The following is an 82,093-nucleotide window of genomic DNA, read 5'->3' as shown; positions in this document are numbered from 1 at the left end:
TGCGTCGACACCGCCCCGGTGCGCCCGGGAGACCGGAAATTCCCGTACGTCGGCAAGCCGGTGCACGAGCTGACCCTGGCGCAGCTCAAGACCGTCGACTGCGGCACGAGGACGCTGCCCGAACTGCCCGCGCAGGTGCCCGCACCGGGTGCCCGGATCCCGACCCTGGACGAGGTCTTCGCCCTGGTGAAGGCGAGTGGTCGCACCGACATCGGAATGAACATCGAAACGAAGATCAGCCCGGTGGTGAACGACACCGAGCCGTACCGCAGCTTCACCCGCAAGCTCGTCGACGCCATCCAGCGCGCCGGCTTCACCAACCGGGCCACCATCCAGTCGTTCGACTGGCGCACCATCACGTACGCGCGGCAGCTCGACCGGCGGATCGGTACGGTCGCGCTGGTCTGGCAGTACGGCCCGGCCGAGTGCACGTCCCTCGCCGACGAGTGCTCGTTGCAGGCGGTGTACGGGAACCCGTCGGTGAAGAGCCCGTGGACCGGTGGACTGGACTGGTGGAAGCACCAGGACCTGGGCAAGCTGACCCGGGCCGCCGGTGCGGGCACGGTCTCGGCCAACTGGCAGGTGCACGACCCCAAGCAGGGCACTGTCGCCTCGGCGGACTGGTACCTGCGGGAGAACCCGGCGTACTTCCACGGACCGGACGTCCGGAGCCTTCAGACGCGGGACGACCTGAAGGTGATCCCGTACACCGTCGATGACGCCGCGGTCATGCAGCGGGTGATCGACCTCGGTGTCGACGGCATCATCACCGACGACCCCGACCTGTTGGTGAGCGTCGCGATCCGCAACGGCCTGCGCTGACACGCAGGCCCACCTGATCGCCGGCCGGATTTTTCCGGCCGGCGATCGGTGTTACCTGCTCCCGGGCCTCGGGTAGTCGGGGGTTGTCCCCGCCACGAAAGCGAACCGTGCCGTGGCCGAAACGCGGTAGCGGGGCGAGGGAATGCAGGTACGACTCATCGCATCCTGAGGAGGACCAGATGAGCACGCAGGCTGCTTCCACCCGGCCGATGAACCGGCCGATGAACGACCCGCAGAACCCCGCCTCGATGCGGGACATGCCCACCCAGCAGATGCCAGCCATGCGCGACGGACGTCGCAACGACATGCAGGCACCTGGTACGGAGACCAAGCAGGCGTTCAAGACCACCGAGTTCTGGATCTACCTGATCGCGGTGGCCGCCGTACTGGGCGCGTCGCAGGTCGTCGGAAAGAACTCCGCCGGGGTGGACATCTTCCGGGCCGACAACGCCTGGTTCCTGATCACCCTGCTGACGCTCGGCTACCTCGGTAGCCGGGGCCTGGCCAAGGCCGGCAGCAACTGGCGCAGCAGCGAGGAGCGCAAGGCCCGCCACTAAGCGGGTAGCGCGACCACAGCGCACGATGGCCTCCGGGAGAATCTCCCGGAGGCCATCGTCGTGTCTGGACGACTACTCGTCGCCGCCGAAGTCGCCGCCGAAGTCACCCTCGAACGCGTCCTCGATCATCTCGCCGGCGACCATGCCGCCCGCGACGCCGAGGGCCGCACCGGCCACCATGCCGCCCATCCCGTGCCCCCGGCTGTGGCCGTGGCTCGGGCCGTACTGGGAGCGGAGGCTGCCGTAGCGGGAGGTGGTCTCGCGCAGCCAGCCGTCGACGACCTGCGCCCAGTCCACCCGGTCGGCGTCGGTGTGCGACACCTGGTAGCGGCCGAAGGCGTCGTGCCCGGCGCTGAGGAACCCGCCGCGCTTGTCGCACTCCAGGATGACCTCCACGCCGCGCTGACTGGTCACGAAGGTCAACTCGGCCTCCCTGATCGTGCTCGCGTACTGCGGGGAGGCGAAGAACTCGATCTCCTGGTAGAACGGCAACGTCTGCTGGACACCACGGATGTGGCCCCGCTCCAGGTCGGCGTGCTTGAACCGGAAGCCGAGCCGCTGGAACGCCTCCAGGATCCGCTCGTGCACCGGCAACGGGTGCACGGCCACCTGGTCCAGGTCGCTCTTGTCGACGGCGCGGGCGATCGCCAGCTCGGTGCGCAGGCCCATCGTCATCCCGCGCAGGCGCTGGCCGTACACGTCGGTGATCGGGGTCTCCCACGGCACCGGCAGCTGGAACGGGATGGAGAGCTGCTGCTTCGGGGCGAGCTTGAGCGCTCCGCTGACCGCCATCCGGTGGAACTCCATCGTGCCCGCGTACTCGGTGTCGTGTCCTTCGACCTCGACCCGGGTGACCAGCCCGATGACCACCTGCTCGATGGCTGCCTCGGCGTCGCCGCCGACGAGGTTGACCTGCCCGTCGAGGGTCAGGCCGGGCCGGGTGTTGGGGTTGGTCAGCACGGTGTCCACACTGGGACCGCCGACACCGAACGCGCTCAACATCTTCTTGAAGACCATCGAAACTCCTGTGCGACGCCGACCGCTCCAGGCTGGAGTCGGACGTTGACTCGAACGGCACCCTATCCAGCACCCCTGTGAGGTGGCTGTGAAGCGTGCCAGCTCGATCAGCGCGTCACGCCGGCGATCACCAGTTTGACTGCACGAGCCGGGTCGTACCCGGCTCTGTTCAGCAACGCGTCCACGAAACAGCGGCCGGAGCCGTCGCCGATGTCGAGGAACAGGCCGAGATCGCACCGCTCGCCGAGGAGTGCGACCCGCAGATCGGGGCGGAGCAGGTGCAGCGTGGTCATGACCTGCCAGGCCGCCTCGTCGCGCTGGGCACGGCGCAGCGGGTCACACTCCAGCAGCGCCTCGGCGACACCCTCGGCGGTCGGGTCGAACCCGTCCAGCAGCGGCAGCAGCGACGGGTCCGCCAGGTAGGCGGCGGCCTGGAAGGTGTGTCTGTGGACGGCGTCCTGCGCGAGGAGTTCGCGTACCAGTGGAAGTGCCCGCGCGTCCCGCCGCCGCGCCAGCCCCCGGGCGCCCTCCTCCCGTACCCCCGGTTCGACGTCGCGGGTGCGGTCCCACAGCGCCCGCCGGACGTCATCGCCGTCGGCGGTGGTCGACCAGCCGAGGCCGAAGGTTGCCCACTCGCGCACGTCGGGGTCTGAGTCGGTGCACAGGGTTGTCAGCGCTGCCACTCCGACCTCCACCGGAGGATCGTCGAGCACCGCTGGCACTGCGACCGCGACATGGAACCGCACGTCGGCGTCGGGGCTGCCCGCCAGGGTGACCAGGGTCGGCAGCGCTCGGGCATCGAAGGTGTCGCCGAGGGCGCGCGCGATCGACCAGTGCACCTCGGGGTCGGGCTCGTTCGCCGCCAGCACGATCAGTGCGGTTGCCACGACCTCGCGTACGTCCATGTGTTGGCTGCTCGCGACGCCGAGCAGGTCGCACGCCGCCGCGCGCACCACAGGATCCGGATCGGCGAGTTTCCCGACGGCCAGCTCGACGGCCACCTCACCCGAGCTGGCGGCGTGGCCAAGCAGGTCAGACCCGTCGTCGGTGCCGACCGAACCGATCACCAGACGTAACCGCTCCACCGCCTGGTCGAACAACTCCGCCACCTCATGCGACTCCACGGCCGAATGCTGCCAGGCACGTCAACCGGCGGTGCGAGCTGATCGACTCGGGTTCCTGAAAACCGGGGCATCACCCCGAGCCGGACACCCCGACTTTCGTGAACCCGAGTCGATCAGGCCCGGACGACCCTGCCTGCGCGCGGCCTAGTCGGGTTCCACGATCACCAGCTCACCGACCTGCTCGCCGATCGCGGCACGCGCCTCCGCCGGCAGGCCGCGGTCGGTGATCAGCACGTCGGCGGCCTCCAGCGGGGCGATGGTGGCGATACCGATGATCTCCCACTTGGTGTGGTCGGCGAGCACCACGAGCCGACGCGCCGCGCCGATCAGGCAGCGGTTGACACCGGCCTCCAGCAGGTTCGGCGTGGTGAGCCCGGTGCGAGGGCTGAGCCCGTGCACACCGAGGAAGAGCAGGTCGACGTTGAGCGCGCTGATCGCCGCCTCGGCCACCGGCCCGGTCAACGCGTCCGACGGGGTGCGGATGCCACCGGTCAACACGACGGTCTGGTCCGCGCGCGGGTTCTGGTAGAGCGCGTCGGCCACCGGGATGGAGTTGGTCACCACGGTCAGCCCGCGTACGTCGGAGAGCAGGGTGGCCAGCGCGGCGGTGGTGGTGCCGGCGGAGAGCGCGATGGCCATCCCCGGCTCCACCATTCTTGCCGCGCGCTCGGCGATGGCCCGCTTCTCCGCCTGCTGGCGGATCGACTTCGCCGCGAAGCCTGGCTCCTCGGCCGAACCTGGCCCGGCGAGCGTCGCCCCGCCGTGCACCTTGTCCACCAGACCGCGCTCGGCCAGCACCTCCAGGTCGCGCCGGATCGTCATGTCGGAGACACCGAACCGGCTGACCAGGTGGCTGACGCGCACGCCGCCCCGTTGGCGGATCAGATCGAGGATGGCGGTCTGCCGCTGCTGGGCGAGCATCTGGGGAACCTCCTTCGTGCCGTGGCTGTCGCCGGGGTCAGGCCGGGTCGTCGGCCCGATCCTCCCGGACGACCGCCACCTCACCGGCCGGCAGGGTCAGCTCACCGGCGCAGTGCGCCCCGGTCAGCAACTCCGTGCCGCGCACCGGGAGCCGCACCTCGGCATCGGTGTGGTTGATGACGAACAGCCAGCTCCGGTCGCCGTCGCGTCGACGGACAACCTCCACACCGGACGGTGCCGACGCGGCCGGGCGGACACCGGCCTCGTCGACGAGTCGGGCGACCAACCGGTCGGTGGCCGGCTCGTCCAGCCGGGTGCCGACGTACCAGGCGGCGCCGTCGCCGACCCGGTGGCGGGTCAGCGCCGGCACACCCGGCAAGGGCCCATCGGTGTACGACGCCAGCACCTCGGCGCCCTCGGGGTGCAGCCACTCGGTCCACACGTCCGCGGTGCTCCCGTCGTCGAGCCGGACCTGTTCGCCCTCCCGCAGCGGGAAGAACTCCTCGGTCCGTACGCCGAGCAGCTCACGGAACGCGCCCGGGTAACCGCCCAGCCGGATGTGGTCGTTCGCGTCGACGATGCCGCTGAAGTAGGTGACGGCGGCGGTGCCACCGCCCTCGACGTAGCGGTGCAGCGCCTCGACGTCGGCGTCCCGCACCAGGTAGAGGGTCGGTGCCAGGACCAGTCGGTAGCCGCTGAGGTCCGCCGACGGGTGGACGATGTCGGCGGTCACGCCGGCCCGCCACAGCGCCCCGTGGAGGGCGCTCAGCCGGTCGGCGTAGGTGACGTCGGCGCTGGGGTGTGAATCCAACTCGACCGCCCACCACGCGTCCCAGTCGAACAGGACCGCCACCTCGGCGTCCACCCGACTGCCGCGCACCTCGGCCAGCGCCTTCAGGTCCGCGCCGAGCTGGCAGACCTCGCGGAACACCTTGGTGTCCGGCCCGGCGTGCGGCACCAGCGCGGAGTGGAACTTCTCGGCGCCGGCCCGGGAGGCGCGCCACTGGAAGAACAGCACGCCGTCCGCGCCCCGGGCGACGTGCGCCAGGCTGTTGCGGCGCAGCTGTCCGGGAAGTTTGGCCACGTTGCGCGGCTGCCAGTTGACCGCGCTGGTGGAGTGCTCCATGAGCAGCCACGGATCACCGCCGGCGACGCCCCGGGTGTGGTCGGCGGCGAGCGCCAGCCCGAGATGTCCCTGCGGGTCGGCGGCGGTCAGGTAGTGGTCGTTGGAGACGAGGTCCACGTCGTCGGCCCAGGAGTGGTAGTCCATGTGCTTGACGCCCATGCCGATCATGAAGTTGGTGGTGACCGGCTGCTGAACCAACGTCCGCAGCACCTCCCGTTCGGCGCGCAGCTGGGCGCGCTGCTCGTCGGAGGAGAAGCGCAGGAAGTCGAGTTGCTGCGTGGGGTTGGCGAAGGTCGGCGCGGTACGCGGCGGGTTGATCTCGGCCCAGTCGCCGTAGCGCTGGCTCCAGAACGCGGTGCCCCAGGCGTCGTTGAGCTGGTCCAGGTCGCCGTAGCGCGCCCGCAGCCAGCCGCGGAACGCTTCGGCGCTGACGTCGCAGTAGCAGTGCACGTTGTGGCAGCCCAACTCGTTGGAGATGTGCCACATCACCACGGCCGGGTGCTCGGCGTACCGGCCGGCGACCGCTCGCACCAGCTCCAGCGACCGTTCCCGGAACACCGGCGAGCTGGGGCAGTACGCCTGTCGTCCGCCGGGCCAGAGGATCGCGCCGTCGGCGCGGCGGGGCAACGTCTCCGGGTGCGCGCGGGCCAGCCACGGCGGTGGGCTGGCGGTGGCGGTGGCGAGGTCGACCTGGATGCCGCCGTCGTGCAGCAGGTCCAGCACCCGGTCCAACCATCCGAACTCGAACCGGCCCGGTGTGGGCTCCAGCAGGGCCCAGGAGAAGATGCCGACCGAGACCAGGTTGACCCCGGCCCGGCGCATCAGCTCGATGTCCTCGGACCAGGTCTGCTGGGGCCACTGCTCGGGGTTGTAGTCGCCGCCGAAATAGATGCCGTCACCCTGCCATCGCCGCATGAGAGCTGAGGGTGCACCGGCCCGGACACGCAAGTCAACAGGTTCCAACATGGATTTTTTTCCAACGTTTACCTCGTAACAGCCATGTCACAACTGGGTTAGCGGAGGCGGAACGCCCTCTTGACAGCGCCCGTCGGAGCGGTACTTTGAGCCCCCAATGGCCGTTCGTGTTCGTCAATGTGGGTTCTCGGTGAATCCCGATCGCTGACCACGGCGGCCGCTCTGCCTTCACCACCCTGATGACCCTTGGGCGTAGCACCTCTTCACCCGCAGGAGGCACAGATGTCCCGTCCCCAATCCCAAGCCGAGTACCTGGCTCGGCTCGTACCACCCTCGGTCGCCGGCCTCAACCGACGCTCGCTGCTGGCCGGCGCTGCCGGCACCGGCGCGCTGCTCGGCACCGGCCTGCTCGCCGGTTGCGGCGACGACTCCGGTTCCGGGTCGGACTCGAAGGACGTGTCAGTCGGCTCGAACCAGTCCGACCCGAAGCCCAAGGACGTCACCGCCAAGGTCATGGACGGGTTCAAGACCGCGTCCGGCATCACGCCGGCGATCAACACGGTCGACCACAACACGTACCAGGAGAACATCAACAACTACCTGCAGGGCAAGCCGGACGACGTCTACATGTGGTTCGCCGGCTACCGGATGCGCTTCTTCGCCGCCAAGGGCCTGGCCAGCGACATCAGTGACGTGTGGGGCAAACTCTCCGGCTTCTCCGACGCCTTCAAGAAAGCGTCCACCGGGGACGACGACAAGCAGTACTTCGTACCCTCGTCGTACTACCCGTGGGCGATGTTCTACCGCAAGTCGGTGTGGCAGCAGTACGGCTACCAGGTGCCCACGACCCTGGACCAGCTCACCGCGCTCAGCGCGCAGATGAAGAGGGACGGCCTCACCCCGATCGCGTTCGCCGACAAGGACGGCTGGCCGGCGATGGGCACCTTCGACATCCTCAACCTGCGGATCAACGGCTACCAGTTCCACATCGACCTGATGGCCGGCAAGGAGGCCTGGACCTCCGACAAGGTCAAGAAGGTCTTCGACACCTGGGCTGGTCTGCTCCCCCTGCACCAGCCGGACAGCCTCGGCCGCACCTGGCAGGAGGCGGCGCAGTCGCTTCAGCAGAAGAAGAGCGGCATGTACCTGCTCGGCCTCTTCGTCGGCCAGCAGTTCAGCAACGAGGAGCAGAGCGACCTCGACTTCTTCACCTTCCCGGAGATCGACCCGGCGATCGGGGCCAAGGCGCTGGACGCGCCGATCGACGGCTACATGATGGCCCGCAAGCCCAAGAACGAGGCCAACGCCAGAAAACTGCTGGAGTACGTGGGCGGCAAGGACGCCGCGAACATCACGGTGAAGAACGACCCGGCCACCCTCGTCGCCAACAGCAGCGCCGACGTCAGCGGCTACACCGCGTTGCAGAAGAAGGCCGCCGAGCTGGTCGGCTCGGCCACCGAGATCGCCCAGTTCCTCGACCGTGACACCCGGCCGGACTTCGCCTCGACGGTGATCATCCCGGCGATCCAGCAGTTCATCAAGAACCCCAAGGACATCAGCGGGCTCACCTCGTCCATCGAGAACCAGAAAAAGTCGATCTTCACTGACTGACGGCGGAAAGGGGAGGACATCGTGTCCGACCTGCCCCTGATCCAAGCGGATCGCGCCGTGCCGCCGCCGGCCGCGACCACCTCCACGGGTGGTCGTGGCCGTCGTCGGCGGCTACGGCTCCTGTCCCGCACCGACCGCGTGGTCATCACGCTGATGGTGCTCGTCCCGCTGCTGCTCGTCACCGGGTTCGTCTGGCTGCCGGCGGCGGCCACCGTGCTGCTCTCCGGCACCAACTGGGACGGCATCGGCCCCCTCAACGAAATCGAGTTCATCGGCGCCCGCAACTACAGCGACGTGGTGAACAACTATCCGCCGTTCGTGCCGGCGGTCCAGCACAACCTGCTGTGGTTGGCGGTCCTGTTCGTGATCGCCACTCCGTTCGGCATGTTCCTGGCCGTCCTGCTCGACAAGGAGCTGAAAGGCAGCCGCTTCTACCAGACCGCGCTCTACCTGCCGGTGGTGCTCTCGCTGGCGCTCATCGGCTTCGTGTGGCAGCTGCTGTACTCCCGCGACCAGGGCCTGATCAACGCGGTGTTCGGCAGCAACGTCGACTGGTACGGCGACTCCAGCGTCAACATCTGGGCGGTCATGGTCGCCTCCGGCTGGCGGCACGTCGGGTACATCATGCTGCTCTACCTGGCCGGGCTGAAGGGCGTCGACCCGTCGTTGCGGGAGGCCGCGGCGGTCGACGGCGCCTCGGAGAGCCGCACCTTCTTCCGGGTCGTCTTCCCGGTGCTGCGGCCGATCAACATCATCGTGCTGGTGGTGACGGTGATCGAGTCGCTGCGCGCGTTCGATTTGGTCTGGGTGGTCAACAAGGGCCGCAACGGGTTGGAGCTGATCTCGGCGCTGGTCACCCAGAACGTGGTGGGTGAGGCGAGCCGGATCGGGTTCGGCTCGGCGCTGGCGACGATCATGCTGATCGTCTCGCTGGTCTTCATCACCATCTACCTGGCGACCGTGATGAGGGAGAACCGGGAATGAGCACCGCGACCGTCACCCGGCCCACCGAGGGCGAGCCCGAGGCGCCGGCGCGCCGCCGCAAGCTGACCCCGCTGCGGCTGTTGCTGCACGGCTTCCTCATCGTCGTCGCACTGGCCTGGCTCTTCCCGATCGCCTGGGCGGTGCTGACCTCTCTGCGCTCGTACGACTACACCGCCGCCAACGGCTACGTCTCGTTCGGCGGCTGGACCTTCGACAACTACGTCACCGCCTGGCAGACGGCGGAGTTCGGCCAGCACTTCCTCAACTCGGTCTACATCACCGTGCCGGCCGTGCTGCTGACCCTCTTCCTCGCCTCCTGCGTGGCGTTCGTGATCGCCCGGTTCAGTTGGAAGCTCAACATCGTGCTGCTCGGGGTGTTCACCGCGGCCAACCTGCTGCCCCAGCAGGCGCTGCTCATCCCACTGTTCCGGGTGTTCACCGAGGTGCCACTGCCGGAGTTCATGAGCGACTCGGAGCTGCTGTACGACAGCTACTGGGGCCTGATCCTGATCAACGTCGCCTTCCAGTGTGGATTCTGCGTCTTCGTGCTCAGCAACTACATGAAGGCGCTACCGCGCGACCTGTACGAGGCGGCGATGGTCGACGGGGCGAGCATCTGGCGGCAGTACTGGCAGGTCACCATGCCGCTGTGCCGGCCGGCCCTGGCCGCGCTGGCGACCCTTGAGGTGACCTGGATCTACAACGAGTTCTTCTGGGCCACCGTCCTGATGCGCACCGGCGACAAGTTCCCGGTGACCAGCTCACTGAACAACCTGCGCGGCGAGTTCTTCACCGACAACAACCTGGTCTCGGCGGGCAGCGTGCTCGTCGCGATCCCCACCCTGGTGATCTTCTTTATGCTCCAGCGGCACTTCGTCCGGGGCCTGACCTTGGGAGCCTCAAAGGGATGACGATCCTGCACCTGCGCCGCGCGCGGACCAGTTTGGTGCTCGACGCGCGCGGCCCGGGGCTGCCCCGGGTCGTGCACTGGGGCGGCGACGTCGGCGACCTCGACGACGACGGCCTGCGCGAGCTCGTGGACGCGACAGTGCCGCCGGTGGTGCCGAGCAGCTTCGACGAGCCGCCCGTGCTGTCGCTGCTGCCGGAAGCGAGTGCGGGCTGGAGTGGCCGGCCGGGGCTGGCCGGGCACCGCGACGGACGGGACTGGTCCACCTCCTTCCGCCTCGACAGGTTGGACGTGCGCGACGACGGGCCCGGCGCGGCGCTGCTGACCGTGCGGGCGTCGGACCCGGCCGCAGGGCTGACCCTGACCAGCGAGATCATGCTCGACCCGCACGGCCTGCTGACCGTTCGGCACCGGCTGCGCAACGACGGCGACACGGCCTACGAGCTACGGGAGCTGACCCCGGTGCTGCCGGTGCCGGCGGTCGCCACCGAGCTGCTCGACCTGACCGGCCGGTGGTGCCGGGAGCGGTCCCCGCAGCGGCACCGGTGGCAGCAGGGCGCCTGGGTGCGCGAGGGTCGACACGGTCGCACCGGTCACGACGCCACACTGCTGCTGGTGGCGGGCACCGCCGGGTTCGGCTTCGGCCACGGCGAGGTGTGGGGGGTGCACACCGCGTGGAGCGGCGACCACGTCACCTTCGCCGAGCGCCGGCCCACCGGCGAGTCGACCCTCGGTGGCGGCGAGCTGCTCACCCCCGGTGAGATCCGGCTCGGCCCCGGCGAGTCGTACGAGTCTCCGTTGCTCTACGCGGTCTGGTCCGACACCGGGCTGGACGGGCTCAGCGACGTGCTGCACACGCACCTGCGGGCCCGGCCCGGGCACCCGCGCTCCCCCCGCCCGGTGACCCTCAACGTCTGGGAGGCGGTCTACTTCGACCACGACCTGGACCGTCTGCGGGCCCTCGCCGACCGGGCCGCGCAGATTGGCGTGGAGCGGTTCGTGCTCGACGACGGTTGGTTCCGCGGTCGGCGCGACGACACCGCCGGCCTCGGCGACTGGTACGTCGACGAGGGCGTCTGGCCCGACGGCCTGCAACCGCTGATCGACCACGTGACCGGTCGGGGCCTTCAGTTCGGTCTCTGGGTGGAACCGGAGATGGTCAACCCCGACTCCGACCTGTTCCGCGCGCACTCCGACTGGCTGCTGGCCGTACCGGGGCGACTGCCGCCGTCCTGGCGCAACCAGCAGGTGCTCGACCTGGGCCGCCCGGAGGCGTACGACCACGTGCGGGACCGGCTCCACGCGCTGCTCACCGAACACCCCGGCATCAGCTATCTCAAGTGGGACCAGAACCGGGACCTCACCGAGGCCGGGCACCACGGCCACCCGGGGGTGCACGGGCAGACCCTTGCGGTCTACCGGCTCTTCGACGAGTTGCGCAGCCTCCACCCGGATCTGGAGATCGAGAGCTGTTCGTCCGGCGGGGCCCGGGTGGACCTGGCCATCCTGGCGCGCACCGACCGGGTCTGGGCCAGCGACTGCAACGACGCCCTGGAACGGCTCAGCATCCAGCGCTGGACCGGCCTGCTGCTGCCGCCGGAGCTGATCGGCACGCACATCGGCCCGCAACGCTCGCACACCACCAACCGCGTGCACGACCTCGGATTCCGGGCGGCCACCGCACTCTTCGGCCACCACGGCATCGAGTGGGACATCGCCTCGATCAGCACCGACGAGCAGACCGAACTGGCTGCCTGGGTGGCACTGCACAAGCGGCTGCGCCCGCTGCTGCACGCCGGCCGGGTAGTCCGGGTCGACCACCCCGACCCGGCCGTCTGGGCGCACGGCGTCATCGACCACGACGGCACCCGAGCGGTGTACGCGGTGGCGCGGCTGGCCACCTCCGCGACGCCGTACCCCGGCCCCGTCCGGCTGCCGGGCCTGGACCCGGACCGCCGTTACCGGGTGCGGCCGGCATCCGACGTGCCGGCGCCGGCGACCATCGACCGGTCCGCACCGGGCCGGCTCGCGGGCGGCGTCGTCCTGAGCGGGGCGGCACTGGCCCGGATGGGTGTCCAACTGCCCGCGCTGCACCCGGAGCAGAGCCTGGTGCTGGAGGTCGACGCCGTCGACTGAAAAGATTCTGGAGATTCTTCGGGCGGGGTGTCGAGAACGGCTCTGGCTGCTTCTACCTCAGGGTGAGAGCACCGAGGATGGTGCGTAGCTGTGAGGAGCAAACCATGAAGTACATGCTGCTGATGCAGTTCAGCGCCGCCGGGACCGACTTCCCGAGCATCGACACCTGGACCCCGGCGGAGGTCCAGGCGCACATCGCGTTCATGGGCGAGGTCAACGAGAAGCTCACCGCCGCCGGGGAGTGGGTCGACGGGCAGGGCCTCGGCGGCCCGCAGCAGGCCCAGATCGTCCGCGCCGGGGAGGGCGGCACGCCGGTGGTCACCGAGGGGCCGTTCGCCGAGACGAAGGAGTTCCTCGCCGGCTTCTGGATCGTGGACTGCGACAGCCCGCAGCGGGCGGTGGAGCTGGCCGCGCACATCTCCACCGCGCCCGGCCCCGGCGGACGGCCGCTGAACATGCCGATCGAGGTGCACCCGGTGATGTCCGCCCCACCGCAGGAGCTGTGAACGCTGGCCACCGATCCCCACGTCGAGGACCTGCTGCGCGAGCTGGCGCCGCAGGTCCTCGGCGTGCTCGCCCGTCGTTTCGGTGACTTCGCCACCGCCGAGGACGCGGTGCAGGAGGCACTGCTGGCCGCTGCAACCCAGTGGCCGGTCGATGGGCTGCCGGCGAATCCACGGGGGTGGCTGATCCAGGTCGGTTACCGCCGGATGATCGAGCTGATCCGGGGCGAACAGGCCCGGCGCCGACGGGAGGACCTGGTAGCCCGTCGGGACCCGGACGACCAGCGGTACGCACCCGCCGCCGACGACGAGTTGACCGCCGAGCGGGACGACACCCTGGTCCTGCTCTTCCTCTGCTGCCACCCGGCGCTCGCCCCGACGTCGGCCGTGGCGCTGACCCTGCGCGCCGTCGGCGGACTGAGCACCGCCGAGATCGCCCGCGCGTTCCTGGTGCCCGAGGCGACCATGGCCCAGCGGATCAGCCGTGCCAAGCAGCGCATCCGCGCGTCCGGGCTGTCGTTCCGGATGCCCGAGCCGGAGGAGCGGTCCGACCGACTGGCGGCCGTACGGCAGGTGCTCTACCTGGTCTTCACCGAGGGGCACACCAGCACCACCGGCCCGGACCTGCGCCGGATCGACCTCGCGGCCGAGGCGATCCGGCTGACCCGCGCACTGCACGCGTTGCTGCCCGACGACAGCGAGTCGGCCGGTCTACTGGCGTTGATGCTGCTCACCGAGGCGCGCGGCCCGGCACGGACCGGGCCGTCCGGCGAGCTGATCTCACTGGCCGACCAGGATCGCGGCCGTTGGGACGCGACGGCGATCGCCGAGGGCGTCGCCCTCGTCACCCGGGCGTTGCCGCGTGGGCCGGTCGGCCCGTACCAGGTACAGGCCGCCATCGCCGCCCTGCACGACGAGGCAACGAGCACCGAGCAGACCGACTGGCCGCAGATCCTGGCGCTCTACGAGGTGCTGGAACGGCTCGTCGGCAGCCCGGTGGTGGCACTCAACCGGGCCGTGGCAACGGCCATGGTGCACGGGCCGGCAGCGGGTCTCGCCGCCCTCGACGCCCTGGCCGACGACCCCCGGTTGGCCGGGCACCACCGGCTGCCCGCCGCCCGCGCCCACCTGCACGAGATGGCCGGTGACCGCGAGCAGGCGATCGTCGACTACCGGGCCGCCGCCGCGCGGACGAGCAGCCTGCCCGAGCAGCGCTATCTCACCATGCGAGCGGCCCGGCTCGCCGCCGAGTCCGTCGATCTCCCGTAACGACAGGGATCAACTCGTCCCGCGCGGCGTGATCCAGGCAGCTTCACCCGCCACAGTGGGCAATCTTGGACAGTTTCCGTTAGCGCGGAACTATTCAGTCCCATGACATCTGTCAGTGTTGAAGTCCCGATACATGTGTCACTTGGTAGGGATCTTGGGCGTGCTGGTAGATGGTGCCTGGCATGGCTTCTCGGCGGCGTGTCATGAACCTGCTCGATGCCCAGTTGGCTGCTGGGGTGCGGGTCAACGCGGCTGAGTTCGCGCGCGAGCATGGTGTGTCGGTCCGTACCGTGTACCGGCATCAGGCGCGGATCCGGGACGTGGGCGAATGGCAGGAGCGGTCCCGGCGGCCGCGTAGCAGTCCGCGGGTGACGCCACCGGAGCTGGATGCGTGGATCTGCAAGCTGCGCGTCGAACTCGGCCTGGACAACGGGGCCGACTTCATCCACGACGCCCTGATCGAGCTGCACAACGCCACTGCTCCGGCGTGGCTGGTGCCCTCGAGGTCGACGATCAACCGGGTCCTGGGCCGGCATGACCTGCTCGAACGCAACCCGGCGAAACGGCCGCGCAGCTCGTTTCGACGCTTCGTCTACGCCCGGCCCCGGGACTGCTACCAGATCGACGCCACGAACGTCCGGCTCGCCGACGGCAGCCTCGCCGCGGTCTTCGACGTCCTGGACGACTGCACCCGAACCCTCGTCGGCTGTCACACGACGACCGCGGAGACCGCCGAAGGCGCCGTCACCGCGGTCAGGCAGGCGTTCACCGAGTACGGGGCCCCGGCGATCGTGTTATCCGACAACGGCACCGCGTTCACCAGCCGACTAACCCGGCCCGGATCGATCTCCACGTTCGTCCAGTACCTCCTGCAACACAATGTCCGGCCGATCAACTCCAGCCCCTACCACCCGCAGACCTGCGGCAAGGTCGAACGCCACCACCAAACCCTCAAGAAATGGCTGAGTACCCAGCCCACCCCCACCACCTGCCCCGAACTGCAGAACCTGCTAGACGCCTACCGCCGCTACTACAACACCGAACGACGCCACAGCGCCCTACCGCGACGCGCCACCCCCGCCCAGGCCTGGACAGACGCGCCCAGCCTCGGCGGGCCGACCAGCCTGCCCAGGCAAACCGACGCCACCCTGCACCGCTGCCTCGTAGGCAGCACCGGCGCCATCACCGTCGCCGGGCACCGCACCAGCGTCGGCACCACCCACGCCGGCGCCACCGTCACCGCCATCCGCGACCAAAACCGAATCACCATCTACAACCGCGACGGACAACCCCTCGGCCACTTCCACCTCAACCCCGACCGGACCTACATCAGCCTCACCCGAGCAGCCTGATCAACAACTCATGACACATCTATCGGGACTTCCCCTTGACACATGTCTCGGGACACGACAGTTAGCGCGGAACGGAAAGTGTCCAAGATCTACCCTGCCAGCCCTGCCCCCAGCCCTGTCGCGGACCCCAGCGCGAGGAAACGGCCCAGGGCGGCGGCGTGACCGACGACGGCGCAGCCCGCAGCGGTGGGCGGCGGGGATGCCACACGGACGCCACGCGACGGTTGGCTTGACATCAACCTGAGGTGGGGCGGGTCAGCGGGGCAAGGACAGCGCCGGCACTAGCCTGGGCGACGACGACGGGTTCATCTACCACGAAGGACCAAGGGGACGCATGGCGTACGTGCTGCTGGGGATTGCCATTCTCGCCGAGGTGGTGGCGACCAGCCTGATCAAGAGCACCGCCGGGTTCAGTCGGCTCTGGCCGACGGTGGCGTGTCTCGGTGGCTACGCGCTGGCGTTCCTCCTGCTGGCCCAGGCCGTCAAGGAGATCCCGGTGGGCGTCGCGTACGCCCTCTGGTCGGGTCTGGGCACCGCGGCCATCGTGGCGATCGGGGCGGTGTTCCTGGGTGAGTCGGTGGGGCTCGCCAAGCTCACCGGCATCGCGCTGATCATCGCCGGGGTGGTCATCGTGAACCTGACCGGGGAGCACTGACCAGGACGGTTCCCGGTGGCCGGGTCCGACACGGACCCAGCCACCGGTGCGACGGTCAGCTCGCCGTGCAGCTCACCGCCGGCAGGCTGTTGGTGCCGGTCCAGCCGCCGATGAATCCGAAGGTGGTGCTGGCACCGGCGGCCAGTCGGCCGTTGTAGTCCACGTTGCGGGCGGTCACGGTGGCCCCGCTGCTGGTCACTGTCGCGCTCCAGGTCTGGCTGACGCTCTGGCCGTTGGCGAACGTCCACCGGGTGGTCCAGCCCGTGATCGCGGCGCTGCCGGCGGTCACCCGCACCTCACCCTGGAAGCCGCCCTGCCACTGGCCGGTCACCGTGTAGGTCGCCGTGCAGCCACCCGCAGGTGGAGGCGTGGTCGGGGGCGGCGTGGTCGGGGGCGGCGTGGTCGGGGGCGGCGTCGTGGGCGGCGGGGTGGTCGGCGGCAAACTGCTGAAGACGCTGGCCTCCCGGGCCGTTTGCCGGATGCCGTTGGCGCCGTTGAAGAGCCGCTGACCCCAGGTGGTCAGGTTGGCCGGGTTGAACGAGGTGGCCAGGTCGAGATATTCCACGCCGCCGCCGTTGCCACTCCACGACCAACCGAGCCAGCCGATCCCGTTCGCCTGGCTGTAGGCGAGGATGGTGTCCTCGTCCGGGTCACCGTCGGAGTGGTTGAAGCCGAACTCACCGACCACGATGGGCAGCCCCGCGGAACGGAAGCGGCCCAGATAGTCGCTGATCTCCGCGGCGGTGTCGAAGACCCCGTACATGTGGATGGAGAAGACGGTGTTGCGGGCCGGGTCCGCGGCGAAGACCGACGCGGCGTTGTCGCGCATGGTGAACGACCAGTCCTGTCCCCAGTTCGGCGCGTCCACCATGATCGTGTGGGTCAGCCCGCCGGCACGCAGGCGCTTGATCGCGTTGGCGTTGTCGGTGGCCCAGGAAGCGTAGTTCTGATTGCCGTACGGCTCGTTGCCGATGTTGACGATCACGAATCGTTCCTGGCCGGCGAGGACGTCGGCGAGACTGAGCCAGTAGTCGACGGCGCGGTCGAGAGTGATGGCACCGCTCTGTTCGCCGTACCCGGTGGTGTCGTGCACCTCCAGCACGCAGATCAGCCGGTTGCCCTTGCACGTCGAGATGACGTTGGCGACGTCGGCGTTGGTGTTGCGCGTCCACCGGTCGCCGCTGGAGAGCACCACCCGCACAGTGTTCGCGCCGAGCGCCTTGACGTCGGCGAACGAGCTGGTCTGCTGCGGATACCAGGTGTGGGCGTGGTTGACGCCGCGCATGACGAATTCGGTGCCGTTGGCGTCGTACAACCTGCCGTTCGCGACGGAGAAACCAGCCGCGGCGTGCGCCGGCTGGCCGAATGCCAGCACGGCGACGAGCAGCGCGAGCAGGGCCGCCGCGACGGCGGAGAGTCGAGTCTTCATGGCCTTCCTCAGGGAGGACCCCCGGTGCCCGACAGGGGTGGGACGTGACAGGGGAAGGCGGCTGCAGCCCGGCAGCCGCGCCCGGATCCCGGCGCGCAGGCATCAGCGTAGGACGATGGGTTGGCCACCGCAACCGGTTCAGTTGGCAGGCTCCGAGCCCAGACAGCCGCAACGGCCCACGCGAACGCGGGCCGTCACGGGGCGATCATCCCCACCACAGGATGTGCGCCACAGCCGGCTCTTAACCGGTTAAGAGCGACGGTAGGCAGGTCGCCGCGATCCGTCAAGCAGCACCGGCGTCGAACCGGACGGGAGGGTTGACGGCCGCCGACCTGGGTATCCCGGGAATGATCCGTCGGTGAAAGGGGATACAGGATGGTCAGCGTCGGTTACACCCTGATGGGCGAGCAGGCCGGTCCCAAGCAACTGGTGGACCACGCGGTACGCGCCGAGGCCGCCGGATTCGACCAGCTCGTGATGTCCGACCACTACTACCCCTGGCTGGATTCGCAGGGCCACTCGCCGTACGCCTGGTCGGTGCTCGGCGCGGTCGCCCACGCCACCTCCCGCGCGGAGCTGATGTCCTTCGTGACCTGCCCGATCCGCCGCTACCACCCGGCCGTCGTGGCGCAGAAGGCCAGCACGATCGGCGCGCTCTCCGACGGCCGGTTCACCCTCGGCCTCGGTGCGGGCGAGAACCTGAACGAGCACGTGGTCGGCGGGTGGCCGCACGTGCAGCAACGCCACGAGATGTTCGAGGAGGCGTTGCAGATCATCCGGCCGTTGCTCAACGGGGAGACGCTGACCTTCTCCGGCAACCACTTCGACGTGCCCGACGCCTACATCTGGGACCGGCCGGAGCGGCCGGTGCCGATGGCCGTCGCCGCGTCCGGTCGACAGTCCGCGACGCTGGCCGCCGAGTACGGCAACGGCATCATCTCCACCGAACCCGACCGGCACATCATCGAGATGTACGACGACGCCGGCGGCGCCGGTCAGCCCCGCTACGGACAGGTGGCCATCTGCTACGGCCCCGACGAGGCGGAGTGTCGCAAGATCGTGCACGACCAGTTCCGCTGGTTCGGGATGGGTTGGAAGGTCAACGCCGACCTGCCCGGGCCGGACTCCTTCGCCGCCGCCACCCAGTTCGTCCGGGAGGAGGACGTCGCCGAGGGCGTCCCCTGCGGCCCGGACGTGGACGCGCACGTGGAGGCGTTCCGCAAGTTCGTCGACGCCGGCTTCACCCACGTGGCGATCATCCAGGTCGGTGGGGAGACCCAGCCCATGTTCCTCGACTGGGCGCAGGAGCAGTTGCTGCCCCGGTTGCGCGAGCTGTGAACCCGACCGGTGAGTCGGAGGAGTCGACCCGTCTGACGCCCGCAGGCCGGTTCGGCCCGGCCGAGCTGCGGCTCGCCATGGCCGCTCCCCGGTCGGCCTCCGGGCTGACCAGCGAGTGGCGGCTCGTCGACGGACTGCGCACCCACACCCGGCGCGGGGCCGACCCGGGCACCGGGGCGCCTCCCGTGGTGCTGCTGCACGGCCTGGCGGTCTCGCACCGGTACCTCACCGCGCTGGCCGTCGCGCTCTCCCCCACCCACCCGGTGTACGTGCCGGACCTGCCCGGCTTCGGGCTGAGCGAGCACCCCCAGGGCGCGTACGACGTGGCCGCTCACGCCGAGCACGTGGCCGCCTGGCTGGCCGCGTACCGGTTGCCGCCGGTCTGCCTGCTCGGTCACTCGTTCGGCGCGGAGGTGGCCGCCGCGCTCGCCGCGAACCACCCGGACGCGGTACGCGCTCTGGTGTTGGCCGGACCGACCAGTGACCCGTCCGCACGGTCCCGCACGGCCCTGTTCGGCCGGTGGCTGGTGGACTGCCTGCGCGAAGCGCCGTTGCAGGCGCCGATCCTGGTCCGGGACGTCTGGAACGCCCGGCCCTGGCGGGTCTTCGCGACGCTGTCGCACTCGGTGCACAACGCGATCGAGGCGGACCTCGTCCGCGTCACCGCGCCCACTCTCGTCGTGACCGGTGCGCGCGACCCGGTCGTACCGGCGCCGTGGCGGGACGAGGCCGCCCGGCTGGTGCCGGACGCCGACCTGGTGGTCGTCCCCGGCGCCGCGCACAACGTGGTCACGACGGCCCCGACGCAGGTGGCGGACGCGTGCCGCCGCCTGCTCACCCCTCATCCCGCACTCCTGGACAGGTGACGCTCATGCGCTTCGGCAACGTGGAGATCCGCCCGCTCGGTGGTGGCCTCGGCTGCCTCCTGATGATCCTCTTCTCGATCCTCGCCTCGGTGGTGCTCACCGTCCTGCTCAACCTGGTGCTCTGAGGCGTCCGCGCCTCGGCGCTGCCACTGTCAGCGGCGTCGCTCGGCGCGTGACGGTCAGCGGCGCAGGCCCAGGGCGCTGAGCACCTCCCGGTAGGCCAACCGGGCCGGGTCGAGCACCGCGCGGCGGATCCAGCGGGCCACCGGTACGACGGTGGCCCGCCAGGCCACCCCGAGCCCGTGCGCCACCGGCACGACAGTCACCGACCAGACCCACCGGACACCCCGCAGCAGCGGGAGCACAGTGTGCCGCCACACCCAGCGCAGCCCACGCCCGAGCGGGCTCAGCAGCAGGCGGTGGAGCAGCCGCAGCACCCGTCCGGCCGCCCGCCACGCGCCCACCACCGCGGCGACGACCAGCCGGCCGAACCCCACGGCGACCCACCAGATCCCCCGGACCAACCCGACGATCGCGGCGCGCACCGCCCCGGCCAGCACGCCGACGCCCCGCCACAGCAACCGTCCGACGGGGGTGAGCGCCACGCCCAGCCAGCGCAGCGGCGGCAGGACCAGTCGTTCGACGAGCCAGACCAGCGGCGCCCAGACTAGCGTGGCGACAACCCAGGCGATGCCGTACGCCAGCCACACCAGCGGTTGCCAGATCAGGGTGCGGGCTGCCCATGCGAGACCTCGCCCCAGCCAGACCAGCGGGAGCCAGACGAGGGTCAGGGCCACCCAGCGCAACGGAAGCCAGAGAAGGTTGCGGGCGCACCAGACCAGCGGGACCCAGAGGAGTCGGTGCAGCGCCCAGGACAGCGGGGACAGCAGCCACCGGTGCAGGAACCGGCCGACGGGGCTGAGCAGGCTCCGGTACATCAGCCGGCCGGCAGCCGCGATCAGCTCCCAGAGCAGGCGTACCGGCAGCACCACGACCAGCGCCACACCCCGCGCGACGGCCGCGACGAGCGGGAGCGCGACGGCGGCCGGCTCTGCCGTGTCCACAACCGACGGTGTCGGACGCACCACCGTTGGTGCGCCACGGTTTTCGCTCGGCGGCCCGGGCAGCGGCGAGTGGGCGATGGGACGGTCGGTCACGGTGGGCACGGTAACCGGTCCGTGCCAGGCCTCAGGTGTCGGTTGCGGCCGGGCCGAGGTCGAGCGTGGTCAGCAGCGGATAGTGGTCCGAGGCGGTGTCCGCCGTCGCGCCCCGGATCACCCGGCACTCCCCCGCCCGCTGCGCCACCGCCCGGGTGCCGAGCAGGTAGTCCAGCCGCATACCGGCGAACTCGGCCCCGCCGAACCGGGTCGGAACGGTGTGGCCGTCAGCCTCCGGTGCCCCGACGTTGCACGACGGCCACAGGTCGACCAGGTCGGCGGCGAGCAGCCGGGCAATCGCGCGGGTGTCCACGGCGCCACCGCGCCGGCGCAGGTGCCGCCGCCGGTAGAGGGCGGGCATGCCGGCCAGTTGAGCGGTGTGGTCGACAGTCGGGTCGAGCGAGTTGAGGTCACCGGCGATCAGCGCCAACTGCCCGGGGGTACGCCGCAGCGCGGCGACCAGCCAGTCGACCTCCATCCGCCGCCGTCCCCCCGAATACGGGTAGAGGTGCGTGCCGAACACGGTGAACGGGCCGGCGGAGGTGGCCACCACGACCCGGGCCGCGCCGTGGTGGAACGGCCGCCGCAGCGTCCCCGCGTCGACGACCCGGTACGGAGGCCGGACCAGCACCGCCACCGGCTGCCCGAAGCAGGACCGGGCCAGGTGGGGTGTCATCCCCACCCGGCCCGCCACTGTGGCCATCAGCCCGTCACGGTCGAAGCCGCGCAGCTCCTGGAGGGCCAGCACATCAGGTGCCTGCTCGTTGACGACCTGGACCACCTGATCCAGCCGGCCGGGGCCGCCACGATCCTGACCGCCGGTGCGGATGTTCCACGTCATCACCCGCAGCACGGCGGCGCTCAGTCGGCTCGGCCGGCCCGCGCCAGCTCGTCGTCGAGGGTGTCCACGTCCTCCGACTCGATGGCCGGCTGGTTGCCTTCCTTGAGGTCGGCGTTGGGGCGGACGACGAGGTAGAGCAGCCCGATCCAGAGCGCGGAGAGCAGGATCGCGCCCATGAAGTCGGTGGGGTGGTGCATGCCCCGGTACATCCGGGAGGTGGCCACCCCGACCGGCATGATCACGGCCACCGCCACGAAGATCCAACGCCACCAACGGTCGGTACGCGGGAACACGATGAGGGTGATCGCCAGCCAGACGCAGATCGTGGCCGCGATGTGCCCGGACGGGAACGACGAGGTGGGCATCTGCCCGTCGAGGTTCTCCACGGCCGGGCGGGGCCGGTCGACAGCCCGCGCCGACGCGAGGAACAGGGTCAGCTCGCCCACCATCGCCAGCGCCACGAACAGCACCGGCCGCCAGCGTCGCCACACCGCCAGCACCAGCGGGCAGAACACCAGCGAGATCAGCAGGATCGCGTGGGTGTCACCGAACTTGCTCCACCACCAGCTCACATCGGTCAGCACGTCGGTGTGCCGCTCGGCGAACCAGCGCGGCACGTCGGTGTCGAGGGTGTCGAAGAAGGTGCCCTTGGCGTGGTAGCTGACGTACGTGCCGAAGCCGTACAACGCCCCGAACACGAGCACCCAGCCGACCAGCAGCTCGGCCACCGCCGAGCGGGGGTGGGCCAGCACGCGCTCCTCGTCGGGGGCGGCGGCGATGTCGTGCCCCGCCTCCGGCTCCAGGCCCTCGCTCAACGGCGGCACCGGTCGCCCGCGCTCGCGCCGCCACAGCTGGAAGGCGTACGCGGTGACGCCCAGCCAGGCGGCGCCGAGCAGCCAGCCGGCCAGCACGTCGGAGATGAAGTGCACGCCCAGCGCGATCCGGGTCAGACCGATCAGTGCCACCAGCACGCCGACCCCGACGATCACCGGCTTGCGCCAGCGCGGCGCCATCGCCGGAAGGAACACCAGCAGCAGAGCCCCGTACGCGACGAACGAGCCGAGCGCGTGCCCGCTGGGAAAGCTGTTGCCCGGGGCGCTGGCGATCGGCACGTCCACGACCGGGCGGAGCCGGCCGACCAGCGTCTTCAGCGACGGGTCGAGGATCAGACCACCGACCCCGGTGATGATCAGATAGACGGCGAGTCGGGGCTGGCGCCGGATCAGCAGCCCGACCACGGCGATGGTGACCAACCAGATGAGGATCGGTCGGCCGCCCAGGTCGGTCACCGCCTGCAGGACGGTGACGAGTGCGTGGTGCGGGGCGACGAGCCCGTTGAACCATTCGGCGACGGCGTGGTCGGCGTCCTGCAGAGGACTCCACCGCACCCGGACGAGCATCAACAGCAGCCCGAAGGCCACCCCGGCGCCGGTGACGGCCACCAGGCCGGCGATGCTCCGTTCGGCGAAATGACCGATCGGACGCCGTGCCACCTCTTTGACCGCGGTCACCCCGCACCTCCCTTGTTGTCTGGCGAGGCGCTTTACCCGATCTGCGTCACCCGTACACGCCGGGCAGCTAGAGCGCGGTCATGTCCCCGGTGTCGACCAGCTCGGCCCGGTCCGCCTCGGGCTCCCACAGGTCCGGTTGGGCGGGCTCCCGCACACCGATGCGCAGCGCCTCCAACTGGGCGGCGAAGGCCAGCCCTCCGAAGAGGGCCATCCCGGTCAGGTTGGCCCAGAGCAGCAACGCCATCATGCCGGTCAACGCGCCGTAGGTCTGCCCGAAATCGTCACTGAACCGCACGTACGCGGCGAGCAGCAGGCTGGCCAGCCACCACAGGGCCGTGGCGATGCCGGCGCCGAAGAACAGCCAGGAGAGGCCGGGCTGGTTGCGGCGTGGCGCCTGCCGGAACAGCACGGCAACGGCGAGGACGGTCAGCCCGAGGCTCAGCGGGAAGCGGACCACGTTCCAGATGCCGGTGGCGACCTCACCCCACTCGTAGTGCTCACGTACCGAGTCGCCAATCGCGCCGCCGCCGACCAGGATCAGGAAGCCGGCGAGCGCGGGCAGACCGGCGGTGACGGCCAGCACGGCGGCGCGGAGGTATTTCCGCAGCGCCGGGCGGTCCCGTTCGACCCCGTAGATGCGGTTGGCGCCCCGCTCGATCTGGGCCATCGTGGTGGTCAGCGCGAACAGGCCGGTGAGCAGACCGAGGGTGAGTGCCAGCTCCCCGGCGTCCTCCACCCTTTCGCCCTCGCCGAGCAGCTCGCCGACCATCTGCGCGCTCTGGCCGGGGGTGACCGCCAGGACGGTGTCGGCGACCACCTGGCCGCCCTCCTGGACACCCAGCTCGCTGATCAGGCCGGTGAGGGCGATCAGGAAGGGCACCACGGCGAGGCACAGCTGCAGCGCGAAGGCCCGGGAGTGGCTGAACCCGTCGCCGTAGCGGAAGCGGATGAAGGCGTCGCGCAGCAGGTGCCAGCCGCCCTCGCGACGCAGTGTGTGCCAGGCGTCGTCGGCGGACAGCTCCTCGTCTGCCATCAGCCGGGTCTCCGGCACGATCCGAGTGCTACTCACGGCGCGCTTCCTCGATCAGCTGCTCGCCCCGCTCCCCTGCGCCCTGCGCGTCGACGGCCAGGTCGGGGGCGTCCTCGGGCTGGGGGACGCAGAGCCAGAGCGCCTGAGGGCGAACCTCGGCGTGCAGTTGCCGGCCGGGCGTGATGAGGTCGCCGTCCAGCTCCCGGGGCTGGGCACGGTTGCTGGTGACCACGACACGCCGACCCCGGTAGACCTCCATCCGCGGCACCTGGCCGCTGCGGCGGATCACCGCCCAGCCGAGCGCGAGCCAGTGCCGCAGGCTGCGCGGGGTGAGCACTGCGACGTCCAACCAGCCGTCGTCCGGCTCCGCCTCGGTGAGCAGGCGAACACCGCCCTGGAGTCGGCCCACGTTGGCGATCAGGACCGAGCGGGCCCGGCGGCGCAGCGGCGGACGGTCGTCGATGCGGATCTGCACCCGCATCGGCCGGTCCCGCAGGTGCCGGGCGGCACCCACCACGTACGCGGGCCAGCCGATGCGGGCCTTGGTGGTCTCGTTGGTGGCCTCGAGCATCTGGGCGTCGAAGCCCATGCCGGCCATCACCGTGAAGTATTTGTCCTCGACCGCGCCAACGTCGAGCAGCCGTCGGCCCCGCTCGACGGCGACCTGCAACCCGGCGGCCAGGTCGGTGGAGAGGCCAAGGTTGGCGGCGAGCAGGTTGCCGGTGCCCTGCGGCAGCACGGCGAGGGCCACGTCGGTGCCGACCAGACCGCTGACGCAGGACATCACGGTGCCGTCGCCACCGCAGGCGAAGACCAGGTCGACACCGTCCTTGACGGCCTGCTCGGTCTGACCGCGGCCCGGGTCGTCGACTGTCGTCTCGAACCACTGCGGCGCGGGCCAGCCAGCCGCCGCCAGGGCGTCGTCGACGGTGCGGCGCAACTCGTCGAGATCGTCGACCTTCACGGGGTTGACCACCACGGCGGAGCGCAGCCCGCCGTCGCCGCCCGAGGGCCGCCTGTCCTGTCCAGGATCCACGGCGTCAGTGTGCAGCACCCGGACGGCTTCAGCGACCCGGCGACCGGCCCGCGTCGGAAGTGCCACAGACAGGTTTCAACGCGACCGCCCCCATCAGGCGGCCGCCCGTAGCGCGGCCTCCACCCGGCGGCGCAGATCGTCGAGGTCAACTCCGGCTTCGGTGAGCACCAGAGCGCCCAGCCCGTGGCCCTCCCGGAGCACCCCGAGCAGGATGTGCTCGGTGCCGATGTGGCGGTGGCGCAGCCGCAGGGCTTCCCGCAGCGACAACTCCAGCACCTTCTTGGACCGGGGTGAGAATGGGCCGCCGAGGAACCGCTTGCGCCCCCAGCGACGGCGCGGCGCCGGCACGGCCTCGCGCAGCGCGTCCGGGCCGAAGGACTGCTCGATGCGGGCCACGATTGCGGCCAGGTCGATGCCGATCTCCCGCAGGGCCGCCGCGTCCGCGTCGCCGAGGCCCGCGCCACCGGTGGCGGTGTGCCGGCGGACGCGCTCGCGCAGGTCGTCGGCGCGCACGCCCGCGTCGGCGAGCACCCGGCTGGCCAGGCCCGCGTCGTCGGCGAGCAGGGCGAGCAGCAGGTGCTCGGTGCCGACCGGGCGCTGGCCCTCGGCCCGTGCCTCCTCCAGCGCCCGGCGCACCACGTCGCGCGCCCGGTCGGTGAACCGTTCGAACATCACGCCTCCCAGGATGGGTTGACCGCCGGTCGCCCGGCGTGCTTCTTGTGCACCGCCTGCCGGCTGACCTCGAGCGCGTCGGCGATCTCCTGCCAGGACCAGCCCTGTCGACGGGCGTTGTCCACCTGGACCACCTCGAGCCGCTCGAGCAGCCGGCGCAGCGCGCGGACGGCGCGCAGCCCGACCCGGGGGTCGGTGCTGCCGGCTGCCGCCGCGAGTTCTGTCGCCTGACTCATGCCGTCAACATACGTTGACAGCGCCACCATTGTCAACTCTGGTTGACGGACGACGGTGACGTAACGAGAACCGCCCCGCCGCCGAACCCATCCGACTAGCCTCGGTCAGGACAGGCTGGTCGTGCCGGGCGCGACGCCCGGGAGGTGATATCGGATGGCCGCACCCGCCGACGCACCGGTGCTGGTCGGCCTCGGGTCGGACCTCGACCTTCCGGTCGTCGCGCAGGCCGCGCAGGAGGCCGCCGGACACGGCCGGCCACTGCACCTGCTGCACACCTTCGACTGGCAGGCGGCCTTCGCGGCGGACACCGTCGCCGCGCCCCGCGATCGGGCCGAGCAACTGATCACACAGGCGGCACAACTCGCCCACCAGACCGAGCCGGGGCTGACCGTGGGCGCTGAGATCGTCGAGAGCGCCCTGCTGCCCACCCTCATCCGCCGGTCCGAGACAGCATTCCTGCTCGCGGTCGGCGACAGCGGCATGGCCGGCAGCGGCCAGTGCATCCCGGCCGAGACATCTGCCGTGCAGTTGGCCGCGCGGGCCGGCTGCCCGCTGATGGTCGTCCGCCGCGAACCGCCCCCGCAGGGGCCGGTGCTGGTCGGTGTGGACGGCTCACCCAGCTCACATCTCGCCCTGCAGTGGGCCGTGGAGTGCGCGGCCCGCAGGGACGCCCGGCTGCTGGCCCTGCGGGTGGTGGAGTACGACGAGGACACCGACGCGGTCGCCGAGCAGCTCAGCGAGGCGCTCGCCCGGCACACCGATCTCCACGGCGGGGTGCCCACCGAGTGCCGCGTCGTCCGGGGTGATCCCGCCGAGGTGCTGATCGACATGTCCCGCTCGGCACAGGTGGCGCTCGTCGCCGCCCGCGGCGACGAACCGGGGCGCGCCATGCTGGGTGCGGTCGCCCAGTCCCTGCTCTACCACTCCCCGGCCCCGGTGGTCGTCGTCCGTGGTCTAGCCGAGAAGCCGCTCACCGGGCACACTGCCCGCCCGGCCCGGGACCAACGGCCCTGACCACCGGCGACCGCAGCGACGAGACTGGACGCCGGACGCCCACCCGACCCGCGAGAGGCTTACGCAGCATGGACTCCGCTGTTGACCTGCACAGCCCTCTGACCGAAGACGAACTGCGTCGGCTGGACGCCTACTGGCGCGCCGCGAACTACCTCACCGTCGGGCAGATCTACCTGCTGGACAACCCGCTGCTGCGGGAGCCGTTGACAGTCGACGACATCAAGCCGAGGCTGCTCGGCCACTGGGGCACCAGCCCCGGCCTCAACCTGATCTACGCCCACCTCAACCGGGTGATCGTCGCCCGCGACCTCAACGCCATGCTGGTCACCGGCCCCGGCCACGGCGGCCCGGCCATCGTGGCCAACACCTGGCTGGAGGGCACCTGGTCCGAGCGCTACCACGACGTGGCGCGCGACGAGGCCGGGATGTCCAAGCTGTTCCGCCAGTTCTCCTTCCCGGGCGGCATCCCCAGCCATGTCGCGGCGGACGTGCCGGGTTCGATCCACGAGGGGGGCGAGCTCGGGTACGCGCTGAGCCACGCCTACGGCGCCGCGTTCGACCACCCGGACCTCGTGGTGGCCTGCGTGATCGGCGACGGTGAGGCGGAGACCGGGCCACTGGCCGGCAGTTGGCTCTCCAACGTTTTCCTCAACCCGGCCCGGGATGGGGCGGTGCTGCCCATCCTGCACCTCAACGGCTACAAGATCGCCAACCCGACCGTCCTGTCCCGGATCCCCGAGGCCGACCTGCTCGACCTCATGCGCGGCTCTGGCTACCAGCCGTACGTGGTGGCTGGCGACGACCCGGCGCAGGTGCATGGCACGCTCGCCGCGACGATGGACCGGGCACTGGACGAGATCGCCGAGATCCAGCGGCGGGCCCGCTCCGGTGGCGTCGTCGAACGCCCCCGCTGGCCGATGATCATCCTGCGGACGCCGAAGGGCTGGACCGGTCCCGCCGAGGTCGACGGCATCCAGGTGGAGGGCACCTACCGCGCCCACCAGGTGCCGCTGTCGGGCGTACGCGACAACCCGGCGCACCTGGCCGAGCTGGAGCAGTGGCTGCGCAGCTACCGGCCGGAGGAGCTGTTCGACGCCACCGGCGCGCCGGTCGACGAGTTGCGGACGCTGCCGCCGCGCGGTGACCGGCGGATGAGCGCCAACCCGGTCACCAACGGCGGCCTGGTGCTGCGTGACCTGGCCCTGCCCGACTTCCGCGACTACGGCGTGGAGGTCCCCGAGCCGGGCACCCCGATGGCCGGCGCGACCGGCGTGCTGGGTCCGTGGATCCGCGACGTGATCAGCGCCAACCCGCAGACGTTTCGACTGTTCGGCCCGGACGAGGTCGCCTCCAACCGGCTGGGTGCCGCCTTCGAGGTGACCGACCGGGCGTGGGTGGCCGCGACAGTGCCCGGCGACGACCACCTCTCGCCCGACGGCCGGGTCATGGAGGTGCTCTCCGAGCACCTGTGCCAGGGCTGGTTGGAGGGTTATCTCCTGACCGGCCGGCACGGCGTGTTCACCAGCTACGAGGCGTTCATCCATATCGTCGACTCGATGCTCAACCAGCACGCCAAGTGGCTGAAGGTGACCCGGGCCATCCCCTGGCGGCAGCCGCTCGCCTCGCTGAACTACCTGCTGTCCAGCCATGTCTGGCGGCAGGACCACAACGGCTTCTCGCACCAGGACCCGGGCTTCATCGACCACGTGGTCAACAAGAAGGCCGAGGTGGTGCGGGTCTACCTGCCGCCGGACGCCAACACCCTGCTCGCCACGATGGACCACTGCCTACGCAGCCGGCACTACATCAACGTGGTGGTGGCCGGCAAGCAGCCGTCGCCGAACTGGCTGACGATGACCGAGGCGATCCAGCACACCCGCCGCGGCCTGGGCATCTGGGACTGGGCCAGCAACGACGACGGCAGCGAGCCGGACGTGGTGCTCGCCTGCTGCGGGGACGTGCCCACCCTGGAGACGCTGGCCGCCGCCGAACTGCTGCGCCAGCACCTGCCGGAGCTGAAGGTGCGACTGGTCAACGTCGTCGACCTGATGCGACTCCAGCCGGACACCGAACACCCGCACGGCCTGCCGGACAAGGAATTCGACACCATCTTCACCCCGGACCGGCCGATCATCTTCGCGTACCACGGTTACCCGTGGCTGATCCACCGACTCACCTACCGGCGTACCAACCACGACAACCTGCACGTGCGCGGCTACAAGGAGGAGGGCACCACCACCACACCGTTCGACATGGTGATGCTCAACGACCTGGACCGCTTCCACCTGGTCATCGACGTCATCGACCGGGTGCCCGGGCTGGGAGCCCGGGCCGCGCACCTGCGCCAACGGATGGTCGACGCCCGACAGGCGGCCCGCGACTACACCCGCCAGTACGGCGAGGACGACCCACAGGTCGCCGAGTGGCGCTGGGTCCGCGAAACCGACCCGACCAACCCCTGAAGGAGAACGACGTGCGCGACGCGGAGATCCTGGTCGGCTACGACGGCTCGACCGACGCCTCGGTGGCTCTCGACTGGGCGCTGGAGGAGGCGCGGCACAGCGGCCAACCGGTGCGGCTGGCGTACGTCTTCGAGTGGTTGACCGTGGCCAGTTGGGTCGGCCCCGGCGTGGCGCCCGGGGTCTGGCCGGACGACACCGCCCGCCGGCAGGTCGAGGAGCTGGTCCGCAAGGCGGCGGCCGACGCCGCCGCCGCGAACCCCGGCCTGCGGATCACCGGCGAGGTGTACGACGGGCCGCCCGCCCTGGTGTTGCAGGAACGCTCAGCTGAGGCGGGCATGCTGGTGCTCGGCAGCCGAGGCCACGGTGGCTTCGGTGGTCTGCTGGCCGGGTCGACGGCGATATCGGTCGCCGCGCACGCCCACTGCCCGGTCGTCGTGGTCCGGGACGGGGTCGGCAGCGCTCCGGTCGACGCGTCGACCGGCCGGGTGGCCGTCGGTGTGGACGGCTCGGGACCGTCGCTGGTGGCGCTCGGGTTCGCTGCCGAACGGGCGGCGCAGCGCCAGGTGCCGCTGCGCGTCCTGCATGCCTGGACACCGGGCCCCGGCGGGGCGGCCGGTGTGCCCGACGAGCAGGCCGCTGTGGAGCAGGCGCTGGAGCCGTGGCGGCGGACGTTCCCCGATCTGGCCGTGACTGTCGACCTGGTCCCGAGCAGCCCGGCGGCGATGCTGATCGAGGCGAGCCGCGACGCGCGGCTGGTGGTGGTCGGCAGCCGGGGCCGGGGCGGGCTGGCCGGGATGCTGCTCGGCTCGGTCAGCCAACAGCTCATCCAGCACGCCAACTGCCCGGTGGCGGTGGTCCGGGAACGCTGACCTCCGCCGACCTTGAGCGCGGTGTCGAGGGTTTCGGACCGACCTCGGCGGGCGGACCGGCCCGCCGAGGTCGGGACCTGTGGCCCTGCGGTGACACCACCGCTATGCACATGATGGTGCGGCAACCCCCGCACCACAGCCGTGTCGTGAGGCACGATGAGCAGAGACGGAAAGGTCGTGACCATGAGTCAGGAGAACCAGCTGACCACCGCGCTGGCGGAGGCCGCCGCCACCGCCGGCCACGCCCCCTCGGTGCACAACACCCAGCCGTGGCGTTGGCGGGTGCTGCCCGACGCGCTGGAGCTGCGCTCGGTCGCCGACCGGCAGCTCGCCGCCTCCGACCCGGAGGGCCGGCTGCTCGCGATCAGCTGTGGCACCGCCCTGCACCACGCACGGCTCGCGCTGGCGGCCGAGGGGTGGCGCGCCGTGGTGGAGCGGCTGCCCGACCCGGGCGACAGCGAGCTGCTGGCCCGACTGACCGACCTGAGCCAGACAAAGGCAGACCCGGACGCCATGCACATGGTGCAGTGCATGCAGGTCCGGCACACCGACCGGCGGCCGGTCAGCGACGAGCCGGTGCCGTCCACGGCGATCGAGCAGATCGTCCGGGCGGTCAACGCGGAGGGCTGCCGGTTGCAGATCCTCGACCGCGACCAGGTGCTGGAGCTGGCCGCGACGGCCAGTCACGCCGACACGATCGAGGCCGAGGACCCGGAGCTGCGCGCAGAGCTGCGTTACTGGACCAGCCGCGCCGGCGAGGGCACCGGCCTGCCGGCGGAGGTGCTGCCCGAGCAGCCGCCGCAGACCACAGTGCCGGGTCGCGACTTCGGCCGCCCCGGCAGCCTGCCCGTGAGTCCCGGCCACGACCGCATGGCGGTGTACGCGATCCTGCACGGCGACGAGGACGAGCGGGACAGCTGGTTGCGTGCCGGCGAGGCGCTGTCCGCCGGTTGGCTGACCGCCACTCGGCTCGGCGTGTCGGTGGTGCCGCTCAGCGCCGCGGTGGAGGTGCCGGGCACCCGGCAGACCCTGCGGCAGATGCTCTCCGTGATCGGCTACCCGTACATCGTGCTGCGGTTGGGCATCGCGGACCCGGCACAGTCGGGCCCACCGCACACCCCGCGACTGACCGCGGCGCAGGTGGTCGACACCTCCGCGGTGCGCGGCGGGCAGGGCTGACGGGACGGTCAGGCGGCGAGCACCGCGGCCTCCCGGGCCGGGTCCAGCCCGATCGAGCTGTGCAGCGGTCGCCCGGCGCGGGAGGGCACGGTGCCGACCTCGCGTAGCCACCGCCAGGTGTCGTCGACAGTCTCGGTCACCGACCGGCAGGTCAACCCGGCGGCGAGAGCGCGGGTCACGTCCCGCTCCAGCAGCCCTCGGTAGGGGTGACCGGTCGGCAGCCAGATCGGCAGATCGTTCCACGCCTGCACACCGGCGGCGAGGATCGTCGTCGGATCGGTCCAGCGCAACCGGGCGTCGGCACCGGTGGCAGCCACACACGCGTCGAGCAGCTCACCCATCGTGGTCTGCCCGGGACGACCGGTCGCGTTGAACGTGCCGCCCAACCGCCGGGCGCCCGCGTCCAGCATCCACGCCGCCAGATCGCGAACGTCGACGTACTGCACCGGCAGGTCGACCGGCCCGGGCGCGAGCACGTCGCCGCCGCGCTCGACGCGACGCAACCACCAGGGCAACCGGCCGATGTCCTCCCCCGGGCCCAGGATCAACCCGGCCCGGGCGACCAGCGCGCGGTCGCCGAAGACCTCCCGCACGGCACGCTCGGCACCGGACTTGAGCTGCGGGTAGTCGCCGTCGACGGCGCCCGGGTCGGCGTCCACCACCGGGGAGTCCTCGCTCAACCCGGGCGCGGCCGGGTCGGTGTAGACCGACCCGCTGGACACGTACACGAAGTGGCCGACCGCGTCGACCAGGACGCGGGCGGCGTCGCGGGCCGCGCGCGGCGCGCCGTCCCAGGTGTCCACCACCAGGTCCCACTCGCCGCCGGCCAACGCCGCCAGACCGTCCGGCGCGGTGCGGTCACCCCGCAACCGGTGTACGCCCGGGGGCACCGAGCCGTGCAGACCTCTGTTGAACACGGTCACCGACCAACCCCGCCGCACAGCCTCGGTGACCGTCGCCCCGCCCACGAAACCCGTACCACCCAGCACCAGCAGTCTCATGCGCTCCACAGTGCCGGCGCAGCCCGGCGGGCGGCACCCCGTTTCACCGGTAGCGGATCTGCCCGTGGCAGAACCCGCCGGGGTCCGGTGGTCGGGAGATTCCGATCCCGCGGCACCCTCGTCCAGAATGCAGGAAAGCCGCCCAGGGCATGGTCAACGGAGCCGCCGATTGCGAAACTGCTTCAATCTGCGTGAGCACAACCCGGACGGAGCAGGGAATGTCCAGCACACCGCTGTCCCTGCCGCAGCCATCCGCACGGGCACCCGAGTTCGGCCGGGACGCGCTCATCGTCTGCGAGAACCTGGTGCGGATCTACCAGACCGGTTCGATCGAGGTGCAGGCACTGCAAGGACTGGACCTGGCCGTGGAGAGCGGTGAGCTGGTCGCCGTCGTCGGCGCCTCCGGGTCGGGCAAGTCGACGCTGCTCTCCATCCTGGCCGGCATCGACGCCCCCACCGCCGGGCGGGTCCGGGTCGATGAGTGGAATCTGCTGGCGATGTCCCGCGCGGACCGGGTGGACTACCGGCGGCACACCGTCGGGTTCGTACGGCAGCAGACGGCGAGCAACCTGATCCCCTACCTGACCGCACGGGAGATGGTGGACCTGCCGATGACGGCGGCCCGCACCGCGGTCAAGGAGCGCCGGGAGCGCGCGGCCGAGCTGCTGGACAGCCTCGCTGTCGCCGACTGCGCCGATCGGCGCCCCGGGCAGCTCTCCGGAGGGCAGCAGATGCGCGTCGCGATCGCTGTGGCGCTGGCCAACCAACCACGGGTCCTGCTCGCCGACGAGCCGACCGGCGAGCTGGACGCCGCCACGTCCGCCGAGGTCTTCGGCGTCCTGCGGGACGTCAACCGACGCTACGGCGTCACCGTTGTCGTGGTGACCCACGATCCGGAGGTCAGCAGCCAGGTCGAACGGACCGTCGCGATCCGGGATGGACGTACCAGCAGCGAGGTGCTGCGCCGCACCACCACCGACGCCGAGGGCGACACGCATGTGATCGCCGAGGAGTACGCCGTGATGGACCGGGCCGGGCGGGTCCAGGTGCCCCGTGAGTTCCGCCAGGCGCTGGCGCTGACCCGACGGGTCCGGCTGGCCCTGGAACCCGACCACATCACGATCCGCCCCGACTCGGGAAGCGGCGAATGAGCAGCGAGCCGTTGCTCAGTGTGCGTGGCGTACACCGGCGATTCCGCACCGGGCCGACCGTCGTACACGCCCTGCGCGGCGTGTCGTTCGACGTGGCCGCCGGTTCGATGGTGGCGCTCGTCGGCCGGTCCGGCTCGGGCAAGACCACCCTGCTCAACGTCATCGGCGGCCTGGACCGCCCGGACGCCGGCACCGTGCACGTCGACGGCACCGACGTCACCGCGCTCGACGAGGACGGCCTGTCCCGGCTGCGGCGCGAGAAGGTGTCGTACGTCTTCCAGAGCTTCGGGTTGATCCCGGTGCTGTCGGCCGCGGAGAACGTCGCCGCCCCGCTGCGGATGGCCCGCGTCGCCCCGACCGAGCGCGAGCGGCGGGTCGAGCTGCTGCTGGAACTGGTCGGCCTGGCCGACCACGCCCAGCAGCGGCCGGCCGAGCTGTCCGGTGGCCAGCAGCAGCGGGTGGCGATCGCCCGCGCGCTGGCCGCCTCGCCCCGGCTCCTGCTCGCCGACGAGCCCACCGGGCAACTGGACGCCGAGACGGGCCTGTCGGTGATGGCCCTGCTGCGCGGGATATCCGAATCCGAAGGCGTCACCGTACTGGTGTCGACGCACGACGCGGTGATGATGGCCCTGGCCGACCGGGTGATCCGCATCCACGACGGGCACCTCGACGAACAGGCGACCGGGCAGCCGTACGAGTCCGTGCCGGACGCCGGATGACCCGACGATGCTGAGGCTGGTCAGCCGGCGCGCCCGCGCGCAGTGGCCGTTGCTGGCAGCCCTCCTCGGGGTCGTCACGATCGGCGCGACACTCCTGGGCACCTGCACCCTGCTGGTCACCCGCACCGCCGAGCGGGCGCTGGAGGTCGCCATGGCCCGCGCCGCCCCCGCCGCCGTCGACGTGACCGTCTACACCGGCACCGTCGAGGGCAGGGACACGCGGTCCGTCGCCGCCGACACCCGCACCGTGGTGGCCTCCGCGCTCGCACCGTTCCCGGTGACGACGACCGCGCGGGCGTCGACGGTGCTGCGAGCGCTGCCGCCCACGCTCGCAAAGGGCACCACCGTCGGAGCCCAGGCGTACCTGTCCGGGCTGGACGATCTGCCGGCCCGGGCCGAACTGGTCACCGGGCGCTGGCCACAGCACCCTGGCGACGCGGTGCTGCTGGAGTCCACCGCCCACCTGCTCGGCATCACCCCCGGTCACCGGGTGCGCCTGGGCGCCGAGCTGGCCCACCCGCCCGTCCCGGCCATCGACGTGACAGTCGTCGGTGTCGTACGCCCGCTGGCGGGGCGCGGCTGGGAACGCGACCCGCTGGCCGCGGCCGGCTCCGCCACCGGCTACCGGGACGGCCGCTTCCTGCAGCCGGTCAACGCCTACGGCCCGTTCCTCGTCGACCTCGCCGACCTGGTCACCACCGGCGCCACAGTCGACCGGATGGAGGTCACCGCCCATCCGGACCTGTCCCACGCCAACCGCCACGACCTGGAGACCGCGGCCGGGGCCGTCGGCGGCGCCGACCGCCGGTTGGCCGGCACCCTCGGCGACCGTGTCACGCTCGCCCGTGTCGCCTCCGACCTGCCGCTGACCCTGCGGGCCGCCGACGACCAACGGCACGTCACCGCCGCCGTCGTGCTCGCCGTCGCCGCCCTCGGCGGTGTCCTGGCCGCGACAGCACTCGTCCTCGCCGGCCGGCTGACAGCGGGCATACGCGCCGATGAGACCGCCCTGCGGTCCGCCCTGGGCACCAGCCGTCGCCAACTCGCCGCCACCGCGACACTCGAGGCCGGGCTCGTCGCCGCCGTCGCCGCAGCGCTCGCGACACCGGCCTCGTCGGCCCTGCACGCCGGCCTGACCCACCTGCCGCCGCTGGACGGCGCCGGCCTGACCGTCCGGCCGGCCATCGCCGGTGCCCAGGTCCTCGCGGTCGCCGGCGGCGCGCTGGTGCTCGCCGCCGTCCTCACCGTCCTGGCGATCCGGCCCGTCCCGGCAGCCGGCGATCGGCGCACCCGCCGCGAACTGCTGGCCCGATCCGGCGCCGACCTGATGCTCGCGGTGTTCGCCGCCGCCGGATGGTGGCAGCTGTACGCGCAGCCCACCGCAGCCAGCCCACGCGCCGATGCCGTCCGGGTGCTCGCGCCCGCGCTGCTGCTCACCGCAGGCGCCGCCCTGGCTCTCCGGGTGGTGATGCCCGCCCTGCGCGGCGCCGAACGGTTGGCGTACCGCGCCCGTGGGCTGGCGCTTCCGCTGGCGGCTTCCGAGGCCGCCCGCCGGCCACAGGCGGTCGCCGCCGGGCTGCTCGTCGGACTGGCCTGCGCGGCCGGGACCTTCGGTCTCGCCTTCGACAGCACGTGGCACCAGTCGCAGCGCGACCAGGCCGCGCTCTCCGTCGGCACCGACCTGGCACTCACCCTCAGCACGGTGCCGGTCGCCGGAGAGGGCACGGTCGTCAGCGCGGTCACCGCGGGGGTGGTCAGTCCGGCCCTCGACCGTGGTACCTCCGTCGGTCAGTGGCTCGGCACCGCCGGCGATGCGCCGCGCCTGATCGCCATCGACACCACCCGCGCCGACACGCTGCTGCGCGGGCGGCTGGACAGTGACCGCGGATGGGCGGGCGTCGGCGCCACGCTGGCGCCGCGCACCCGGGTCACCGGCCTCGCCATCGGGAAAGGCACCCCGCTCGTCCTGAGCGGGACCGCCGACGACGACGCACCGCTCACCGTGACGCCCCGGCTGCTGCTGCAGGACGCCAGCGGCCTGCGCACGTCCTGCACGGGTCCCGCCGTACCGCTCGACGGCCAGGAGCATCGGCTGCCCGCCTGCGCGACGGCTGACGGGCAACGCCTCGTCGCTGTCGCCCTGCCGGTCACCGCGGACGCGGTTGGCGGACCCGTCGCCGTAGCCGTCACGCTCACCGTGCCGCCCGCCGGGTCGACGGAGAGATCCACAGACGGATCGGACTGGACCGCCACGTCCGCACCGCCGGTCCCGAGCAAGTTGAGAGACCCGACCGTCATGGTGTCCGCCACGCCGACGGGATCCGCGCTTCGGATGGCCGCGACCGTCGACCTCGACGGTGCCGAGGACGCCGCCCGAACCCTCGTCGCCACCGCCTTCCCGGACCCCGGCCCGGTGCCCGTCGCCGTCTCCGCCCGCTTTGCCAGCGAGGTCGGTGCCGAGAACGGCAGCCAGCTCAGCGTCACGGTCGGCATCACGCCCGTCCCGGTCGTCGTCACCGAGGTCGTGCCGACCGTACCGTCCGCCCCCGGCGCCGTAGCCGTCCTGGCCGACCTGGACACGCTGTCCCGCGCACGCGCCGTCACCGGCGACCTGACGTTCCCGGTCGACGCCTGGTGGGTCGGCCACCCGGCCGGTGCCGGCGCCGCCGAGCGGGCCACCGCCCTGCACCTGGGCACCGTCGCGACCCGCGAGGCGGAGACCGCCCGCCTCACCGGCGGCCCGCTGCGCGCCGGGCTGCCGGCCGCGCTCCGGCTCATCGTCCCGGCTGCGGCCCTGCTGCTGCTCGCCGGCGTCGTCCTGCACGTCACCTGTGATCTACAGGTCCGCGCCGTCGAGGTGGCGCGGCTGCGCGGCCTGGGGATGTCCCGGCGCGGCATCCGGGCCGTGCTGCTCGGCCAGCACGCCGGCGTTCTGCTGCCCCTGCTCGCGGCGGGCGCCGTCGTCGGCGCGCTCGCCACCCGCGTCGTCGCTCCCCTGCTCGTGCGCTCCGACACCGGCGCCGCGCCCGTCCCGGCCACCCAGCCACACTGGCCGTGGCCAGCCGAGGCCGCACTGCTCGCCGTACTGCTGGCCGGATGCGTGCTGGCGGTCGCCGTCGTGGTAACCGTCCAGGTCCGCCGGGCCGACGCCGCGCACCTGCGGGTGTCACCGTGAACCGGTGGCTGACCCGCCGGTGGCCGGCGCTGCACTGGCCCAGCATCCGCGGCCGTGGCCGCACCGACGCGGGGCCACTGCTGCTCACCGCCGTCGTCATCGCGGCCGTCACGCTGCTCGCCGGAGCCGTGCCGGCGCTGCTGCGCGCCGCCGCCGACGAGGCCGTCCAGGACACGGTCCGCCGCGCCGGCCACGACTCGAACGTCCTCGTGCACGCCAACTGGGAACGCGACGACGGGCCGACCGGCGGACGGGTCCGGATGCCCCGCCTCGCGGAGGAGCTCGACGACTTCCGCGCCCAGGCGACCTACGCGCTCGGCCCCGACCTGGACGCCGCGCTGCTCCCACCCGTCGCCGCTGTCAACGGCCCGGTCCTCAACATCACCGGCGGCAGCGTGCCGCGTACCTTCCAGTTCACCTACCTGGCCGGTGACCTCGGCGGCCCGGACGTGACCTGGATCGCCGGCAGCCCACCCGGCCCCACCGTCTCCGACGAGTACGTCGAGACCCCCTACGACGGACCGCCCTGGCCGGTGCAGGTCGGCCTCTCCGAGGAGGACGCCACCGCACTCGATCTCGGCCCCGGCGACCGAATCCCGGTCAGGGACGGCCAGGGTCGCGACAAGGACATCCGGGTCAGCGGGATCTACCGACCCGCGGACAGCGCCGACCCCGCCTGGCTCCTGGCTCCTGCACTCCTGCGCCCCGTGGCCGGCGCCGACGGCGTGGGCATCACCCGGTTCGCCGGCCTGCTGTCGCGCGAGTCGTTGCCGGACGCCCGGCTCGCCATCGACGAGGACCAACTCCGCCGTACCGTCCACTTCGCACCCGCTCCCGACGCGCTCAGCTGGGACGCCACCGTGGCGCTCGCCAGCCAGGTGGTCAAGCTCAAGGCAGCCTCCGGCTCATCAAGCGACCGCGGCCAGACCCTGAAGTGGGAGTCGCAGCTCGACACCGCCCTACGCGACGCCCGTACACGGAACAGCGCTGCTTTCGCACAGGCCGCCGTCCTGCTCACCGGAGTGCTGAGCGCCACCGCACTGGTCCTGTTGCTCGCCGCCGACCTGCTGGTCCGCCGCCGTACCCCGGTGCTGAGCGCCGCCCGGCAGCGTGGGGCGGCGCTACCCGACCTCGGTGCGGAACTGATCATCGAGTCCACAGTGGTGTCCCTGTCGGCCGCCGCCGTCGGGCTCGCGTTCGCCCGCGCGGCCGCTCCGGGCGTCTCCTGGACCTGGGCCGTCCCCGTGGTCCTGGCCGGCGCCGTCGCGGGGCCGGCATTCGGCACCCTCGCCGCCGCCCGCGCCAGCCGCGACCGGCGCCAACCCGCCAACCCGGCCGCCCGACGCTGGATCCGGGCCACCGGCCAACTGCGCCGCGCCGCAGTGGAGGCCGCGGTCCTGATCGCCACGGTCGCCGCCTTCGTCACGCTGCACCAGCGTGGGCTCCTGCCCGTCGCCTCCGACGGCGACACCGCTGAGCTGACCGGCGACCTGATCCTGCCGATCAGCGCCCTCACTCTGGGCGCGCTCGTCGGCGCGCTCGTCCTGCTCCGGCTGCTGCCCCTCGGGGCACGGTTCGCGCTCCGAGGGGCCCTGCGTTCGCGCCGCCCGCTGGCCGTGTTCGGTGCCGCCCAGGCGGCCACAACGGCCGGGCGCGCGCTGCCGTTGCTGGTTCTGGTCAGCACCGCGGCGCTCGCGTCGTTCGCGCTCATCCTCGGCACGACCGTCACCCGGGGTCTGGACGACGGCGCGTGGAGCACCGTCGGCGCCGACGCCCGCCTCGACGTCGGCACCGACGCCGAGGCAGCCACGCCCGCACTCGCCGAGCGCATCGCCGCCGCACCCGGGGTAGGGCAGGTCGTCGTCGCGCAGGTGACCGACTCGGCACGCGTCTTCACCGAATCGACACTGCTCACCCCACGTCTGGTCATCGTGGACGCCGCCGCGTTCCAGCGTCTGCTGGCCACCACTCCGCTGCCCGACGCGCCGGCGCTGGCACGCCTCACGACACCCGGCCCTGGCCCCGGGGACGTCCCAGCGCTGGTCCGATCGAGCGACGGCAACCTGCGGACCGGCACGCAGCTGCAGCTACCCCGCGACGGTGCCCCGGCGATTCGTCTCGCCGCGGTCGGTACCGCTCCCTCCGTCGGCGGTGCCGACGACATCGTCATAGTGGACGCCGAGGCCCTCGCCGACGCCGGGCTGCCCGCCGTTCCGAACACCGTCTGGGTGACCGGCCCCGGCGCGTCGCGGGCCATGTCGAACACCGGCGTAGCCGCCGACGTCGTGCTGCGCACGGACGTCCTGCGGGCGCAGCGAGTGGCTCCGCTGACCGCTGGGCTGCTACGGCTGGCGTGGACGGCCGCCGCGGTGCTGCTGGCGCTGGGGTTGCTCGGCCTCACGCTCGCCGCCGCCGCTGGCGCGTCGGAGCGGTGGCAGACCCTGACCCGTCTGCGGACCCTCGGCCTGCGGCCGCGCGACGCCCGCTGGGTCGCCGCCGGAGAGCTGCTGCCGCCGGTCGTGGTCGTTGCGGTGTGCGGCCCGCCACTCGGGGCCCTGCTCGCACGCCTGACTCTCGGCCCGCTCGACCTGCGGCTGCTCACCGGCCAAGCCACCGAACCGGCGGCGGTGCTGCCGTGGTGGCTGCTGGGCCTGGTGAGCGTGGCGCTGCTGGCGACGGCCGCCGCGGTCATACCTGTCGAGTCGGCGCTGCGGCGACGGGACCGGCTGAGCGAGGTTCTCCGCGCCGGCGAGTAACCGGTTACTGGCAGAACCGGGCGGAGCCCGGCTGCCAGGGTGGTGGGCGATACTGGGTTTGAACCAGTGACCTCTTCCGTGTCAAGGAAGCGCGCTCCCACTGCGCCAATCGCCCGTGGTGGCCCCGTGGGGCACATCGCGAGCGGACGACGGGATTCGAACCCGCGACCCTCACCTTGGCAAGGTGATGCGCTACCAGCTGCGCTACGTCCGCACGTCCCCGACAACCGCCGGCGACAGGTGAACTCTACCTGACGCCAAGATCGCTTGGCGCGGCACCCTGGGCGGTTGCGGTTGCACTGGTCGGCAGCGGGGTATTGAGGAATCTCGACAGCACACCACACCCCCTTAAGGAGGCTGTCGTGGGTATCGGCACCAGCATCTTCCTCATCGCGCTCGGCGCGATTCTCACCTTCGCGCTGGATGCGAGCGTCGGCGGCATCGACCTGGACGTGGTCGGCTGGATCCTGATGGGAGCCGGCGTGCTCGGCCTGATCATGACCACGCTGATCTTCAGTCGCCGCCGCCAGGTCGTCACCACCACCGAGCAGCCGGTGGAATACCGCCAGGTCGAGGAGCGGCGGGACATCGCGCCTCCGCTGTGAGGGCTCAACGTCACGGGCCGGCCGCCTCGATCGAGGTGGTCGGCCCGTGCGCGCGACACCCCACTCAGTCCAGGCAGGTGAGCGCGACCTCGGCGTAGCGCGTCAGCGCCGCCCGGTCCGGGTTGATGGCACCCATCACCCGCAGACCCTGGAGGCTGGTCACCAGGAAGCCGGCCAGATCGGTGGCGCTGCGAGCGGACGTGATCTGGCCCCGCAGCTGGGCGTCGGCCAGCAGGTCGTAGAGCGCCGACTCCAGGGACTGCGTCGTCGACCGGAGCCGGTCGGCGACCCGCTGGTCCTGGTGTGCGCGCTCCATCGACGCGCCGACGATGAGACAGGAGAGGTGCTGGCCGTCGCCGGTGATGTCGTCCACCGTGCCGACGAACATCTCACGGATGACCGCTCGCGCGTCGTTGCCGGAGCGCAGCAGATCGACCATCGGGGTGGCGTAGCGCTGCCGGTACAGGTCGAGCACCGCCAGGTAGAGGCCGTCCTTGCTGCCGAACGCGGCGTAGATCGAGCCGCTGCCCAGGCCGGTGGCCTCGGCGAGGTCGCGCATCGAGGTGCCCTCGTAGCCCTTGGTCCGGAACACCTCCATCGCCGCGTTGACCGCGGCGTCGAGGTCGAACTCACGGGTGCGTGCCATGCCTGAACGCTACCCGCTATCTGGAACGTTCGACAAAGTACCGCCGGTCACAGGGTGTCGACGGCCTGGTCGCCTCGGCGCCGAAACCACCGACCTGACCTTGTTCGTGCCGGCCTGTGCCCAGATGTCCGGAATCCCGGCGGAGGGCGTGGCCGCGACGGTCGAACGGGAGATTCTGAGCCAGCCTGATCCGCGCGACTTCGCGTAGAACGCGGTGTGCGGGCGAAGCGGAGAGCGTGTAGTCAGCGAACCCGAGTGGGTCACGGGGTGCGGAAACCATTGACTACGGGGTTCAGACAGCGTTGTCTTTCACTGGCCCTGGGGAGGTACAACAGTGATCGACGATGTGTCCCTCGTATTCTGCGTGACCGCCGACGTGTCGGTGCGCGAGCGGATGGTGCGGCGCCTGAACGGCCTCGGCACCCTGGTGATCTGCACCGACCTCGCGGAGTTGCAGGCGATGATCGGCCCGCCCGCCAGCAGCCGGCCGGCGCGGCTCTCCACCTCCGCAGCCGTTCCCACTCCCGCCGCAGCCGCTCCCGCCGGCACCGCCGGCCGGACCAGTCTCGGTGACCTCACGATCGACCCGCTCGGCCATCTGGTGACGTGGCGTGGACAACCGCTGGCCCTGACCCGACTCGAGCGTCGCCTGCTCACCCAGCTCGCCACCGCACCGCTCGGAGTCTGGACGTACGAGAGGCTCTTCGAGTCGGTCTGGGGCTGCGCGTACCTGGGCGACACGTCGATCCTGCACTCGGCCGTCAAGCGGTTACGCCGCAAACTGCGCGCCGCCGACGACGCCCTGCGCGTGCACACCGTTCGCGGGATCGGTTACCGGCTCAGCGTCGGATGAGCCCAGGGATAAGCAGAACGGCTCGTCACCGGGCTTTCGGTGACGAGCCGTTCTGTGTGGTGGGCGATACTGGGTTTGAACCAGTGACCTCTTCCGTGTCAAGGAAGCGCGCTCCCACTGCGCCAATCGCCCGTGCTTGTTGCCGAGGTGGGGACGGGATTTGAACCCGCGTAGACGGCTTTGCAGGCCGTTGCCTCGCCTCTCGGCCACCCCACCGAGGTTGCCCCCGTCATGCGTGGCGGCAGCTCCGAGCGGACGACGGGATTCGAACCCGCGACCCTCACCTTGGCAAGGTGATGCGCTACCAGCTGCGCTACGTCCGCACGCCCCCGGACGTTCCCGGGTGACGGATGAGAACTTTAGCCGAGCCGGTGAACGACTGCCAACTCGGGGTCGCCTCGGCGCGTCCCACCCTCGGCGCGGGTGGGATCAGCGCCATCCCGCAGGGCTTCCTAGGGGGCTGGTCTGATGCCGTCATTCGTTGCGGACGTTCACCCTCCGAAACCATTAGGCAATCATCGTCATCATCGTGTCGCAGGTCGCGAGAAGGGTGTACGCGCGCATCAGCTCGTGCCGGCGGACCTCGACGGACACTCCTTGGAAAACGACCGAAGAGGGCCTGAGAAAGTGTCCGGCTTCCGACTGTCGCAGCGCGGATCAGGGTGCGGTGGTAACTGTTCGTGTTCACTCGGATGGGCTACGGTAACGGTCGTGACGAGACGTGCGGCCGAGATCCGCCTGGATGCCCTGCTGCGCACCGCCTGTGACGTGATCGTGGAGCGCGGGCTGGCCAATACCCGAACGGCGGATGTGGCGCAGGCCGCCGGCGTGAGTCAGGCACTGGTTTTCTACCACTTCGCCACCAAGGAGCGGTTGCTCTCACAGGCGTTCGCGTACGCGGTCGAGCAGGATCTCGCCCGACTGGACGTGGTGACCCGGTCCTCGGCCCCACCGCTGACCAAGCTCCGCCGGATCCTCAAGCTCTACACCCCGGCCGGCCGTGGTGCCTCCTGGTCGATGTGGATCGACGGCTGGTCCGAGTCACTGCGTACGCCGGAGTTGGAGAAGGTCTCCCGCCGACTCGACCTGCGCTGGCGTCAGGACCTGGCGGCGGTGATCTCGGCGGGCGTGGCCGACGGCACCTTCCAGTGCGCCGACCCGGACGGGGCCGCCTGGCGGATCAGCGCGGTCATGGACGGCCTCGCCGTCCAACTCGCCGTGCACGACCGGGTGATCTCCCGCCGGCAGTTCGGCGAGTGGGTCCGGCTGGTCACCGCCCGGGAGCTCGGCCTGGACCCCACCGACCTGGACTGAGCCGGGCGGCCAGCGCAATCACCCACACCAGGCCGGGGAAAACGGCTCGGCCCGCCCCGTGGACCGGAACAATCGGCAGCATGGATCTGCTGGAGGCGTACCGCCGGAGCCTGGCCGAGTTCGTCGACCGGGTGGACCAGGTCGAGCCCGGCCAGTGGTCCGACCCGACACCCTGCTCGGACTGGGACGTGCGCACGCTGGTCAACCACGTGGTGAACGAGGACCGGTGGAGCGTTCCGCTGCTGGCCGGCCGGACCATCGAGGAGGTCGGCGACCGACTCGACGGTGACCAGCTCGGCGCCGACCCGATCACGGCGGCGCGGGAGGCGGCCGCGCAGGCCGAGATCGCCGCCACCCATCCCGGCACGATCGACCGCACCGTGCACCTCTCCGGTGGCGACACCCCCGCCGCGGAATACCTCCAGCAACTCCTCGCCGAGCACCTCATCCACGGCTGGGACGTGGCGGTGGCGATCGGCGTACAGCCTCGGCTCGACCCGGACGCCGTGCGCGTGGCCGCACGGTGGTTCGCCAACGAGATCGACGACTACCGGCGCAACAACCTGGTCCGGACCGGGGTGCGGGTGCCCGACGACGCCGACGAGCAGGACCACCTCCTGGCCGCCTTCGGCCGCGACCCCGACTGGGCGCCGAGCGACTGACCCTCCCGCGGCGTCACGCTCCGGCGGTGGACGCCCCCGTGTGCCGTCGCCGCCGTTGGGGCGAGCACCCGCCCATCCTTCACCCGCCGCCGCAGCGGCGGCACCAGCTCGACGGCCGCCACCGTAGGTGGTGGCCGCCGTCGTGCGCGACGTGGAATGCCCGTGGCCGGTCGTCGCCGATCAGCATGTCGATCACCGGAACCCGGGCGAAGACTTCGAACTCCTGGCCCGTGGGCGCCCCCAGCCCTTGCCGCCATCACGATCGACTGATATCCACAGATGCACATGCGTTATCGCGCACTGACGGTCGGCGATTCGCCGGCCATCCCGCTCCCACGAGGAGGTCCCGTGCCACAACCGGAGTGGTTACCCCCGATGAGCCGGCGTCGACGCCGGCTCATCGCCGTCCTGGCAACGACGGCGACGGTCGCCGCGCTGCTCCCCACCGGCGTGAGCACCGCGGCCCCCACCGGCAACGCGGCGTCCGCCGCGCGCAGTTCCGGACCGTTCGCCGAGGGCCACGAGCCCGCAGACGTCGACAACCGCACCGGTACGGCGGCACCCGACGCCCGCCAGCGCGGCCTGGCCCGCGCCGCCGACCCCGACGTCCGGTGGAACCGACTCGGCACCCCGCAGGCGCTCGGCCCCGGTCGTACCCCTCTCGCCACCGGGCTGCCCGCCGACCCGGAGGCCGCCGCACGCGCCTACCTGACCGCCAACCGCGACCTGTTCGGGCTGGACGCCGCCTCGGTGGCCGCCATGGAACGCGTGCTGGTCCGGCCGATCGGCAGCGGTGCCGTGGTCACCCTCCGGCAACGGTTCGGCGACCTGCCCGCCGGGCCGGACGGCCTCGTCACCCTCGCGGTCGCCAAGGGCACGGTGCTCTCGGTCAGCTCCTCGCTGGCCCGCAACGCCGGAACACCGGCACCCGCGACCCGCACCGCCGAGCAGGCGTACGCCGCCGCGCTCGCCGACGCCAAGCTGACCCCCGGCGCGGTGGCCAGCCACACCATCCGGTCGGTGGCCGTACCCACCCCGCTGGACGGGCCACGGGCCGCCTACGAGGTGACCATGATCGGCGCGGACACCGAGCACCCGGCCGCGTTCACCACCTACGTGGACGGCAGCACCGGGCAGGTGCTGGTCCGCGAGGACCTCGTCGACTTCGACTCCGACAACCCGAGCTGGGCGGTCTTCCCGGCCACCCCGCCCCGCGACCTCGGCCCCGGGCAGGACCCCCGGGTGCGCTGGTGCGGCGACCCGGCACCCGGCTGCCAGGCCGCCTGGCGCGACCCGGCCACCGGCCAGCCGTGGGACGTCGACGCGGCCACCGGCACGCCGACCTTCACCTCGCGCGGCAACTCGGCCAACACGGTGCTCTCCTGGGGTGCCGGCACCCCCGTCGTCCCGGCGCCCACCAGCCCGGACCGTCGCTACGAATACCCCTTCACCGACCAGTGGCACCAGTCGAAGTGCAACCCGGAGGTGTTCACCTCCGCCCAACGCAACGACGCCGACGCGTCGATCGCCAACCTGTTCGCCATGCACAACCGGATGCACGACTGGTCGTACCAGTTGGGCTTCACCGAGTCGGCGTGGAACCTCCAGGCGGTCAACCTCACCCCGGCCGGGCTGGGCGGTGACGCCGAGCAGGGCCGTGCCCAGCAGGGCGCGCTGACCGGCAACCGGAACAACGCCAACCAGGGCACCCCGCGCGACGGGCTACCGCCGACCACCAACATGTACCTGTGGCAGCCCCAGGCGGGCGGGCCGTACCCGCCGTGTGTGGACGGCGACTACGACATGACGGTGATCGGCCACGAATACACCCACGCGATCACCAACCGGATGATCGCCGGCCCGGACAGCGGGATCAGCGGCCACCAGGGCGGGGCGATGGGTGAGTCGTGGGGCGACCTGCTCGCCGCCGAGTACCTCTTCCAGCACGGGCTGCGCGCGCCCGGCGAGACGCCCTTCATCACCGGCGGCTACGTCACCGGCAACCTGGTCAGCGGCATCCGCAACTACGACCTCAGCCGCAGCCCGCTCAACTACTCCGACATCGGCTACAACACCGGCGGCCCGGCCGTGCACGCCGACGGGGAGATCTGGGGCGCCACCAACTTCCGGGTCCGCTCCGCGCTGGTCAAGCGGTACGGCCTCGGCACCCCGCAGCGGCAGCTCGACTGCGCACAGGGGAAGGTCGCCGCCGACCAGTGCCCGGGCAATCGGCGCTGGTCGCAACTGGTGTTCGACTCGTTCCTGCTCCAGGCCGCCAGCCAGGTCAGCATGCTCGACATGCGGGACAACATGCTCACCGCCGACCTGCTCCGCTTCGGTGGTGCCAACCAGGACCTGATCTGGGCCGAGTTCGCCCGCTCCGGGATGGGCCGGGACGCCGCAACCAACGGCGCCACCGACACCGACCCGACGCCGAGCTTCGCCTCGCCGCGTGGTGGCAACGCCACGCTGACCCTCCGTCCACGCGGGGACAGCGCCGACGCGCCGATCCGGGTGTACGTCGGGACGTACGAGGCGCGGGCGACGCCGATCGCCGACACCGACCCGGCGACGCCGATCCCGGACACCGTGGAGATGGTGGCCGGCACGTACGACCTGCTGGCCGTCGCGCCCGGCTTCGGGCACCAGCGGCTCAGCGTGGTCGCCCGGGCCGGTCAGGACGGGTACGTGGACCTGCGGATGAGCCGTAACCTCGCGTCCACCGCGTCCGGGGCGACGATCACCGGCGACGGGGTCAACCTGGACCGGGTCGCCGACGACACCGAGGCGACGAACTGGGCCTCCCTGGACGGGGTGGCCGGCCGGCAGCTCACCGTGGCGCTGCCCGGGGGCGCCCCGCAGACGGTCAAGCGGGTGAACGTCAGCGCGATGCTGCGCCCGGCGATCGCCGGCGACGCCGACACCGGCAGTCAGAACGCGCTCAGCGCGCTGCGCTCGTTCGCGGTGTCCGCCTGCAACGCGACGACCACCGACTGCGCCGACCCGGCGCGGTGGCAGCGCATCTACACGAGCGCGGGCGACGCGTTCCCCGGCGGGGCGTACCGGGCGTACAGCCGGGACATCAACCTCCGGACGTTCGCGGTGCCCAGCACCGTCGCCACCCACCTGCGACTGGAGGTGCTGGCGAGTCAGTGCACCGGTGGCCCGCACTACGCGGGCGAGCAGGACGACGACCCGGCCACCACGACGGACTGCGCGACGGCCAGTCCGGCCCGGTCGCAGGTCAGGATCGCCGAGTTCCAGGCGTTCTCCAACTGAGAAACCGTGGGGGTCGGCGGCAGGTCCGCCGGCCCCCACGGCCCCCAGGTCAGCGGCGGGCCGGTCGCCAACGGTCGGCGGTGGTGGGCCGCTCCCAGCGCCGGTCAACCGGTGGGTCGTCGGGCTCCGTGGCATCTGCGCCCGCAGCCCGGGTCAGGTGCCGTAGCCGCATCAGCAACCCCATTCCGAGGAAGAGCAGCAGCCCGCCGAGCAGGAACGCGGCCTGCACCACCCCGAACCCGCCGGTCTGCGAGACCGGGCGTCCGGGCGCCGGTGGCGCGGCGTCGACCGGGTAGTCCCCCACCGGCTCCTGGGCGGACGTGCTCTCCTCCTCGGCCGGCGCGCTCGGTGTCTCGCTGCGCTCCGACGGGGTGGCGGTCGGCTTCGGCGTGCTGGTCGGGGTGCCAGGCGCACCCACCACCGAGCGGGTGGCCGTCTGTCGGGCCAGCAGTCGCGCGTTGGCGTCGTACGCCTCGGCGGCGAGAGTGACCCGCCCCTGGGTGACGTCCTCGGCGAAGGCCACCCGGTAGCGGGCGGTGACCGTGCGCCCCGGGCAGAGCGTGCCCGGGTCGAGCTGCCGGTCGGTCAACCGGGCCACGTCACCGTCGGTCTGAATCTGCAGCGGGAAGTCACCGGTCTCCTCCACCCGGTCCATCTTCACCTGGTCGAGCCGGAGGCCCTGCACGCTCAGCACCATCGACCAGCGCACCTTCACGCAGCCCCCGCGCCGGTCCGTCCGGGAGACGACGGCGGACACCGTGCGCACCTGCTCGCCGGCGGTGAACCGGGCCGGCAGCCCACTCAGTTCGGTGCTGAACGCCGCCTGCGCCGGAGCGGCCAATGCCAGCTCCACCCCGCTCAGACAGGCCAGCACCACCCCTACCCGCACCGCATTCCGCCACACCGTCACCACCGCCGCCCTCCGTTCGGTCGTCTCCACTGAGCAACGCTAGGAGCGGCCCGTCGGCCGGACCAGACGGGTGTGTTCGCACCGGCCGGCAAGGACGGGGTGGGTTTTCACCGACGGTGGTGAACCGGTCACCGCTCCCCCGCGACACGCCGGACACCGGGCCGCTGGGACAATCGGCGACGTGTCCGAGCTCTCCAGCACGTTCGTCCGGCTGCACGCCCGGCTGGCCCCGGTCCCGTTCGTCCCCGAGGTGCGCCTGCACCAGGCGGACGAACCGATCGGGCTGTGGGAGCTGACCGAGGGCGAGTTCTCCACCGATCGGCCGCCGCCGTTCTGGGCGTTCGCCTGGGCCGGCGGGCAGGCGCTCGCCCGCTACGTGACCGACCACCCGGAGTTGGTCGCCGGCCGCCGGGTGCTCGACCTCGCCTCCGGCTCCGGTCTGGTGGCCATCGCCGCCGCCCGCGCCGGCGCGGCGTCGGTGCGAGCCGTCGAGGTGGACGAGCTGGCGGTGGCGGCGGTCGCCCTCAACGCGGAAGCCAACGGGGTACGCGTCGACGCCGAGTTCGGCGACATCCTCGACGGCGACGCCGGCGACGCCGAGGTGGTGCTCGCCGGTGACGTCTTCTACAGCGACGCGATGGCCCGCCGGGTGCTGCGGTTCCTGCTGCGCGCCACCCGGGCCGGCGCACCGGCGCTGGTCGGCGACCCCGGCCGGGCGTTCCTGCCCCGGGACCGCTTCGACGAGCTGGCGGCGTACGACGTGCCGGTGCCGGAGGCTCTGGAGAGCGTCCGGGTGAAGCGCACCACCGTCTGGAGGTTGCGCGCCGGGCTGCCGGGAGCCCCCGGCTAGCGTGTCCGGGTGCTGTTCCGCAGCTGGGCGCAGGTGACCGACCCCGCATGGCCGGACGTGGCCCGGGTGCCGGACCACGTCGGCGGCACGCACCTGGTCGTCACCCGGCACGCGCTGGTCCGTCAGGTCCTCGCCGACCCGGTCACCTATCGGCCGGACAACGCGCTGGACGCGGTGACGCCGATGCCGGTGACCGCGCTGCGGGTGCTGGCCGCGCACCGGTTCCGGCTGCCGCCGACTCTCGCCAACAACTCGGGCGCGAGCCACCCGCAGATCCGGGCGATCGTCGCGGACGCGCTGCACCCCGCCCGGGTCGCCGCGCAGCGGCAGTGGCTGACGGCGCTGGTCCGGGACCGGGTCGCTGGGCTCGGCGCGGCCCTCGACGCCGGCGAGCCGGTCGACCTGTACGCGGAACTCGCCGCCGACCTGCCGCTGCTGGTGCTGGCCCGGCTGGTGGAGCTGCCGGACGCTCCGGTCGGCGCGGTCAAGGAGTTCGCCCGTGCCGCGTTGGAGTTGTTCTGGGCCCCGCTGGACGGCGACCGGCAGGTGACCCTCGCCGCCGAGGTGGGGCGGTTCCACCGCGTACTGCGCGACTTCGCGACCACCGGCGGCGGGTTGGCCGCTGAGCTGCGCGCGGCCGGGCACCCGCCGGACGTGGTGGTGGGCGCGCTCTTCTTCCTGCTGGTCGCCGGGCAGGAGACCACCTCGCAGTTCCTCACCCTGCTGCTGCACCGGCTGGCCGGTGAGCCCGCGGTCCGGGCCGGCCTGCGCACGGGCGAGGTCGCGGTGGCCGACGTGGTGGAGGAGGGGCTGCGGCTGGAGCCTCCGATCGTCACCTGGCGGCGGGTGGCGGCGACGGACAGCACGCTGGGCGGCACGGCGGTGCCGGCCGGCAGCAGTCTCGTGCTGTGGCTGGGTCGCGCCGGTCGGGACCCTGCTGTCGTGCAGTCCCCCGACGAGTTCCGCCCGGGTCAGCGCGGGTCCCGCCGGCACCTGGCGTTCGGGGCGGGCGCGCACCGCTGCGTCGGTGACGTGCTGGCCCGCATGGAGGCGGCCGTGGTGGTGGCCGAGGCAGCGCCGCTGCTGGACGGGGTGCGGGTGGTACGTCCGCCCTGGTGCCCGGACAATCTCACCTTCCGGATGCCCGACGCCTTCGTCGTCCGGCGCTCGTCCGGGGCACCGGCCTGAGGAGATCCTGATCTCTGTTCGGTAGGTTTCCGGGCGTGTCAGCGACCCCTGCGCGTCGGATCCTCGCCGTCGTAACACTTCTGGCCCTGCTGGTGCTGAGTGCCTGCACAGCCGGACCGGCGTTGCACGTCCGACGGATCGCCACGGACCAGCCGGCCCTGTCCGCCTCGCCTGCCGCGCCGTCGACCTCGCCGTCCCCGACGACGAAGCCCGTGCCCGGGAGCCTGGACTGGTACGTGTCCCAAGTGCCGACCTTCCCCGAGGCGCCACCGCCGCAACCGGTGCCGCTGCCCGAGACCGGCGCGGCCCAGTTCTGGCACCGCCTGCCGACCGATCAGAGGGTCGCCTTCATCACCATCGACGACGGTGGGCTGGCCCGTCCGCCCGAGGTGGCCGACTTCATCTGGCGGGCGCACATCCCGGTCACGATGTTCCTGAACTCACCGGCCGCCGAGGAGCACGACGTCTACTTCCGGCAGATCATGGTGGCGGGCGGGGTCGTCGAGAACCACACCATCACGCACACCTCGCTGGCCGGCCGGTCGTACGACCGGCAGAGGCACGAGATCTGCGGTGCCGCGGACAAGCTGGAGGCGCTGTTCGGCAAGCGACCGACGCTGTTCCGGCCACCGTTCGGCGAGCACGACGCCACCACGTTGAGGGCCGCGCACGACTGCGGCGCGAAGGCGGTCTTCCACTGGACCGAGACCGTGCACGAGGGCAAGGTGCGCTACCAGACCCCGGAGAGGCTCGTCCAGCCCGGCGACGTGCTGCTCATGCACTTCCGGCCGGCGCTGATGGACGACCTGCTCGCGGCGCTGAAGGCGATCCACCGGGCCGGGCTCACACCGGCTCTGCTGGAGGACTACGTCCGCTGACCGACCCGGCCGCGACCTGACGAAAGTCAGGGTCGGGTGCTGCCGTTCGGGCGCGGTGCGGCAGGGGGCCGCGCGCCTAGCGTCAGCGCATGATCACATTACGTGGGTTGACGAAACGGTTCGGGGCGACCGTCGCGGTCGACGCCCTGACCGTCGACATCGCGCCCGGCCGGGTCACCGGGTTCCTCGGCCCCAACGGCGCCGGCAAGTCCACCACCATGCGGATGATCCTCGGGCTGGACCGTCCCAGCGCCGGGCAGGCCCTCATTGGCGGGCGCCCGTACCGGGAGTTGCGCCGGCCGCTGCACGAGGTCGGGGCGCTGCTCGACGCCCGCGCCATCCACCCGGCCCGCTCCGGCCGGGCGCACCTGCTGGCCATCGCCCGCAGCAACGGCATCCCCACCCGTCGGGTGGACGAGGTGCTCGACACCGTCGGGCTGGACGCGCGGGCCGCCAGGAAACCGGGACGGACCCTCTCCCTCGGCATGGGCCAGCGGCTCGGCATCGCCGGCGCGCTGCTCGGCGACCCGCCGGTGCTGATGTTCGACGAGCCGGTGAACGGCCTCGACCCGGACGGGGTGCGCTGGGTGCGGCAGCTCATGCGCTCGCTGGCCGACCAGGGACGGACTGTCTTCGTCTCCAGCCACCTGATGAGCGAGATGCAGCTCACCGCCGACCAGCTCGTGGTGATCGGCCGGGGACGACTGCTCGCCGACGCCCCGACCGACGAGGTGATCGCCGGCAGCGCGGTCGCGGTCCGGGTCCGCAGCCCGCACCCGGACGGCCTCGCCGCCCTGGCCGCGCGCCTCACCGCCGCCGGCGCGACAGTGCAGGCGGCCGACCGCAACGAGCTGACCGTCACCGGCGCCACCGCCGACCGCGTCGGGGACCTGGCACACGAGCTGGGCGTACGACTGCACGAGCTGAGCCCGCACGGCGCGTCGCTGGAGCAGGCGTTCATGGAACTGACCGCCGACAGCGTCGAGTACGCGGGCGGAACGACCGGAGGTGGGGCGCGATGAGCATCAGTACCCGTGGTGGCGCGGTGGCCGCCGAGTGGACCAAGCTCTCCTCGGTGCCGAGCACCTGGTGGACGGCGCTGGCCGGGCTGCTGGTGATGGCCGCGAGCGCCGGTCAGCTGGCCATCTACGCCGCCAACGACAACACCAACGACGACCCGACCGACGACCGGGGAATCGTCACCGTCGGCAGCGTGCTGATCGACTCGGTCGAGTTGACCCAGTACGTGGTGCTGGCGCTCGGCCTGCTGGCGATCACCACCGAGTTCACCAGTGGCACCATCCGGACCACGCTCCAGTGCACCCCGTCGCGTGGCCGCGTACTGCTGGCCAAGGCCGCCGTCGCCGGCACCGTCACCTTCGCCCTCGGTCTGCTGCTCGGCGGCGTCGGCGCCCTGGTGGCCCGACCGGTGCTCGGCAAGTGGGGCAGCGCCCCGGTGGCCGGCACGATCGGCGACATCGTGGCGGTGGCCGCCTACCTGGCGCTCATCGGCGTGCTCGCCCTGGGCCTCGGCGCCGCGCTGCGCAACGCGGTACTCACGATCACCGTGCTCCTCGCCACCCTGATGATCGTGCCGTTGTCGCTTCAGGAGCCGGACATCGACGTGCTGAACCGGATCGCCGACGTGTTCCCCGGCGTGGCCGGAGCGCACTTCCTGGCCGGCGACACCGAGCCGTACCCCAGCCTCGTCGGGCTGCTGCTGCTCGCCGGCTGGGCGGGGGCCGCGCTCCTGCTGGGCCGGGCCGCGCTGCGCCGCCGCGACGCGTGACGCCGGCGGCTGAGCGGGGGCCGCGCCGCCCCCGCTCAGCCGTCGACCAGCCCCGCCTCGTACGCGAGGATCGCCGCCTGCACCCGGTTGCGCACGTCGAGCCGGGTGAAGATGCTGGTCAGGTAGCTCTTCACGGTGCCCTCCACCAGGTGCAGCCGGCGGGCGATCTCGGCGTTGGACAACCCCGCCCCGACCAGGGCCAGCACCTCCCGTTCCCGCTCGGTCAGCCCGGCCGTACGGTCCCGTGCGGCGGGCCGGCGGGCCAACCGACCGGCGCCCAGCTCGATCACCCGGCGGGCCACCTGCGGCGAGAGGTACGCACCACCGTCGGCGACGGCGTGCACGCCCGCGATCAGCTCACGTGGGTCGCCGGCCTTGAGCAGGAACCCGTCGGCGCCGTGCCCCAGCGCACGGGCCACGTGGTCGTCCTCGCCGAACGTGGTCAACATGATCGTCGCGGTCTCCGGCACGACCCGGCGGATCTCGGCGGCGGCGGCCAGCCCGTCCATCCGCGGCATCCGGATGTCCAGCAGCGCGACCCGAGGTCGGTGCGCACGGACCAGTTCCACCGCCGCGTGCCCGTCGCCGGCCTCGGCGACCACCTCGATGCCGGGATCGGTGGCGAGGATGGCCCGGACGCCCGCCCGGATCATCGCTTCGTCGTCGGCCAGGACGACCCGGACCGGCGCTGCCCCGGTCGTGTCGGTGTTCACTACGCGATCCACTCCTTGCTGACCAGCCGGCCATCGGTGAAACACAGCCGCCAGGTCGGCTGCGCGAGGGGAAAGTTGCCGTCGGTGTAGTACTCGCAGTCCGCCCGGTCGGCCGGCGTGGGGCGATCCAACTGCCGCCGGGGCAGCCCGGCCAGCTCCGACCGGGCCGCGCCGACGCGCATCTGGTCGAAGGTGGCCCGGTCCAGCACCGTCCCGGCGGTCGCCACCGGGTAGTAGACGAGGGAGAGCACGAGGGCGAAGCCAACCGGCGCCGCGAGCGCCACCAGGAGGCTGCGGCGCACCCGTCGGCGGGCGTCGTGCAGCCGCCGCTCGGCGTCCACCGGCCGCTCCACCAGACCGCGCTGGTCGCCGCCCTCGATCGCCTCCACCGGCGGCGCGGTCGCCGGCAACACCGCCCGTACGACGAAGCCGCCCTCGGTACGCGGGCCGGCGTGCAGCGTCCCACCGGAGAGACGGACCCGTTCGGCGAGGGCGAGCAGCCCGCTGCCCTGCGACGGTGGGGCGGGCAGCGGCCCCGCCGGCGCGGCGCCGTTGACGACGGCGACCTCGACCCGATCAGCGTCCCGGGTCAGGCGCACCTCCACCGGGGCGCCCGGTGCGTAGCGAGCGGCGTTGGTCAGCGCCTCACGGACGATCCTGTGGGCCGCGTGACCGGTCATCGCCGGCAACTCCGCGACCGCCGGGCCGGCCTCCATGCGTACCGCCATGCCGGCCTCCCGGGCACCCTCGACCAGATCGGCGACGGTCTCCCCGCTCGGACGCACCGACGCGCCGCCCTCCTCCCGGAGCACCCCGATGATCTCGTGCAGTCGCTCGGTGGCGGCGGAGACGCTGGCCCGCAGCTCCCCCGCGGCGGCCCGGTGCCGGTCGTCCAGGTCGGCGGCGACCTCCAGGGCGGCGGCCCGCAACGCGATCAGGCTGAGGTCGTGACCGAGAGAGTCGTGCATCTCCCCGGCGATCCGGGCCCGTTCCCGCAGCCGGATCCGCTCGGCGGCACCACGCTCCTCGCGGGTCAGCGCCTCCACGTGCCGTCGACCGGCGTCGGCCAACTCCTGCTGCTGACGCCGGTACCGCCCGACCAACCAGGGGAACACCGCGGCGAACAGCAGCACCGAGGCGAGCAGGAACCAGGTGGCCGGGCCGGTGCCGAGCACGCCCAGGTTGAGCGCCGTGCCGCCCGCCGCGATCAACACGAAGACCCCGGCCGCCCGGCCCGCGGAGGCGCTGCGCCGCCCGGCGAGATAGCTGAAGACCGGGATCGCGAACACGAAGTTGCCGTCGACGACCGACCCGAGCACCACCAGCACGAGGGCCGCCAACGGTGCGCGCCGATTTGCCAGCACCGCCGCCACGCCGAGCAGCACCAACTTGCCGACCACCAGCGGCAACGCGTACCGCGGATAGGGCGGGCTGAACCCGGCATAGCCGACCGGGGCGGCCACCACCGCCCAGAGCAGCACGTCCCGCAGCAGCCGACGCCACCGGTCCGACAAACCCGGCGGCGAGAAGTCGAAAATCGGCACGGCGGTCAGGCTACCCACGTCCGACCTGGGCGGACACCGACGAAAGTCAGGTGTTCAGCCGCTCTCCTCGGCCCAGACCCGCCAGTCGTCGAGCACGCCGTGCAGGGCCGGGGTGAGCCAACCCGGCGCGGACCGCCGGAACACCCCCGGGTCCATCGCACCGGCGCCGTCGGGCAACGCGCCGAGCAGGTTCGGCACCAGGTCGGTGAGGTTCGTCCAGTGCACCAGCTCCGGTCTGGTCGGCCAGGCGCCGATCACCACGCCGGCGGGCACCGCACGCCGGTCGAGTGCCTCCAGGGTCAGCGCGGTGTGGTTGAGCGTGCCCAACCCGGCGCGGGCGACCACCACCGCGGGTACGCCGAGCGACACCGCCAGGTCGGCCATCGTCCACGGCTCGCCCGACGGGCGCAGCCCCATCGGCACCAGCAACCCACCCGCGCCCTCGATCAACACCAGGTCGTGCTTGTCCGCCTCCGCGCGGACGGCGTCCACCACCGCGTACAACTCCAGCGGCGGCAGATCCGCCACCCGGGCGGCGGCCAGCGGGGCGAGCGGATCGGGATAACTGGCCAGGGTCCGGCCGGTCAGCGGGGCAGCCAACCGGTTGACCGCGTCCACGTCGCCGGGCTCACCGCTGGCCGTACCGGTCTGGCCCGGCTTGACCACCGCCACCCGCAACCCGGCGGCCTGCGCGGCGGCCGCGATCGCCGCGGTCACCACGGTCTTACCGACCTCGGTGTCAGTCCCGGTAACCAGAACCGGGCCCTCCCACGCGGTCATGGGGCAGTTTCCACGATGACGTCCACAGCCCGCTCGAACGCCGCCCGGGGCACCCCCGCGCTGATCGTGAGCCGCAGGCGGGAGCGGCTGTCCGGGGTGGACGGTGGCCGGAAGCAGCCCACCGCGACGCCCCGGTCCCGGCAGTCGGCGGCCCAGGTGGTCGCCGCCTCCGGCCCGGGGGCCGTCACCGAGATCACCGCCGCGTCCGGCGCGGAGACGGTCAGCCCGGCCGCACGCAGCCGGTCGACCGCCAACCCCACCCGGTCGGACAGCTCCGCTCGCAGGTCGTCGCCAGCCCGGGCCAGCCCCAGCGCGGCGTGCACACCGGCGGCGACCGCCGGCGGCAGGGCCGTGTCGAAGATGAACGTACGCCCGGTCTCGACCAGGTGCCTGACGAACTCGGCCGGGCCGGCCACCAGCCCACCCGCGCCGCCGAGCGCCTTGGACAGGGTGGCGGTGACCACCACGTCCGGCTCACCGGACAGCTTCGCGGCGGCCACCCCGCCCGCGCCGGCCGGACCGATCACGCCCAGCGCGTGCGCGTCGTCGACCAGCAGCAGCGCACCGTGCCGGCGGGCCACCGCGTGCAGCCGGGCCAGCGGGGCGAGGTCACCGTCGACCGAGAAGACCGACTCGGTCACCACCACCGCCGGGCGACCCGGAGCGGCCGCGAGTGCGGCAGCCACCGCGTTCACGTCGGCGTGCGGGGTGACGACCGTCTCCGCACCGGAGATCCGGCAGCCGTCGATCAGGGACGCGTGGTTGTGCGCGTCGGAGACGAGCAGCGTCCGAGGTTGGACGAGTGCCCGCAGCGCGCCGATGTTGGCCAGGTAGCCCGAGGAGAAGACGAGAGCCCGGTCGGTGCCCAGCCACTGCGCCAGCTCGTCCTCCAACGCCTGGTGCGCGTCGGTGGAGCCACGCACCAGGCGCGACCCGGTCGCCCCCAGCCCGTACGCCGACAGCGCAGCCGCGGCAGCGGCCGTGACCTGCGGATGGGTGGCCAGACCGAGGTAGTCGTTGCCGGCCAGATCGGTCATCTGATCGTCGGCGGGACGCGGATTGAGTCGCCGGGTCAACCCGGCCTTCGCCCGCAACTCCGCGCGGCGGTCGAGCGCCGCCAGCCAGTCCGCCACGTCACCCCTTCACCGCCGTCCGCGCCGGTCAGCCCGACACCCGCCGGGCGAAATTACCACCCGCCGCCGACGCCCGGCGGATCCACTCGCTGCGAGGCATCGACGGCTGTTAGGTCATTCCGGCTGATCGGGGCGCCTTGTAAGGTACGAGCCATGCCAGCGATCCTCGACCAGGCCCGGACCCAGGTCCTCGGTGACGGTGTCGGCCTCGACCAGGCCGGCATCCTCGCCGTGCTGAACCTGCCCGACGAGCACCTGCCCGCCGCTCTGCAGCTCGCCCACGACGTGCGGATGCGCTGGTGCGGCCCGGAGGTCGAGGTCGAGGGGATCGTCTCGCTCAAGACCGGCGGCTGCCCGGAGGACTGCCACTTCTGCTCCCAGTCCGGCCTGTTCACCTCTCCGGTGCGCTCGGTCTACCTGGACATCCCGTCGCTGGTCGAGGCGGCGAAGCAGACCGCCAAGACCGGGGCGACCGAGTTCTGCATCGTCGCGGCGGTGCGCGGCCCGGACGCCCGGCTCATGAAGCAGATGCGCGAGGGCGTCGCCGCCATCAGGGCGGAGGTCGACATCCAGGTCGCCGCGTCGCTGGGCATGCTCACCCAGGAGCAGGTCGACGACCTGGTCGACATGGGCGTGCACCGCTACAACCACAACCTGGAAACCTGCAGGTCGTACTTCCCCAACGTGGTCACCACGCACTCCTGGGAGGAGCGCTGGGAGACGCTGCGGATGGTCCGCGACTCCGGCATGGAGGTGTGCTGCGGCGGCATCCTCGGCCTCGGCGAGACCGTCGAGCAGCGGGCCGAGTTCGCCGCGCAGCTCGCCGAGCTGGCCCCGCACGAGGTGCCGCTCAACTTCCTCAACCCGCGCCCCGGCACCCCGCTCGGCGACCGCCCGGTGGTGGAGGGCAAGGACGCGCTGCGGGCCATCGCCGCGTTCCGGCTGGCCATGCCGCGCACCATCCTGCGGTACGCGGGTGGCCGGGAGATCACCCTCGGTGACCTGGGCACCCGTGACGGTCTGCTCGGCGGCATCAACGCGGTGATCGTCGGCAACTACCTGACCACGCTGGGTCGACCGGCGACGGCTGACCTGGATCTGCTGGCCGAGCTGAAGATGCCGGTCAAGGCGCTCTCCGACACGCTGTGACGACCGTGACGACGACGGAGCTGTGGTGCGACCGGTGCGGTGAGTCGGCGACGGCCACCGCCCACGCGGCCTGCGCGTCGGCTCGCGAGTTGGAGCCGCCCCGGTTCTGTCCCCGGTGCCGGCGCCGGATGAAGGTGCAGGTGCTGCCGGTGGGTTGGTCGGCGGTCTGCGTCGAGCACGGCGAAGTTCGGGGCTGAGCCGGTGCTGCGCGGGCGGGCGGTTGTCCTGCGACCGGCGACGGCCGCGGACGTGGAGGCCCTCGTCGCGATCCGGGCCGACCCGGAGGTCCGCCGGTGGTGGCGGGGCGGCGACGACCTGACCGGTTCGGTCCGCGCCGACCTCGGCGACGACGACCTGCACGTGTACGCGATCGAGCACGACGGCCGGGTGGTCGGCGCCATCCAGTGGTACGCCGAGGCGGACCCGGACTACCGCCACGCCAGCCTGGACGTCTTCCTCGAACCGGCGGCCCGCGGTGCCGGCCTGGGCGGGGACGCGATCCGCACCCTGGCCCGGCACCTCATCGACGAGTACGGCCACCACCGCTTCACGATCGACCCGGCGGCGGCGAACAGCGCCGCGATCCGCGCGTACGCGAAGGTGGGTTTCCGCCCGGTGGGGGTGCTGCGCCGTTACGAGCGTGGCGAGGGCGGGCGCTGGCACGACGGTCTGCTGATGGACCTGCTCGCCGACGACCTGGTGGAGTGAGCGGGCACCTCAACCGTCCCAGCAGAGGTGCCCGTTGGGGAGTCGCCGGGCACCCTCGGCGGGCTGGTGCGGGCTGAGCCGCCCCTCCGGCATGAGGTGGGCCACCGGCGTCCCGCGACCGAGCGCCGCGACGTCGGCGATCAGCCGGCGGTGGCAGCGCCACCAGAGGCTCTCGCTGCACATGACAGCGGTGGTGCGTTCAGCCGCGTCGGCCAGCACCCCGGTCAGCGCCGTGTCGAAGTCCTGGGTGCGGGTGTAGGCGGCGTACGCCCGGAACGCCGCGACCTTCCACCAGGTGTCCGGCTCGGGCTCCCCGGCCGGGACGTGCCGGCGGCCGCCCAGGTGCGGCTCCCAGCGGTAGTCGATGGCGTACTCGGGCAACCACCGCTCAAGCTCCTCGCGGTGCACGTCGGGGTTGGTGCGGCTGGCCGGGTACCGTCGCACGTCCACCAGCAGCGCCACCCCGGCCCCGGTCAGCAACTCTCCCAGCCGCACCCGGTCGGCTGTGCCGTGTCCAACGGTCAGCAGCTCAATCACACTGCTGCCTTGCCCCGAATCCCGCCTGCTTATCCCCCGGCCTTGGCGGGATCTTGGGTACAGGCGAGCGATGCCACCCAATGGCATGCCGGGGGTCAGTGCCGCTGGGGCACCCGCCGGGCGGCGCTCGTGGCGAGCGCGACGGAGAGGGCGCCGGCCAGCAGGATGATCATCCCGGGTACGACGGTGTGGGTACCCGGACGCAGATCTCGGACGGGCGTGCCCCGCACCCCACGGTGCCGGGCACGCCCCGGTTCTCCGCGAACGGAGTGACGCCTAACGCTGGAGGGTCAGCACACCCGGCCGCCACGGCAGCAGGTTGTAGTCGCCGCCCGCACTGGGGTTCTTGCCCTGGTACAGGAACTGCAGGTTGCAGGCGTCGACGGTCTTGGTCTGGTCGGGGTTGGTGCGGACCAGGTCACCGTGGCTGATGTCGTTGGTCCACGTCGCGCCGCTGTTGGCCTTGCCGGCGAAGGGGTTGCTCTCGGTGGCGGCCTGCGGGGTCCACGAGCCGTTCAGACTGGTGGACGTGAACGACCGGAAGTAGCGTCCCTGACTCCCGATCGCCTCGACGATCATGAGGTACTGGTTCTGGCCCTGCACCTTGTAGACCTCGACGCCCTCGAACAGGTTGTTCGTCGAGTCGGTCATGACCGTCGTGTAGGTCGAGCCGAAGCTGCCCGGGAAGTTCCCCAGCGGCATGCTCGACCGGTAGATCTTGCCGTTGTCCCCGGCGAAGAACAGGTACATGTTCTGGTCGTCGCCGATGAGGGTCTGGTCGATCACCCCGTACGGGGCGTCGGAGAGGGTGGCGGTGGAGAGCGTCTGCGCCGAGGACCAGCCGTTTGCGTTCGTCGGGTCGCTCGACGTCTTGTAGCTGAACGAGGTCGGTCCCCACTGGTACGCCAGCACCCAGATGTTCTTCGGGGCGAAGTACAGCAGCGTGGGTGCCACGGTGCCCTGACTCATTCCGGTCTGGCCGGCCGAGGCCATGTCGGACCAGTTCGTGAACAGGCTGAAGTTCATCGATCCGTACTGGCCGCTGCTGTTGACGTTGGACGCGTAGACCAGATGCTTGCCGTTGTAGACCACGTTGGTGAAGTCCTTGACCGAGACCCAGCCGTTCTGCGGGTTCGCCAGCGCGCCGGTCGACGACCACCGGTAGGTCGACGGGAGCGCGCAGCCACCCGTCGGCGGCGGCGTGGTGGTCGGCGGGGTCGACGTCGGCGGCGTGTCGCCGCCGAAGTCGGTCCGCCACTGCTGGTTGGTCTGTCCGTGGCAGTCGTACAGCTGGACCTGCTGGCCGTTGCCGGTACCCCAGACGTCCAGGCACCGGCCGGACTGCACGCCGCTGATGGTGCCGTTGGAGTTGATGTTCCACTGCTGGTTCGGCTGGCCGTTGCACTCCCAGATGATGATTCCGGTGCCGTTCGCGGTGCCCGCGCCGTTCGCGTCGAGGCACTTGCTGCCGTAGACCCTCAACTGCTTGCCGCTGGTGTACGTCCACTGCTGGTTCGACTGACTGTTGCAGTCGTAGAGCTGGACGCGGGTGCCGTTGGTCTGCGTGGCGTTGGGCACGTCGATGCACCGGCCCGACTGCACGCCGACGATCCGGCCGGCGCCGCCGCTCGGCGGCGGGCTCGTGGTCGGGCTCACCGTCGGGGTCGCGGTCGGGGTCGCGGTCGGGGGGGCCGCGTTGAGCGCGTTGAGGACCGAGTTGTAGGCGGCTTTCTTGTTGCCGCCGCCGTCGAAGAGCAGCGGGCTCTCGTTGGAGCGCCAGGAGTCGCTGTCGCGTACGCCCCAGACGGTGATGCCGATGCAGCGCGGCACGTTCAGGCACGCCTGGGTCAGCCCGGCGTACTGGGTGGTGGAGGAGTTGGTGACGTCGACCTCGGTCAGCGCCACGTCCACGCCGAGCGCGGCGAAGCTGGACAGCGTGGTCTGGAAGTTGCTCGGCAGCGAGCTGCCGCCGGTGAAGTGGGTCTGCAACCCGACGCAGTCGATCGGCACGCCACGGGACTTGAAGTCCTGGATCATGCGGTAGACGCCCTGCGTCTTGCCGTACGACCAGTTCTCGATGTTGTAGTCGTTGTAGCAGAGCTTGACCGAAGGGTCGGCCGCCCGCGCGGTGCGGAACGCGACCTCGATCCAGTCGTTGCCGGTGCCCTGGAGGTTGGACTGGCGACGGCTGCCGTCCTCGTTGAACGCCTCGTTGACCACGTCCCAGGCGGCGAGCTTGCCCCGGTAGTGGCCCATCACGCCGTTGATGTGGTCGATCATCGCCTGACGGAGGTTGCTGCCGCTCAGGCTCTGCATCCACCCCGGCTGTTGCGCGTGCCAGGCCAGGGTGTGCCCACGGACCTTCAGGCCGCGCTGGGTCGCCCAGTTGTAGATCTGGTCGCCGGAGTTGAAGTTGAACTGGCCCCGCTGGGGCTGCGTCGCGTCCGGCTTCATCTCGTTCTCAGCCGTGATCATATTGAACTCGCGCGCGGCGATCGTGCTGTATGTCGAGTCGCCGAGCCGGCCCGCCGCGATGGCGGTGCCGAAGTACCGGCCCGACTGTGCGGCGGCCGCGCCGAGCGTGCTCGCGGCGGCGTTCGCCGAGGGCATCATCACCGCGACGGCGGCCACGGTCACGACGCTGAACGCGCCGGCGAGCAGCGCTCGGACGGCGGGCGATCGCCGTCGCCCAGTCGCGCCGCGATGAACGGATGGGCTCATTGCCATCTCAGCCTCCTTACTGGCCAACACCCGGACCGCCGAGGCGGGGACGACCGGACGTCTCGATTGGGACATCTAATCCAGTCGATGCTTACACCACGTGTCGGTCCGGACAATGTGTTACGGAAAAGTTTCGGAAATGCTGTGCCGCGCGCGGCGTAGCGTGGCCGGTCGCCCGGGCGCGGTACCGACCACGCCACGCCGCGTCGATGAGTCAGGAGACGGTGCAGGCGGTGCCGTTCAGGGTGAAGGCGGCCGGCCTGGTGGTGCTGCCGGTGTGGGTGCCGTTGAAGCCGAAGCTCGTCGACGCACCCGGTGCCAGTGTCCCGTTGTAGGACAGGTTCGACGCGGTCACCGCGGTGCCGGTCTGGGTCACGTTCGCCGACCAGGCCTGCCCGATCTTCTGCCCGCTGCTCGGGAACGTGAACGCGAGCGTCCAGCCGTTTATCGGCGTCGTTCCGGTGTTGGCGATCGTGATGTTCGCGGTGAACCCGGTGTCCCAGTTGTTCGCTGTCCAGGTCACCGCGCAGCCGCCGCCGGCGGGCGGGGCCGTGGTGGTGACCGTGACGCCGGGCGACGCGGCCGAGACGTTTCCGGCCGCGTCCACCGCCACCACCGTGAACGTGTACGTGGTGGAGGCGGTCAGCCCGGTCACGGCCAGCGTGGTGCCGGTGGCCGAGCCGACCAGGACGTTCCCGCCCCGGTAGACGCGGTAGGCCGTGACGCCCGCCGCGTCGGTGGACGGGCCCCAGGTCAGGGTCAGGCCGGTCGGGCCGACCGCTGCGGCGGTGGGCGTACCGGGTGCGGTCGGCGGGGTGGTGTCCGGCGCCGGACCGGCCGGCGTGGTGACGCTGAGGGCGGCCGATGCCGCCGAACGGTTGCCGGCGCCGTCGAGCGCCCGCACGGTGAACTGGTACGTCCGCTCGGGTGCCAGGCCGGTCACGGCCAGGGAGGCCCCCGTCGAGGCGGTGACGACCGGGTCGGCGCCGGCCGAGGTGCGGGTCACCTCGTAGCCGGCCAACCCGCTGCCGCCCGTGTCGGTGGACGTGGTCCAGGTCAGCGTGAGCCCGCTGGACGTGACGGCGGACGCGACGGGCGTGCCGGGCACTGTGGGCGCGGTGGTGTCCGGCACGACCGGGCCCGGCTCCTCGCCCCAGACGCGGGTGGCGCCGGAATAGAGCGGCACCTTCCGGTTGGGCCCGGCGGTGGCCTGGTACGACGGGTCGTTGGTCGGGTCCCAGGTGCCACCCTCCGGCACACCGATCTTGAACTGGACCTCCATCCGGTGCTGCGACTGCCCGGCCGGGGCGATGGTGTGCCCGGTGCAGTCCACCTCGACGTACCAGATGTCACCGCTGAACTGCTTCGCGGTGGTCGGGGACGGGCAGCCCTGGGTGTAGCCGGCGGTGACCTGCACCGGGCCGGTGCCGTCGGGCCGGAAGTAGTACCGGAACCGGCCGTCGGTCAGGGCCCGGGCCGGGAACGCCGACTTGTTGTAGACCATCACCTTGAGCCCGGTGGCCCGCGGTTCGGCCTGCGTCACAGTGGTCTCCACTGTCAGCTCGTCGATGTCCGGCGTCTCGGCGACCGGGAAGTTGGCGAGCGGCGTGCCGCCGTACTCGGAGACCAGCCGGACCAGCGCGGAGGTGAAGCCGGCGTTGTAGTCGGTGGCCACCTCGTTCATCACGTAGTCCGACCGGCTGTCGCTGTACGCGTCGTTGGCCGAGGACGGGCCGCCGACCAGCGCGCCGTAGAGGGTGTGCCGGGTCTCGACGGGCACCGTCTGGCTGTCCCACCAGGAGCCGTGGGCGGTGCGGTGGTGCGGGTTGCGCGGCGAGTTGGCGCCGAACCCGATGACGTAACTGGAGTTGCGCGGGTTGTCGCCCAGCGCGTAGTTGATCTGCCGGACGGCGAAGTCGTGGTAGCGCGCCTTACGGGTGGTGTCGGTGGTCTTGTCGCTGTAGACCAGCGCGGCGAAGGAGGTGTTGGCCGCGTAGCGCAACGCACCCCAGGAGTCGAGCACCGCCATCCCACCGGGTGAATACGGCACCCGCTGCCCGTCCACCCCGACGGTCCAGTAGTCCAACCAGCGGTTGGCGTCGTCGACGTACTTCTGCTTGCCGGTCAGGTTGGCCAGCAGCACGTACGCCCCGAACTGCTTGTTGTCCCAGGCGATCGTCCACTTGTAGGAGCGGGTGGTGGATTGGTTCTCGGTGCCGAGCTTGTCGTACTCACTCTCGGCCTTGGCCAGGTAGCTGGCCTCGCCGGTGGCCCGGTGCAGCCAGATCGCCGCCCAGACCAGCTCGTCCTGCCAGCCGCTCCACGAGCGGTAGAAGCTGGTCGCGTCGGTGATGCACTCGTGGTAGGACTTCCGCACCGTGTCGGCGAAGGTGTAGAGCTGCCGGGCGTGCCCGAGCAGCCGGTCGGCGTAGGCCGCGTCGGTGGGACGGAAGACCATCGAGGACGCGGCCATCGCGGCCGCCGTCTCCCCCGCCAGGTCCGCGCCGCCACAGCTCGCATCGATCTTGTACGCGGGCCGCGCCATCGCCATCACCTCGGCCGGACCCCACCACTTGTGGTCGTCGTCGCCCTTGCCGACCTGTCCATAGAGGACGTTGGCGGACGGGTGCGCCTTGATGAAGTAGTCGTTGACGAAGCGCAGGTTGTTGAGCAGGTGCGGCAGTTGGCCGGACGCGGTGTAGCCGCTGCGGTACTCCACAGCGCCCCAGGCGAGCATGGTGGCGCTGAACGCCATCGGGAAGCCGAACTTCACGTGGTCACCCGCGTCGTACCAGCCGCCGGTGAGGTCCAGCCCCGCGTCAGCGCCGTCGGTGAGCGCGCTGTCGCCGCGCCAGGAGACCCGGTTCCAGTCGGGCAGCCGCCCGGACTGCTGCGCCTCGTAGAAGAGCAGCGACTTCTGCAGCACCTCGGCGTAGTTGTAGGCCGCTGGCGCGGCGGAGGCGGGCGACGACGTCGGCCCGGCGACCGCGAGGGCGAGACCCGTGAGCAGGGCGACGCCAGCGGCCAGCAACCGCCGCGGCCAGGGCTGGTCGACGACCGGTCGCCGAGATCGGAAGCGGAACCGCTGCGGTCGGTGCATGGCGGGCTCCTGTCGGTGGCGCCGCCGGTCAGCACCGACCTGGACGCGGGACGGTGTCGGGTGGTGCGGGCTGCCGGCGGCTGTGGTGGTGGAACCGGAAGCGCGGGAGCGCTCCCATGGATAAGCGACAATGTAATGCGCTCGTCACTGCTTTGTGAAGAGGCGCCCGGGCCCACCCCGTCGCCGCGACCGCGACCTGCGTCAAGACCCGCGCCAGAAGACCCCTAAAACCATCTCACATCATCGATGATATTCGATGAGAAGGGTCGCATTGCCGCTGTTCAGGCCAGTCGTCGCCGGGCCGGCAACGGGGCCGTTCGAGCGTCGCGACCCCTGTCAGACAAACGTACTGTTGCCGACCCGCTACCCGCCGCGAGACAGTACGGCTCATCAGCGGTGTCATCGACGCCGCCGCTCCCCGGTCGACCCTGAGGAGAAGCGATGGCACTACGACTCGCCGACGGCACCGCCTGGTCCGACGTCCTGGCCCGCGCGGTGGCCGCCACCGGAGAAGCATTCGGCGCCGAGGTGGACGGCGTCACCACCCTGCACAACCTGGTCGAGGGCGAATGGCGGGCCACCGGTCAGCCCGCCCCCGTCCGCACCCCGGTGGACAACACCGTCGTCATCAACCTGCGCCGGCTCGACGCCGACACCGCCCGCGCCGCGGTCCTGCACGCCGCCGCCGAGCACCGCACCTGGGCCCGGACCCCGCTCGCCGACCGCAAGGCCCGCGTCGCCGACGCACTGGACTCGCTCACCGCCCACCGCGACCTGCTCGCCATGCTGCTGGTCTGGGAGATCGGCAAGCCCTGGCGGCTGGCCTGCGCCGACGTGGACCGCGCGCTCGACGGCGTCCGCTGGTACGCGGACGAGATCGACCGGATGCTCGCCGGCGGTCGCGAGCCGCTGCCCGGCCCGGTCAGCAACATCGCCTCGTGGAACTACCCGATGAGCGTCCTCGTGCACGCCGAGCTGGTGCAGCTGCTGGCCGGCAACGCGGTCATCGCCAAGACCCCGTCCCAGGGCGGCGCCGTCTGCCTGACCGTCGCACACGCGCTGATGCGCCGCGCCGGCCTGCCCGCGACCCTCGTCAGCGGCGGTGGCGAGGAGTTGTCCGAGGTGCTGGTTCGCGCACCCGAGATCGGTGCCGTCGCGTTCGTCGGCGGACGCTCCAACGGCGGCAAGGTCGCGGCCGCACTGCTCGACACCGACAAGCGGCACTTCATCGAGCAGGAGGGCCTCAACGCCTGGGGCATCTGGAACTTCTCCCAGTGGGACCTGCTCGCCGCCCACCTGAAGAAGGGCTTCGAGTACGGCAAGCAGCGCTGCACGGCGTACCCCCGGTTCGTGGTGCAACGCGACCTGGTCGACGAGTTCCTCGACATGTACCTGCCCGTCGTCCGCTCTGTGCGCTTCGGTCACCCGCTCGCCGTCGGCGACGACTGGACCGCGGGAGACCCGCTGCCCGAGCTGGACTTCGGGCCGCTGATCAGCGCGGCCAAGGCCGACGAGCTGCACCGCAAGGTCGACGAGGCGGTCCGCGGTGGAGCGGTGCCGCTGCACAGGGGCAAGCTCACCGGCGCGCCGTTCCTGCCCGGGCAGGACACCTCGGCGTACGTGGCGCCGTCGGTGCTGCTCGCCCCGCCCGGCCGGTCCCGGCTGATGCACGCCGAGCCGTTCGGGCCGGTCGACACGATCGTCGTGGTGGACACCACCGACGAGCTGCTGGCCGCGATGAACGCCTCCAACGGGGCACTGGTCGCCTCCCTGGCCTGCGACGACACCGACGAGGCCAGCAAGCTCGCGGTCGACCTCCAGGCGTTCAAGGTGGGCATCAACAAGCCGCGCTCACGGGGTGACCGGGACGAGCCGTTCGGCGGCCGGGGTGCCTCCTGGAAGGGCGCGTTCGTCGGCGGCGACCTGCTGGTGCAGGCGGTCACAGTGGGCGGCGACAGCCGTCTCTACGGCAACTTCCCCGACTACAACAGCTACCCCGCCACCTGAGGTCGGCGCCGGCCCCCTGTCGACGCCCAGCGCGTGTGACAGGGGGCCGGCGGCGTACCGTCGCGAGATGGCGATGATCGAGCAGCTCTCCCTGGGTGTGTCCGACGCCGAACGGGCGGCGAGGTTCTGGGCTGCGGCCCTCGACTACCGCCGCCGGGCACCTCGATTCGACGGCGACGAGTGGATCGTGCTGGAGCCCCAGCCAGGCATGCCGGGCATGGCGATCGCGATGGACCTGAGCGAAAGCCCGGTGCAGGATTTTCCCCGCCTCCACCTGGACCTGGACGCCGGCGAGCGCAGCCTCGACGAGGAACTCGACAGGTTGCTCGCGCTCGGCGCCCAACGGGTGGACTGGCGGCACTACCCCACCGACCCGCACCCGACCGAACCCCCGTACGTCGTGCTCGCCGACCCGGAGGGCAACCGGTTCTGCGTGTCCGGCCGCCGGGAACGCCCCGCGCGGTGACAGGGCCCGTCCTACGAACCAGGCGTCGAGAGGGTGCCCTTCCGGTCCGCGGCGAGCGGGACGGTGAGGGTGAGCAGGGTGCCGTCGCGCTCCACCGAACTGGACCGGTTCAGCCGGCGCAGCGTCCGCAGCATCGGGGCGTTGTCGGCCTGGACGTGCAGCACCAGCGCCGCGTACCCGGATCGGTCGGCATGCTGGGCCAGCCGGCGCAGCAGCGCTGAGCCGAGCCCCCGCCGCTGCCAGTCGTCGCGCACCAGCAGCGCCACCTCGGCCTCGTCACCCTCGCCGAGCAGGTTCGCCAGGGCGACCACCGACTCCGCCTCGCCGTCGGCGCCGGTGGCCGTGGCCACCAGGGTCAGCCCTCGGCTCGGCTCCAGCAGCCGACGCAGCCGGGCCGGCTGCGGCAACCCCGCCCCGCCCAGGTAACGCCGGTGCCGGCTGCGCGGCGAGCACGCCTCGTGCAGCTCCACGACGCCGGACAGATCGTCAGCGCAGGCGGGCCGCACGGCAACCTCGGCGCCGTCGGGCAGCACCAGGGTGATCTGCTCGGCGGCCCGACGGACCACCGTGGCGGCCAGCTCGACCAGGGCCTGCGCCCGGGCGTACTCCGCCGGGGTGAAGGCGGGCGCGACCCGACGCAGCGAGAACGAACCGCCTGCCGGGTCGGCCAGCAGCATGGTGGCGCCGGTGATCCCCCGTTCGACGCCGGTCGACGCGGGTCGCCAGCTGACCGAGTCGGCACCGAGCAGGGTGCGCAGCGCCGCGCCCGTCGCGTCCGGGTCACGCACCAGCCGGTTGGCCAGCCCGAGCACCCGGGTCGGCTGGTCGGCCAGGCCGCGCGCCTCGCTGCGCGCCACCCAGCAGTCCCGGCCCCGACCCCGCTCGACGGCGGCGATCAGCCCGGCCTCGTCCAGCGCGTCCGGCGCGTCGACCAGGAAGTCGTCCACCGCGCCCTGCTCGGTGGGCTGCACCTGCACCGTGAGGATGTTGACCCCGCGCAACGCGAGGCTCGCCGTGAGCACCGACAGGTAACCCGGCCGGTCGTCCACGGTGGCCCTGATCCGCCACAACGTCATGGTTGGCTCCCTTCCCCACCTCAGAGCCTCGCCCTCGCCTGTTGCCGCCCGGTTGCTCAGCGGTGTCGGCCCGGGAACTCCTCGGGCCGATCAGGGGCTGGCGACCACCGGGGGCGCGCCGACCAGGTCGAGCCGGTCACCGAGGATCACCGCGCAGGCCCGGACGAGCTGGGTGAGGCGATCCACCTCGGTGCTGTGGAACGCGGCGGCGGAGAGGGTCTCGCTGTGCTCGCGGGCCACCACCAGCACCAGGCCCGCCCGTCCGAACGGCGCGACCGCGTGGTGCGTGCCGTCGGGCGTGGTCATCGACCGACCGCGCAGCGGGGTCACCTCCGGCAACCGCAGGGGTACGGGTGCACGCCAGCTCGCGTGCCCCACGGTCGCCCCGCCGCCCCCGGTCCGCGAGGCCCAGTCGACAGGCACCACGGCGGCGACGGCCCAGTCGGCTGCCAGCAGCCCGGGAACCGCGTCGACCAGGGTGGCGAGGCCGTCGGCCGGGTTGGCCGCGACCTGCGCCAGCAGCTCCGCGTCCTGCCCGGTGGTGGTGGGCGCGCCGATCGCCCGCCACACGCCGTCCACCCGCACGCCGGGGATCGCCGCGAGACCGGCCAGCAGCCGCTCCACCCGCGCCGCGCCCGGCCAGACCACTGTGAAGTCGTCCACCGCGCGCCCGCCGAGGCGTTCGAGGACCACCACCTGGACGATGTCCGCGCCGGAGACGCCCAGCGTGCGGGCGACCTGGCCGAGCGTGCCTGGACGGTCCGGCAGGGTGACCCGAACTCGCAGCAACATGTCTGTCCCTCCGCTCGGCGGGCCGGCAGAGTGCGACCGGCAGGCTGGCCCCAGCCTGGTCGTTGACCATTTCGTCCCTGTTGCAAAGGCATGTCCCGAGCGGAAAATCTCATATTGACAACGTGAACCGGCTGCCATCAACTAGTCGGATGAGTGATCCGGCCATCGATGCGTTGCGGCCGGAGGCCGTCCCAGGCTCCCCCACCGGGCTCGCCCTGGACCGACTCGCCGACTATCTGGCCCAGCACCGACCCGAGTTGGCCGTCGGGCCACTGCGCGCCAACCTGATCGCGGGCGGCAAGTCCAACCTCACCTACCTGCTGCGCCTAGGCGACCGTGAGGTCGTGCTGCGCCGCCCGCCGCTGGGGCACGTGCTGGCGACCGCGCACGACATGGCCCGGGAGTTCCGGGTCATCTCGGCGCTGGCGCCGACCGAGGTGCCGGTGCCCGGCACGCTGCTGCTCTGCACCGACCCGGAGGTGATCGGCGCGCCGTTCTACCTCATGGAGCGGATGCCCGGTGAGGTGTTCCGCACCCGCGCACAGACCGACCCGCTGGGCGACGAGCGACGCCGCGCCCTCGCCATGGCGATGATGGACACTCTCGCCGCGCTGCACAGCGTCGAGCCGTCCTCGGTGGGGCTGAGCGACTTCGGCCGCCCGGAGGGCTACCTGGCCCGGCAGGTCCGGCGCTGGGGCGGGCAGCTCGACCGCTCGCGCAGCCGTGATCTGCCCGGCATCGACGAGCTGCGTGACCTGCTGGCGGCCACCGCCCCGGAGGGCGCGAACGCCGGCCGGATCGTGCACGGCGACTACCGACTGGACAATCTTCTCGCCTCGGCCGACCCGGTGGCCGTGCACGCCGTCCTCGACTGGGAGATGGCCACCCTCGGCGACCCCCTCGCCGATCTGGGGCTGCTCCTGACGTACTGGGAGGTGCTCGGCGGCAGCGACACGGCCGACGGCAACCCGGTCGCCGACGGGCTCGGGCCGCGCGCCGGCTTCCCCACCGGCGCCGAGCTGATCGACCGGTACGCGGGGCGCAGCGACGTGGACGTCGGGCCGCTGCATTGGCACGTGGCACTCGGCTGTTTCAAGCTCGCGGTCATCTGCGAGGGCATCCACTACCGCCACACGCTCGGGCAGACGCTCGGCGAGGGCTTCGACCGGATCGGCGAGATGGTGGCACCGCTGGTCGCACACGGGCTGACCGCCGCCAGGGAGCGGTGATGGACTTCTCATACGACAGCCGGACCGAGGAACTACGCGGCGAGCTGACCCGATTCCTGACCGAGCACGTCTACCCGGCCGAGGCCGTGCACGCCGAGCAGGTCGCCACCGGTGACCCGTGGTCGCGTACCCCGGTGTTGGCCGAGCTGAAGGCGGAGGCCCGCAAACGCGGCCTGTGGAACCTGTTCCTCCCCGACCCGCGCTACGGCGCCGGCCTGACCAACCTCCAGTACGCGCCGCTGGCCGAGTTGACCGGGCGCAGCCCGCACCTGGCGCCGGAGGCGGTCAACTGCGCGGCACCGGACACCGGCAACATGGAGCTGCTGGCCGAGTTCGGCTCGGAAGCGCAGCAGAAGCGCTGGCTGATGCCGCTGCTGGAGGGCGAGATCCGTTCCGCGTTCTGCATGACCGAGCCGGACGTGGCATCCTCCGACGCCACCAACATCGCCACCCGGATCACCCGCGACGGCGACGAGTACGTGATCAACGGGCGCAAGTGGTGGTCGTCCGGCGCGATGGACCCGCGCTGCGAGATCTTCATCGTGATGGGCAAGACCGACCCGGACGCCGACCGGCACCGCCAGCAGAGCATGGTGCTGGTCCCCCGGGACACCCCCGGGGTGAACGTCCGTCGGGGCATGAGCGTCTTCGGCTACACCGACGGCTCACACGGTGGGCACGCCGAGATCGACTTCACCGATGTCCGGGTGCCCGCGGAGAACCTGATCGGCGCCGAGGGCACCGGCTTCGCCATCGCCCAGGCCCGGCTGGGTCCCGGCCGGATCCACCACTGCATGCGATTGATCGGAATGGCTGAGCGGGCATTGGAACTGCTCTGCAAGCGGGCGCTCGAGCGGGTCGCGTTCGGCCGACCGCTGGCCGAGCAGGGCGTGGTCCGGGAGTGGATCGCCGAGTCACGGGTGCGCATCGAGCAGGCCCGGTTGCTGGTGCTCAAGACGGCCTGGCTGATGGACACCGTCGGCAACAAGGGCGCGCACACCGAGATCCAGGCCATCAAGATCGGCACCCCGGCGATGGCGGAGTGGGTGATCGACAAGGCCATCCAGGGGTACGGCGGCGCCGGCGTCAGCCAGGACACGCCACTGGCCGCCCTGTGGGCGCAGACCCGCACCCTGCGCCTGGCCGACGGCCCCGACGAGGTCCACCGCAACTCCCTCGCCAAGCGGGAACTCCGCCGCTGGGCCCCGTAACCCGCCCAGCGCCGCTCCCGAGGTGGGGGTCAGGCGCTGGCGCGGTGGATCAGCTGGGTGTCCAGGAGGATGTGCGGGGCCGGGAGGTCGTCGCCTCGGATGCGGGCGACCAGCAGGCGGGCCATCTGTCGACCCATCTCCTCCACCGGCTGGAAGACGGTGGTCAGCGGCGGCTCGGCCTGTTTGGCGATCGTCGCGTCGTCGAAGCCGATCACCGCGACGTCCTCGGGCACGCGCCGGCCGGCCTCGCGCAGGGTACGCAGCGCGCCGAACGCCATGAGGTCGGACGCCACGAAGACCGCGTCCAGGTCCGGGCAGGAGTCCAGTAGCCGGCGCATGGCGGCCGCGCCACTGCCCTCGCTGAAGTCGCCGTACGCGATCAGGTCGGGGTTGACGCCGCCCCCGGTGGCCTTGACCGCCTCGGTGTAGCCGGCCAGGCGGGCCAGGCCGGCGCCCATGTCCTGTGGCCCGGCGATGGTGCCGATGCGTCGGCGTCCCAACCCGGTCAGGTATTCCACCGCCTGCCGAGCTCCGCCAACGTTGTCCACGTCGACGAACCAGGCCGGCTGGGCGCCGGGTTGCAGCATCCGGGCGGGCCGACCGCCGAGCACGGCGGGCAGGCCGCGCTCCTCCAGCAGCGTCGGCAGCGGGTCGGAGTCGTGCAACGACAGCAGCAGCACCCCGTCGACGTGCTGGTTGGTCAGGTGGTGCTCGACCCGCTCCCGCTCGACCGGCGACTGCGCCATGGCCAGCCAGAGCTGCATCGGCGTCTCCAGCAGCGCGGAGCTGATGCCCCGCACGATCGAGGCGAAGAACGGCTCGGTGAAGACCCGCTCGCCGGACTCGGACACCACCAGGGCGACGGAGTCGGTGCGCTGGGTGACGAGCGCACGGGCAGCCCGGTTCGGCACGTACCCCAGCTCGGCGATGGCCTGTTGGACCGCGGCCCGGGCCTCCGGGCTGACCTGGGGCGAGCCGTTGACCACGCGGGAGACCGTGCCCCGGCCGACGCCGGCACGCGCCGCGACCGCGTCGAGGGTCGGGCGCCCGAGCGACCGGGTGCGCTGCGTTGTCATCGTCTGCTCCTCCGACGGCGGACGGACCCGGCGCCACCTGCGGGAGGTGGACGCCAGGACCGTCCTGATGGCTGGCCCGAGCCTATTGTGCGGCCAGACCGTTGCGCCGGATCACCGAGGCGTACCACTTGGCGCTGGACTTGGGGGTGCGGACCTGGCTGTCGTAGTCGACGTGGATCATGCCGAACCGCTTGGTGTAACCCCAGGCCCATTCGAAATTATCCATCAACGACCAGGCAAAGTATCCCCGCAGGGGAACTCCGTCGTTGATCGCCTCGTGCGCGGCGCGCAGATGCGCGTCGAAGTAGGCCAGCCGGTCGACGTCGTCGACCTGCCCGTCGACCACCGAGTCGACGAACGCGGACCCGTTCTCGGTGACGTAGAGCGGCAGGTCGGTGTAGTCGTGCACCCGCCGCAGCGTCTCGGTCAGGCCCGGGGCGTCGATCTCCCAGCCCATGTCGGTGACCGGAACGCCCCGGGTGACGAACCGTACGTCCTCGCTGCCCGGCCAGCACGAGGGAGCACTGTCGGTCGCGACACCCTCGGTCGGTGCGGCGACCACGTGCCGGCTGTAGTAGTTGACCCCGACCAGGTCCAGCGGCGTGGAGATGGTCGCCAGGTCGCCGTCGCGCACGTGGCCGAAGTCGGTCACCGTGCGCAGGTCGGCCACGAGGTCCTCCGGGTACGACCCGCGCAGCAGCGGGTCCAGGAAGAACCGGTTGGCCAGCCCGTCGATCCGCCGGGCGGCGTCCCGGTCAGCAGGGGTGTCGCTGGCCGGGTCGACCGGGTAGAGGTTGACGGTCACGCCCACCTCGGCGGTCGGCCGGGCAGCCCGCAACGCCTGCACGGACAGGCCGTGACCGAGCATCAGGTGGTGCCCGGCGCGCACCGCGTCCGCCCCGTTGGTGCGGCCGGGGGCGTGCACACCGGAGCCGTAGCCGAGAAACGCAGAGCACCACGGCTCGTTCAGCGTGGTCCAGTAACGCACCCGGTCACCGAGCGCGTCGGCCAGCAGCGTCGTGTAGTCGGCGAAGCGGGCCGCGGTGTCCCGGGCCGGCCAGCCGCCGGCGTCTTCCAGCGGCTGCGGCAGGTCCCAGTGGTACAGGGTGAGCCACGGCTCGATGCCGTTGGCCAACAGCTCGTCGACCAGCCGCCGGTAGAAGTCCAGGCCCTGCGGGTTGGCCGCGCCCGTTCCGCCGGGCTGCACCCGGGGCCAGGAGACCGAGAAACGGTACGACTTGAGGCCGAGCTCCGCCATCAGCGCGACGTCGTCGCCGAGCCGGTGGTAGTGGTCGCACGCGACGTCCCCGGTGTGCCCGGCGACGACCCGACCCTCGGTGTGGCTGAAGGTGTCCCAGATCGACGGGGTGCGACCGTCCACGGCCGCCGCCCCCTCGATCTGGTACGCCGCAGTCGCGGCCCCCCAGAGGAATCCGGGTGGAAAGGTCAGCCCGGGGCGCTCGTCGAGGACGTCGACGGCGGGTGGGCTGGCGGGGTTGCTCACGACTTGACGGCACCTTCCATGATCCCGCCGATGATCTGGCGGCCGAACACGAGAAAGACGAGCACGAGGGGGATGGTGCCGATCGCCGTGGCGGCGAACACCTGGGAGTAGTCGGTGTAGTAGGCGTACGAGAGGAAGGAGAGCGAGACCTGGAGGGTCGGGTTCTCCGGGGTGAGGATGGCGTACGGCCAGATGAACGAGTTCCAGGTCTCCATGAAGGTCAGCAGACCGAGCACGCCGGCGGCGGGACGTAGCGCGGGCAGCACGATGCTCCAGTAGATCCGGAACGTGCTCGCCCCGTCGACGCGGCCGGCCTCGATCAGCTCGTCGGAGATGGCCTGGCTGGCGTACTGCCGCATCATGAACACGCCGAAGGCGCTGACCAGGAACGGCACGGTGACCGCGTAGAGGGTGTCGTACCACCCCAGGTCCTGCATCATGGACCAGAGCGGGATGAGGCCCATCTGGGTCGGGATCATCATGGTGACGATGATCGCCAGCAGAAGAGCGTTGCTGCCCCGGAACTTCAGCTTGGCGAAGGCGAACCCGGCCAGCGAACCGGTGAGCACCACCGACAGGGTGACCACCGAGGAGACGATGATCGAGTTCATCATGCCGGTGAGGAAGTTGGCGGCGTCGTTGTCGAGCACCCGCCCGAAGTTGTCACCGAACGCCCCGCCCGGGGTGAGCGGCGGCGGCACGTCGTTGATGTTGTCCAGGCTGCGACTGCCGATCACCAGCATGTAGTAGAACGGGTAGATCGACAGCAGTGCCGCCAGGATGAGCGCCACGTAGGTCAGCGGGCTGGTGCGCCACAGGCGCTGGGAAGCCGAGATCATCGATCTCTCCTCACTTCGCCGAGCGGCGGACGAGTAGGAAATTGAACAGCGACACCACGACGATGATCATGAAGATGGCCCAGGCGACCGCGGCTCCGTAGCCGGCGGTGTTCAGGTTCGCGATGCCCATCTCGTACATGTACATGGCCAGCGTCTGGAACTCCCGCTGGCTGCCGCCGAGAATGTTGCCGTTGGCGAAGAGCAGCGGCTCGGTGAAGAGCTGCATGCCGCCGATCGTGGACAGGATGACCACGAAGGTGAAGGTGGGCTTGAGCATGGGCAGGGTGATCTGCCAGAACTGCCGCCACGGGCCGGCGCCGTCGATCTCCGCAGCCTCGTAGAGGTCCTTCGGGATCGCCTGCATGCCGGCGAGCAGGATCAGGGTGTTGTAACCGGTCCACCGCCAGTTGACCATCGAGGAGATGGCGAACCACGAGCTCCACCGCTGCCCGTCCCAGTCGACCGGGTCCACACCGACGAAACTGAGCAGCCAGTTGAACAGGCCGAACTCTCGCTGGAACAGCATCCCGAAGACGATCGCGACCGCGGCCACCGACACCACGTTCGGCATGAAGATGGCCATCCGGAAGAAGGTCTTGGCGCGCAGGAAGGTCCGGTTGAGCAGGTTCGCCAGGAAGAGGGCGAGCAACAGCTGCGGGATGGTCGACATGGCGAAGATGCCGAACGTGTTGACCAGCGCGTTCCAGAAGTACTCGTCGGAGAACAGCCGGGTGTAGTTGTCGAAGCCGATGAACGAGTGATCGCCGATCATGTCCCAGTCGTGCAGAGACATCCAGGCGGTACGCACCATCGGGTACAGCCCGAACGCACCGAAGATCAGGAAGAACGGGGCGATGTAGAGGTACGGCGAGTACTTGACATCGAGGCGGTTGAGTAGCCTTCCCCGGCGCTGCCGGGAAGGGAGATCGGGAGAAGGCGGTGCTGCTGGCGACGGCGGTGCCGTCGTGGCCGACAGGCTCATGCGAATTTCCTTTTCCGGCGAGGCCCGGGGGCCCTCGCGCAGGGCGCTACGCGGAGGGGACCGGCCGGTGGCGTCCGGGAAGCCCCGAACGCCACCGGCAGGGAATCACTCAGAAGGCACCCTGAGTCTTGGCGTCCTTCGTGAACTGCTCCCAGGCCTTCGCCTTGTCGGCCTGCCCGCTCTCGAACGCCCGCAGGGCCGGCTCGAGTGCGTTCTCCTTGATCGCCTGGTGCTTCGGGCCCAGGTGGGTCGGCTGGATCTTGGCGACGCTCTCCCCGAAGATCTTGCCGGTCGGCGCGTTGCTGAAGTACTCGTTGGTGTAGCTGATGAACGCGTCGTTCTTCAGCGCCTCCAGGTTGGTGGGCAGCGGGCCCTTGGCCTTGAAGGCCTCCACCTGGCTCTTCGCGTTGGTCAGGTACTCGGCGAGCTTCGCCGCCTCCTTCGGGTACTTGCTCTGCGCCGGAACCGCGAGCCACGAGCCGCCCCAGTTACCGCCGCCGCCCGGCACGGACGCCACGTCCCACTTGCCCTTGTTGGCCGGACCGGAGTTCTCCGTGACGATGCCGAGCATCCAGGACGGGCAGAAGGTGGCCGCGAAGGTGCCCTGCTTGAAGCCACCGGACCACTCCGGCGACCAGGTCTGCGCCTTGGCGGAGATGTCCGCCATCGAGGTGGCGGTGTCCCAGGCGTTCTTCACCGCGGGGCTGGTGTCCGCGATGATGTTGTCTTCCTTGTCGTAGAACAGGTCACCGTTACCCTGGAACATCACGCCGTTGGAGACGGCGGTGATCGAGTCGATGAACGCCTTGCCGCCGCTGCCCTGCTTGTACTTCCGGCCGGCCTCGTGGAAGCCGTTCCAGTCCGACCAGAGCGCCGACACCTGGTCGCGCTCGGTGGGCAGGCCGGCAGCCTGGAACAGGTCCTTGCGGTAGCAGACGGCGAGACTGCCGACGTCGGTCGGCAGGCCGATCAGCCGGCCGTCGGGCGCCTTGCCCAGCTCCCACTTCCAGGGCAGGTACTCCTTGGAGTGGTCCGAGACCAGCGGCGCGAGGTCGGCCCAGTTGCGCGCGTTGGGCTTGAACTCGTTGAGGATGCCCTCTTCCAGGGCGGTGACGTCCGCCGCACCCTTGCCGGTGGCCAGGTAGCGGACCAGCTTCGGCCGGTACTCGGCGAGCTGCGCGGTCTTGCGCAACTCGACCTTGATGCCGGTGTCCTTCTCGTACTGCTTGACGAGCTCGTCGTAGCCCATCTCGCCGAAGGTGTCGACGACCAGCTTGGCTGGCTTCTCGCCGGCCGCCGGCTTGTCGTCGTCGTTGCCGCAGGCTGCGAGACCGCCGATAGCGGTGATCGCGGCCAGGGCAGCGGCCGCCAGGCGGGTACGCCGCGTGGTGACACTCATTCGCTGACCCCTCTTTCCGGTGGTGAGGCTGGATGTGTCGTGGTGGGGTGCTCATCACGCCTGGCCGGGGATGCGTCAGTGACCCATGCCACCCTCGGGAGCGCTCCCATGAGATTGCCGACAGGTAACGGGAGTGTCAATAGGGCGATGGGAGCGTTCCCAGATCGTTACCGCTCAGCTCACCTGGCAACTCCGCCTCGCAAACTCCGCCTCGGACCGGCGGAGCTTCAGCAGAAGCGGCGGAGCAGGGTGGTGGTCTGGTCCGGATCGAAGCGGGACGGGTCGAAGGTGGAGCCCGCCCAGTCGCGCAGCGTCGCGTGCCGTGGATCGACCGGCCCGACCGGATCGTCCTCGTCGGCCAACGCGACCAGGAGCGCCCCGTAGCCCAGCGGCCCGCCGACGCCCTCCGGTGGGCAGGCCCGCTCACCGTCCAGGCAGACCGGGTACCGCTCGTCGGGGTCGGCGGTCAGCGCGTCCTCCACGACCAGGTCGTGCTCCCACCAGTCACCGAAGTCGTACGTGTAGGAGAACCGGCTGCCCTTGCCGAGCACCGCGTCCAGCCGCACGTCCAGCTCGTCGTGCAGCGCCAACTCGCCGTCCGGGTCGGGGTCGCCGTACTGCATCGCTTCGATCTCGAACGAGTGCAGGTGGCAGTCCCGCCAACCCATCGCGTGCTGCACCACCCGGTGCAGCCGGTCCAGCGTGTAGCCGGCTGGCACGAGCACCCGGCGCCACACCGGCGGGCGGACGCCGGCGAGGGACATCTTCAGCTGGAAGATCTGACGGGGCATGCTGTCCTGTCCTCCCGCGGCTTAGGCTGCGAGCATGATCTGCCGAGCGTGCCGGGCCCGGCGACACGACGACTGCCCGGGCCGGAACTGGTGCGACTGCCAGCACCGTACCGCCGGACCGACCCCTCCCGTCACTGGTCCGGCCGGCGAATGAGCGTCGGAATTCCGATCCGACGGCTCTGGCCCGAGCCTTCGACGCAACAACTCGACGACGCCGCGCTGACCACGCTCTACGGCCGCGCCGACGAGCCCCGACTGCGGGTCAACTTCGTCGCCAGCCTGGACGGCGCGGTCACCCTGGACGGCTATTCCGCAGGGCTGTCCGGCCAGCCGGACAAGCGCGTGTTCGGCGTGCTGCGGATGGTCTGCGACGCGCTGGTGGTGGCCGCCGGCACGCTGCGCCACGAGGGATACCGGGCGGTCCGCCTCGACGAGCGCCGCCGCGCCTGGCGACGCGAGCACGGGCTGGCCGAGTATCCGACGCTGGTGGTCGTCTCCGGTTCACTCGACCTCGATCCGGAGCAGGCCGCCTTCGCCGACGCGCCGACCCGTCCGATCGTGCTCACCCACGCCGACGCCGAGCCACCGCCCGGGCTTACGGACGTCGCCGACCTGCTGCGCTGCGGCACCGGGCGGGTCGACCTGGCCGCCGGCCTCACCGAACTGCACCGACGCGGGCTGACCCAACTGCTCTGCGAGGGCGGCCCGCACCTGCTCGGCGCGCTCACCGCCGCCGACCTGGTGGACGAGCTGTGCCTCACCGTCGCGCCGCTGCTCGCCGGGCCCGGCCCGGGCCGGATCACCGCCGGCGACGCCGCGCCGCCCCGGCACCTGCCACTGCGGCACGTGCTGGCCGCCGAGGACGGCGTCCTCATGCTCCGCCACGCCCGCCCGTAACGGGCCGTCGTCCGGCCACACACCCACCGTCGCGGGTGTGACGGCGCATGGTGTCGTCCGCCGCGTCGCGTGGCGACCTGTCGTACTCCTCGGGCAGGATGCACCTCATGGTTCCCGACCGTGCTGCCCGACCGACCCGAGTCGCCCGATGACCGACGCCGAGCTCGACAGCCCGGGCGAGGTGGTCGGGCGGGTGCTGGGCACCGCTGACGCCACCCCGTTGCAGTTCTGGACGGCCGTGGCACCCGGCAGCTATCTCCAGCTCGACGACGTCGTGGTCACCCGACGGGAGCTGCCGGACCGGGAGCCGGTGACGATCGCCGGCGTGGTCACCCAGGTCCGCGCTCGACACGAGGGCGCCCAGTTCGAGTCCGACGTGTTCGCCATCGCCGACGGCACACTGCCCGCGCAGGTGCAGGAGGCCGCCGAGGTCACCACCACCCGGGTCGATCCGGAGCTGTACGTGCCGCCGACCCCCGGCGCGGTGGTGCACCGGGCCGAGGGCGACGCCCGGGCGCGCGCGCTGCACTTCGACCGGATGGAACGGCGCATCCCGATGGGGATGGGTCGGGACGGCGTCCCGGTCTATCTCAACGCCGACTTCCTCGACGGCAGCCGCGGCGCACACGTCTCGATCTCCGGCATCTCCGGGGTGGCCACCAAGACCAGCTTCGCCACCTTCCTGCTCTACTCGGTGTTCCGCTCCGGGGTGCTGGGCGGCGACGCGGTCAACGCCAAGGCGCTGATCTTCAACGTCAAGGGTGAGGACCTGCTCTTCCTGGACCACCCCAACACCCGCCTCGACGATCCCACCCGCGCGGCCTACGCGAAGCTCGGGTTGAGCGCCGGCGCCTTCCCCGACGTGCGGGTCTACGCCCCGCCCCGGGTCGGTGACGCGGCCGGCACGCCGGATGTGAGCAGCCGGCTCACCGGGGTGGACTCGTTCTACTGGACGCTGGACGAGTTCTGCGCCGACCGTCTCCTGCCGTACGTCTTCGCCGACGCCGACGACGAGCGCCAGCAGTACACGATGGTGGTCCACTCGGTGACCGCGCACCTGGCCCGCTACGCCCAGCCGGCCGACGGCGGGGTGAGCATCGACGGGGTCCGGCTCGGCTCCTACGGCGACCTGGTCGACCACATCGTCGACCAGCTCAACGACGACGAGACCCGCTCCGACTGGGCGGGCAGCGCGGTCGGTCTGGGCACCGTCAACGCGTTCGCCCGGCGGTTGATCGGCAGCAAGAAGGACCTGGCCCGGCTGATCCGTGGCGACCTCGCCACCCGTCGCCCGCACTCGATCAACACCAGCGAGTCCGCGCAGGTCACCGTCGTCGACCTGCACAACCTTCCGGACCGCGCCCAGCGGTTCGTGGTGGGTGTGACGCTGAAGAGCGAGTTCGAGCGCAAGGAGAAGTCCGGCACCGCCAAGCCGTTGCTCTTCGTCGTGCTCGACGAGCTCAACAAGTACGCCCCCCGGGAGGGCTCCTCGCCGATCAAGGAGGTGCTGCTCGACATCGCCGAGCGGGGCCGCTCGCTCGGGGTGATCCTGATCGGCGCGCAGCAGACGGCGAGCGAGGTGGAACGGCGCATCGTCACCAACTCGGCGATCCGGGTGGTCGGCCGGCTCGACCCGGCCGAGGCGTCCCGCCCGGAATACGGCTTCCTCCCGCCCGCACAGCGCCAGCGGGCGCTGCTGGCCAAGCCGGGCACCATGTTCGTCAACCAGCCGGACATCCCGGTGCCGCTCTGTCTGGAGTTCCCCTTCCCGGCCTGGGCCACCCGGGTCTCCGAGGCGGGCCGGGCACCATCGGAGACGCTGCGCTCGATCACCCAGTCCGCCGACCCGTTCGCCGTGGTGGGCTCCGGCGGCGGCAGCACCGACGACGACATCCCGTTCTAGGTAGGGGCCGGCTACAGCAATGAAGATCCTGCACACCTCCGACTGGCACGTGGGAAAGGTGCTCAAGGGGCAGTCCCGGGCCGAGGAACACAAGGCCGTGCTGGCCGGGGTGATCGACATCGCCCGTGCCGAGCAGCCGGATCTGGTGATCGTCGCCGGTGACCTCTACGACACCGCCGCGCCCACCTCGGAGGCGACGCGTCTGGTCACCCGGGCGCTG

71 protein-coding genes and 5 tRNA genes are annotated in these 82,093 nt (G+C 71.6%); 41 read left to right on the top strand and 35 right to left on the bottom strand.

Going from position 1 to position 82,093, the window contains the following annotated elements:
• Both KBX34_RS19225 and KBX34_RS19220 read left to right on the top strand, forming a co-directional pair.
• Positions 1-822, top strand: an 822-nt coding sequence (locus KBX34_RS19225; RefSeq protein ID WP_210926121.1) for a glycerophosphodiester phosphodiesterase family protein, incomplete at its 5' end; no start/stop codon positions are given.
• A gap of 179 nt (positions 823-1,001) precedes the next feature.
• A complete protein-coding gene (locus tag KBX34_RS19220) occupies positions 1,002-1,379 on the top strand; it encodes a hypothetical protein (RefSeq protein WP_088946929.1) in 378 nt (125 codons plus the stop codon).
• Positions 1,380-1,451: 72 nt separating this feature from the next.
• Here KBX34_RS19220 and KBX34_RS19215 read toward each other — a convergent pair whose 3' ends face one another.
• The 4 genes from KBX34_RS19215 to KBX34_RS19200 form a co-directional block, all read right to left on the bottom strand.
• Positions 1,452-2,396, bottom strand: a complete 945-nt coding sequence (locus tag KBX34_RS19215; RefSeq protein WP_210794279.1) for a sporulation protein — start codon at positions 2,394-2,396, stop codon at positions 1,452-1,454.
• Positions 2,397-2,503: 107 nt separating this feature from the next.
• Positions 2,504-3,520 carry a HEAT repeat domain-containing protein gene (locus KBX34_RS19210; protein WP_210794278.1) on the bottom strand — a complete coding sequence of 339 codons (1,017 nt, stop codon included), beginning with the start codon at positions 3,518-3,520 and terminating at the stop codon, positions 2,504-2,506.
• A gap of 144 nt (positions 3,521-3,664) precedes the next feature.
• A complete protein-coding gene (locus KBX34_RS19205; protein WP_088946927.1) occupies positions 3,665-4,441 on the bottom strand; it encodes a DeoR/GlpR family DNA-binding transcription regulator in 777 nt (258 codons plus the stop codon).
• 37 nt (positions 4,442-4,478) lie between these two features.
• Positions 4,479-6,482 carry a beta-galactosidase gene (locus tag KBX34_RS19200; protein WP_210926119.1) on the bottom strand — a complete coding sequence of 668 codons (2,004 nt, stop codon included), beginning with the start codon at positions 6,480-6,482 and terminating at the stop codon, positions 4,479-4,481.
• Positions 6,483-6,764: 282 nt separating this feature from the next.
• Between KBX34_RS19200 and KBX34_RS19195 the strand changes: the two genes are divergently transcribed.
• From KBX34_RS19195 to KBX34_RS19160, 8 genes are all read left to right on the top strand, one after another.
• Entirely contained in the window at positions 6,765-8,093 is a 1,329-nt protein-coding gene (locus KBX34_RS19195) for an ABC transporter substrate-binding protein (protein WP_088946925.1), read from the top strand.
• 21 nt (positions 8,094-8,114) lie between these two features.
• Positions 8,115-9,077: a carbohydrate ABC transporter permease gene (locus KBX34_RS19190; RefSeq protein ID WP_088946924.1), complete on the top strand. Its 963-nt coding sequence runs from the start codon at positions 8,115-8,117 to the stop codon at positions 9,075-9,077.
• Positions 9,074-9,988, top strand: a complete 915-nt coding sequence (locus KBX34_RS19185; protein WP_210794276.1) for a carbohydrate ABC transporter permease — start codon at positions 9,074-9,076, stop codon at positions 9,986-9,988. The genes KBX34_RS19190 and KBX34_RS19185 overlap by 4 nt, the downstream gene beginning before the upstream one ends.
• Complete coding sequence (locus KBX34_RS19180) at positions 9,985-12,120, top strand: alpha-galactosidase (RefSeq protein ID WP_210926117.1); 2,136 nt, start codon at positions 9,985-9,987, stop codon at positions 12,118-12,120. Before KBX34_RS19185 ends, KBX34_RS19180 begins: the two co-directional genes overlap by 4 nt.
• 104 nt (positions 12,121-12,224) lie before the next feature.
• Positions 12,225-12,626, top strand: a complete 402-nt coding sequence (locus KBX34_RS19175) for a YciI family protein (protein ID WP_210926115.1) — start codon at positions 12,225-12,227, stop codon at positions 12,624-12,626.
• Between the two features lie 3 nt (positions 12,627-12,629).
• A complete protein-coding gene (locus KBX34_RS19170; protein WP_210926129.1) occupies positions 12,630-13,892 on the top strand; it encodes an RNA polymerase sigma factor in 1,263 nt (420 codons plus the stop codon).
• Between the two features lie 182 nt (positions 13,893-14,074).
• On the top strand, positions 14,075-15,244 hold the full coding sequence (locus KBX34_RS19165) for a DDE-type integrase/transposase/recombinase (protein ID WP_210926114.1): 1,170 nt from the start codon (positions 14,075-14,077) through the stop codon (positions 15,242-15,244).
• A gap of 334 nt (positions 15,245-15,578) precedes the next feature.
• Complete coding sequence (locus KBX34_RS19160; protein WP_099851579.1) at positions 15,579-15,899, top strand: multidrug efflux SMR transporter; 321 nt, start codon at positions 15,579-15,581, stop codon at positions 15,897-15,899.
• A 55-nt stretch (positions 15,900-15,954) separates the two neighbouring features.
• On the opposite strand, the gene KBX34_RS19155 is transcribed toward KBX34_RS19160, so the two are convergent.
• Complete coding sequence (locus KBX34_RS19155; protein WP_210926112.1) at positions 15,955-17,328, bottom strand: cellulase family glycosylhydrolase; 1,374 nt, start codon at positions 17,326-17,328, stop codon at positions 15,955-15,957.
• Between the two features lie 375 nt (positions 17,329-17,703).
• On the opposite strand from KBX34_RS19155, the gene KBX34_RS19150 reads away from it, so the two are divergent.
• Positions 17,704-18,666 (top strand): TIGR03557 family F420-dependent LLM class oxidoreductase, encoded by a 963-nt coding sequence (locus KBX34_RS19150; RefSeq protein WP_099851576.1) that lies wholly within the window; start codon positions 17,704-17,706, stop codon positions 18,664-18,666.
• On the top strand, positions 18,663-19,532 hold the full coding sequence (locus tag KBX34_RS19145) for an alpha/beta hydrolase (RefSeq protein WP_307871435.1): 870 nt from the start codon (positions 18,663-18,665) through the stop codon (positions 19,530-19,532). Before KBX34_RS19150 ends, KBX34_RS19145 begins: the two co-directional genes overlap by 4 nt.
• Positions 19,533-19,711: 179 nt before the next feature.
• On the opposite strand, the gene KBX34_RS19140 is transcribed toward KBX34_RS19145, so the two are convergent.
• From KBX34_RS19140 to KBX34_RS19110, 7 genes are all read right to left on the bottom strand, one after another.
• On the bottom strand, positions 19,712-20,689 hold the full coding sequence (locus KBX34_RS19140; RefSeq protein ID WP_210926110.1) for a hypothetical protein: 978 nt from the start codon (positions 20,687-20,689) through the stop codon (positions 19,712-19,714).
• A gap of 31 nt (positions 20,690-20,720) precedes the next feature.
• Positions 20,721-21,542 (bottom strand): endonuclease/exonuclease/phosphatase family protein, encoded by an 822-nt coding sequence (locus KBX34_RS19135; RefSeq protein ID WP_210926108.1) that lies wholly within the window; start codon positions 21,540-21,542, stop codon positions 20,721-20,723.
• A gap of 8 nt (positions 21,543-21,550) precedes the next feature.
• Positions 21,551-23,041, bottom strand: a complete 1,491-nt coding sequence (locus KBX34_RS19130; RefSeq protein ID WP_210926105.1) for a phosphatase PAP2 family protein — start codon at positions 23,039-23,041, stop codon at positions 21,551-21,553.
• 67 nt (positions 23,042-23,108) lie between these two features.
• Positions 23,109-24,110 (bottom strand): YihY/virulence factor BrkB family protein, encoded by a 1,002-nt coding sequence (locus tag KBX34_RS19125; protein ID WP_210794270.1) that lies wholly within the window; start codon positions 24,108-24,110, stop codon positions 23,109-23,111.
• The gene (locus KBX34_RS19120) at positions 24,103-25,107 is read right to left on the bottom strand and encodes a diacylglycerol kinase family protein (RefSeq protein WP_307871434.1); all 1,005 of its coding nucleotides are present in this window, start codon (positions 25,105-25,107) and stop codon (positions 24,103-24,105) included. Before KBX34_RS19120 ends, KBX34_RS19125 begins: the two co-directional genes overlap by 8 nt.
• 93 nt (positions 25,108-25,200) lie before the next feature.
• Positions 25,201-25,779, bottom strand: coding sequence for a Clp protease N-terminal domain-containing protein (locus tag KBX34_RS19115; RefSeq protein ID WP_210794269.1), 579 nt, complete (start codon positions 25,777-25,779; stop codon positions 25,201-25,203).
• Complete coding sequence (locus KBX34_RS19110; RefSeq protein WP_088946910.1) at positions 25,779-26,015, bottom strand: HTH domain-containing protein; 237 nt, start codon at positions 26,013-26,015, stop codon at positions 25,779-25,781. Before KBX34_RS19110 ends, KBX34_RS19115 begins: the two co-directional genes overlap by 1 nt.
• A gap of 154 nt (positions 26,016-26,169) precedes the next feature.
• Here KBX34_RS19110 and KBX34_RS19105 point away from each other — a divergent pair, with 154 nt between their 5' ends.
• The 4 genes from KBX34_RS19105 to KBX34_RS19090 all read left to right on the top strand — a co-directional run bounded on the left by KBX34_RS19105 (position 26,170) and on the right by KBX34_RS19090 (position 31,540).
• Positions 26,170-27,030, top strand: coding sequence for a universal stress protein (locus tag KBX34_RS19105; RefSeq protein ID WP_210794268.1), 861 nt, complete (start codon positions 26,170-26,172; stop codon positions 27,028-27,030).
• Positions 27,031-27,098: 68 nt separating this feature from the next.
• Positions 27,099-29,492, top strand: coding sequence for a phosphoketolase (locus tag KBX34_RS19100; RefSeq protein ID WP_210794267.1), 2,394 nt, complete (start codon positions 27,099-27,101; stop codon positions 29,490-29,492).
• 11 nt (positions 29,493-29,503) lie between these two features.
• Positions 29,504-30,361, top strand: a complete 858-nt coding sequence (locus tag KBX34_RS19095) for a universal stress protein (protein WP_210794266.1) — start codon at positions 29,504-29,506, stop codon at positions 30,359-30,361.
• A 183-nt stretch (positions 30,362-30,544) separates the two neighbouring features.
• Positions 30,545-31,540 (top strand): nitroreductase, encoded by a 996-nt coding sequence (locus tag KBX34_RS19090; protein ID WP_210794265.1) that lies wholly within the window; start codon positions 30,545-30,547, stop codon positions 31,538-31,540.
• 8 nt (positions 31,541-31,548) lie between these two features.
• Here KBX34_RS19090 and KBX34_RS19085 read toward each other — a convergent pair whose 3' ends face one another.
• Positions 31,549-32,541 carry an NAD-dependent epimerase/dehydratase family protein gene (locus KBX34_RS19085; RefSeq protein ID WP_210926103.1) on the bottom strand — a complete coding sequence of 331 codons (993 nt, stop codon included), beginning with the start codon at positions 32,539-32,541 and terminating at the stop codon, positions 31,549-31,551.
• 218 nt (positions 32,542-32,759) lie between these two features.
• Here KBX34_RS19085 and KBX34_RS19080 point away from each other — a divergent pair, with 218 nt between their 5' ends.
• From KBX34_RS19080 to KBX34_RS19065, 4 genes are read left to right on the top strand one after another with little or no spacing between them, the layout of a single operon-like run.
• Positions 32,760-33,692, top strand: coding sequence for an ABC transporter ATP-binding protein (locus KBX34_RS19080; protein ID WP_210794263.1), 933 nt, complete (start codon positions 32,760-32,762; stop codon positions 33,690-33,692).
• Positions 33,689-34,411: an ABC transporter ATP-binding protein gene (locus tag KBX34_RS19075; protein ID WP_210794262.1), complete on the top strand. Its 723-nt coding sequence runs from the start codon at positions 33,689-33,691 to the stop codon at positions 34,409-34,411. The genes KBX34_RS19080 and KBX34_RS19075 overlap by 4 nt, the downstream gene beginning before the upstream one ends.
• Before the next feature lie 7 nt (positions 34,412-34,418).
• On the top strand, positions 34,419-37,586 hold the full coding sequence (locus KBX34_RS19070) for an FtsX-like permease family protein (protein WP_210794261.1): 3,168 nt from the start codon (positions 34,419-34,421) through the stop codon (positions 37,584-37,586).
• Positions 37,583-40,342, top strand: a complete 2,760-nt coding sequence (locus KBX34_RS19065) for an FtsX-like permease family protein (protein ID WP_210794260.1) — start codon at positions 37,583-37,585, stop codon at positions 40,340-40,342. The genes KBX34_RS19070 and KBX34_RS19065 overlap by 4 nt, the downstream gene beginning before the upstream one ends.
• Positions 40,343-40,382: 40 nt before the next feature.
• Here KBX34_RS19065 and KBX34_RS19060 read toward each other — a convergent pair.
• Both KBX34_RS19060 and KBX34_RS19055 read right to left on the bottom strand, forming a co-directional pair.
• Positions 40,383-40,457, bottom strand: a tRNA-Val gene (locus KBX34_RS19060).
• A gap of 26 nt (positions 40,458-40,483) precedes the next feature.
• Positions 40,484-40,556 (bottom strand) — tRNA-Gly (locus KBX34_RS19055).
• A gap of 148 nt (positions 40,557-40,704) precedes the next feature.
• On the opposite strand from KBX34_RS19055, the gene KBX34_RS19050 reads away from it, so the two are divergent.
• On the top strand, positions 40,705-40,947 hold the full coding sequence (locus tag KBX34_RS19050; protein ID WP_088946900.1) for a DUF6458 family protein: 243 nt from the start codon (positions 40,705-40,707) through the stop codon (positions 40,945-40,947).
• A gap of 64 nt (positions 40,948-41,011) precedes the next feature.
• Here KBX34_RS19050 and KBX34_RS19045 read toward each other — a convergent pair whose 3' ends face one another.
• Positions 41,012-41,593 carry a TetR/AcrR family transcriptional regulator gene (locus KBX34_RS19045; RefSeq protein ID WP_210794259.1) on the bottom strand — a complete coding sequence of 194 codons (582 nt, stop codon included), beginning with the start codon at positions 41,591-41,593 and terminating at the stop codon, positions 41,012-41,014.
• On the opposite strand from KBX34_RS19045, the gene KBX34_RS19040 reads away from it, so the two are divergent.
• Together KBX34_RS19040 and KBX34_RS19035 are read left to right on the top strand one after the other, a co-directional pair.
• Positions 41,592-41,801 (top strand): hypothetical protein, encoded by a 210-nt coding sequence (locus tag KBX34_RS19040; protein WP_210794258.1) that lies wholly within the window; start codon positions 41,592-41,594, stop codon positions 41,799-41,801. The genes KBX34_RS19045 and KBX34_RS19040 overlap by 2 nt on opposite strands.
• 186 nt (positions 41,802-41,987) lie before the next feature.
• Positions 41,988-42,446 (top strand): winged helix-turn-helix domain-containing protein, encoded by a 459-nt coding sequence (locus tag KBX34_RS19035; RefSeq protein WP_210794307.1) that lies wholly within the window; start codon positions 41,988-41,990, stop codon positions 42,444-42,446.
• A gap of 57 nt (positions 42,447-42,503) precedes the next feature.
• On the opposite strand, the gene KBX34_RS19030 is transcribed toward KBX34_RS19035, so the two are convergent.
• From KBX34_RS19030 to KBX34_RS19020, 3 genes are all read right to left on the bottom strand, one after another.
• A tRNA-Val gene (locus KBX34_RS19030) sits at positions 42,504-42,578 on the bottom strand.
• Positions 42,579-42,591: 13 nt separating this feature from the next.
• Positions 42,592-42,662, bottom strand: a tRNA-Cys gene (locus tag KBX34_RS19025).
• A gap of 34 nt (positions 42,663-42,696) precedes the next feature.
• Positions 42,697-42,769, bottom strand: a tRNA-Gly gene (locus tag KBX34_RS19020).
• A gap of 388 nt (positions 42,770-43,157) precedes the next feature.
• Between KBX34_RS19020 and KBX34_RS19015 the strand changes: the two genes are divergently transcribed.
• From KBX34_RS19015 to KBX34_RS19005, 3 genes are all read left to right on the top strand, one after another.
• Positions 43,158-43,760: a TetR/AcrR family transcriptional regulator gene (locus KBX34_RS19015; RefSeq protein ID WP_088946899.1), complete on the top strand. Its 603-nt coding sequence runs from the start codon at positions 43,158-43,160 to the stop codon at positions 43,758-43,760.
• A gap of 80 nt (positions 43,761-43,840) precedes the next feature.
• Positions 43,841-44,422: a TIGR03086 family metal-binding protein gene (locus tag KBX34_RS19010; protein ID WP_088946898.1), complete on the top strand. Its 582-nt coding sequence runs from the start codon at positions 43,841-43,843 to the stop codon at positions 44,420-44,422.
• A 348-nt stretch (positions 44,423-44,770) separates the two neighbouring features.
• Positions 44,771-47,701, top strand: coding sequence for a M36 family metallopeptidase (locus tag KBX34_RS19005; protein WP_210794257.1), 2,931 nt, complete (start codon positions 44,771-44,773; stop codon positions 47,699-47,701).
• 49 nt (positions 47,702-47,750) lie between these two features.
• Here the strand turns inward: KBX34_RS19005 and KBX34_RS19000 are convergent, their stop codons facing one another.
• A complete protein-coding gene (locus KBX34_RS19000; protein ID WP_307871433.1) occupies positions 47,751-48,641 on the bottom strand; it encodes a hypothetical protein in 891 nt (296 codons plus the stop codon).
• A 151-nt stretch (positions 48,642-48,792) separates the two neighbouring features.
• On the opposite strand from KBX34_RS19000, the gene KBX34_RS18995 reads away from it, so the two are divergent.
• The 5 genes from KBX34_RS18995 to KBX34_RS18975 all read left to right on the top strand — a co-directional run bounded on the left by KBX34_RS18995 (position 48,793) and on the right by KBX34_RS18975 (position 53,316).
• The gene (locus tag KBX34_RS18995) at positions 48,793-49,461 is read left to right on the top strand and encodes a methyltransferase (protein ID WP_088946896.1); all 669 of its coding nucleotides are present in this window, start codon (positions 48,793-48,795) and stop codon (positions 49,459-49,461) included.
• Positions 49,462-49,470: 9 nt separating this feature from the next.
• Positions 49,471-50,649, top strand: a complete 1,179-nt coding sequence (locus tag KBX34_RS18990) for a cytochrome P450 (protein WP_210794256.1) — start codon at positions 49,471-49,473, stop codon at positions 50,647-50,649.
• A 35-nt stretch (positions 50,650-50,684) separates the two neighbouring features.
• A complete protein-coding gene (locus KBX34_RS18985; protein WP_307871432.1) occupies positions 50,685-51,527 on the top strand; it encodes a polysaccharide deacetylase family protein in 843 nt (280 codons plus the stop codon).
• A gap of 89 nt (positions 51,528-51,616) precedes the next feature.
• A complete protein-coding gene (locus KBX34_RS18980) occupies positions 51,617-52,549 on the top strand; it encodes an ABC transporter ATP-binding protein (protein ID WP_210926101.1) in 933 nt (310 codons plus the stop codon).
• Positions 52,546-53,316, top strand: coding sequence for an ABC transporter permease subunit (locus KBX34_RS18975; protein ID WP_210926098.1), 771 nt, complete (start codon positions 52,546-52,548; stop codon positions 53,314-53,316). Before KBX34_RS18980 ends, KBX34_RS18975 begins: the two co-directional genes overlap by 4 nt.
• Positions 53,317-53,351: 35 nt before the next feature.
• Here KBX34_RS18975 and KBX34_RS18970 read toward each other — a convergent pair whose 3' ends face one another.
• The 4 genes from KBX34_RS18970 to KBX34_RS18955 are packed head-to-tail and all read right to left on the bottom strand — an operon-like array spanning position 53,352 to position 57,486.
• Positions 53,352-54,029, bottom strand: coding sequence for a response regulator transcription factor (locus KBX34_RS18970; RefSeq protein ID WP_210926097.1), 678 nt, complete (start codon positions 54,027-54,029; stop codon positions 53,352-53,354).
• Entirely contained in the window at positions 54,029-55,573 is a 1,545-nt protein-coding gene (locus KBX34_RS18965; RefSeq protein WP_307871431.1) for a histidine kinase, read from the bottom strand. Before KBX34_RS18965 ends, KBX34_RS18970 begins: the two co-directional genes overlap by 1 nt.
• A 54-nt stretch (positions 55,574-55,627) precedes the next feature.
• On the bottom strand, positions 55,628-56,353 hold the full coding sequence (gene bioD, locus KBX34_RS18960; protein ID WP_099851543.1) for a dethiobiotin synthase: 726 nt from the start codon (positions 56,351-56,353) through the stop codon (positions 55,628-55,630).
• A complete protein-coding gene (locus tag KBX34_RS18955) occupies positions 56,350-57,486 on the bottom strand; it encodes an 8-amino-7-oxononanoate synthase (protein WP_210926094.1) in 1,137 nt (378 codons plus the stop codon). The genes bioD and KBX34_RS18955 overlap by 4 nt, the downstream gene beginning before the upstream one ends.
• A 153-nt stretch (positions 57,487-57,639) precedes the next feature.
• Here KBX34_RS18955 and bioB point away from each other — a divergent pair, with 153 nt between their 5' ends.
• The 3 genes from bioB to KBX34_RS18940 are packed head-to-tail and all read left to right on the top strand — an operon-like array spanning position 57,640 to position 59,343.
• On the top strand, positions 57,640-58,635 hold the full coding sequence (gene bioB / locus KBX34_RS18950) for a biotin synthase BioB (RefSeq protein ID WP_099851540.1): 996 nt from the start codon (positions 57,640-57,642) through the stop codon (positions 58,633-58,635).
• A complete protein-coding gene (locus tag KBX34_RS18945) occupies positions 58,632-58,832 on the top strand; it encodes a hypothetical protein (RefSeq protein WP_099851538.1) in 201 nt (66 codons plus the stop codon). The genes bioB and KBX34_RS18945 overlap by 4 nt, the downstream gene beginning before the upstream one ends.
• Before the next feature lie 4 nt (positions 58,833-58,836).
• The gene (locus KBX34_RS18940; protein WP_210926093.1) at positions 58,837-59,343 is read left to right on the top strand and encodes a GNAT family N-acetyltransferase; all 507 of its coding nucleotides are present in this window, start codon (positions 58,837-58,839) and stop codon (positions 59,341-59,343) included.
• Positions 59,344-59,352: 9 nt separating this feature from the next.
• On the opposite strand, the gene KBX34_RS18935 is transcribed toward KBX34_RS18940, so the two are convergent.
• From KBX34_RS18935 to KBX34_RS18925, 3 genes are all read right to left on the bottom strand, one after another.
• Positions 59,353-59,880, bottom strand: coding sequence for a DUF488 family protein (locus tag KBX34_RS18935; protein WP_231927258.1), 528 nt, complete (start codon positions 59,878-59,880; stop codon positions 59,353-59,355).
• A gap of 276 nt (positions 59,881-60,156) precedes the next feature.
• On the bottom strand, positions 60,157-62,607 hold the full coding sequence (locus tag KBX34_RS18930; protein ID WP_210794250.1) for a non-reducing end alpha-L-arabinofuranosidase family hydrolase: 2,451 nt from the start codon (positions 62,605-62,607) through the stop codon (positions 60,157-60,159).
• Between the two features lie 208 nt (positions 62,608-62,815).
• Positions 62,816-65,701: a glycoside hydrolase family 9 protein gene (locus KBX34_RS18925; RefSeq protein WP_210926092.1), complete on the bottom strand. Its 2,886-nt coding sequence runs from the start codon at positions 65,699-65,701 to the stop codon at positions 62,816-62,818.
• Between the two features lie 441 nt (positions 65,702-66,142).
• Here KBX34_RS18925 and KBX34_RS18920 point away from each other — a divergent pair, with 441 nt between their 5' ends.
• Positions 66,143-67,708: an aldehyde dehydrogenase family protein gene (locus KBX34_RS18920; RefSeq protein WP_210794248.1), complete on the top strand. Its 1,566-nt coding sequence runs from the start codon at positions 66,143-66,145 to the stop codon at positions 67,706-67,708.
• Between the two features lie 67 nt (positions 67,709-67,775).
• Complete coding sequence (locus tag KBX34_RS18915) at positions 67,776-68,174, top strand: VOC family protein (RefSeq protein ID WP_247668113.1); 399 nt, start codon at positions 67,776-67,778, stop codon at positions 68,172-68,174.
• Positions 68,175-68,185: 11 nt separating this feature from the next.
• On the opposite strand, the gene KBX34_RS18910 is transcribed toward KBX34_RS18915, so the two are convergent.
• Together KBX34_RS18910 and KBX34_RS18905 are read right to left on the bottom strand one after the other, a co-directional pair.
• Positions 68,186-69,250: a GNAT family N-acetyltransferase gene (locus tag KBX34_RS18910; RefSeq protein WP_210794247.1), complete on the bottom strand. Its 1,065-nt coding sequence runs from the start codon at positions 69,248-69,250 to the stop codon at positions 68,186-68,188.
• Positions 69,251-69,340: 90 nt separating this feature from the next.
• Positions 69,341-70,042 carry an amino acid-binding protein gene (locus tag KBX34_RS18905; protein WP_088946876.1) on the bottom strand — a complete coding sequence of 234 codons (702 nt, stop codon included), beginning with the start codon at positions 70,040-70,042 and terminating at the stop codon, positions 69,341-69,343.
• 149 nt (positions 70,043-70,191) lie between these two features.
• Here KBX34_RS18905 and KBX34_RS18900 point away from each other — a divergent pair, with 149 nt between their 5' ends.
• Together KBX34_RS18900 and KBX34_RS18895 are read left to right on the top strand one after the other, a co-directional pair.
• A complete protein-coding gene (locus KBX34_RS18900) occupies positions 70,192-71,271 on the top strand; it encodes a phosphotransferase family protein (protein WP_210794246.1) in 1,080 nt (359 codons plus the stop codon).
• Positions 71,271-72,482, top strand: a complete 1,212-nt coding sequence (locus KBX34_RS18895) for an acyl-CoA dehydrogenase family protein (RefSeq protein ID WP_088946874.1) — start codon at positions 71,271-71,273, stop codon at positions 72,480-72,482. Before KBX34_RS18900 ends, KBX34_RS18895 begins: the two co-directional genes overlap by 1 nt.
• Before the next feature lie 29 nt (positions 72,483-72,511).
• Here KBX34_RS18895 and KBX34_RS18890 read toward each other — a convergent pair whose 3' ends face one another.
• From KBX34_RS18890 to KBX34_RS18865, 6 genes are all read right to left on the bottom strand, one after another.
• Positions 72,512-73,558 (bottom strand): LacI family DNA-binding transcriptional regulator, encoded by a 1,047-nt coding sequence (locus KBX34_RS18890; protein WP_088946873.1) that lies wholly within the window; start codon positions 73,556-73,558, stop codon positions 72,512-72,514.
• A gap of 82 nt (positions 73,559-73,640) precedes the next feature.
• Positions 73,641-75,062: a GH1 family beta-glucosidase gene (locus tag KBX34_RS18885; RefSeq protein WP_210926091.1), complete on the bottom strand. Its 1,422-nt coding sequence runs from the start codon at positions 75,060-75,062 to the stop codon at positions 73,641-73,643.
• Positions 75,059-75,901, bottom strand: a complete 843-nt coding sequence (locus KBX34_RS18880; RefSeq protein ID WP_088946871.1) for a carbohydrate ABC transporter permease — start codon at positions 75,899-75,901, stop codon at positions 75,059-75,061. The genes KBX34_RS18885 and KBX34_RS18880 overlap by 4 nt, the downstream gene beginning before the upstream one ends.
• 10 nt (positions 75,902-75,911) lie before the next feature.
• A complete protein-coding gene (locus KBX34_RS18875) occupies positions 75,912-76,883 on the bottom strand; it encodes a carbohydrate ABC transporter permease (protein ID WP_141908395.1) in 972 nt (323 codons plus the stop codon).
• 109 nt (positions 76,884-76,992) lie between these two features.
• Entirely contained in the window at positions 76,993-78,282 is a 1,290-nt protein-coding gene (locus KBX34_RS18870) for an ABC transporter substrate-binding protein (protein WP_210794243.1), read from the bottom strand.
• 227 nt (positions 78,283-78,509) lie between these two features.
• Positions 78,510-79,073 (bottom strand): plasmid pRiA4b ORF-3 family protein, encoded by a 564-nt coding sequence (locus KBX34_RS18865; protein ID WP_210794242.1) that lies wholly within the window; start codon positions 79,071-79,073, stop codon positions 78,510-78,512.
• Positions 79,074-79,223: 150 nt separating this feature from the next.
• Between KBX34_RS18865 and KBX34_RS18860 the strand changes: the two genes are divergently transcribed.
• The 3 genes from KBX34_RS18860 to sbcD all read left to right on the top strand — a co-directional run.
• Positions 79,224-79,970, top strand: a complete 747-nt coding sequence (locus KBX34_RS18860) for a pyrimidine reductase family protein (RefSeq protein ID WP_210926088.1) — start codon at positions 79,224-79,226, stop codon at positions 79,968-79,970.
• A 148-nt stretch (positions 79,971-80,118) separates the two neighbouring features.
• The gene (locus tag KBX34_RS18855) at positions 80,119-81,873 is read left to right on the top strand and encodes an ATP-binding protein (protein WP_099851515.1); all 1,755 of its coding nucleotides are present in this window, start codon (positions 80,119-80,121) and stop codon (positions 81,871-81,873) included.
• Positions 81,874-81,892: 19 nt separating this feature from the next.
• Positions 81,893-82,093: exonuclease subunit SbcD (gene sbcD / locus KBX34_RS18850; protein WP_210926086.1), on the top strand; the 201-nt coding region annotated here is incomplete at its 3' end.

Origin of the sequence: Micromonospora sp. M61 (assembly GCF_018070245.1) — a bacterium.
Taxonomy (GTDB): Bacteria; Actinomycetota; Actinomycetes; order Mycobacteriales; family Micromonosporaceae; genus Micromonospora; species Micromonospora zamorensis.
This window is presented reverse-complemented; position numbering and strand designations above follow the sequence as displayed.

Bases quoted from the DNA above. Each gene is read 5' to 3' on its own strand.
- KBX34_RS19110 (WP_088946910.1), bottom strand. From the start codon at position 26,015: ATGAGTCAGGCGACAGAACTCGCGGCGGCAGCCGGCAGCACCGACCCC.
- KBX34_RS18870 (WP_210794243.1), bottom strand. From the start codon at position 78,282: ATGAGTGTCACCACGCGGCGTACCCGCCTGGCGGCCGCTGCCCTGGCC.
- KBX34_RS19070 (WP_210794261.1), top strand. From the start codon at position 34,419: ATGCTGAGGCTGGTCAGCCGGCGCGCCCGCGCGCAGTGGCCGTTGCTG.
- KBX34_RS18865 (WP_210794242.1), bottom strand. From the start codon at position 79,073: ATGCCCCGTCAGATCTTCCAGCTGAAGATGTCCCTCGCCGGCGTCCGC.
- KBX34_RS19090 (WP_210794265.1), top strand. From the start codon at position 30,545: ATGAGTCAGGAGAACCAGCTGACCACCGCGCTGGCGGAGGCCGCCGCC.
- KBX34_RS19205 (WP_088946927.1), bottom strand. From the start codon at position 4,441: ATGCTCGCCCAGCAGCGGCAGACCGCCATCCTCGATCTGATCCGCCAA.
- KBX34_RS19105 (WP_210794268.1), top strand. From the start codon at position 26,170: ATGGCCGCACCCGCCGACGCACCGGTGCTGGTCGGCCTCGGGTCGGAC.
- KBX34_RS19035 (WP_210794307.1), top strand. From the start codon at position 41,988: ATGGTGCGGCGCCTGAACGGCCTCGGCACCCTGGTGATCTGCACCGAC.
- KBX34_RS18920 (WP_210794248.1), top strand. From the start codon at position 66,143: ATGGCACTACGACTCGCCGACGGCACCGCCTGGTCCGACGTCCTGGCC.
- KBX34_RS19150 (WP_099851576.1), top strand. From the start codon at position 17,704: ATGGTCAGCGTCGGTTACACCCTGATGGGCGAGCAGGCCGGTCCCAAG.
- KBX34_RS19040 (WP_210794258.1), top strand. From the start codon at position 41,592: ATGCCTGAACGCTACCCGCTATCTGGAACGTTCGACAAAGTACCGCCG.
- KBX34_RS19220 (WP_088946929.1), top strand. From the start codon at position 1,002: ATGAGCACGCAGGCTGCTTCCACCCGGCCGATGAACCGGCCGATGAAC.
- KBX34_RS19180 (WP_210926117.1), top strand. From the start codon at position 9,985: ATGACGATCCTGCACCTGCGCCGCGCGCGGACCAGTTTGGTGCTCGAC.
- KBX34_RS18915 (WP_247668113.1), top strand. From the start codon at position 67,776: ATGGCGATGATCGAGCAGCTCTCCCTGGGTGTGTCCGACGCCGAACGG.
- KBX34_RS19185 (WP_210794276.1), top strand. From the start codon at position 9,074: ATGAGCACCGCGACCGTCACCCGGCCCACCGAGGGCGAGCCCGAGGCG.
- KBX34_RS18875 (WP_141908395.1), bottom strand. From the start codon at position 76,883: ATGAGCCTGTCGGCCACGACGGCACCGCCGTCGCCAGCAGCACCGCCT.
- KBX34_RS18925 (WP_210926092.1), bottom strand. From the start codon at position 65,701: ATGCACCGACCGCAGCGGTTCCGCTTCCGATCTCGGCGACCGGTCGTC.
- KBX34_RS19115 (WP_210794269.1), bottom strand. From the start codon at position 25,779: ATGTTCGAACGGTTCACCGACCGGGCGCGCGACGTGGTGCGCCGGGCG.
- KBX34_RS19215 (WP_210794279.1), bottom strand. From the start codon at position 2,396: ATGGTCTTCAAGAAGATGTTGAGCGCGTTCGGTGTCGGCGGTCCCAGT.
- KBX34_RS18910 (WP_210794247.1), bottom strand. From the start codon at position 69,250: ATGACGTTGTGGCGGATCAGGGCCACCGTGGACGACCGGCCGGGTTAC.
- KBX34_RS19195 (WP_088946925.1), top strand. From the start codon at position 6,765: ATGTCCCGTCCCCAATCCCAAGCCGAGTACCTGGCTCGGCTCGTACCA.
- KBX34_RS18895 (WP_088946874.1), top strand. From the start codon at position 71,271: ATGGACTTCTCATACGACAGCCGGACCGAGGAACTACGCGGCGAGCTG.
- bioD (WP_099851543.1), bottom strand. From the start codon at position 56,353: ATGACCGCGTGGGAGGGCCCGGTTCTGGTTACCGGGACTGACACCGAG.
- KBX34_RS19160 (WP_099851579.1), top strand. From the start codon at position 15,579: ATGGCGTACGTGCTGCTGGGGATTGCCATTCTCGCCGAGGTGGTGGCG.
- KBX34_RS18905 (WP_088946876.1), bottom strand. From the start codon at position 70,042: ATGTTGCTGCGAGTTCGGGTCACCCTGCCGGACCGTCCAGGCACGCTC.
- KBX34_RS19075 (WP_210794262.1), top strand. From the start codon at position 33,689: ATGAGCAGCGAGCCGTTGCTCAGTGTGCGTGGCGTACACCGGCGATTC.
- KBX34_RS19155 (WP_210926112.1), bottom strand. From the start codon at position 17,328: ATGAAGACTCGACTCTCCGCCGTCGCGGCGGCCCTGCTCGCGCTGCTC.
- KBX34_RS18980 (WP_210926101.1), top strand. From the start codon at position 51,617: ATGATCACATTACGTGGGTTGACGAAACGGTTCGGGGCGACCGTCGCG.
- KBX34_RS19100 (WP_210794267.1), top strand. From the start codon at position 27,099: ATGGACTCCGCTGTTGACCTGCACAGCCCTCTGACCGAAGACGAACTG.
- KBX34_RS18880 (WP_088946871.1), bottom strand. From the start codon at position 75,901: ATGATCTCGGCTTCCCAGCGCCTGTGGCGCACCAGCCCGCTGACCTAC.
- KBX34_RS19175 (WP_210926115.1), top strand. From the start codon at position 12,225: ATGAAGTACATGCTGCTGATGCAGTTCAGCGCCGCCGGGACCGACTTC.
- KBX34_RS19200 (WP_210926119.1), bottom strand. From the start codon at position 6,482: ATGCGGCGATGGCAGGGTGACGGCATCTATTTCGGCGGCGACTACAAC.
- KBX34_RS18975 (WP_210926098.1), top strand. From the start codon at position 52,546: ATGAGCATCAGTACCCGTGGTGGCGCGGTGGCCGCCGAGTGGACCAAG.
- bioB (WP_099851540.1), top strand. From the start codon at position 57,640: ATGCCAGCGATCCTCGACCAGGCCCGGACCCAGGTCCTCGGTGACGGT.
- KBX34_RS19085 (WP_210926103.1), bottom strand. From the start codon at position 32,541: ATGAGACTGCTGGTGCTGGGTGGTACGGGTTTCGTGGGCGGGGCGACG.
- KBX34_RS19045 (WP_210794259.1), bottom strand. From the start codon at position 41,593: ATGGCACGCACCCGTGAGTTCGACCTCGACGCCGCGGTCAACGCGGCG.
- KBX34_RS19165 (WP_210926114.1), top strand. From the start codon at position 14,075: ATGGCTTCTCGGCGGCGTGTCATGAACCTGCTCGATGCCCAGTTGGCT.
- KBX34_RS18855 (WP_099851515.1), top strand. From the start codon at position 80,119: ATGACCGACGCCGAGCTCGACAGCCCGGGCGAGGTGGTCGGGCGGGTG.
- KBX34_RS19010 (WP_088946898.1), top strand. From the start codon at position 43,841: ATGGATCTGCTGGAGGCGTACCGCCGGAGCCTGGCCGAGTTCGTCGAC.
- KBX34_RS19080 (WP_210794263.1), top strand. From the start codon at position 32,760: ATGTCCAGCACACCGCTGTCCCTGCCGCAGCCATCCGCACGGGCACCC.
- KBX34_RS18900 (WP_210794246.1), top strand. From the start codon at position 70,192: ATGAGTGATCCGGCCATCGATGCGTTGCGGCCGGAGGCCGTCCCAGGC.
- KBX34_RS18890 (WP_088946873.1), bottom strand. From the start codon at position 73,558: ATGACAACGCAGCGCACCCGGTCGCTCGGGCGCCCGACCCTCGACGCG.
- KBX34_RS18930 (WP_210794250.1), bottom strand. From the start codon at position 62,607: ATGGCAATGAGCCCATCCGTTCATCGCGGCGCGACTGGGCGACGGCGA.
- KBX34_RS18860 (WP_210926088.1), top strand. From the start codon at position 79,224: ATGAGCGTCGGAATTCCGATCCGACGGCTCTGGCCCGAGCCTTCGACG.